Below are 115,343 nucleotides of genomic sequence, written 5' to 3' on the forward strand. Positions count from 1 at the left end.
CGAGGCGCCGATCATCGCCCGATGCCTCACGGCCCTGCTGCTCCAGACGGACCTGCCGGACGAGATCATCGTCGTGGACAACGCCAGCACGGATGACACCGCCGCCATCGCGAGTCGCTTCGCGCGAGTGCGCGTGCTCCGAGAGGAGCGTCAGGGGATCACCTACGCGCGGCAGACGGGATTCGATGCGGCACGGTGCGACGTCATCGCCCGAATCGACGCAGACACCCTGGTGCGCTCGGACTGGATCGAGCAGATCCGTGCTGACTTCTGCTCCTCGCACGTCGATGCCCAGGGAGGTGGAGCGGCCATCGCCGAGCTCTCACCCGGGCAGCGATTCTGGTTCTCGTGGTGGTACCGGGGCTTCCGGCTGTGGCATCAGCGCAGCATCGGGGTGCGACCCATGCTCTACGGATTCAATAGCGCGCTGCGACGAGACGCCTGGCTGGCCGCGCGCCGACTGGTGAGCATGGGGGATGACCGGGTGAGCGAGGATGTCGATGTGACGATTGCACTCCTGCGCACCGGGCACGCCCTGCGGTTCTCGCCCAACATGATGGTGAAGGCTCGACTGTTCCGCTCCATCGACCGGGAGAAGCTGGCGCGCTACTACGCCACCGACAGCTTGACCTTGGCGCGGCATCGCTTCGGCAATCGGAAGCGGTGGGCGCAGGCGGAAGAACTCATGTCGTGACGCGGCGGTGGTATCAGTCGCCCCGCTTCTGGGTCAGTGCGATCACCGCGGTGCTGGTGATCGCCATCGTCATCGGCGCCTGGCCCACGGTGGTGGCGGCGTTCCACAGCCTGCCGCAGGTGAATCCCTGGGTGATGGCGCTCCTGATTCCGGTGCAGCTCGCGAGCTTCGCGGTCACCGGGGAGTCCCTCTTCTCCTACCTGCGCGCTCGCGGTGAACTGCGAGGGCTGCACCCGCTGGCAGCCATGCGGATGTCGCTCGAGTTCAACTTCGCCAACCACATGCTGCCCTCCGGGGGCGCTGCAGGGATCACCTACACGAGCTGGAAACTGGCGACCCTCGGGGTGGCGCCGGCGAAAGGAACACTGGCCCAACTTGCTCGGTTCGGCGTCACGTTCGTGTCGTTCACCATCGTGCTCGTGGTGTGCTCCGTCTGGCTGATCGTGAGTGGTCGCGGCACCCCGCTGCTGCTGTGGGTGGCCGCCGGAGTCGGAGTGCTCGCCCTTGTCGTGACCGTGGGGGGCGTGCTCCTGCTGCGTCGGCGTCGTCCGGTCCACCGTTTCGCGGGACGGCTCGCCGCGTTCGTGAACGCTGTGGGGCGTCGTTTCGGGCGTCCCCAACTGGTGGCGCCGATGGTGCTCGTGCGCTTCTTCGACGGCCTCCACCTCGAGCTGCGCGCCGTCATGGAGCAGCCGCGAGCCCTGTTGGCGCCCTTCCTCTGGACCTTCCTCGTGCACGCGTGCGATGCGGGACTGTTCTGGGTGGGTCTCGCGTCGTTCGGACTCTGGCCCGATCCCGCCCTCGTGTTCGTGGCTTACGGCATGGCCACCGTGGTGAGCATGGTGGTGGCGACACCGAACGGCATCGGCGGGTACGAGCTTGTGATGATCGGCCTGCTGGTCTCGGGCGGCCTGCCGGGTGCGAGCGTGGTGGCAGCGATCACGTTGACGCGCGTGATCCTGCTGCTCGGAACGATCGTGTTCGGATGGGCGTTCTACCAGCACAGCGTGACGAGATCGAGCGTGGCCCCCTCTGTGGTCTGACCACACTAAACTGGAGTCATGCGGGTGCGATCATGACGGAGTCAGGCGGAGCCTCCTGGCGGATCTGGGCCATCTGGATCACGGGAGTCGCGGCCTACGTGCTCTCCGTCGCGAACCGGACGTCGCTCGGCGCGGTCGGTGTCGACGCCGCTCATCACTTCGGGGCTGATGCCTCCACGCTCGCGATGTTCGCCGTGCTGCAGCTCGCCGTCTACGGTCTCGCGCAGATTCCGGTGGGTCTCATGCTCGACCGCTGGGGAGCGCGCCCGATCATCACGGCGGGCATGATCCTGATGGCCGTCGGTCAGCTCGTGATGGCGCTCGCGCCCAACGTCGGCATCGCGATCCTCGCCCGCATGCTGCTGGGCGCGGGCGATGCTGCGGTGTTCCCCAGCGTGCTGCGCGTCGTCGCGACCTGGTTCCCCGCGCAGCGTGCGCCGTTGCTGGTTCAGCTCACCGGCATCGTCGGCCAGGCCGGACAGCTGCTGGCGCTGGTTCCGCTCGCCGCGTTGCTGCACGCGACGACCTGGTCCGTCGCCTTCGGCTCGCTCGCCGGGCTCGGGATCCTGTTCGCGATCCTCGTGTTCGCGGTGATCCGCAACCGCCCGCCGGAGCGGCAGGAGGACGTATCGGTCAACACGGACACCGGTGCGATCCGCGTGGTCCGATCCTCGATCGACCTGCGCCAGAGCGTCGCCGACGCGTGGGCGCATCCCGGCACGCGCCTCGGCTTCTGGTCGCACTTCACGACGCCCTTCGCGGGGACGGCGTTCATCATGCTGTGGGGTGTTCCCTTTCTCACCGAGGGGGAGGGCCTGAGCACCTCCGCGGCCTCGGTGGTCACCAACCTTTACGTGGTCTTCGGTATGGCGGTCGGGCCGATCCTCGGCGCGCTGTCGAGTCGTCATCCGCTGCGCCGCTCGAACATGCTGGTGCTGCCCACCGTGGGACTGCAGCTGCTGATGTGGGTGATCGTGCTGGTCTGGCCGGGCCCGGCTCCGCTGTGGATCCTGATTCTGTTGGCGCTGGCGCTTGCCACCGGCGGCCCCGCGTCGATGATCGCGTTCGACCACGCGCGCACCTACAACCCGGAGCACCGGCTGTCGACCGCGACCGGCATCGTCAACGGCGGCGGCTTCCTCGCCGGGCTGCTCGCGATCCTGTTCATCGGGCTGGCGATGGATCTGCAGGGAGCGGGGGACCCGACCCACTACAGCCTGGACGCGTTCCGCCTCGCGATGCTGACGCAGGTTCCGCTCTGGCTGCTCGGCGCGGCGATGATCCTCCGCGAACGCCGCCTGGTGCGGCGGATGATGGGCCTCACCCGCCCGCGCTGATCACCGTTGTCTATGGTGAAGGCATGAGGGGGCGACGAAGCAGACCTGTTCGTGCGCTCGCGCGTCTGTGTGCGGTCGCCGCGGTGGCTCTGCTCTGCGGATGCACACCGCAGAGCGCGCCTGGTCCAACAGCAACAGCAACAGCGGGAGAGCGGCTCGTCGCCGAGGCAACGGCCGTGCTGGGAAAGGAAGCGCTCTTCGCGGAGGGCGAGAAGTGGGAAGCAGCAGCCGCCATCGCTGCCGAACGCTCCGTCGGATCATCCATGTCTCAAGCGCAGGCGTTGATCGCATGGCTTGCGCTTTCCGCGGGAGGAGCCCACTCCGGTTACTTGACTCGAGAGGAGGTGGAAGTCAGCTCCGAGGAGGATGGCGATTCCTCCGTCAGTGATGACGGCCGACGGAATTTCGACCGTCATTGTGCCGTCTTTGGCCCAGTTCAGCGACGCCACCGTCGCCACCTATCGGTCGGCAGGGGTCTCCGCCTTTGACGACGCTGTTTCCGCAACCAGCTGCGGATGGATTGTCGATCTTCGGCAGAACGGTGGCGGAAACACGTGGCCGATGCTGAGCACGATTGCACCGCTGCTCCCCGCCGGCCCAGTTGCGGGGTTCCGGGATCGTCACGGAGATGAGCAGTGGATCGTGTCTTCCGGCACGGGGTACATCGACGTCATGGGCGAGCCACGGGTCGCACGGCCGGTGAGCGATGTGCCCGTTGCGGTGCTCATCTCCCCGCAGACCGCGAGCGCGGCCGAACTCGTCGCCCTGTCGTTGCGCAGCAATCCCCACGTCCGATTCTTCGGCCAGCAGACCGCCGGACTGACGACGAGCAACCAGACGTTCATCCTGAGCGACGAGAGCATGCTGATCGTGAGCATTGCGCACTACGTTGACGCCGAGGGCACCATCATCGACGGTCCGATCAGGCCGGACGTCGTCGTCAACACCGTTGATGCGGTGGGTGCGGAAGCGGAAGCGGAGAGCTGGCTGCGGACCGCCTGCGCTTCGTGATCGAGAGATCACGGGCACCTTCCCGATGACAGTCCGGGTCCCCGGCCGGACCACTGCGCTCGCGGATGGCTATACTCGGGGGACACCACGGGAGTCCTCGTCGAGGGCTGAGAGGAAGCGATCGCGCTTCGACCGTCGAACCTGATCCGGGTCATGCCGGCGAAGGAAGGGATTATTTTCGTGCATTCATCCACGTCTTCACAGCTGCACGCGGCGGCTCGCCGCATCGACACCCGCTGGCGGGTGGTCGACATCGTCGTGGCCAGCGTCATCGCGGTGGCCTGCGCCGCCCTGTTCCTGATCTGGAACGTCGCCTACGAGGGGCCGTCTGCGCTCCTCAAGCCGCTGCTTCCCGGCGTGCAGGGACTGCTGGCCGGGCCCTGGCTGATCGCCGGCGTGCTCGCCGGATTCATCGTGCGCAAGCCCGGCGCGGCGATCTACGCCGAACTCGTCGCGGCGTCCATCTCCGCGCTCCTCGGAGCGCAGTGGTCCGGTCTCACCGTCATCTCCGGTGCTGTGCAGGGGCTGGGCGCCGAGCTCATCTTCCTGCTGTTCCTGTACCGCGTGTGGAACCTGCCGGTGGCTGCGCTCGCGGGAGCAGCCGCGGGCCTCGCCTGCGGCATCAACGACCGCATCCTCTGGTACGCGGGCATGGACTCGCTGTTCACAACCGTCTACATCATCAGCACCACCATCTCTGGTGCGGTGATCGCGGGAGTCGGCAGCTGGCTGATCACGAAGGCGCTGGCCAAGACCGGCGCGCTCTCGCGCTTCGCGGCCGGTCGTCAAGCGACCGCGCGCGTCTGAATCGGCCGCGATGACGGCGGTGGCGCTGGAGGCACGGGCCTGGGGGTGGCGCTACGCCACCCGCAGGGCCTGGGCAGTGGCGGACGTGACCTTCCGGGTGGAGCCGGGGGAGCGCGTGCTGCTGCTGGGTGCTTCGGGATCCGGCAAGTCGACGGTGCTGCACGCCTTCGGTGGCGTGCTCGGCGGCGACGACGAGGGTGAGGCCCGTGGTGAGCTCCTCGTCGACGGATCCCCGGCCACTGCCGTCCGCGGTCGAGTGGGGCTGGTGCTGCAGGACCCGGACACACAGGCGGTGCTGTCGCGAGTAGGCGATGATGTCGCCTTCGGACCGGAGAACCTCGGCGTTCCGGCGGAGGAGATTCCGATGCGCGTGCGTCAGGCGCTGGACGAGGTCGGGCTCGACGTGGCCCTGGACCGCTCCACGTCGGCGCTGTCCGGAGGGCAGAAGCAGCGCCTCGCACTGGCTGGTGTGCTGGCGATGCAGCCGGGCGCGATCGTCCTGGACGAACCCACCGCGAACCTGGACCCGGAGGGCGTCGCCGAGGTGCAGGGCGCGGTCCGTCGGGCACTGGAGTCCACCGGCGCGACCCTGCTGGTGGTGGAGCATCGCATCGAAACCTGGCTCCCACTGATCGATCGGATCATCGTGCTCGGCGAGGGCGGGGTGATCGCCGACGGCCCGGTGAAGCGCGTGCTGGGCGATCGGGGCGCCGAGCTGGCTGCAGCGGGCGTCTGGGTGCCGAATCATCCGCCCCGTCGCCCTGCCCCTCCCGCGTCTGCTCCGGGCGCAACGCTGGTTCGCGCCCGGGAGTTGGCCGTCGCACGCGTGGCCGGACATCCCGTCGCCGGCCCGCTCGACATCGACGTGCGGGCCGGCGAGGCGCTGGGCATCGTGGGACGAAACGGCGCCGGCAAGTCGACGCTGGCGCTCACTCTCGCCGGTCTCATCCGACCCACGGCGGGCACGGTGACCGCGGCCGCCGACCTGTCCGACGGCCTGCGCGGCGACCCGTTCCGGTGGCGCTCGCGCGAGCTGCTCACGCGGATCGGGATGGTGTTCCAGGAGCCCGAGCACCAGCTCCTGTCGACCACCGTGCGCGGCGAGCTGGAGGTGGGGCTGCGCGCACTGAAGCGTTCCGACGCGGAGATCCGCGCCCGCGTGGATGAACTGCTCTCACGCCTGCGGCTGGACCGCCTCGCGGACGCCAACCCGTACACGCTCTCGGGAGGGGAGCAGCGCCGGTTGACCGTCGCCGCCGTGCTCGCCACCGGTCCACAAGTGATCGCACTGGACGAGCCGACCTTCGGGCAGGACGCGGTCACGTGGGCGGAACTCGTCGCCCTGATGGCGGAGCTGCGTGACGAGGGGCGTGCGATCCTCGCCGTCACGCACGACACCGACGTGCTCGCCGCGCTGCACGCCCGTACCATCCGCGTGGGGGTGGACGCATGACCCTCGCGATTCCCGTGGGCACCACCACCCGCCAGCGCGGCGGTCCCATCGCGCCGCGATCGCCGCTGGCCAAGCTCGGCGCCTCTCTGCTGCTCGCGCTGCCGTTGATCCTCACCCTCGACGTCGTCTCGGCATCGGTCGCGCTACTGCTCGGACTCGGCTTCGTATTCGCGTCGGGGCTCCGTCCACGCGAGTTCTTCTTCCGCACGATCCCGGTGTGGGTCGCCGCTCCTGCGGCCGCGGTCGGCATCGGCCTGTACGGGCGCAGTTCCGGCGCTGTGCTGTTCGAGTGGGGCGCGATCCACGTGAGCGAGGGCTCGCTGGAGCTGGCGCTCGCCACCACCCTTCGACTCTTCGCCATCGGGCTGCCCTCCATCGCTCTGTTCGCCTCCATCGACCCGACCGACCTCGCCGACGCGCTGGCGCAGCGGCTGAGGCTGCCGAGTCGATTCGTGCTCGGCGCGCTCGCCGGCATGCGGTTGCTCGGGCTCTTGACCGATGACGTGCGTTCGCTCGGACTCGCCCGCCGCGCGCGAGGTGTCGCCGATCAGGGACGCATCCGTCGGGTGCTGGGCACGGCCTTCGCGCTGTTCGTGCTGGCGATCCGTCGCGGCACGAAGCTCGCGACCGCCATGGAGGCCCGCGGCTTCGGTTCGTCGAATGCGCGCAGCTGGTCGCGCCCCTCGCCCTTCGGGCGTGCGGATGCGGCGCTCATGGTGGTGGCCGCGCTGATCTCGGCAATCGCGCTGGTCGCATCCATCGCGACCGGGTCGTTCAGCTTCGTCCTCGCTCCCGCCTGACGTCGGCGTCGGTACGCTGGAGGGGTGCACGAAGCGCCCGAACGAATCGTCCGCCGATTCGCCGCGGCGGGAAACCTCGTCGTCTCCGGGCAGCGCACCGCGGTGGTGCCCGCCCACCCTGCGCTCCAGGGTCTGCTTCGTCGTCTCGGTGCCGTGATCTGCGACATCGGCGACGCACAGTATGTCTACGCTGACGGCGATGCCGGTGTTCGCCTCTCCGTCGATGACCTTGCCGACGGCGCCGTTGTCATCGAATGCGGTGAAGTCGCTGCCTACGAACCCGGGGCGCAGGTGCACGGTGCGAACACTCGGAGCCCGTTCCTCGCGTTTCGTGAGGCCGGACGGCTGGTCCACGTGCTGCCGCCGGGTGCTCGACGGATCCCGACGACTGATGTCGGCGACGCGGACGCCCGCCTGCAGTGGGCGCACGACTTCATGCCCGCCTGCGCGGCACAGACGCGGCGCCTGGGCGACGCGCTCGCAGGCACGACGTTCGGCATCAGCATGGTGCTGGAACCCAAGACGGCGAACCTGGCACTGTTCCTGCGCGAAGCCGGCGCGCACGTCGTGCTCTACGCGCACGCCGACGAGACCGATCCCGCTGTCGCCGACGCTCTTCGCCGTCGCGGGTTCACCGTCCACGCCTCCACCGACGAGTCGAAGCAACTCATCAACGCCCGCGCCTTCCTCGCGGAGGGTCTCGACTTCCTGCTGGATGACGGATCGCACCTGATCCGCCTGGCGCAGCTCGACGGCACTTCGCTCCGCGGCGCCGCCGAGGAGACCACGAGCGGTCTGCGTCCGTTGCGGGCGATGGGCGAGGCGCTGACGATTCCCGTCGTGGCCGTCAACGATGCGCGCATGAAGACGCGTTTCGACAACCGCTACGGCACCGGTCAGTCCTGTGTATTCGCGATCGCGGACCTGCTGGACGGCGTTGATCGCGGGCTCGCCGGATCGCCTGTCACGGTGATCGGCTACGGCCCCGTCGGCGAGGGTGTCGCGCAGCACGCGCGTGCGCTCGGCGGCGAGGTGACGGTCGTGGAGCACGACCCGGTGCGGGAGCTCGAAGCGCGTTCCGCTGGCTATGCGACGTCCAGGGCCGACGATGCCGTCGCGCGCGGCGGCATCGTCATCTCGGCCACCGGGGTGGCGAAGACGGTGCCCGCAGAGCTCCTTCGCATGGCACCCGTCGACACGGTGTTCGCGGTGGCGGGCGGAGTGATCGACGAGATCGAGCTGTCGGGCGGGACGTGGGAGTCCGCACTGGCGCCGAAGGTGGAGCGCCTGCGGGTGGACGATGCGCACGCTGTCCTCGTACTGGACCGCGGCGGCTGCATAAACATCACGGCAGCCGAGGGCAACCCCGTGCAGATCATGGACTACTCCTTCGCCGCACAGCTCGCCGCTGCACGACTGCTCGCGGAAGGAGCATTCTCCGATCCGGGTGTGCACCCGCTTCCTCCCGCCGAAGACGAGGCCATCGCCGCGCTTCTGCTCGACCGGCCCGTTCCCGCCTCGGCATCGTCCGCCCTCGATGCCGACTGGCTCCCCGCGCGTTTCCCCGACGCGCGCCCCACCCCGACCCCATGACCCCGTCGCGAAACACCCAAGCAAGTCCGAGAAACCCCGCGTTGCGGGGTTTCTCGGCCGCGCATGGGTTTCTCGCGGAGCGTGCCTGAACCCGAGAGAGCGATGACCGACGCCAGCGACATCACCCTGTACTCCGCCCGCCTGGTGGTGCCGATGACCGCGCCCGCGATGCGGGACGGAGCGGTCGCGGTGCGACACGGACGAATCCTCCACGTGGGCGAGCGTGCCTGGGTGCGCGACATGCTCGCCGATCGCGGCCAGCGTTTCGACGAGATCCGCGTGGAGGGCGCGCTCCTTCCCGGCCTGGTGAACGCCCACTCGCACCTGCAGTACTCCGGAATGGCCGAGGTCGGGCAGGGACGATACGCCGGCTTCGACGACTGGGCAGACGCGTTCGACGCGGTGTACGAACGCCCGCACGACTGGCATGCGGATGCCGTGGCCGGCGCCCGGCAGATGATCCGCGCCGGCATCACGTCCGTGGCGGACATCGTGACCGATGCCGCGGCGCTGCCCGTGCTCGGGGAGACAGGACTCGGGGGCATCACGTACTGGGAGGTGATGAGCTGGACCAATGAGGCCTGGGCCGCCCGCGGACGTGAGCTGATCATCGCCGAGCTCGATCGGATCCCACCCGTTCCCGGCGCCGGGCTGTCGCCGCATGCACCGTACTCGCTGGATACCGAACCGCTGCTGGAGATCCCCGATATCGTCCGCGCTCGCGGGCTCCGCACTCACCTGCACCTCGGCGAGAGCGCGTTCGAGGGGGAGCGCCCCGGAACCGATCCCGGTGATCCGTGGCGCTTCGCGAAGCTGGAGAGCTTCCAGTCCCTGCGTGCAGCCGGCTTCGGTGCCAGCGCCACGGAGTTCGTGGATCAGCTCGGGGTGCTCGGCCCGGACTGCCACGTGGCGCACGGCGTCTACATGACCGCCGCTGACCGTGCGCTGCTGCGCGCTCGAGGGACGTCGGTGGCGCTGTGCCCGCGTTCGAACGACGTGATCGGCCTCGACGCGCCGCCCGTTGCCGCGTATCTCCGCGAGGGCAGCGCCGTCGCGGTCGGTACCGATTCGCTGTCCTCCAGCCCGTCGCTGGATCTCATGGCAGACGTGGCGGCGCTCGTGCGCATCGCCCGCGCGCAGGGCTATGCCGACCGCGATCTCCACGAACGAGTGCTGTCGGCGGCGACCCTGGGCGGTGCTCACGCGATGGGCCTCGACGTGGGGCCCGATCGCACCGGCTACCTCGCAGTGGGTGCGCGCGCCGACCTCGCCTGTTTCCGGCTCGACGACGTCGATCTCGATCGCGAGGCGGGCGTCGCGGACGGCCTGGCCGCACTCGCCGAAGACGGTGCCGGACGCGCGATCCGCACCGTGATCGCCGGCGAGACGTCCTTCGCAAAGGAGAACGCATGACGCAAAACGATGGCCGCGTGGCCCGCCGCACGCCCGACGGGGAGCTCATCGAGTGGGTCGCCGTGCCGCAACGCGCGGCGGACCTGCAGCTCGAACCGCACCCGGAGGGCGGCTGGTATCGACGCACGTGGACTGCCCCGGTCGAGGTGCCCGCGCATGGCGGTGTCCGCCCGGCGGCCACGATGATCCTGTTCCTGCTCCCGGTGGGTGAGGCATCGGCCTGGCACGTGGTGAACAGCGATGAGATCTGGCTGTGGCACGGTCCCGGATCCGTCCGCGTGCAGCACGGCGGCGACGGCGACAGCCCGCAGGAGGGTCCCGTCCACGTGCTCGATGCCGCGAACCCGCAGGTGCTGGTGCCCGCAGGGACGTGGCAGCGCACGATCCCCGCGACGGAGGAAGCGCTGGTGTCGTGCGTGGTGTCGCCGGGCTTCAGCTTCGCCGACTTCACGCTCGCCTGATCCGGGCTTCGGCGCGCGGGAAGCGGGAAAACGCATCTCTGAGTGCCATCGCAGAGGCGGTTTCCATCTTCCACCGGGCCGTTCCCACGTACCGGTTCCGCAACAGTGCGTCACCATCTTCGGTGCGACGGCGTATCCCCGCCTACCCTGGAATCAACCCGAGCACACGCGTGCGTCCGCGATCGTGCTCATGCACCGTCGCGAAACCGAGTCCGCTCCCGAGTGCACTCCCGAATCCTGAGGTCCGCCATGCCTTCCATCCTCCGCTCCGTCCGTCAGGGGCTGCTTGTCGCCGGTGTTGCGGCCGGCCTGCTCGCCCTGTCCGCCTGCTCGACCGATGCCCCGGCCGACGCCGGCCCCACCGCCGACGGCACTCCCATCGCGGGTGCTGAGTCCTCGCTGCCCACCGTCACCGAGGGAAAGCTCACCATCGCCACCGGCGAGCCCGCCTACGAGCCGTGGGTGAAGAACGACGACCCCGCCTCCTGCGAGGGCTTCGAGGCCGCCGTCGCGTGCGCGGTTGCCGAGCAGCTCGGCTTCAGCGCCGACGACATCACGTGGGTGCGCACCACCTTCGATGCGGCGATCACGCCGGGCGAGAAGGACTGGGACCTCAACATCCAGCAGTACTCCATCAGCGAGGACCGCGCGAAGGTCGTCGACTTCTCGTCGCCGTACTACACCACCTCCCAGGTGGTCGTGGCGAAGGACGAGACCACCGCGAAGAGCCTCGGTTCCATCGACGCGCTGAAGAAGGCCTCGGTCGGCGTCATGGTCGGCACCACCAGCTACACCACGCTCGTGGACGCGACCGGTGTGGAGCCGCAGGTGTTCAACACCAACGCGGACCTCGTCGCCGCCCTCCAGTCCGGCCAGATCGACGCCATCGTCACCGACCTGCCCACCGCCTTCTACGTGACGGGCGCACAGGTCGAGGGCTCGGCCATCGTGGGCCAGTTCGCCGACACCACCGGTGGCGACGAGCTCGCCTTCGTGCTGCCGAAGGACTCGGAGCTCACCGCCGACGTGACCGCTGCCGTCGACGCCCTGCGCGACTCCGGCAAGCTCGAGGAGATCACCACCAAGTGGCTCTCCACCGAGGCAGCGGTTCCGGTCCTCAAGTAAGGACGCGCGTCTCGTCGCATACGCTGCGGGGAGACGACACGGACAGGAGTCCTCATGACAGCTGGTGGTCCGCCCACCGAGATCAGTGAGATCGAACGGGAACGCCGTGCCTTCCGGGCACGGCGTTCCCGCCGTTCCGTTCTGCTGAGCCTCGCCTCGACCCTGGTCTTCGCGATCGTGATCTGGCTGGTGCTGGTGAACACACCGGGCTGGTCGAGCGTGCAGAAGACGTTCTTCGACATCGAGTACGGCATCGAGGTGTTCCCGAAGATCCTGCAGGGACTGTGGCTGAACATCCGCGTGCTCTTCTTCGCCACCATCGGCGTCGCGATCTTCGCCACCCTGCTGGCGGTGGTGCGGAGCCTGCGCGGCCCGGTCTTCTTCCCGCTGCGCGCGGCCGCCACGGTGTATGTGGACCTGTTCCGCGGTATCCCGGTGCTGATCGTGCTGTACCTCGTGGGCTTCGGCATCCCGACGCTGCGGATCTTCCCGAAGGTCGACATGGCCGTATGGGGAACGATCGCGCTGATCATCACGTATTCGGCATATGTGTCCGAGGTGCTGCGCGCGGGCATGGAGGCGGTCCACCCGTCCCAGCGCACCGCGGCGCGATCGCTGGGCCTCACGCACGGGCAAACCCTCCGCATGGTGGTGATGCCGCAGGGCGTTCGCAAGGTGACTCCCGCGCTCATGAACGACTTCATCTCGCTGCAGAAGGACGTCGGACTCATCTCGGTGCTGGGTGCCGTCGACGCCGTCCGCGCCGCGCAGATCCAGAACGCCCTCACCTATAACTACACGCCGTATGTGGTGGCGGGCTTGCTCTTCGTCCTCATCAGCTTCCCGATGATCCGCCTCACCGACTGGTACTCGGCGCGGGCGCAGAAGCGCGAGCAGCAGGGAGGCCTGGTATGACCGAGCTGGTTCTCGACATCCGCGGTGTGAAGAAGACCTTCGGCGACAGTCCGGTGCTGCGCGGCATCGACCTCGCGGTGCACCGGCACGAGGTCATCGTGCTGATCGGAGCTTCCGGCTCCGGGAAGTCCACCCTGCTGAAGACGATCAACCTGATCGAGCAGATCGACGACGGGCAGATCTTCCTGGAGGGTCACGACATCACGGATCCGCGGGTCAACGCGGACCTCGTGCGTGCCCGCATCGGGGTGGTGTTCCAGCACTTCAACCTGTTCCCGCACATGACGGTGCTCGACAACGTCACCCTCGCGGCGCGCAAGGTGTTCAAGACGCCGCGCGCTCAGGCGGAGGGTCGAGCGCGCGAGCTGCTGCAGCGGATGGGGCTCGGCGACAAGGCCGGCTCCTACCCCGATCGCCTCTCGGGCGGTCAGCAGCAGCGCGTCGCGATCGCACGAGCCGTGATGACGGATCCGCAGGTGCTGTTGCTGGACGAGATCACCAGCGCCCTCGACCCGCAGTTGGTCGGTGAGGTCCTCGACGTCGTGCGTGAACTGAAGGCATCAGGCACCACGATCCTGATGGCCACGCACGAGATGGCCTTCGCCCGCAGCGCCGCCGATCAGGTCGTGTTCCTCAAGGACGGCGTCCTCATCGAGCAGGGTCCGCCGGAGCAGATCTTCGACGCGCCGCAGCGCCCCGAAACGGCGGAGTTCCTCTCCCGCGTGCTCTGATCCCGCGCCTGCCGTTTCGGCGTGCCCCTCGCGCAAAGCGTTCGGAGGGTGCATGATGCACCTACCCGAATCACGCTGAGGGGGCGCGACCGGGCGAAGGGATAACGCGTGAGTGCGGTCAATGAAGACCTGCTGGCGGCGTCGAGGTCACGTCGGTTCTGGAGATTCGTCCGGGACGTGATCATCGTCGCGGTCGTGCTGTTGCTGCTGGCCTGGGGGTCGAAGGTGTTCTTCATCCGGGTGTTCTCGATCCCGTCTGCCTCCATGTCGGCGACGCTGCAGATCGGTGACCGCGTGATGGTAAACCAGCTGCAGGCGGGAGAGGGGAGCTTCTCGCGAGGCGATGTCGTGGTGTTCCGTGACAGCCAGGATTGGGTTCCGGATGTGCCGGTGGCCTCGAAGGGCCCCGTCGAGGTGGTGCTGGAGACGCTGAAGATCGTCGATCCGCCTGAGGAGCAGTATGTGATCAAGCGGGTGGTGGGGCTGCCCGGAGACCACGTGGTGTGCTGCGACGCGCAGTTGCGGGTATCGGTGAACGGCGTGCCCGTCACCGAACCGTACCTGCACGATCCGCAGCTGGGATCCTCGTTCGGGCTGCCGTTCGACGTGGTGGTGCCGGAGGGGTCCGTGTGGGTGATGGGGGACAACCGGCAGAACTCGTCGGACTCGCGCCGCCACCAGGGGCAGCCGGGTCGGGGCTTCGTGCCGATCTCCGACGTGGTCGGCACCGCCCTCGCTGTGACGTGGCCGATCCGTGACTGGCGCACCCTCGGGGAGACGCAAGCCTTCGGCGACGTCCCCGCCACGACGGCGGTCGCGACGAAGTAACGCCCCCGGTTCCTGCGCGAGAGCTTGCGAGGAGACGAAGCGCGCCGGACTAGTCCGCTGGCAGCCAGAGGGTCATCCGCAGACCGTCCTCCGGCAGATGCAGCACCTCGTACCGTCGCGGCTGCAGCTGCCCGCCGGTACGAACGTGGGTGGTCGATGCTCGTCGACGCTCAACGATGTGCTCGTTCCACCACAGCGCGAACTGCTCGCTTGCCGCACTGAGTTCCGTGACGAAGTCCACCAACGCAGGTGAGCGCAGGTCGTCCGCGTTCGCCGCGCGCAGTTGCGCGACGGCGCCGCGAGCCAGTTCCTCCCACTCGGCGAACACGTCGCGGGCTCGTGGATCGAGCACGAGATACCGGAGCGTGTTTCGCTCCGACGGAGCGCGTTCCCGGAACCCGTCGTAGAGGTCGAGCCCCTCAGGATTCGCGGCCACCATGGTGCTCAGCCGATCCAGCACATACGCGGGGTTCGGTCGTACCGCCGCGACGAGAGCCGTGAGGCGCACGGCGAGCGCGTCGGTCGATGCGTTCGTCGACGGCGGGCTGTTCGTCGGTCGAGGTTCGCGCAGGCGCGCGGCATGGGCGCGCGCATCGGGCGTGAGATGCAGCACACCGGCGAGGGCGTCCAGCACGGCGTCGCTCGGATGATGCTCGCGCCCCTGCTCCAGTCGTGTGTAGTAGTCGACGCTGATCCCCGCCGCGCTGGCCACCTCCTCGCGCCGGAGCCCCGTGATGCGTCGACGCGAACCTGCCGCGGTGGGACTGAGCGCCGGGTCGGTCCGCCGCGCGCGGAGGAAGTCACCCAGCTCGTGCGACACGGTTCCTCCTCGTCTCCCGCTGCGGGGGTGCGGGACTCCTAGGAAGAATACGGTCTTCCCGCTGCCCCGGCCGCACGGGCAGGCTGGTGGGAACGCACGACGGAAGGAACCCCATGGCTGCCTACACTCACGGTCACGCCGAATCGGTACTGCGCTCGCACCGCTGGCGCACGGCGGAGAACTCTGCGGCCTACCTCCTCCCGCACCTGGATCCGAACGCGCATCTGCTCGACGTCGGCGCGGGTCCCGGGACGATCACCGCCGACCTCGCGCAGCGCGTCGCTCGCGTGACGGCTACCGAGATCGGTGAGGCGGAGCTCGATCTCACGCGCGCGACGATCGCCGAACGGCAGATCACCACCGTCGACTTCCAGGTCGCCGATGTGCATCGCCTGCCGTTCGACGACAACACGTTCGACGTCACGCACGCGCATCAGGTGCTGCAGCACGTGGCCGATCCGGTGCAGGCGCTGCGTGAGATGGCGCGTGTCACGCGACCGGGCGGGATCATCGCTGTGCGCGACAGCGACTACAGCGCGTTCACGTGGTGGCCGGCAGTGCCGCAGCTGGACGAGTGGCTCCGCCTGTACCTGGATGCCGCGCGTGCGAACGGCGGCGAGCCCGATGCCGGGCGGCGGCTGCTCAGTTGGGCTCACGCGGCCGGAATCGAGCAGGTCGAGGCGGGCTCCAGCACGTGGTGCTTCGCCGATGAGGGAGATCGCGCCTGGTGGGGCGGGATGTGGGCGGACCGCATCGTCGACTCTGGGATCGCGCGTCAGCTCGTCGAATTGGGGGCTGCCACCCCGGGCGACCTCCGCGAGATCCGCGAGGCGTGGATGCGCTGGGCCGCGCACCCGGACGGTTGGTTCTCCCTCTTGCACGGTGAGATCCTCTGTCGCGTCGCCTGAACATCACCGTGAGAAACCCAAGCAAGTCCGAAACACCCCGCGTTGCGGGGTGTTTCGGACTTGCTTGGGTTTCTCGGGGCTACGTGGCGTTCCAGAGATCGCGGTAGTACGCGAGGCGCTCCCGGTCGGGTTCGATGCCATATGCCTCGATGAGAATATCTTCGAAGCCGGGACCGTAGTTCCACTCCGCGGACATGGAGGCGACGGCGATATCGGCCCATCGATCCGCGGTGCCGAGGGCGCCGAGATCGACGTGGGCGAGAGGGGATCCCTCGTCATCCAGCAGCGTGTTGGGTACGCAGGCGTCGCCGTGGCAGACGACCAGGAGGTCGATCGGAGGGGCGGATCGGAGCGCCTCGGGCACCTCGATACCGCGATCGGCGGCACCCGCGATTCGTGACGGAACGGACCAGTCGAACGGGCAGTCCGCCACCGGGAGCGCGTCATGCAGGAGACGCAGTCCGCGGCCGACCGCGCGAACAGCGATCTCCGGTCGGGCGATCCAGTGCGGATGCACCGCGCTCCGGCCGGGGATCGCGCGGGTGACCAGCCACTCGTGGCCGTCCTCTTCGCCGTATTCGATCACTTCCGGAACCCGCGTGTAGCGACCGGCCCACGCCAGCCGCTCCGCCTCCTCCGCGCGCGACGATTCGGGGTCGATCGTTCCGTGCTTGATGTATCGCCCGTCGTCGGTGGAGAAGGTGGCCATGCCCAGGGTGTTCAGCCATACCGGGGTGAGGGCGGCGCCTGACGCCAGACGAAGCACACGATCCGGAACGGGCAGATCGATCGCGGGAATGCTCATGCGTTCATCCTCGCCGATCCGATTCCGGTAGCGTCGAATTCGGCCATCGTGGGCCGCAGAGATGAGGGAGCACCCGTGAGCAGCGTTTTCGTCATCGGCTCGACCAACGTCGACACCGTGCTGACCGTCCACCGCCACCCGGAGGTGGGGGAGACTCTCACCGCCACCGGCGTCTCGGTGCGCCCGGGCGGCAAGGGGGCGAACCAGGCTGCAGCCTGCGCCTCGGCTGGCGGCAGCACTGTGTTCGTCACGCGTGTGGGCGATGATCCGCTGGCTGACCGCTACCGCCGTCACCTCGTCGCGCGCGGTGTCGACGACTCGCAGCTCGGCGTCGTTCCGGGGCCCACGGGACAGGCGAGCATCGTCGTTGATGACCGTGGCGAGAACACGATCATCGTGGTTCCGGGTGCCAACGCCGCGCTGGATGTCTCCGCGGTCGCAGCGCTCGAAGAGGTGGTGCAGGCGGGGGACATCGTCTCGCTGCAGCTGGAGGTTCCGGTCGACGTCGTGCGCGCCGCGCTCGAACTTGCACGCCGTCGTGGCGCGATCGGGATGCTGAATCCGTCGCCCTGGCGCGACGACATCGCGGACCTCATCGATCTCGCCGACATCGTCGTGGTCAACGAGGCTGAGGCCGCGCAGCTCGGGCTCGACGATGACCGCGTCGTGCGCACCCTCGGTGCCGACGGCGCCAGCTGGGGCGATGTGCACGTGCCAGCGCCGAGGATCGAGGCTGTCGACACCACGGGAGCCGGTGATGCGTTCACGGGGACCCTCGCCGCATCGCTCGCTCAGGGGCTCGACCGCGCCGCCGCGCTGACCGCCGCCGTCGCCGCCGCGAGCGAGGCCTGCCTCGAGCCCGGCGCCCAGCGCTGGGCCCCCGGCGTCTGACGCCGCTCTCTACGCCCCGGTTCCTGAGGTCCTTCGTCTCGAACCCGTCCTCACGCGCCCAGCCGCGCCACCACGTTCACGACGGACCAGATTCGCCCGGTCCGAGCACCGGCAGGACGGTGCCGCAGGGGTGAGGCAGATGGCCAGCTGTGTTTCCTCTGTCCGTCCCATGTTCGACGCGCCGGGGTTCCGCGGTGCTGACGGGGTCGTGATCAACGACGGAATCGGTGGCACGCCCGTGACATCCCAGACGGGTGGGACCCCTGGCCGACATCAGGCCTCGACACGAATTCCTGATCAAGTGCTGTTTTTGCGATCCCGCAGAAAGTTCTTGAAAAAAGTTCTGGGTTTCGCGTCATAGATCGTGTGGGTTGCCGTCTGTATGGGTGAGACACCGTATGCGATTCCGGGGGGAGTTGCAGTAGTCGGTGCGAGAGGGGATGGCGATTCGTCGCCATTCGGTGGGGCTGGACCCGATGAGGTCCCACCGTTCCTCGTCTCGTGTGTGGAGCACTGGGGGGTGTTTCCGGAGGGCGCGGGATTGAGGAGAAGTTGAGGCGGGGTGGTTGGCGAGGGGCCACCACCCCGCCTTCTTCTTGCCCCACCCCTGTCCCGCTTCTGAGGCGTTCACCCCTGTCCCGCGTTGCTCCCGGACCCACCCATGACCCGCGAGACTTCCGTGTGTGGGTGAGGATCCGTGCAACGCGGCGATTGTCGCCCGCAGACGCAAGTCTCACGGGGTATCGGGGCGCACGTCTCACGGGTGTTGGCGTCGCACGTCTCGCGGGCGTTAGTGCCGCACGTCTCGCGGGCGTTAGTGCTCGCGGTGTTGGGGGCTCGCGTTTCGCGACGGGGGTCGGCGCTAGGCGTCCGTGTGCTCGACGGGGACGCCGAGGCGCTCTCCGAGCTCCATCGCGAGAACGCCCGCGTGATTGTGCATGGAGTCGCGAGCGCCATAGACGATGGTCACTGTCGGATGTGGTCGCAGCTCCTGCACGAGCGCGGTGAGGCTGGCCGAGGTAGGACCCGCCAGCTCGGCGCGATAGGGGTCGACGAAGTCGCCCCAATGCTCATCGTCTGCGGCGTGCCAGGCTTTGCGCAGCTCAGGTGACGGCGCGACGTCCTTCGCCCAGAGATCCACGGCCGCACGTTCCTTCGTGAGCCCGCGCGGCCAGAGTCGGTCCACCAGCACCCGGTACCCATCGTCGGTACTCGGCCTGTCGTACACGCGCTTGAGCCGGATCTCCATGTGTTCACGCTACCTCTGGACTGCGGGATGAGGGCATCGGGAGAATGAGAGCAGAACGCAGGGGTGACGTGGCACTCAGTCCCGCGTAGGCTGACACAGGATGTCAACCGAGCGGTTCCGGTGATCGACGACGGAGGTCCTTCGTCTCGCTCGCTAGGAACCGCCGCCAGGCAAGACGAAGGGTTCGAAGGAGAACACATGGATATCAGTGGGGCCGGCGCCCTGGTCACGGGCGGCGCGAGCGGACTGGGCAACGCCACCGCGAAGCGTCTTGCCGAGGCGGGCGCGCATGTCACCATCATCGATCTGCCCTCTTCGCGCGGCACGGAGGCTGCCGCAGAGATCGGCGGGACGTTCGTCGCCGCGGATGTGACCGACGCCGCGCAGGTCGCGGACGCCGTCGCCCAGGCGAACGCGGCCGCACCGCTGCGCGTGGTCGTCAACTGCGCGGGAATCGCGCCGCCGGCGAAGGTCTTGGACCGGGAAGGCAACCCGTCGCCGCTCGACGCGTTCGCGAAGATCATCGAGATCAACCTGATCGGCACCTACAACGTGATCGCGCAGGCCTCCGCGGTGATCGCCAAGACCGAACCCACTGACGACGGTGACCGCGGCGTCATCGTGAACACGGCATCGGTCGCGGCCTTCGACGGTCAGATCGGTCAGCCCGCCTACTCGGCGTCGAAGGGCGGCGTGCACGCGATGACGCTGCCGATCGCGCGCGAGCTCGCCCGCTACGGCATCCGCGTGTGCACGATCGCCCCCGGCATCATGGAGACCCCGATGCTCGCCGGCCTGCCCGAAGCGGCGCAGGCGTCGCTGGGTGAGCAGGTGCCCTACCCGCAGCGCCTCGGACGCCCCGACGAGTATGCCCGACTCGTGATGTCGATCGTCGACAACGGGTACCTCAATGGCGAGACGATCCGCCTCGACGGCGCGATCCGCATGGCTCCGAAGTGATCGGCGAACAGAGATGAGCGACACTATGACGGACGACGTCCTCCTGGTCAGCGTCGAGGGGGGCCTCGCGCGGATCACCCTCAACCGACCCACGCGACTCAACGCGTTCGACGAGGCGCTGGCGCGTCGCTGGGAGGCGGTGACGGCCGATGTCGTGGCGCGCGACGACGTGAGCGCCGTGCTGATCGACGCCAACGGTCCCGCGTTCTGCGCGGGCGGCGACGTCGCGGCGATGGCCACCGGTGGCGGATTCGGCGCCGGTGGAATCGAAGCCCTCGCGCATGTGATCAACTCCGGCATCCGCAGCCTCACGGAATCGTCGATCCCCGTCGCGGTGGCTGCTCACGGCACCACGGCAGGCGGCGGACTCGGCATTCTGCTCACCGGCGACTACGTGGTCGCGGGCGAGGGATCGAAGATCGGCAGCATCTACGCGAACATGGGTCTGACTCCCGACCTGTCGGTGACGGAGGCGCTGTCGCGGGCGATCGGCGAGCGTCGCGCGCTGCAGCTGGTGCTCACCGATCGCCTCCTCACGTCCGCGCAGGCGCTGGACTGGGGGCTGGTGGCGGAGGTCGTCCCCGATGCCGACGTGAAGGCGCGCGCCGAAGAGATCGCGCGGGGATGGATCGCGGGTGCTGCTCGCGCGTACGGACAGGCGAAACGACTCATCCGCTCGCGACCCACGCGCACCGCCGTGGAGCAGCTCGCCGAAGAGGCGCGCACCATCGGTGAGGCGTATGGCACCGATGAGGCGCAGGTGCGCATCCAGGCCTTCGCGGCGAAGTCCGCGGGCAAGACGAAGTAAGCATGCCGCCCGCCGCAGCGCTGCGGGCAGCCGATCGCGGCGGAGTCGCCGCATCGAAGGGAACCTCATGACCGAACGCAACCTCGCCGGAAAGACGATTCTGATGTCCGGTGGCAGCCGCGGCATCGGCCTCGCGATCGCGCTGAAGGCCGCCGCTGACGGTGCCAACATCGCACTGTTGGCGAAGACCGACACCCCGCACCCGAAGCTCGAAGGCACCATCCACACCGCCGCCGAGCAGATCCGTGCTGCCGGCGGCCGTGTGCTGCCCATCGTCGGCGACGTCCGCAACGACGACGATGTGACCGAGGCCGTACTCAAGACGCAGGGCGAGTTCGGCGGAATCGACATCGTCGTCAACAACGCGAGCGTGATCGACCTGTCGCGTTCGCTGGATCTGGCTGCGAAGAAGTACGACCTGATGCAGGACGTGAACGTGCGCGGCACATTCATGCTCAGCCGCACCGCGGTGCCGATCCTGCGCGAAGCAGGCAACCCGCACATCCTGTCGTTGTCGCCGCCGCTGAACATCACGCCGAAGTGGCTGGGCGCTCACACCGGCTACACGCTGGCGAAGTTCGGCATGACGATGGCGACGCTGGGTCTGGCCGCGGAGTTCGCGTCCGACGGGATCGCCGCGAACACGCTGTGGCCACGCACGACCATCGCCACCGCCGCCGTGCAGAACCTCCTGGGCGGCGACCAGGTGATGGCCGCGTCGCGCACTCCCGCGATCTACGCCGACGCCGCCTACGCGGTGCTCACTCGCGATGCGCGCGAGCACACCGGCAACACCTACATCGTCGAGGACGTGCTGGAGGAGGAGGGCGTGACGGACTTCTCCGGCTACGCCGCGGTTCCCGGTACTCCCGACGACCGGCTGTTCCCGGACATCTTCCTCGGCTGAGACACGTCGCGAGCGCAGGATCATGCGCCGGATCCCTGACCGTATCGACGGATTGATCATGGATTCGGCGCACCCTCATGCGTTCACGACAGCCGGTTGGTGCGACCAGTCCGGACGCCCGCGGTGGCATAGCCTCGAAGCATGAGTGATGCGTACCTGGCCGGACTGTTCTCCCTCACCAGGCGCACCGCGGTGGTCACGGGCGGAAGCTCCGGGATCGGCGAGGGCATCGCGTACGCACTGGCTGGCGCTGGTGCTCGGACGATCCTTGTCGCTCGCCGCGCCGACGTGCTGGCGGACGCTGCCGACCGCATCCGTGCGGCGGGATTCGAGGCCGACACGGTCCAGGGTGATGTCACGACCCGCGCAGGAGTGACGGCGATCGCCGACGAGGTGCTCGAGCGGTTCGATGCCCCCGACATCCTCGTGACCGCCGCCGGCATCAACCTGCGTCCACCGATGATCGAGATCGACGAGACCGTGTGGGACACCACGATGGCGGTCAACCTCGATGCTCCCTTCCTGCTCGGGCAGCGCTTCGCTCCCGCGATGATCGAGCGCGGCTACGGACGCCTCATCCACGTGAGTTCGCAGCAGGCGCAGCGCCCCTTCGCCAGCAGCGGCGCCTACGGCGTATCGAAGGCGGCGATCGAGGGACTGGCCCGCGTTCAGTCCGAGGCGTGGTCGTCGCACGGTGTCACGTCGAACGCTCTGATCCCGGGATTCGTCCCCACGCCGCTCAACACCCGGCTGTCGTCGAATCCCGAGACGGTCGCCGCGCTCGCGGCCCGAACCACGGTGGGCCGCAACGGGCTCCCTGAGGATTTCGCGGCGGCCGCCGTGTTCCTCGCCGGCCCCGGATCGTCGTATGTCACCGGCCAGGCGATCGCTGTCGACGGCGGGTTCTCCGTCCACTGATCCCGCTCATCAGGGGCGGGCCGCGATCTGTCCGCTCAGCTGCGGAAGCGCCTTTCATCTCGCTTCGCTCGCGCAGGAACCCGTGAGCTCTGCTGCGGGCAGGTCCTTCGTCTCGTTGCGGGGTTCCTGAGCGAGCCGCTGGGCGAGACGAACGGTCCTCAGGCCTCGGGTTCGCCGCAGCCGCAGGACTCCCGCGCCACGAGCGTCGGCGCGAACCCCGTGTAGGCGGTGTGTTCGTCGTGATGCACGATCGCCTTCACCGCGGCGCGTGCCATCTCCTGAATCGGCTGGCTCACGGATGTCAGTGACGGCCACGTGTACTGACCGAGCGGGCTGCCGTCGAACGACGCCACGGCGATGTCCTCGGGGACGCGGACGTCCCGCTCCGCCAGGGCGCGCAGGAAGCCGATCGCCTGTTGATCGGCGCTGATGAAGACTGCCGGCGGACGATCGGTCATGTCGGCGAAATCGTGCCCGGCGCGGTATCCCGCCGCCATGCCGAAATCCACCCGCAGCACCGGCCCGGCCTCGAGTCCGCGCTCGTCGAGCGCCGCGCGCCAACCGTCCTCGCGCGCGTCGCGGGTGCCATCGCGGTAGGTGCCGATCACCAGTCCGATGCGGCGGTGCCCGTGATCGGCGAGATGCCCCACGGCCACCCGCGCACCGGCCTCCAGGTCCACGCCGATTGCGTCGATGCCGTGCACCATCGACGCATTGAGGAAGACGATCGGCACGCCCGCCTGGCGGAGCGGGGCGAGCGCGGCGTCCGACATCGGAGTGCACAGCAGCACCCCATCGACCCGGCGGCGGGCGAAGTGGCGGATGTGGCTCATGCCGTCATCACCGGTGATGTCGGTGGTCGCGATGAGCACGTCCAGTCCGTGACGTGTCGCCTCCCGCTCGACCTCCTCGGCCAGTCCCGCGAACAGCGGGTTGGCGAGACTCGGCAGCACCAGGCCGATCGCCTCGGTGGAGCCGAGCCGGAGGGCGCGGGCCGCGGGATTGGGCTGATAGCCCAGCATCTCTATCGCCTCGCGCACGCGGGCTTCGGTGGCGGGGGAGACATGCTTGGACTCGTTGATCACATAGCTGACCACCGCGCTGCTGACCCCGGCCAGGCGCGCAACGTCATCTCGGGTGGCTCGCGCACGCGCGTTCTGGTGGTCTCGGGGCGACACGTCGATCAGTCTAGGTCCGCTCCCGGTGGCGCGACGCGTGAGCGCCGCGCCACCGGGTCAGCATCAGGCCAGCGATTCCGGGGCGTCGCCGAAGTCCGGAACCGGCAGCCGCTCGCCACCGCGCAGCGCGGACTGGTGGGCGACGATGCCGGGAACCGTATACCGGGCGGCCTCCCAGGCGTTCACCGTCGGGATCGTGCCGTACGCGACAGCGCGGGCGAAGTCGTCGACCAGGAAGTGGTGGCTTCCCTCGTGGCCGTTGGGCAGTCCCTGCAGCTCGGCGGGCAGTCGACCGGCGTCGTGCACCGGGGCGAGTCCGGACACGAACGCATCGCGGAGTGCCGGGTCGACGTCGGCCAGCGACGGGTCATCCAAGCTCATGCTCGGGCGCGACTCGAGGTCGGCCGTGATGTCGGTCCACCCCTCCTTGTTCTGCCAGACCGAGGTCTCGACGAGCTGTTCGAAACTGCCCTCGGTCCCGAAGATGCGGAAGCGGCTCTCCCGGAGATGGGACGGGTAGCCGACGCGGCGGAACTCGTTGATGCGCATCGAGCCGCCGTCGGCCATCTCGAACAGAGCGGTGGCGTTGGAGAAGTCGTTGTCGAACATGCTGACGTCCTTGTCGAAGACGCCGTCACCCCGGTCGTCGCGCACCCCGATGCAGCTGACGCTGACGGCGTGCCCGCCGGTGGCGCCGAGCACACCACCGATGGCGTGCGTCGGGTAGTGCATGGGCGGGTAGCTGGCGGTGCTCTTCCACGCCTCACCTCCGCTGTACTCGTAGGCGGCGTAGAAGCCGAGATCCATGTCGTGGACGTAATCGCCCTCGGCGTAGAAGATGCGGCCGAACGCTCCCGCTTCGCGCTGCTTGCGCCCGTACACCGTGGCGGGGTTGTAGTAGCTGGTCTCGCCCATCATGTAGGTCAGTCCGGTTTCGCGAACCGCGTCGATGATGTTCGAGACCTCTTCGACGGTGAACGCCATGGGGACCGCCGAGTAGACGTGCTTGCCGGCGCGTAGCGCCTGCACGACGAGCGGGCCGTGCGTCCAGCGCTGGGTGAAGATCGCGACGGCATCGACGTCGCTGGCGAGCAGGTCTTCGAAGGTGGGGACGGTGCCGGCAAGGCCCTGTCGTTCGACCAGCGCTTCGGCGCGCTCGGGGAGCAGATCCGTCACGAAAATGTCCGTCACGAGGGGATGGGCCTGCCAGAGCTTGGAGAACTGGCCGGAGAACTGCCCGGCACCGACGATGCCGAGCGAGAAGGGGCGGGGTGTGGTCATGCGGTGAGTCTTGCATTCGGTGGTTACACGAGTCAAGAATCAATTTCTCCCGAAAAAACAATGAAGATTAGCCCTTGCGTTGCTAATGGTTACGCGTGTAGCTTGCCCAGAGGTCGTTCACTGACAACGGAGTACGGATGACGAACACACAGACGCTACGAGCCGCCACGGCTCAGCAAGCGGCTCGGAACAGAGCCGGCGGATCGGGCAGACGGCGCTCGCGCAGTGATGTGCGGATAGCGCTCGTCTTCATCGCGCCGGCGCTCATCGGGCTGCTGCTGTTCTACGTGGTCCCCACCGTGCGCGGGCTCTACTTGAGCTTCACGGAGTACAGCATCCTCGGCGAGCCGGAGTGGATCGGCACCCGCAACTACGAGCGCATCGCGCAAGACCCGCTGTTCTGGAACGCGCTGGTGGTGACCATCGAGTACGTCGTCATCAACATCGTGCTGCAGACGTCGATCGCGCTTCTGCTCGCGGTCCTGATGCAGCGCGTCGCGAAGTCCACCTTCGTGCGCGGCACGCTGCTGATGCCGTATCTGATGGCCAATGTGATCGCGGCCCTGCTGTGGTTCTGGATGCTCGACTACCAGATCGGCATCGTGAACCAGGTGATCGACTGGATCGGTCTGCCGCGGGTCGCGTTCTTCGGCAACCAGGAGTGGGCGATTCCGACGCAGGCCCTCATCAACACCTGGCGTCATGTCGGATACACGGCCCTGCTGATCTTCGCGGGTCTGCAGGCCATCCCGGGCACCGTCTACGAGGCGGCCGCCATCGACGGTGCCGGCCCCTGGCGGACGTTCTCCCGCATCACGCTGCCCCTGCTGCGTCCGGTCCTGGCGCTGGTTCTCGTGGTGACCGTGACCGGGTCGTTCCAGGTGTTCGATACGGTCGCCGTCACCACGGCCGGAGGACCGGTGAACGCCAGCCGCGTGCTGCAGTACTACATCTTCCAGCGCGCCTTCAACGAGCAGGACTTCGGGTACGGCTCCGCCCTCGCCGCCATCCTGTTCATCATCCTCGCCGTCGTGGCTGCGCTGCAGATGAAGTTCCTGCGCGGCAACGAGTCGGATCTGGACTGAGCGGAGATCACCATGACCGAGACCATGAACATCGTCGTTCCCGGCCGTGCACGCCGCCGGCCGCGCCGTCCCCGCTCCGTGCTCGCGTGGATCGTCATCGGCATCGCGATGGCCGTGAGCCTGCTGCCGTTCTACTGGGTGCTGCGCACCTCCCTGTCGCTGAACTCCAAGTTGGCCGGCGGATCGGCGGATCTGCTGCCTGTGGGGTTCAACTTCGGCGCGTACGAGCGGGTGTTCGGCCTGCAGAGCCCCGCGGAGGCGATCGCGCAGGGCGGGTCGGGCGCCTCCATCAACTTCTGGCAGTACCTGGGCAACTCGTTCCTCTTCGCCGGGATCACCACGGTCTGCGCCGTGTTCTTCAGCTCGATGGCCGCCTACGCCTTCTCTCGGCTGCAGTGGCGTCACCGCGACAAGGTGTTCGGACTGTTCCTGGCCACGGTGCTCGTCCCGCCGATCTTCACCGCGCTGCCGAACTTCCTCCTGGTGCGAAACCTCGGGCTCCTCGGCACGATGCTCGGACTGGTGCTGCCGTACCTGTTCATGACCCCCTTCGCGATCTTCTTCATGCGGCAGTTCTTTCTGAACATGTCACGGGAGGTCGAGGAGGCGGCGATGCTCGACGGCGCGCAGCACTGGCGCATCTTCTTCCAGATCGTGCTGCCCAACGCGGCCGCCCCACTCGCCACCCTGGCACTGCTCACCTTCATCGGGCAGTGGAACGAGTACTTCTGGCCGCTGTTGGTCTCTGACGAGAGCACGCGCGTGCTCACGGTGGGGCTCGGGGTGTTCAAGTCTCAGTCGCCACAGGGCGCCCCGGACTGGTCCGGTCTGATGGCCGCCACCCTCGTCTCCGCCCTGCCCGTTCTCATCATCTTCCTCGCGTTCGGAAAGCGGATCGTCAATTCGATCGGCTTCTCCGGCATGAAGTAACCCCTGCACCACTTTCGAAAGGACCCCTCGATGAAGAAGAAGTTCCTTGCTGCCGCAGCCGCCCTCTCGGTCAGCGGTCTGGCGCTCGCCGGCTGCTCCGGGGGTGGCGACGGTGGAGACTCGGCCGGCACCATCAACTACTGGCTGTGGGATGCGAACCAGCTCCCCGCCTATCAACAGTGCGCCGACGATTTCCACGCCGCGAACCCCGACCTCACGGTGAAGATCACCCAGCTCGGCTGGGACGACTACTGGAGCAAGTTGACCAACGCGATGGCGGCGGGCAACGCACCGGACGTCTTCACCGACCATCTCGCCAAGTACCCCGACTTCCTCAAGACGAAGCAGCTCGTGGCGCTCGACGACGTGAAGATGGGCGACTACGCCGATGGCCTCGCCGATCTGTGGGTGGGGCAGGACGGTACGCGCTACGGCGTTCCGAAGGACTGGGACACCATCGCGCTGTTCTACAACAAGGCGATGCTCGCCGATGCGGGACTCACCGACGCCGACATGGCCGACCTCACCTGGAACCCGGAGGACGGCGGCACGTACGAGAAGGTGATCGCTCACCTCACGGTGGACGAGAACGGCAAACGCGGCGACGAAGCCGGCTTCGACAAGAACAAGGTGGCCGTGTACGGTCTCGGTCTCGCGAACTCCGGCGGCGGAAACGGCCAGGCGGAGTGGAGTTACCTGACCGGCACGACGGGATGGACGCACACCGACAAGAACCCCTGGGGTACGCACTACAACTACGACGACGAGCGCTTCCAGGACACCATCGCGTGGTGGGCCGGGCTCATCGACAAGGGCTACATGCCGAAGCTGGAGACGACGGTCGGCGCGAACATGGCCGACACGTTCGGTGCAGGCAAGTCGGCGATCAACGCGCATGGCTCGTGGATGATCGGCCAGTACACCGGCTACGAGGGGATCGAGGTGGGGATCGCACCGACCCCGGTGGGTCCCTCCGGCACGAACGCCTCGATGTTCAACGGTCTCGCCGACTCGATCTGGGCCGGCACCAAGAACAAGGACGCTGCGATCTCCTGGGTCGAGTACCTCGGATCCTCCGCCTGCCAGGACGTCGTCGGCGAGAAGGCGGTGGTGTTCCCTGCCATCCCGTCGGCCGCAGAGAAGGCGAAGGAGGCGTTCGCGGCGAAGGGCGTGGACATCGAGCCCTTCCTCCAGCACGTCACCGATGGCACCACCTTCCTCTTCCCGATCACCGACAACGCGGCGAAGATCGACGGCATCATGAAGCCCGCGATGGACGCCGTTCTCTCGGGTCAGGCCCCGGCATCGTCGCTCACCGCGGCGAACGACCAGGTGAACGCCCTGTTCCCGTGATGTGAGACGTCACGTGCGCCGCGGGCCCGAGCTCGCGGCGCACGTGGCGTTTTCATGTGAGGGCGCGGCTGCGGGCTCCGGCCTTTGCCGCCGCGGGGAATCGGAGATTTCGGCTCAAGCCGGGATGTCCGGCGGGAATCCCATCGCGGTGTCCAGCGGAAGGTCGTCATCGCGCAGCCCGTTCAGCACCGCGCGCTCGTAGGCGGGGATCGGCGCAGGGAGGGCGGCGAGTGAGTGCCACTCGATTCGGCTCGCCTTATCCGGCTCCATGATGCGTGGCACCCCTTCCCATCGGGTGGCGGTCCAGAACCAGTCGACCCGTTGCTCGCGCAGATCGGCGGATCCATCTGTGCGCTGCATGACCGTGATCAGTGTGAGATGTTCGCGCGCAATGGCTACGCCGAGTTCCTCGCGCGCCTCACGGACAGCTGCCGCGCGTGCCGTCTCGCCGGCCTCGATATGGCCCGCAGCGCCGGCCACCCAATGACCATCCATGTAGCCCGTGTTCTGCCGTTGCTGTAGCAGAACCTCACCACCTCGGCGAAGGTAGATGTAGGAAGCCGGAATCAGTGCGAGGCGGTGGCGGCTCATGCCATCAGCGTAGGCGGGCCTCGGATCCTGACGCGGTTCGGTTGTCCTCGAAGGTATGAACCTGCGCCGAATCCACGAGCGGATCGCGAAAAGGCTCATGGATTCCGGCGCACCTTCCTGCGCTCGCGCACGTGGGTGCCGCGTGACGTAACACGCGTGACACACCGCCGTCGCATACTGGAGGCATGACAGCGCTGCAGCAGGAGATCATCGACGCCCTCGGTGTGAAGCCGACCATCGACGCCACCGCGGAGGTGGAGCGTCGGATCGAGTTCCTGATGGAGTACCTGCGCACCACGGGGGCGCGGGGTTACGTGCTCGGCATCTCCGGCGGGCAGGACTCGACCCTCGCTGGACGTCTCGCACAGCTCGCCGTCGAGCGACTCCGCGCGGAGGGTCACGAGGCGCTGTTCGTGGCCATGCGCCTGCCGTACAAGGTGCAGCACGACGAAGCCGATGCACAGGCCGCGATGTCGTTCATCGCTGCGGACCGCGAACTCACCGTCAACATCGCCGAGGCGGTGCAGGGGATGGAGAACGCGATCGAGGCCGCCGGCGACGAGATCAGCGACTTCAACCGTGGCAACATCAAGGCGCGCACCCGCATGATCGCCCAGTTCACGGTGGCGGCTCAGCACGGGCTGCTGGTGATCGGGACCGACCACGCCGCGGAAGCGGTCACGGGATTCTTCACGAAGTTCGGTGACGGCGCGGCGGATCTCACGCCGCTCGCGGGGCTGAACAAGCGCCAGGGGCGCGCGCTGCTGCGCGTGCTCGGGGCTCCGGAGCACCTGGCCACGAAGGTGCCGACGGCCGACCTTCTCGACGACAAGCCCGGTCGCACGGATGAGGACGAACTGGGCCTCACCTACGAGCAGATCGACGACTTCCTCGAGGGCAAGACGATCGATGCCGCAGCGGCCGGGAAGCTGGAGGCGAAGTACCTCGCCACCGAGCACAAGCGTCACCTCCCCGTGGTACCCTTCGACACCTGGTGGCGCTGACCCGGTTTTCGGGCGTCCACCTTTCGGTTCCTCAGCGCTCGTCGTCTCGCTGAGAAGTGGCGCTTTCTGCTCAGTGGCTCGCGCCGGCGGCGTCCAGGAGCGTCACGATGTCCGTGAATCCCCGCGAGACCGCATGCTCGCGCGGTGTGACCCCCTCACCATCCGCGAGGTCTGGATCGGCGCCCGCGTCCAGCAACATGCGCACTGTCTCGATGTGATCCGCGGATCCCGTGCCGAGGATGATCGCTTCGAGCAGCGCGGTCCAGTGCAGGTTGTTCACGCGGTCGACGTCGACTCCCGCGTCGATCAACATCCGCACGTTGGCGATGTGTCCGTGCTCGCTGGCGGGGATCAGCGCCGTGCCGCCGTACCGGTTCGTGCTTGTCACATCGGCGCCGTGCTCCAGGGTGAGCGCCAGGATCTCCGTGAGTCCCTCTGCGCCGGCGTAGAGGTACGCGCTGTCCTGAATCACGTCCGCGGCGTTCGGGTCGGCGCCTTCCGCCAACAGGACGCGCACGATGTCGACATCTCCAGCGCGTGTCGCGATGAGCACGGCGGGACGATCAGATTCGCCGCGCGCATCGGGGTCGGCACCATCGGCGACAGCGGCACTCACTGCGGCCGCATCCCCCGCACGGACGGCATCGAGCAGGCGTGCGTCGGCGGAGGTCGGCTTCGCCGCGGGGCTAGTGCAGGCAGCGAGCAGGACCGCTGCCGCCGCAGTGATGACGGTGGCGATCAGAGTTCGGCGCATGGTTCGACCCTAATGGGATACCAAATTTCACGGCGGTCTTCACGGCGGGCTGCCAGGCTCCTGAAGGGACGCGACCGCGCCACGCCGGTCGCGCACGCCGTCCCGGACGCGAGGATGGCCTTCTCGGTGACCGGAACCTGCGTCCGAATGAGGCGGCTGGCACCGATGACGTGAGTGTCCGGACACAAGACTCCGTCTGGAGCCGTGGTGAGAGTGCTGTCTTGAATGAGGATGATGTCGCCAACGGAGGACGGACGTCGGGCTACGGTCCTCATTTGGTGCAAATGTCCTCGTTTGGTGACGGCGGTCGCGTTGCCCGAGCCGGTTGCCCCGCGGGGGAGTCCGGCGGCCTGCGTTCTGCAAACGACGCTGTTGAGCCGAGGCTGCTCCGCGGTCGCGAACGGAGGACGATGTCGCGAACGGAGGACGGAAGTCGGGCTGCGGTCCTCATTCGGCGCAAATGTCCTCGTTTCACGACACCGCCGCGTCGCCCGCACCTGCCACCGCCGTTGCGGCGGAGCGGAGCTCAACGGCCGGCCTCCCACAGTGGATACCAGTGCCGATCCCGCAGCTCGGTCTCGGCCACCCACTGGCCCGGCGCAGTCGGGAGCTCGTCCGACGTCCAGACCGTGAAAGTGAGCGAGCGGCGTCGGCCACGGGTAGTCCGGCGCCGGCGGAGGGACGACGTTGCGGACGAATCCGAGCGGGCGCAGCGACTCCGGCGCGATGCCGAGCTCCGTCGCCAAGCGCGCCACGGTGGTAGACCCGCTCGGGTCATCGGCACCGACCAGCCGAGTCGGGAGGTCCTGCCGCCCGTCTTCCCGAGGACGGCAGAACACCTCGCCTCCCCGGCGCAGCAGCACGCGAACCAGGCCCGCGGGACGGGGAATCGCGCGAGACAGTACGATCTCCGCTCGTCCGTGCGGGAGCCAGGACGCAGGGTCGATCCGTCGGATCACACGTTCGGCGTCGCTCGATTCAGCCCCCATGCCCCCAGCATCCCATCCCCATAGGTTCCCCAGCCCGCGGGCCGTATCCTGGAAGGTATGACTTCTGACATGACCCCGGTGCGCAAGACCGGTAGCAACGGCGGCGTGCAGGTGCGGCCGCGCACCGAGGGATGGCAGCAGAAGCTGGACTCGGAGGGTCGTCCGGCCCTGCAGTTCGCGAGCCCGAAGCGCGGCAAGCCTCCCGTGCACCTTGCCGACTTCACGCCGGAGGAGCGCGTGGCGAAGCTGAAGGAGCTGGGTTTCCCCGGCTTCCGCGCCAAGCAGCTGGCAACCCACTACTTCACGCACTACACCTCCGACCCGGCCGAGATGACCGACCTCCCCAAGGAGGGTCGCGAGGAGCTGGTCGGCGGTCTGATGCCGAACCTGCTCACCGAGGTGCGTCGCCTAGCCACCGACCGCGGCGACACGATCAAGTTCCTCTGGCGCCTGCACGACGGCGCGCTCGTCGAGTCGGTGCTCATGCGCTACCCCGGCCGCATCACGCTGTGCGTGTCCAGCCAGGCCGGCTGCGGGATGAACTGCCCGTTCTGCGCGACGGGCCAGGCCGGCCTCACCCGCAACATGTCGGCCGCCGAGATCATCGAGCAGGTGGTCCGCGCGAACCGTGCGATCGCCGCCGGCGAGCTGGGCGGCAAGAAGAAGGACGACCACTCCATGGAGCGGGTGTCCAACATCGTGTTCATGGGGATGGGTGAGCCGCTGGCCAACTACAGCCGCGTGATGCACGCCGTCCGCACCATGGTGGCACCGCAGCCTGAGGGGCTCGGAATGTCGGCCCGCGGTATCACGGTGTCCACCGTCGGTCTGGTTCCCGCGATCAAGAAGCTCGCGGCCGAGGACATCCCCGTCACGTTCGCGCTCTCCCTGCACGCTCCCGACGACGAGCTGCGCGACGAACTCATCCCGGTGAACTCGCGCTGGAAGGTCGATGAGGCGCTCGATGCCGCGCGGGAGTACTACGAGAAGACCGGTCGTCGCGTCTCGATCGAGTACGCACTCATCAAGGACATGAACGACCACGCCTGGCGCGCGGATCTCCTCGCGAAGAAGCTCAACGAGCGCGGTCGCGGATGGGTGCACGTGAACCCGATTCCGCTGAACCCGACGCCGGAGTCGGTGTGGACGTCGTCGGAGTTGTCGGTGCAGAACGAGTTCGTCCGCCGCCTCAACGACGCCGGCGTTCCCACGACCATCCGGGACACCCGTGGCAAGGACATCGACGGTGCCTGCGGCCAGCTGGTCGCCACCGAGGATGACAAGGCCGCGGCGGCCGCAGCCGTCTGACCCTTTCATCGCGCGAAAACGCTCACATCCCTCACGGGTGCGAGCGTTTTCGGTCGGCGATCACACCCGCGACCGGGCGTCGCGGACGCCGTCGGCGGACCCGAGGCGTGCGGCGCGGTCGAGCCACGCCTCGCGTCGCGCCGGAGACGCCTGGCGCACGCTGAGCATTCGCGTGGTGCGAACCGAGCGCACGCCGCAGAAACGCATCGTGTTCTGGACGACGTGACGCTGTGCGGGCATCCCGGTGAACGGCGTGAGCAAGGCCGGAGTGTCCGCGAGCAGGAGCAGTCGTCCATTCCGCGCGGGCAGCAGCCCCTCCGGCAGGCCCGACGGGCGATAGCGGTACTCCTGGCGGGGGAGCAGCGCGCGGTCGAAGAACCCCTTGAGCAGTGCGGGAACCGAGCCCCACCAGAGCGGTGTGGCGATGACCACCGTCTGAGCGTCATGCAGCGCGCGCCGGGCCTCATCCAGATCGGGCTCCATGGCCATGCGCTCGCGATAGCCGAAGCGCAGGATCGGATCGAAGTCCAGATCCCGCAGCGCGATCACCCGTGAATCGGCGTGGGCGTCGGCATAGCGCCGGGCGATCGCGGCGGTGAGCGAACGCTCATCGGGGTGTGCGTCGAGGACGAGTGCGCCGGTCATGGCAATCCAATCTTGACAGTGTCTATTTGGTGGGCAGTGTCAAGATAGGAAACAATGTTGCTCGTGTCAAGTTCACGAGGCGGCTATCACCACGGCGACCTCGCGCATGCTCTGGAGTCGGCGGCGATGCAGCTGATCGCCGAGAAGCCGGCGCAGGAGATCAGCCTGCGGGAGGTCGCGCGCGCGGCGAATGTCAGCCACAACGCGCCGTATCACCACTTCGCCGACCGCAACGGACTGCTGAAGGCGATCGCCGAACGCAGCATGACCGACCTCGTGGACGCGGTCGTCGGTGCTGTTGAAGAAGCCCCCGATCCACGTGCGGCCTTCCGGGAGGGCGGTGCCGCGTACCTGCGATTCGCGGTTGAGCGCCCGCATGCCTTCGCCGCGATCTACGACCCGACCGTGTGCGTGCCGGGTTCTCCCACTCCCGCGATGGCCGCTCTCATCGACCGGCTCGAAGGAGTGCTGAACGACATCACGGCAGCAGTGGGCCTGTCGGAGCCGGTCGACGCGGTGTCGGTCTGGGGCATGATCCACGGGCTCGGTGTGCTCAGTGCCGCCGGACATTTCCCCCTTCCTGCGGCGCTTGCGGCACAGGCGAACGCGGTGGATCGACTGCTCGCGGGCGTCCCCGCGCCGTCATGACACTCGCGACGCCAGCTGCGGTGTGGGGCACGAGTCGAGGAGATTTCGGTCACAGGAGGCCCGACCGTTGGGATTCGTCCTCGTTTGGCGACATTGTCCTCGTTCCGCGACGTGACCGTGGGGCGTCCGCGGAGGGGGACGGGACGGCGGCGCGACGCATCCTGACGAAGTCCCGGAAAGGGCGTGTCCCTCACGGGCCTGCCACAGGGCGCGCTCATGGCTCTTCCAGCACGCCGCCCTAACCTGAACGAATGTCGTTTTCCGCTCATCGCCCCGGACGCATGGATTCGCAGGGCCGGATCCAGTTCGATGCGCCCGTCGATCGCGTCGATGCCGAAGAACCCCTCGAGGTGCAGAGACCCTTCCAGCCGGACGCCACGGGCAGCGAGCAGCAGCCGTACCCCGACGCCGACGAGACGCCGACCGAGGTGCTGGCGTCCTCCGATGATCCGTCGGGCTCAGACGCGCAGGCCGTGACGGAGGTGCTGTCGGGCACCGACGATGACACCCCGGAGGTGCTTATCGATGCCCGCCGTCGTCCGCAGCCGGAGGCTGAGACCACGGTGCTCGACGACCTCGAGGCGCTGCAGGAGGAGGCGGAAGCGGAGAGGCGCGCCCATGATGCGGCGGCGTCGGCCGCGCTCGGGCGCTTCGGGCGCGGGCAGGACGGGCGTGGCGACGTCTACGCCACGGCGGGTGACAGCAGCGCCGGCGACAGTGCGCTCCCCAGAGACAGCGACCCTCATGACGACCCATCGTCTCCGCTCGGACGCGGACGTGGGGACGACGACGGCTCCGGGGACGGTGGCGACGGCCCGACGAGCACCCCGCCCACCGACCCGGCGGACGAGTACACCGAGCGTCGCCGCACGCCGCTGCTGCGCCGACTCGCCGTGCTCGGCGGTGCCGACGGCGCGGTGCTGGATCACGTGCCCACCGAGACGCCGCGCTTCGTGCAGATGTTCTTCGTGCTCGCGGGTACGGCACTGATCTCCGGCATCTCGATGCTGTTCGCGCTGATCACCGGCGTGCACATCTGGGCCTGGGGAGCGGTGCCGCTCGCCATCATCTGGGCGCTGATCATCTTCAACCTCGACCGCTTCCTCACCGCGAGCATGAAGTCGACCCGCAACGGCTGGAAGCTGTTCGGGTTGGCCTTCCCGCGGGTGATCATGGCGGCCCTGATCGGCATCGTCGTGGCGGAGCCGATGGTGCTGCAGATCTTCCACAACGACATCCAGCGCGAGGTGACCACCACCAACCTGACCCAGGCGCAGACCGACCAGGATCAACTCGCGAACGGACCCGAGAAGCAGGCGCTCGATGCCGCGAAGCAGGCCCTCGCGGACCTGCAGAATCAGGCGGCGACGGGAATCGTCGCCGGCACCTCGAACCAACCCGCCTCCGTCGCCGCAGCGCAGTCGACGGTCGACACCCTCACCGCGCAGATGGCCGCTGCGCAGACGGTCATCGACCAGGCGCGCGCCATCTATCAGTGTGAGCTCACGGGTGCCGGCGCCGACTCCGTCACCGGCTGCACCGGTCTGCCGGGCGAGGGCTCTTCCTCCGACGCAGCCAAGTCGCAGCTGGAGCAGGCACAGGCCAGCTACGACGCGCTGTCCGCTCAGTTGCAGGAGGCGAACGCCGCCCTGTCCGCCGCGCAGACGGCCGGTGCCGCCGAGGCCGCCACCACGGAGAAGCTGAACCGCGAGGAGGCGAACGCCGCGCTGCCCGCCGCGCAGGCCTCCTACGACGCAGCGCTCGCCGCCTACAACGCCCGCGCTGCGAGCGTGGCGAACGGCAACGCCGACGCCGAGGGCCTGCTCAGCCAGATCAGCGCCCTCAACCGCCTCGGCGAGCGCGAGCCGACGCTGGCCTGGGCGCACTGGCTGATCGCCGGTCTGTTCTTCATGATCGAGCTGCTGCCGGTGCTGGTGAAGGTGCTGACCAGCTGGGGGAACCCATCCATCTACGAGGAGGTGGAGCGCGTTGTCACCCGGGTGAAGCTCGACGACGTTCGCGCGGACTCCGAGATCGCCCGGCGTGCCATCGCGGAGAAGGTGCGTGAGTCGCGCTCCGTGGTGAGGAGACGCGCTCAACGGACCGGGGAGGATCTCCCCGCCTCCGTCACCGAAGAGCTCGCCGTCATCCGCTGACGCGTATCGACGCCCCTCCCACTCGGGAGGGGCGTCGTGATCTCAGCGGCGGGAGACAGCGCGGCGCAGTTCCTCGGCGTCATCCAGCGGGATCTGCGCGCCGTCGACCTCCTGTACCGTCTCGTGGCCACGTCCCGCGACCAGGACGATGTCCTCGGGCCGCGCCATGGCGACCGCTGCGGCGATCGCATCGGTGCGGGAGGGGATCTCCACGACCAGCGAGCCCGGCTGCTCGGCCATGCGGGCCCCCGACAGCACCTGCGCACGGATCGAGGCGGCGTCCTCGCCATGCGGATCGTCGTCGGTGATGATCGCGACGTCCGCGTAGCGCGCACCCATTGCGCCCATCATCGCGCGCTTGGCCGTATCGCGCTCGCCGGGGGCGCCGAAGACCACGATCGTTCGTCCCGCCGTGCCGTTGACGGACATCAGCGCGGCTTTCAGAGCTGCGGCGTTGTGCGCGAAGTCGACCACCGTGGTCGGCTCCGTGGTGATCACCTGCATGCGTCCGGGAACCAGCGGAGACAGCGTCTGCGGACGATCGATCGCCTCCTGCACGCGCGCCGCGGGCACTCCGCTCTCCAGCACCATGACGAGCGCCAGCGCGGCGTTGGACACGTTGAACGCGCCGGGAAGCGCGGTGGTCGCGTGCAGCACCGGCTCGCCATCGCGACGCAGCACGAATCCGTGGCCGATGCCGATGCGGACGACATCGGTCACCGTGTAGTCGGCATCGATCTCGTCGGACGGGATGAGGTGATCGTCATCGCGCGGATCGTCCACCGGCTCGCGCGTCTGCAGCGTCACGATGGGGATGTCCGCGGTGCGTGCGAGGTGACGGCCCCAGCGGTCGTCGACGCAGACCACGCCGCGTTCGGCGAGGGTAGGCGAGAACAGACGCGCCTTCGCCTCGAAGTAGCCGGCCATGTCACCGTGCACGTCGAGGTGATCCGGGGTGAGGTTGGAGAAGCCCGCCACCGCGAACCGCAGCGCATCCACGCGTCGGTAGGACAGTGCGTGGGAAGAGACCTCTACCGAGGCGCTGTGCAGGTTCTCCTCCGTCATTCGCGCCAGGATGCCGTGCAGCGCGGTGGCCTCGGGCGTGGTCCGGACGGACGGCACTGGGCCGGTACCCGCATCGATCTCGACGGTTCCGACAAGGCCGGTCGGGTGGCCGAGTGCCTCCAGCAGAGAGCGTAGGAGGTAGGTGGTGGTGGTCTTGCCGTTGGTGCCGGTGACCCCGAACAGCCGCGGCACACGTTCACTCGTGCCATAGGCGGCCGCGGCGGCCGCGCCGATGACGGAGCGCACCTCGTTCACGACCACCACCGGCAGACCGGCGTCGGCGGCGATATCGGCACCCGCCTCATCGGTCACCACGGCAACAGCTCCGCGGGCCGCAGCGTCCCGCGCAAACCGCGCGCCGTGTACACGGGCGCCGGGTGCGGCAACGTAGATGTCGCCGGCGCGGACGGCACGGGAGTCGATCGAGGCACCCGTGACGACGAGCCCATCGATCTCCGCGCTCACCCGCAATGGGCGCACCGCGTCCGCGACGGTGCGCAACGGCACGGCGCGCGGAGTCACCGGGCGCAGCGCCTGTTCGAGATCATCGGCCTCACGGCGTTCCGTTGCTGCGTCGCGAACGGTGGTCCGGGTGGTGTCGGCATCCATCGGTGTCGGCATCCCTCCATCCTTCCTGCTGCGCGCTCGTGCACATAGGAGATCCAGCACTGTCACAGAGAAAACCCATAGCGGGCGTGGCGGGGAAATCGCGCCGACGGCGTTGGGCGAGAATGTCCCGATGTCCTCCATTCCGCGCATCGATGCCGCGCGACGAACGCGCTTCGGCCTGGTGCTCGCCCTCGCCACCGCCGTGTGCTTCGGCTCATCCGGTGCTCTGGCGCGGGGACTGATCGACGCAGGCTGGAGCCCGGGAGCCGCGGTCACCGCGCGCGTGTGGGTCGCCGCGCTCATCCTCCTCGTGCCGGCCGTGTTCGCGATGCGCCGGCGCTGGATCCTGCTGCGCCGCAACATCGGCACGCTGCTCCTGTACGGCGCGTTCGCGGTGGGCGCCACCCAGCTGTTCTACTTCCAGGCCGTTGCGGTCATGGACGTGAGTGTCGCGCTGCTCATCGAGTACATGTCGCCGGCGGCGGTGATGCTGTGGCTGTGGCTGCGCCGGGGCGAGCGCCCCACCGGCCGCACCGTCGTCGGTGCGATCGTCGCCATCGCCGGTCTGGCGCTCGTGCTGGAGGTGTTCTCCGGCATCGCGGCGAATACCGCGGGCGTGCTGTGGGCGCTCGGGGCGATGGTGGGAAGCGCGGCGTACTTCATCATCTCGGCGCGTCAGGGGGACGCCGCGCTGCCGCCGATCGCCCTCGCCGGGTTCGGCCTGCTCACCGGTGCCGTCGGGCTGACGCTCGCAAGCCTCGTCGGCGTGCTGCCGTGGCGGTCGACCACCGCGGACGTCGCGTTCCTCACTGGCACAGTGCCGTGGTGGATTCCGGTCGTGGGCATCGGGGCGATCGCCGGCGCCCTCGCGTACGCGCTGGGCATCATCTCGACCCGCATGCTCGGCTCGCGTCTGGCCGCGTTCGTCGCGCTGAGCGAAGTGGTGGCAGCGGCGCTGTTCGGCTGGGCGCTGCTCGGGCAGACGCCCGGCGTGTGGCAGGTGGTGGGCGGCGTGCTGATCCTCGCGGGGGTCATCGCGGTGCGCCTCGGCGAGCCCGAAGAAGTGGAGTCGGTGACGGTCGAGCCGGTCTGAGGACGTCACATCTGACACGATTCATCCGATCCGAGCTCGATGTCCGACGCACGCACTAGCGTTGTGACATGGTCGAATATCGCTACCTCGGTAACAGCGGACTCAAGGTCTCAGAGATCACCTACGGCAACTGGGTCACCCACGCCTCACAGGTGGACGACTCCGCCGCCATCGCCACTGTCCACGCCGCCCTCGACGCCGGCATCACCACCTTCGACACCGCCGACACGTACGCCAACACGGCGGCCGAGGTCGTGCTGGGAAAGGCGCTGGCGGACCAGCGCCGCGAGAGCCTGGAGATCTTCACGAAGGTCTACTTCCCCACCGGCCCGATGGGCCCGAACGACACCGGCCTCAGCCGCAAGCACATCTTCGAGTCGTTGCACGGCTCGCTCAAGCGCCTGGGCACCGACTACGTCGATCTGTATCAGGCGCACCGCTTCGACTACGAAACCCCGCTGGAGGAGACCTTCCAGGCCTTCGCCGACCTCGTCCGTCAGGGCAAGGTGCTCTACATCGGCGTGTCGGAGTGGACGGCGGAGCAGCTGCGCGAGGGTCACGCCCTGGCGAAGCAGCTGGGCATCCAGCTCATCTCCAACCAGCCGCAGTACTCGATGCTGCATCGCGTCATCGAGGGCAAGGTCGTGCCCGCGTCGGAAGAGCTCGGCATCTCGCAGATCGTCTGGTCGCCGATGGCGCAGGGCGTGCTGAGCGGCAAGTACCTGCCCGGTCAGCCGGTTCCTGAGGGCTCGCGTGCCACCGATGAGAAGAGCGGCGCCAACTTCATCAAGCGCTTCCTCGCCGACGACGTGCTGACGGCGGTGCAGAACCTCAAGCCGATCGCCGCCGACAACGGCCTCACCATGCCGCAGCTGGCGATCGCGTGGGTGCTGCAGAACCCGAACATCGCGGCCGCACTGGTGGGTGCGTCGCGTCCGGAGCAGCTGGCCGACACCGTGAAGGCATCGGGCGTGAAGCTGGATTCCGACACGATGGCAGCCATCGATGCCGCGCTCGGCTCGGTCGTCAACTCCGACGCTGAAGACACGTACTCGGTGTCGCCGAAGTCGCGCCTGGTCTGAACGAGGCACGATCGTGGCCGCGCACAGTGCAGGGATCCTGCTGGTGCGCGGCCACGCGGCGTCTCGGGAGGTGTTGATCGGCCACATGGGCGGGCCGTTCTGGGCGCGCAAGGATGAGGGCGCCTGGAGTATCCCGAAGGGGGAGTACGACCCCGCCACCGAGCACGCTTGGGACGCCGCGCGTCGGGAGTTCCAGGAGGAGCTGGGACTTCCCGTCCCCGACGGGCCCACCACGGAGCTCGGCGTCTTCCGCGTCACCTCCGGCAAGCAACTCACGGCGTTCCGCGTGGCGGCGGACCTCGATGTGGCCGACGCGGTGTTCGGCGAGTTCGAACTCGAATGGCCACCGCGCTCCGGACGATTCGAGCGGTTTCCCGAGATCGATCGCGTGGCGTGGACGTCGGTGGCCACCGCGCGGACGCGGCTGGTCCTGGGCCAGCGCCGACTTCCCGACCTCATCTGACACGAGCCGGCCGGCCACCGCGAATCCCCGCGACCGACGCGCCGATCATCAAGAGCAGCATCTGACCCCGGCCCGAAGCACGGCGGACTGCGAAGATGGGGTCGTGCCGTCCGCACTGCCAGCGCGTTTCGCGGGTCTTGACCTCGCGCGATTCGTCGCGCTCATCGGCATGTTCGCCGCGCACCTGTGGCTGGTCGACGGAGCCTCCGACGAACCGCTGCGGGCGATCGCCGCGAACGTCGCCTTTCAGCTGAGCGACGGAACCGCCTCCACGCTGTTCGCCGTGCTCGGTGGCATGTCGCTGGTGCTCGCCACCCGACGCGTGCGTGCGGAGCGGGGCGCGGCGGGGGTTTTGATCGCCGTGCTGGTGCGCGGGCTGATCGTCATGCTCATCGGGACCCTGCTCGCTGAGCCTCCGGTCGTGATGGTCGTGGTGCTCGTCTACTTCGGTGCCGCCATGATCGTCGCCGGCCCGTTCCTGCTGGCTCCGTCGTGGCTGATCGTCCTCGTCGGCGGCGTGCTCGCGCTGTTCGGTGGCGGGATCAACGCGACCCTGCGCCAGGACCTCGGCATCTTCCTCGAGGGGGAGAGTCTGCCGCTCGGTGACTTCGCCGAACCGGGGACCGCCCTCCGCGCCCTCTTCCTCACCGGCGTGTACCCCGTGATCACCTGGCTCGTGTATCTGCTGCTCGGAATCCTGCTCGCGCGCGGCATGATCGCCACCGCGGAGCACGGTGGGCTTCGCGGTTGGGGATGGATCGCCGCCGCCGGCGGTGTCGCGTTCATCGTGCTGGCGCATGTCGTGAGTTGGGCGACGCTTTCCGTCGTGGAGACGGTGGCGCCGCGTTCCGGCGAACTGCAGCAGGCGATCATCGCGCAGAGCGGCGGGTCGTATGGGGCCATGCCCACCGGAACCTGGTGGATGCAGCTGATCGCCGCCCCGCACTCCGGAACACCGGTGGACATCCTTCGAACCGGCGCCGTCGCGGTCGCGATCATCGGTCTCATGACGGCGCTCACCGCCGATCGCCGCCGATTGGCGTATCCGGTCCGTCTGATCGCGACCACCGGAGCCGCGCCCCTCACCATCTACGCGGCGCACTGCCTCGCCTCAATTCCTATCGCGATGTCGACGGGAGTTCGCGGAGCAGGCTTCGAGCTGTGGGCCGCGAACGTGGTCGGTGCGCTGGTGATTGGCGCGATCCTGCTGGCCCTCCGTCGCAAGGGACCGCTGGAGGCGCTCATCGCCGTCGCCGTGCGTGGCGGAGTGCTGCTCGTTCCGCGCCGACCGGGCGTCAGCTCCGCAGTTGCCGCCACTCGTCGATGAGCTGCGGGAACCGCTCGGCGAGAAATCGGAAGAAGTCGGCGATCTCCGTCGCCCGTTCGAAGGCCTCCGCGTCTTCCGCGTGCGCCTCCGCGATCTCGTCGATGAAGGCCGCCATCCTGTCGTAGATGTGAGCGTTCGATGTCACTGATTGATAGAAGGACTCCCGTACGACGGCGTACTGCACCACCCTCGTTCCCGGACGCGAGAGCCGTTCGACCATGTGCATCCGGTGCAGGTAGGACACCGCTCCGGAAATCGCGGCCGCGCTGACGCCGAGGCGCTCGGCCAGTTGCGCGGCCGTATACCCCTCGGCAGGCGCTGCAACCAGTGCCATCAACACGCGCGCGGGCATCCTGGCCATTCCCGCTGCGGTGATCACGGCGGCGGCCTGTTCCGCCGCTGTGACAGCGCGATGTTCGTCCGCCTCGGGCAGGGCGTCTTCCGCACGGCTCGATCCGGTGGGGACAGGTGCACTTGTCATGACCTCAGCCTGCCGTGACGAGGGGGCGGCGACGCACAAGCCACACCGAGAGGACGAGCGCGATGGCTGCGGTCGCGATGATGCCGATCACGCCGCGGCCGTCCACACCGCCCGCCGTCACCGTGGGGACCTGACTGAACGGCGAGAGCCGTGTGAGCTCGTCGGGGAGCCCGAACAGCGGACCGAACAGCCCGATGATCGTGGCGAGTACCACGATCGACCAGCCGATGCCGATGGTCCATCGCGGGAGGACGACCAGTACGAGGGCCGTGATGGTGAGGAATGCGACGGCGACAGCGCCCTGACCTGCCGCACCGACCCACACCTCTCGCACGAGGTCGTCGCCGCTTCGCGCGAGCCCGACCAGCGCGCCGAGCACCGCGGCACCATCGACCACTGCGATGGCGATGACGCCCACGGCCAGGTATGAGGCCAACCAACCACGTCTGCCCACCGCCGCCGCCCAGAGGGGTTCCACGGTCCCGTGAGCCTCTTCCTGGCGGGCCCGCGCGATCAGCTGGACAGCGCAACATGACGCGAGGATCCCGACCACCGTGAAGAAGATGACCACGGTTCCCGCCCGGAGATCGCCGCTCTGGGACATCGCCTCCAGGATGGTCGCGATAGCGGGGTTGCTGCCACCCAGATCCTGCACGACCGAGGCCAGTGAGGTGGCAAGCACGCCGGTGAGGAACGCGCCGACCGCCCACGCGATGGCCGATCCGCGCGTGAGTCGGCCGACCAGGGTGACAGGTCCACGCAGCGAGCCGGATGCCTGTGCGCGACGGCGTCGAGGTGCCAGCAAGGACGCACCGACATCGCGCCTGCTCTGCAGGGCGGCGGCCAGCAGGAGCCCGATCGCTGCTGCTGCAACGAGTGGCAGGAACGGACCTGGGTCGTTGTCGGCGAAGGGCCGGACGTTCTCCGCCCAGCCGAAGGGACTGAACCAGGCGAGCACCGAGCTCTCCATGCGCGTGAGGTCGGCGTTCGGCGAGCCGATCGCATTGCCCACGCCACCGACGAGGAAACTCGCCAGGATCACGATGACACCGAGGGCGTTCGCGCCGCGTGAGCTTGCGAACAGCTGCGCGGCAATCAGGCCGACCCCCAGGAACACGAGTCCGGCAGCTCCGGTCGTGACGCCCGCGGTCACACTGCCGCTCAGGGGCAGTCCGCTCGCGAGGAACGCAACGGCGACGGCCGCAGCGGTGAGGGCGTTCGCGGTGAATCCGTGCAACGCGGTGGCACAGAGGGCCGAGCCGCGCGAGGCCATCGTGGCGCCGACCAATTCGGCGCGTCCGCTCTCCTCCTCGGCCCGGGTATGACGTACGGCGAGGAACGAACTCATGAACGCCGCGATCATCACGAGGAAGGGAAGGATCAGAAAGCCGGTGAACTCCGCCGCGCCCGCACCGGAGGGCAGCCCGCGAAAGGTGAGGACCACGGGATTTGCGATCGCAGTCGCGAGAAGCGTGCTCCGCTCCGCTTCGGAGCCATAGGACTGGGCGACCCCGGTGACGGCGAGCCCGGCCATGGCGGCATTTCCTAGGATCCAGACGGCGAGTTGCAGCCGGTCGCGCCGCATCTGCACCGCCCACAGCGTGCGGACGGCGCCCGCACGGGTGCGGGGCGCGCTCTCCGTAACGCGGGGCGCGTGGGTGGTGACTGTGCTCATGTCATGCCGCCGATCCACGTCGTGTGGCCACACCCTCGCCGTAGTGGCGCAGGAAAAGCTCCTCCAGCGAGGGCGGGTTCACCCGCAGGCCCTGCACGTCCGCGTTCGCGAGCGTTGCCAACGTGGCGGACATGTCCGTGGGGTCCACCGTGAACCGGACGCGCCCGCCTTCTCTCGTGATGTCCTGCACGCCGGCAGGAATCGTGCCGTCGTCCTCGAAGGACACCTCGGTCCGAGTGAGATGACGCAGCTCGGCCAGCGTGCCGGATTCGACGACGCGTCCAGCGCGAATGATCGATACCTGGTCACAGAGCTGTTCGACCTCGCTGAGGATGTGGCTGGACAGCAGTACCGTGGCTCCTGAAGCGTGCACGCGTGCGACCTCCTGCTGGAAAACCATCTCCATGAGCGGGTCCAGTCCGCTGCTGGGCTCATCAAGGATGTAGAGCTCGGCAGGAAGCGCGAACGCCGCAATGAGGGAGATCTTCTGCCTGTTTCCCTTCGAGTAGGCGCGTCCTCGCGTGCGTGGGTCGAACTGAAACGCGGAGAAGAGCCGCTCCCGCTCGGCGCGGTATGACGCCGATCGGAGATCGCCGCCACGGAGTCGAACGAGGAGGTCCACAGCTTCGCCGCCGGAGAGGTTGGGCCAGACATTGACGTCACCGGGGACATAGGCGATGCGTCGGTGAAGTGCGACAGCATCACGCCACGGGTCCCCTTCGAGCAGGCGCACCGTGCCAGCGGAGGCGCGAGCGAGACCCAGCAGGATCCGGATCGTCGTGGACTTCCCTGCACCGTTCGGGCCGAGGAAGCCGTGGACCTGTCCTGCGGAGACGGAGAGGTCGAGTCCGTCGAGCGCGTGCACGCGGCCGTACGTCTTGCGCAGGCCGACCGTGCTGATCACCGTGTTCATGACGGGAACGCTACACACATTTCACAAATTTGTGAAGAAAGTGTGCCGTGAGGGTTTTGTGAGGATCCGCGTCGGTCCCGAAGTCAGGTGGCTTTCGCCTCCTGAAGGTCGCCCAGGAGTCCGAACACCCTCTCGTCCATCTCGACCTGCGCCATGACCACGCACACGGATCCGTCGGGGTCGGCGAAGAAGTCGGTCCCGAGTCCGCCCGACCAGCCGAACCGACCTCGGTGCGGTCCCTCCGTCACGATGGATGTGCCGTATCCCCAGCCCGTTGCCTGCCAGAACCCGGGGAAGAAGCTGTCCGGCGTCTTGGCCGCTGACGGGACCTGGTCGCGGCGCAACTCTGCGAGCAGCGCCTCGTCGATCAGACGTCCGTCCAGGAGCGCGCGGAGGAAGGCGCGGTAGTCCGTGACGGTCGACACCAGCTCGGAATGACTGACATCGAACGGCGGTGGCGCGACCGAGAACCCCGCGGCCGCGGGTTCCGTCACCGCGAAGCCATCGTTCGTGCGCCGGAAGGCGGCGACCAGGCGATGCTCCTGCCCTGGCCGCACCGTGAAGCCGGTGTCGACCATTCCGGCCGGCGCGAAGACGGAGGTGTCGAGGACCTGGTCGGTGGACCCTCGGCCCAGCCGTCCGAGCAGGATGCCCAGGATCCCGAACGAATGGTGATAGCGCCATCCGTCGCCCGGGTCGAAGGCCAGGGGGAGGGAGGCCAGCGCGTCGAGCCAGTCCTGTGCGCCCCGTGTCACGGGCTCGGGCCCCGCTTCCATGCCGGTGTCGACCATCGCCTGCCGCAGCGGGGAGTCGGTCGTCATCATCCCGTAGCCGGAGGTGTTGGTGAGCAGATGGTGAAGCGTGATCGGCCGCTTCGCGGGTCGTGCCTCCGAAAGCGGTGCGTCCGGGTGGGGGAGGGCCCGCAGCCCGCTCAACTCGGGGAGCCAGGTCTCGACGGGTTCGTGCAGAGACAGCACCCCATCTTGGACCAGACGCAGGGCGGCGACGGCGGTGACGGGCTTGGTCATGGACTGGATGCGGAAGATCGCATCCGACTGCAGCGGTGCGCCGCCGGGAGCGTCGAGGCCCACAGCTGTCAGCGCGCCGTCACCCCGAACTCCCACCGCGCCGGGCACGGTGCCGGCGTCGACATGGCGCGCGAGGATCTCGGAGAGCGGTTCGGACATGCGCGGGCCTTTCGTCACGGACGGCGTATCCCGGTCAGTGTAGGAACGTGCTCCACCCGCGACATCCGTCGGAAGGTGTATTCGCCGAGGTGACATCCCTGGCCGACACCTGCGCAGGCCGCGATCAGGTTCGGGTCAGCCGATGAGGCCGGCGAGGTCGTCGACGGTCATGCCCCAGTTCATGCGCACGCGCGGCAGGGCGAGCTTGTCGGAGCCCACGGTGACGTACCCCCACTCGGTGGTGACGGCCATCTCGAATCCGGCGGCGGCTACGCCCGCCTTCGCGGTGTCGTTGTAGTGACCGTAGGGGTAGGCGATGACCTCGGTCGCACCGAGGATCTGGGCCGAGGTCCCGAGGTCCGCGGCGATGTCCGCCTCCGACCAGTTGACCATCCGACCCTTGCCGTTGTCGCCCGCCTCATGCATCGCATGGGTGTGAGAGCGCTGCTGCACCCAGATCGACGGGGTCGGATCCTGGCGAGCGCTCGTGATGACGAACGATGTGGTGAGCAGTCGATCCTGGTCGACGACCGGCACCGCCCAATTCAGCCAGGTGGGGTCGGCGTCGTCGTCGGTGATGATCACCGAGCGCGGTGGGAGCAGAAGTCGTCCGTCGATGAACGCCGCCAGCTCGTCCCAGGTCGGCAGGTAGAAGCCGCCGTCACGGATGTAGGCGAGATCGTTCTGCCAGGCGGTGACGCCGTAGAAGTTGTTGCGCAGCCAGCCCTCCTCGCCCTCCGGCTTGTCGGTGAACTGGTGATACATCAGGATCGGCACGCGCGTGCCGGTGGCGGTGAGGTCCTCCGGCGTGGTCCACGCGCCGTAGACCGTCAGCTCCCGGTCCGGTCCGCACGTGACGGCATCGGCGCCGTTGATACGCGACGCGACATCGCGGGCGCTCGCGGCTTCGGGGGTTGCGTACCAGCCGGCGAAGACGCGGCCCTCCTGTGCCGGGATCGGCAGATGCAGGAAGCGGTTGCCGGTGGATTCGAGGGTGGGAGCATCGGTGATGCCCTCACCGGTGAACGATACGGCGCAGGCGTTCGGGTCACCGCTGTCGTGGAGGAGCTGCTGGGTGGCGGTGAGCGGCGTCGGCGTGGGTGTGGCGGCCGCCGGGGGCGTCGCTGAGTCCGCCGGGGGAGCGGCGTGCGGCGTTGTTCCGACCTGCGCGGCGCCCAGTGCGACGCCACCTCCGAAGACAGCTGCTGCGACGACGACGGCGCCCGCGATGATCAGCGTCCGTCGGCCTCGGCGTGCTCTGGCGTGCGTTGTCATGATCCCCCGTTCGGCGGCGGTCGGCGCACTCGTCTGTCGGAGCGGGGACGCCGGATGCCGTGATGATCGTAGCGGGTGGATCTGCCCAGATCCCGAAGCTCGGTCCGCGCGGGTTGCGCAATGTATACGAAAATGAACTCAGGGTGCGATCCAGGTCCGTAACGAGGGATTTGTGTATACACTAGCCGGAGCGATTGATCACGAGGAGGTGCCGTGCGAGCGAGTGATCGTGCCTATGGCACGCTTCTGGAGGAGATCCAGTCCGGGCGCCTTGCTCCCGGCGCGGTTCTGGGGGAGGTGGAGCAGGCGGCTCGGCTGGGCGTGAGCCGCACTCCGCTGCGCGAGGCGATCGGCCGGCTCAACGCGGACGGCCTGGTGGCGCAGGTCTCGCCGCGTGTGACCGTGGTCACCGACATCGATCGCGGCGACATCCGCGAGCTGTTCGAGGTTCGTCGAGCGCTGGAGGAGACGGCGGCGCGGCTCGCGGCCGAGCGGGGCGACCGGAGCGTGTTCTCCGATCTCGCCGACGAACTGGGTGCCGTGAACCTGGACGCGGACGCCGGCCGTGAGGCTTATGGCGTGCTGATCGCCCGCTTCGACGCCGCACTGGATATCGCCGTTGCGAACGACTACCTCACGGCTGCCCTGCGCACGATCCGCACCCACCTCGTGCGCGTGCGACGCCTGTCCCGCGAGAACGCCACGCGACTCGCCGCATCCGTCACCGAGCATCGGCTGATCGCCAGCGCGATCGCCGCAGGAGACAGCGATCTCGCCGCCCACGCCACGCACGTGCACCTGCACAACGCGCTCACCAACATCCTCGCCTCACTCCCGGAAGGACACTCATGACCGTCACGCATCACGTCCGCGTCTACAAGAGCGCGGAGGAGCTGCCCCGCGAACAGCAGCTGGCCTGGAAGATCGCGGAGGTCGCCACCGATCCGGTCGAGGTGGAGCCCGCGGTGGTCGACATGATCATCAACCGCATCATCGACAATGCGGCCGTCGCCGCGGCCTCGCTCACGCGTCGTCCGGTGTCCGCTGCGCGTGCGCAGGCGCTGGATCATCCCGTCTCTCGCGGTGGCGAGGGCGCGACCGTGTTCGGGTGCGTGCTCCAGGACCGCACCAGCCCGGAGTGGGCGGCGTGGGCGAACGGCGTCGCCGTGCGCGAACTCGACTACCACGACACGTTCCTCGCGGCGGAGTACTCGCACCCCGGAGACAACATCCCACCGATCCTCGCCGTCGCGCAGCACGCAGGTAAGGACGGTGACGCTCTCGTCCGTGGCCTCGCCACCGGCTATGAGATCCAGGTGGACCTCGTGCGCGCCATCAGCCTGCACAAGCACAAGATCGATCACGTCGCCCACCTCGGCCCGTCGGCCGCGGCCGGCATCGGAACGCTGCTGGGCCTGCCCACCGAGACGATCTACCAGGCCGTCGGCCAGGCGCTGCACACCACTACCGCCACGCGTCAGTCGCGCAAGGGCGAGATCTCCACGTGGAAGGCGCACGCTCCGGCGTTCGCCGGGAAGATGGCCATCGAGGCCGTCGACCGTGCGATGCGCGGCGAGACCAGCCCGTCGCCGATCTACGAGGGCGAGGATGGCGTCATCGCCTGGATGCTGGACGGGCCGGACGCCGCATACGACGTGCCCCTTCCTGCCGCGGGTGAGCCCAAGCGCGGCATCCTCGACACGTACACGAAGGAGCACTCGGCCGAGTACCAGGCGCAGGCGTGGATCGACCTCGCCCGCAAGCTCGGCAACGAGAACCCGGCGCTGCGCGACCCGGAGAACATCGCGAGCGTGGTGCTGCACACCAGCCACCACACGCACTACGTGATCGGCTCGGGCGCGGGTGACCCGCAGAAGTACGACCCCACCGCCAGCCGCGAGACACTGGATCACTCGATCCCGTACATCTTCACGGTGGCGCTGCAGGACGGTGCGTGGCACCACGTGGACTCCTACGCCCCGGAGCGCGCGGCCCGTCCCGACACCGTTGCGCTGTGGAACAAGGTCACCACGGCCGAAGACGCCGAGTGGACACGCCGCTACCACTCGGAGGACCCCAACGAGAAGGCTTTCGGTGGTCGGGTGGAGATCACCCTCACCGACGGATCCACGATCGTCGACGAGATCGCCGTGGCTGACGCCCACCCGCTGGGTGCGCGCCCCTTCGCCCGTGCCGACTACGTGCGCAAGTTCCGGCTGCTGGCGGAGCCGGTGCTCGACGCCGACGAGATCGAACGTTTCCTCGAGCTCGTCCAGCGCCTTCCCGAACTGAGCGCCGACGAGGTGCTGCAGCTGTCGATCGTCGCGAAGCCGGGCGTGCTGGACGCAGCGCCCTCGCCGCGCGGCCTGTTCTGAACCCCGCCCCGCCGGCTCCGGTCGGCGGGGCGTTCATCTCGGAGGACCCATGCTCTATTCGCAGACATCCGCGGCCGACAAGCGCCGCCTGTTCCGTGAGCGGCTCGCCAGCGGTGACCTGCTCCGCTTCCCCGGCGCGTTCAATCCGCTGTCCGCGCGACTGATCGAGCAGAAGGGCTTCGAGGGCGTCTACATCTCCGGTGCAGTGCTCTCCGCCGATCTCGGACTTCCCGACATCGGGCTCACCACGCTCACCGAGGTGGCCGGCCGCGGCAAGCAGATCGCACGGATGACGGACCTTCCCGCGATCATCGATGCCGACACCGGCTTCGGCGAGCCGATGAATGTGGCCCGCACCGTGCAGGAGATGGAGGATGCGGGGCTGGCCGGTCTGCACATCGAGGACCAGATCAACCCGAAGCGCTGCGGCCATCTGGACGGCAAGTCCGTGGTGGACGAATCCACGGCTCTCAAGCGCATCCGCGCGGCGGTCGATGCTCGTCGCGATCCGAACTTCCTCATCATGGCGCGCACCGATATCCGTGCGGTGGAGGGTCTGGACGCGGCCGTGGATCGCGCGAAGAAGCTGGTGGACGCCGGTGCGGACGCGATCTTTCCCGAGGCGATGCGCACGCTCGAGGAGTTCGAGGTCATGCGCCGGGCCGTGGACGTTCCGCTGCTGGCCAACATGACCGAGTTCGGCAAGAGCGAGCTGTTCTCCGTCGAGCAGCTGGCGTCGGTGGGCATGAACATCGTGATCTGGCCGGTGTCGATGCTGCGCATCGCGATGGGGGCGACCGGCCGCGCGCTCGATGAGATCGAGGAGAAGGGGCACCTGCGCGACAAGCTCGACGAGATGCTGCACCGCGCCGACCTCTACGACCTCATCGACTACGAGGCCTACAACCACTTCGACAACTCGGTGTTCACCTTCACGGTGACCCGCTGACTTCCGCCCGCCTCGACATGCGAGAAACCCATGCGCGGCCGAGAAACCCTGCGTTGCCGGGTTTCTCGGACTTGCTTGGGTGTTTCGCGGAGGGGTGCTGGACGAGGCAGACTGAACTCACGCAAGGGAGCGAGACAACATGAGCGAGATCGACATCAAGAAGGGGCTCGCCGGCGTCGTGGTCGACGTCACGAGCATCTCCAAGGTCAACCCCGAGACGAACAGCCTGCTGTACCGCGGGTACCCGGTGCAGGAGCTGGCGGCCACGCAGCCGTTCGAAGCGGTCGCCTACCTGCTCTGGCACGGCGATCTGCCCACGGCCGAGCAGCTGGCGGAGTTCCGCGCGATCGAACGTACGCATCGCCCGCTGTCTCCCGAGGTGCGTGCGGCGATCGACCTGCTGCCCACTGACGCCCACCCGATGGACGAGGTCCGCACGGCGGTCTCCGTCATCGGCGCACTCGACGCGACGGGCGACGTGATGAACGCGGCCGGGACGCCGGAGGAGAACCTGCGGCGGGCGGTGCGACTGTACGCGGCGCTGCCCGCGATCGTCGCCTACGGACAGCGTCGTCGTCGTGGGCAGGCGATCATCCCGCCGCGCAACGATCTCGACTACGCGGCCAACTTCCTCTGGATGACCTTTGGCGAGGAAGCGCATCCGGTGGTCGTGGACGCGTTCAACCGCTCCATGACGCTGTACGCGGAGCACTCGTTCAACGCCTCGACATTCACCGCGCGGGTGATCGCATCCACTCTGTCGGATCTGTACTCCGCCGTGGTGGGTGCGATCGGTGCGCTCAAGGGCCCGCTGCACGGCGGTGCGAACGAGGCCGTGCTGCACATCTTCACGGAGATCGGATCCGCGGAGAACGTCAAGCCCTGGTTGGATGAGGCGCTCGCGGCCAAGCGCAAGATCATGGGCTTCGGCCACCGCGTCTACAAGCGCGGCGACTCGCGAGTTCCCACGATGAAGGCGGCCCTGGACACCCTCGTCGAGCACTACGACCGTCCCGATGTTGCGGCGCTGTATGCCGCGCTGGAGGAGGAGTTCGTCAGCCGCAAGGGCATCTACCCGAACCTCGACTATCCGTCGGGGCCCGCGTACGATCTCATCGGCTTCGACACCCTGACCTTCACCCCGCTGTTCGTTGCTGCGCGCGTGACCGGGTGGACGGCGCACATCATGGAGCAGCTGGGTTCCAACGCTCTCATCCGTCCCCTGTCCGAGTACGTCGGTGAGCCCGAGCGCCACATCCCGGGCTACACCGCGACCGCCGCCGACGTGGCCGCCGCCGACCGCCCCGCCGAGGCCGAGTAACCCGCGACCCGTCGGCAACCCCGCGGCACCCCTGCCGCACCACATGACCCGCGAGAATTCCGAATGTGGGCGAGAATCACCGCAACGCACCGATTGTCGCCCACAGAGGGAAGTCTCGCGGGAAAGAGAGGGAGATCATGAACGAAGCGGTCATTGTTGATGTGGTGCGCACTCCAGTGGGACGGGGAAAGCCCGGGGGAGCGCTCAGCGGAATCCACCCGGTGGACCTCATGGCGCCGGTGCTGGAGGCGGTGCTTCGCCGCAACGGACTGGAGTCGCGTCAGATCGACGACGTTCTTCTCGGCTGCGTGAGTCAGGTGGGCGAGCAGGCCTACAACATCGCTCGCCGATCCGTGCTCGCGGCGGGCTTCGATGAGACGGTGCCGGCCGCCACGATCGACCGGCAGTGCGGGTCGAGTCAGCAGGCGGTGCATTTCGCCGCTCAGGGTGTGATCGCGGGCACCTACGACATCGTGATCGCCGGCGGTGTCGAGTCGATGAGTCGCGTACCTCTCGGATCCTCGCTGGCGGGTGTCTCTGGGGAGTCCGCGTTGATTCAGGAGCGCTACCCGAACGGGCTTGTGAACCAGGGTGTGTCGGCCGAGCTGATCGCCGCGAAGTGGGGGTTCGGACGCGACGACCTCGACGCCTACGCCGCGCGCTCGCACGAGCGGGCGGCGGCCGCTGCGGACGCGGGGTCCTTCGATGCCGACCTGCTGCCCGTGCACACTGATGCGGGAGTGATCGCCCGCGACGAGACCGTCCGGCCCGGAACCACCGCCGAGGGCCTGGCGAAGCTCAACCCGGCGTTCCACACGGATTCGCTGGCCGCACGTTTCCCGGAGATCGGCTGGAACATCACGGCGGGCAACTCATCGCCGCTGACCGACGGCGCCTCTGCTGCGCTGATCATGAGTGCCGAGCGAGCGGAGCAGCTCGGGCTTCGTCCGCGGGCGCGCTTCCACGCCTTCAGCGTCGTCGGCGATGACCCGCTGATGATGCTGACCGGCCCGATTCCCGCGACCCGGCGGATCCTCGAGCGCTCGGGGCTCGGCATCGACGACATCGACGCGTACGAGGTCAACGAGGCATTCGCCTCCGTGCCGCTCGCGTGGGCGGATGCCGTGGGCGCGGATCAGACGAAGCTCAACCCCTGGGGCGGCGCGATCGCCCTCGGTCACGCGCTGGGATCCAGCGGCACCCGGCTGCTGAGCACCCTCGTCGAGTACCTCGAACACACTGGCGGACGCTACGGACTGCAGACGATGTGCGAGGGCGGTGGGATGGCCAACGCCACGATCATCGAGCGCCTCTAAGTCCTCGGACCGTACGAATGGCTCCTCCCCGACCAGGGGAGGAGCCATTCTTGTGCCGTGAATCAGTTGGAAGCCCGTTGATTTACTTGGATGTCCAGGTATTCTGATCATGGTGCCAAGGGTGGCGCCGGAAGTGGTGGTCATCATGGTCAGGGAACTGTCGCACTTCGTGGGCGGAAAGCTCACCGCGGGCACGTCGGGACGATTCGGTGACGTCTTCGACCCCTCGACCGGCGAGGTCCAGGCTCGCGTGCCGCTGGCGAGCAGCGACGAGGTGCGCGCCGCGATCGATTTGGCCGTCGTCGGCCAGCAGATCTGGGGCGACATGAACCCGCAGGCGCGCGCCCGGGTGCTGACCCGCTTCCTGGCGCTCGTGGAACGTGATCGCGACGACCTCGCCCGCCTGCTGTCCAGCGAGCACGGCAAGACCTTCGACGACGCGAAGGGCGACATCCAGCGCGGTGTGGAGGTCGTGGAGTTCGCCGTCGGGGCACCGCATCTCTTGAAGGGCGAGTACACCTCGGGTGCTGGACGCGGAATCGACGTCTACTCGATGCGCCAGCCTCTCGGTGTGGTGGCCGGCATCACCCCGTTCAACTTCCCGGCGATGATCCCGCTGTGGCAGGCGGGCCCTGCCCTCGCCTGTGGCAATGCGTTCGTGCTCAAGCCCAGCGAGCGCGACCCCTCCGTCCCGCTGCGCCTGGCGGAGCTGTTCACCGAAGCGGGCCTTCCCGATGGCGTCTTCAGTGTGGTGAACGGGGACAAGGAGGCCGTTGACGCGCTGCTGTTCGATGACAGGATCCAGGCGGTCGGCTTCGTCGGCTCCACGCCGATCGCCCACTACATCCACACCACCGCCGCCGACCAGGGCAAGCGCTCACAGTGCTTCGGCGGTGCGAAGAACCACATGATCGTGATGCCGGACGCCGACCTCGACCAGGCGGCCGACGCTTTGATCGGTGCAGGCTACGGATCGGCGGGGGAGCGCTGCATGGCGATCTCGGTCGCCGTGCCGGTGGGTCAGGAGACCGCGGACGCTCTCGCGGCCAAGCTCATGGAGCGCGCTCGCGCACTGACCGTCGGCCCCGCCCTGGAGCCGGGGATGGACTACGGTCCGCTGGTCACCGCCGCGGCCGTCGAACGAGTGAGCGGGTACATCGCGCAGGCGATCGACCAGGGCGCTGAGCTTCTCCTGGACGGCCGTGGTCTCGTGGTGCCCGGGCACGAGAACGGCTTCTACCTCGGCCCCACCCTCTTCGACCGCGTGACCACCGACATGACCATCTACCGCGAAGAGGTCTTCGGTCCCGTACTGATCATCGCGCGTGCCGACGACTACGAGGCGGCACTCGCCATGGCCTCCGACCACGAGTACGGCAACGGCGTGTCGATCTTCACGCGAGACGGCGACACCGCCCGCGACTTCGCCGCGCGGGTGCAGGTCGGGATGGTGGGCGTCAACGTCCCGATTCCGGTCCCCATCGCGTATCACACGTTCGGCGGCTGGAAGAAGTCGATGTTCGGCGACCTCAACCAGCACGGCCCGGACTCCTTCCGCTTCTACACGAAGACCAAGACCGTCACCAGCCGCTGGCCCTCGGGCATCCGCGAGGGAGCCAGCTTCGTCATCCCGACCATGAGTTGAGAGGCCCGCCGATGAGCACCGTCACCACCACCACGACGACCGCCGAGGACCGCGCCGCGATCATCGACGCCGTTCGCGAGTACGCGCAGCACGAACTCGCCCCCTACGCCCTGGAGCGGGACTCGTCGGGAGAGTTTCCCGTCGAGTCACTGCACCACGGGGGAGAGCTGGGGCTCGGAGGCATCTACATCGGCGAGGATGTCGGGGGCGCGGGCTTTTCGCGCGAGGACGCCGCCGCGATCTTCGAAGAACTCGCGTACGCCGACCCCACGATCGCCGCGTACATCTCGATCCACAACATGGTGGGCTGGATGGTCGACTCGTACGGCACCGAGGCGCAGCGGCACGAGTGGCTGCCGCGGCTGACCGCCATGGAGATCTTCGGCGCTTACTGCCTCACCGAGCCCGGTGCCGGATCGGACGCGGCCGCGATCACGACGGGCGCGGTGCGCGATGGAGACAGCTGGGTGCTCACCGGCGTGAAGCAGTTCATCTCAGGGGCGGGTGCCGCGGGCGTCTACGTCGTGATGGCTCGTACCGGGGATCTCGGATCGCGGGGGATCTCAGCCTTCATCGTGCCGGCGGACACCCCCGGCCTGAGCTTCGGCGCCAACGAGAAGAAGATGGGCTGGAAGGCGCAGCCCACCCGCCAGGTCGTGTTCGACGCCGTGCGCGTCCCGGCCGAGAACCTGCTCGGCGAAGAGGGCGGCGGTTTCCGCATCGCGATGAAGGCCCTCAACGGTGGTCGCGTCAACATCGCCTCCTGCTCGCTGGGCGGCGCACGCTGGGCGCTGGACCGGGCCGTGCAGTACGTGCACGAGCGGTTCACGTTCGGCGCCGCGCTGGCGGATCAGCCCACGGTGCAGTTCACGGTGGCGGACATGGCCACCGAACTGCGCGCCGCGCGTCTGATGGTGCAAGACGCGGCACGAGCGATCGACGACGAGGCGGAGGATGTGGCCATGCGCTGCGCCATGGCCAAGCGATTCGCCACCGATGCGGGATTCCGCATCGCCAACGAGGCGCTCCAACTGCACGGCGGCTATGGCTACCTGCAGGACTACGGAATCGAGAAGGTCGTGCGAGACCTCCGCGTGCATCAGATCCTCGAGGGGACCAACGAGATCATGCGGGTCATCGTTGGCCGAGAGGTGATGGGAGGTCGGCGATGACACGCATCGCTTTTCTGGGGCTCGGGCATATGGGGCTTCCCATGGCGAAGAACCTCGTCGCCGCAGGGCACGAGCTGATCGGGTTCGATGTCGTGCCGGCCGCCGTCGAGGCTGCACGCGGCGCCGGCATCGCGGTGGCGTCGTCGGGCGTCGAGGCAGCGCGTGGCGCGGAGGTCGTCATCACGATGTTCCCGAGCGGGCGCCACGTTCTGGACGCCTTCGCGGGGGAGGACGGGCTGCTGGCGGCGGCGCCGGCCGGAACTCTGTTCATCGAGTGCTCCACCATCGCGGTCAGCGAGGCGCGGGAAGCCCATAATCTCGCGCTCGCGGCGGGTCAGCGCAACGTGGATGCTCCCGTGTCCGGTGGCGTGGTCGGGGCGGAGAACGGCACCCTCACGTTCATGGTGGGCGGCAGCGACCAAGACTTCGCCGCGGCACATCCGTTGCTGGAAGCGATGGGTGCCCGCATCGTGCACTGCGGCGGTCCGGGGCTCGGGCAAGCGGCGAAGGTGTGCAACAACATGATTCTCGGCGTCACCCAGATCGCGGTGGCGGAGGCGTTCGTCCTCGGGGAGCAGCTGGGCCTCACGCACGACGCGCTGTTCGAGGTGGCATCTCACGCATCCGGTCAGTGCTGGGCGCTGACCACCAACTGTCCCGTGCCCGGCCCGGTGCCGACCAGCCCCGCGAACCGTGACTATCAGCCCGGATTCGCCGGGGCGCTCATGGCGAAGGATCTCGGGCTGGCGCGGCACGCGATCGAGGAGACCGGTGTGGGTGCTGCCCTCGGCCTTCACGCGGAGGAGATCTACGCCGGGTACGCCCAGGGCCCTGGCGCGGCGCGCGACTTCTCGGGCATCATCGAGACCATCCGATCCGCCAGCGCCGCGGCGCAGCGCGCCGAGTGACCCGCTCGCGCGAGTAGACGAGAGGCAGTCATGACCGAGTTCGAGACCATCATCACGGAGACACGCGGAAACGTCGGGTGGATCACCCTCAACCGTCCGCAGGCACTCAACGCCCTCAACACGCAGCTGATGCACGAAGTGGTCATCGTCGCCGAGGAGTACGACGCGGATCCCGCGATCGGTGCGATCGTGATCACGGGCGCCGGACGCGCGTTCGCCGCCGGCGCCGACATCAAAGAGATGGAGGACCGCAGCGGACTGGACATGCGTCTGGGTCGCTTCTTCGGCGAGTGGTCCCGACTCACCGCGGTCCGCAAACCCGTGATCGCCGCCGTGAACGGGTTCGCGTTCGGTGGCGGGTGCGAGCTGGCGATGATGTGCGACATCATCGTGGCGGCCGACACGGCGGTGTTCGGTCAGCCGGAGATCAATCTCGGCGTGATCCCCGGCATGGGAGGAACGCAGCGTCTCACGCGTGCGATCGGTGCCTACAAGGCCGCGGACCTGGTGCTGACCGGGCGGAACATGGACGCCAACGAGGCCGAGCGTTCCGGCCTCGTGTCACGCGTGGTTTCGGCGGCGGAGCTGGCGGATGTGGCGCAGCAGATCGGCGAGACGATCGCCTCGAAGTCGCTGCCGTCAGTCATCGCGGCCAAGCAGGCGCTGCGCGCGGTGCAGGAGACACCGCTCAGCCAGGGCCTCGCGTTCGAGACCGCGCAGTTCACGGCGCTGTTCGACACCGAGGACCAGAAGGAGGGCATGGCCGCCTTCCGTGAGAAGCGAGCCCCGCGCTTCGAGAATCGCTGAGACGTCCTCGCCTGCGGCGGGCGTTTGCATGAGGTCCGGCGCGGTGGGGTGCGGGCGTGAGGGGGCGTCCGGCTGAGCCGGTGGCCTGCTCTTCTCGGTGAGTCGACAGGACAATGCGGGCGAGCGGCGGTGAGCGCGTGCTGCCTTCATTGAGAGGTGCTCGTGGGTGGGTGTAGCGGGCGAACCCTGTCGCGTAGGCGCTTCGAGGCGTGCTGGGCGGATCGGGCGGCGTGGGTTGAGGACGATGCGTCGAGTTGAGGACGGATCTACGATTTTGATCCTCGTTTGGCGACTATGTCCTCCGTTCGCGACAGTGCACGTGTCTGTGCTTGCCTCGCAGGGCCCTGAGCCTGGGGAGATCTGCACCATCGGAACCCGCCGAACGTGGCGCGCGGAGTTGCCGCGTGATGCCATCGGCGCGACACGCGGATCGAGTGTCGTGAGATGAGGACGATGCGCCGAGTTGAGGGCCGATCTGGTGCTTCGGCCCTCGTCTGGCCACATCGACCTAGATTGGCGTCGCCATGCGTCCCCGCAGCGGGCGCGTGCCGACCTCGGCACGCCCTCCCGACACGCGGAAACCTCCATCGTAGCCCGAAAGTCGAAATCCTTGCGTTCACTATGTTGTTCCCGGTAACATTCCTGGCAAGTGGCCCCTCGTCACCCCGTTTCTCAATGGAGAGAGTGCTCTATGGCTCATGCGAAAACGATGTTCTCGCTCGCATCACCGATCCCTCTCCGAGAGCGACGGCGGATCGGGTGATCACCGGATCGGACGGCGTCGCCGCGGGGTGACGTCACACCGGTCCTCAGTCGTCGGACGCGCCAGCGTCTGACGGGGCGCTCGGCGCGCCCACACGTGTCAGCGCGACGGACCTCTCGCGCTGCAGTCCCAACAGGAGACTGACGGTCGGCATGCGGTGATGCACCGGAGGCTCGACTCGACGTCGCAACGTATCCACCATCGCCGCCCGAACGCGGGGGCGCACGCGGTATGCCCACATACCGCGGCCCCGCTGCGCCCGCTCGCGCTCCGGCGACCCTTCAAGGAGGAAGAACCGTGACATCACCACAACCATCCGCCCCACGATCAACCCGAAGGCCGGTGTCACGCCTGGCGGCCATGCTCGGTGTGGCGGCCGTGCTCGCCACCTCAGTCAGTGCAGCGGGCATCGCCGATGCCGCGCAGGCCGCGCCGATCGCGGTGAAGGCCGCCGCGGCCGAAGGCCCGACCGTTCCCGGAAATCTGTTGCCGGACGGCCGATTCGTCTCGGACTTCACAGGCTGGAGCAACACTCGCGGCGGCACCCTCGCGCTGTCCGATGACGCCGCGAGCGGCGCCCACGCGCTGCGGGTGACCGCGCGCCAGAACACGCAGTCCGGTCCGTTCGCGAGTGTGACCGGAGCACTGCAGGTCGGTGCCACCTATCGGATGACCGGATCGCTCAAGTACGACACCGGAAACCCGACGCAGCAGTTCAACTTCACGTTCTGCCCCACCAACTTCAACGGCTGTGCGGACTACGGTCACACCTTCACGCGCGGGGAGTGGGGCACGTTCTCCCAGCAGTTCACCGCGGAGGCGAAGCACGCCGCCGCGGGCTGGTTCTTCGTGGAGACGCCCTGGGGGTCGAACGCCCTGCAGGACTTCTCCATCGATGACGTCTCGCTGGTGAAGATCGCCGACGCACCCGCGCAGCCCGCCTTCACCAGTCTGGAGAAGGTCCAGACCAAGCCGGTGGGCGATCACAACCCGCTGGTCGGTCACAAGTTCGGCGCGGACCCGCACCACCTCATCTACAACGGACGCCTCTACATCTACTCCACCGACGACACCCAGCAGTACGAGCTGAACAGCAAGGACGCGAACGGCCTGCCCACGCAGTCCAACGGGTATGGCGGGATCACCCGACTGAACGTGATGTCCACCAGCGACATGGTCAACTGGGTCGACCACGGCACGGTGCCGATCTCTCGCGCCGGCGGTGCAGCGCCCTGGACGGCGAACTCCTGGGCACCCGCCGCCATCGAGAAGGACGGCAAGGTGTACCTGTACTTCTGCGACAACGGCACCGGTACCGCGGTGGTCGTCGGCGGCTCGCCGCTGGGCCCGTGGACCGATCCGCTGGGCAAGAAGATCATCCCGGACACGGTCTCGCGCGACTACATCGCCAGCGGAGGCTTCCCGGCGGGCATGTGGCTGTTCGATCCCGAGGTCTTCATCGACGACGACGGCCAGGGGTACCTGTACTTCGGCGGCAACTCGCAGATCGGCACCGCCCCCAACGTGCAGGGACCGCAGAACCCGAAGTCGACTCGCGTGGTCAAGCTGAAGGACGACATGGTCACGCTCGACGGAGATCCCGTCGTGATCGATGGACCGGGCATGTTCGAAGCCTCGAGCATGTTCAAGCGCGACGGAAAGTACTACTACTCGTACTCCTCCAACTTCCAGGTGAACGAGGTACCGGGCCAGTACCCGTCCCGCGGCGCGATCGCGTACATGATGACGGATGACCCGATGGACCTCAGCGCCGCGCGCTATGCGGGTGTGGCGTTCCAGAACCAGGGATCGTTCTTCGGCGCAGGCAACGGCGGCAACAACCACTCCGACATGTTCACCTACAAGGGCGGCACGTACTTCACCTACCACGCCCAGACTCGCGGGGCCGCCTGGGCTGCCGCGCTCGGAACGCCGGGATCGACGCAGGGCTACCGTTCCGTGCACATCGACAAGCTCGAGTTCAACGCAGACGGCACGATCAAGCCGATCGTGGGCACGCGCGCCGGAGTCTCGCAGGTGGAGAACTTCAACCCGTACCGCACGTTCGAGGCGGAGACGCTCGCCTGGCAGCTGGGCCTCAGCACCGCCAAGACGGACGCCGCGTCGGTGGAGTTCCCGGAGCACAACGGCTCGGGCAACATGGTGCTCTCGGGCGTCGATGACGGTGACTTCGCCGCCATCGCCGGCGTCGACTTCGGGGCTGGCGCATCGACGGTGTCGGTGCGTGTGAAGCCACTCACCGCGGGCGGCAGCGTGCAGGTTCGTCTGGACAACGTCGACGGTCCGGTCGTGGCGCAGATCCCCGTCGACGGCACCGCGGGCCAGTGGACGACCGTGCAGGCGAATGTGTCCGGTGCGACCGGAAAGCACGACGTCTTCTTCGTCTTCGCCGGCCCTGCCGGTGGCGACAAGAACGCGGACCTGTTCGAGATCGACAACTGGACCTTCGCCGCCGCGCCGGTCGCATCGACCGATCTGGACCTGACGGTATCCGCAACGTCTCGTTGTGTCGCGGGCAAGTCCCAGCTGGTCGTGTCCGTGCACAACGCGGACGCCGTGGCGGCTCAGGTGACGATCACCACTCCGTTCGGCGAGAAGAAGATCTCGCTGGCGGCGGGCGCCACCTCCTCGGCGTCCTTCGCGACGCGGGCGGCGAGCATCGCCGCCGGAGAGATCCAGGTGACCGGTTCCGGAGGTGATCTCACCTACGCGGAATCGACGGCCTACCTCGCCCATACCTGTGGCTGATCCCCAGCAACACCCCTCCCCATGACAGACGATCGGCGGGCACACAGTGCGGTGCCCGCCGATCGTCGTATCGCAGGAAAAAGGAAACGAACTCGATGAAGAGAAGAACGCAACGACTCGCGGCAGTGGCCACCGTCGGCACGCTGGCACTGGTCGGCCTGATAGTCCCATCGACGGCGGCGATCGCCGCAGACGATTGGGAGCCCGAACCCTCATACACGTCGACCGACGCGGGAGACGGCACCTATTCCGTACCCGGGCTCAACGCCGACGTCCCCGACGTCAGCGTGGAGCGGGTGCGGGCCGCCGACAACGCTGAGGGCCGCGACATCTATTACATGATCAGCACCACGATGCAGCTGAGCCCTGGGGCGCCGATCATGAAGTCCTACGATCTCGTGAACTGGGAGATCGTGAACTACGTGTTCGACCGCATGGACATCGGCGACGCCTACTCGCTGCGCAACGGCGCGAATTCCTACGGGCAGGGCCAGTGGGCATCGTCGCTGCGCTATCACGACGGCACGTACTACGTGCTCGTCAATTCGCTGAACCTGGGTGGTGCGTACATCTACCGCACGGATGACATCGAGCACGGCGCATGGCAGCGCACGTCGCTCGGGCGCAGTCTCCACGACCCGTCGCTCTTCTTCGACGATGCCAACGGCGGGACGCCGTACATCATCTACGGCGGCGTCAACGCCGCCCGACTGAACGCGGATCTCACCGCGATCGAACAGGACTACACCGACATCATCCCGCGCAGCGCGTATGCCGACAAGCCGTACGTCGGCAGCAGCGGACTGTTCGAGGGCGCGCAGGCGTTCTACATCGACGGCCAGTACTACATCGTGATGATCACGTGGCCGAGTAGCGGCCGGCAGGTCGCGATGTTCCGTTCGAGCGAACTCCTCGGACGTCTCGCCGCCACCCCGGCGCCCTATGAGTCGAGGGGAGTGCTCAACTCCAACGGCTTCGCTCAGGGCAGCCTCGTCCCTGTCACCGATGGAGCGGGCAACGACTCCTGGCAGGGCTTCTTCTTCCGCGACACCTTCCCGATCGGACGTATCCCGGCACTCATCCCGGCGACGTGGAGCGGCGGCTGGCCGACCTTCGGCAACAACGGCGCTGTCCCGGTGAACGGGTCCTTCCCGAAGCCGATCACCCTGACGCCCGCGCAGGAGCGATTCGAGCGGCAGAAGAGCATCGTCGCCTCGGACGACTTCCGAAACGACGCGCCGCACCGGGCGTACCAGGACCAGCAGTGGTCGATTCCGGCGGGACCGCAGATCGACCCGACACTGGTCGGCGTCGAACTGCTGCAGAATCCAGGACTGGAATCCGGATCCACAGGGTGGATCGCGAACGACACCGCCACGCTCACGCCCACCAGCGCAGCGCACAGTGGAGCGTCAGCACTGGCGGTCACCGGTCGCGCGACCACCGGCTCCGGTCCGGCACAGGACGTCTCCGGCAAGCTGCAGCACGGCGTCACCTACGACGTCTCGGCATGGGTGCGCTACGACGGCGCGACGGCGCCGGCGACCAAGCCGTTCTACATCACGGCCCGCTTCGGAGGCGCCACGACCACGTACAAGAACCTCACCAGTGCGGTGAGTCTGACCCGGGGGCAGTGGGGACGGGTGTCTGGATCGTTCACGGTGGCGGACACGCAGGCGCTCGGCGACGTGCGCCTGTTCGTGGAGACGCCCTGGACGGCCAATCCATCGGCAGCTCCCCAGGACCACCTCATGGACTTCGTCATCGATGACGCCTCCCTCGTCGGGCGTCCCGTGACCGTCGAGAAACCGCATCCCGATGAGGTCGCCCCGAACGGGTCGAACCTCGATCTGGCCTGGGAGTGGAACCATGCGCCGGACAACCGCTACTGGTCGCTGACGGATCGGGAGGGCTGGCTCCGGCTGACGAACGGCAAGGTCGTCACGGGCGCGTACACCCACCGTTCCGGAGGAGAGCTGACCTGGCTCGAAGAGGCGCGTAACACGCTGTCGCAGCGCACCTTCGGCCCGCGGCAGTCGGTGGAGACGAAGCTCGATATCTCCGGGATGAAGGATGGCGACGTCGCCGGGCTCGCGGCGTACAACCGTGACTTCTCGTATGTCGCGGTGAAGCGCGTCGCGGGGGTGAACACCGTGGGTGTCGTGCACCGCGGGCAGCCGTTCGCGACGACGATCGACCAGGCAGCGGTCGAGAGCTTCCTTCCGGGCCGCTCCGCACCTCTCGGCGATGCCACCGAGGTGCACCTCAAGGCTGATCTCGACTTCGCCACCTCGTCGGGACGGCTGTACACCGCCTTCTCCTACAGCCTCGACGGGATCTCCTGGACACCACTCGGGGATCCGGTCGGACCGCTCAGCCTGGACGGAGGACTCACCCACTTCATGGGTCACCGCGTGGGGCTGTTCTCCTACGCGACGCAGCAGACGGGAGGGCACGTCGATATCGACCACTTCCTGCTGAGCGACACCCTGACGGCACAGCAACGGCCTCTCGACGAGAGTGCGCTCGACGCGGCGATCGCGCACGCGGGAACGCTGACCGAGAGTGACTACCCCGCAGAGGCCTGGGCGCAGATGCAGGACGCTCTCGATCAGGCTGTGGTCGCGAAGGGGGCGGTGCACGGCACGCAGAACCAGATCGACGCGCCCGAACGTGCCCTGAGCTACCAGCTCGCGCGCCTCGGAGTACTCAACGAGAACACCGTGGAGCCGTTGGACCTGGTGGTCTCGACGAGCTCGCGGTGCGTTGCGGGCAAGGTGCAGCTCGTGGTGTCGGTCCGGAATGCGGATGCGGTGGATGCCGAGGTGTCGGTGGTCTCGCCGCTGGGCGAGAAGAAGGTGGTGTTGGCGGCGGGTGCCGGCACGTCGGTGTCGTTCGCGGCCCGCTCGGCGTCGTTGGCGGCCGGTGAGGTGCAGGTGACCGGTTCTGCCGGGGATCGGTCCTCATCCTCGTCGACGGCGTATGCCGCGAAGACCTGCAGCTGACCTGTCTCGACCCGAACGGCCGTCATCCTGAGAAGGATGGCGGCCGTTCTTCTGTGCCATCCGCACGCCCCTCGCCGGCGGGCTGTGGCGGGGGACGGGCGAGCTCCGGCCGGGGTGTCGTGAACGCAGGAGGAGGCGCCAGATCCATGACGATTCCGCGCATTCCGTCATGCATCCGCCGCAGGTTCATGTGCTGGGGCGCGTGCCCCGAAACGACATCACCGCCCCGACGCGGTGTCGGGGCGGTGATGTCGTTGTCGCGCTGGGTTCAGCAGGTGCGAGCGGCGTAGGCCGCCGTCGCCACCGTGATGCGTCCGCTGGTGGCCTGCACGGTGCCGGCTGAAACGGCAGACACGCGCGTGCTGAAGCTGGCCGTGGCGCTGGCACCGGCCGCGAGCTGCACCGTCTTCGCGCCCGACGTCGATGTGATCGTGAGCTGTGCCGTGTCAGCACCGGCGTTCGACGCCGTTGCCGCGATCACCACCGAGCCGGCAACGCATCGCGTGGTCACGGTCAGGCCGAACGCGGGGGTGACCGTCACCGTCGCGGTGACCGGCATCCGTGAATCGTCCTGCGCGACGCCGCGCACGGTGAACGTGCCCGCCGACGCATAGTCCGACGGGTCCACGCCCTGCCATGCCACGTCCACCGTCCGCGTCGCGCCGTCTGCGGTGGTGAGGGTGGCTTGCGGCAGCACCGGGGGAGTGCCGGCGCGCGTCGACGCTGTCAGGGGTGCCACGCTCGTCACCGCGATCTCCGGCGCCAAACCCTCCAGCACGCGCTGGTATTCGGCCCGTGTCACCGGCAGGACGGTGCCGTGGCGGGGCTTGCCGCCATCGCTGTTCTGGGGCAGATTCGCCCGCAGCGTCGACCCGAGCGGCTGCCACGAGGAACCATCCGTGATGTCGGTCGAGCCGAACGGAATGTAGTGATTGGGTCCGCCGTGGTAGGAGGGCTGGTCGATGAACAGATACCAGTCGAAGCCGTTCACATCGCCCGGATTCGACGGGAAGATGCTCGGTCCCTCTCCGCTCGAGTACGTGCCGCCAGGTTCGCCGTTCGGTAGGCCGGTGGCGATCTTCTCCTTGACGAGCGTCCACTGATCCGCGGCCCCGGTAACTCCGGGAAGAGCGCCGGTGATCGTGGCGAGCAGGTTGGTCGACTTCTCCTCGCGGATCGTCATGGATGCCTCGTCCTTTGTGAAGCGGTAGTAGATCCCGTCCTGCTTGGCCACGGTGGAATCGATGAGGCCCAGCCCGTTTCCGCGCTTCACGTCCGACCAGATCTGCGGCTCCGAGAACGTCACGAAGTCGTCAGTGGTCACGGAGATCATCCGGTTGTAGGTGACCGCGGTGCGCGACGCCACATCGGTGGTGGGGTACAGGTTCGATGCCCAGAACACCACGTACCGACCGAGCTCCTCGTCCCAGTACGCCTCCGGTGCCCAGGTGTTGCCGGCGTAGGCCGAGGAGACCTGCACGTGCCGCTGCGCCGACCAGTTCACGAGGTCGGTGGACTCCCACACCTCGATGAAGCGGGATCCGGAGATCTGCGCGGTGGTGAATCCGCCGGCCAGTCCGTCGACTTTGAGGTCGGTGGCGAGCATGTAGAACTTGTCGCCCTCGTGGGAGCGCAGGATGAACGGATCGCGCAGTCCACCCGTGCCCTGGGAGGACGTGAAGATCGGTTCACCGCCATTCAGCGTGTTCCAGCGCAGGGCGTCGTCCCCCTTCGACGCTGCGAGGCTCACCCGCTCGGCGCCGGCGCCCTCGCCCGTGAAGAACGCCCAGACGTAGGCTACGGGCGTGGCATCGGCAGACGGCGCGGCGGTCACGGTGAGCGTGATCTGTCGCGTCGCCGCGGCGGAGCCGTTCGTCGCCGTCACCGCGAGCACCACGGAAGCGGAGGCGCCGTCGGGGCGCGTGATCGCGACCGTCGCGGAGTCGTCCCGGACGCCGTCGGTGATCTGTGCGGCCGAGGCACCCGAGACGACGGACCAGACGAGGCCCGAGCCGTTCGGTCCGACCAAGGGAACCGAGATCGCCGTACGCACATCGTCGGTTCCCGGGATCACGACCGACGCGAGATCCGCATCCACTTTCGCCTGCGCGGTCAGTTCCGCCGGGACGAGCACCGGATAGGTGCGCGTCGTGCTGCTGTCGCCCACGGTAAAGGTGGCGGTGAGAGTGACCGTGGCGTCCGCGTCGCCAGGCTCGGGCCGGGTGACCGTCGCCGAACCGCCCTCGACCCGGATGGCATCGCTGTCCGATGTCCAGGCGACTGCGACACCGCTGCTGCTCGTGGGCAGCGTGAACGAGGCGGTCGCCGTCCCGGGAACGGCCACGTTCGTGACGGCGCGCTCGAGCGCCTGCGTGACGTACAGCTGCTGCACGTCGGCTGCACTCAGCGCACCGGTGTAGACGGCGTAGTCGTCGATGTCGCCCGCCCATCCCGCATCGTTGTAGGTGGATCGTCCCAGATACGACACGAGGTCCGTGCCGAACGACGCGATGGTCCGCCCGGTCGCGACGGAGGAGATCTGGGCTCCGTTGACATAGCTCGTGATGGTGCCGGCCACACCGTCGATGACGGTGGTGTACAGCGACAGACCGGCCGGGGTGCGCACCCCCGAGGTGGCGGCGTTCGTGGCGCCGGCCCCCACCTCAGTTCCCCAGGGCGCGCCCGCGTTCGTCGAGGTGGTGATCACCGACTTCACGTAGCCGGAGGGGTTCGTCGGATTGAGCAGCCAGTATCCGCTCGAGTAGCTGGCGCCGCTCGCCACCGGCGCGCCGATGAAGGCGGCGGCGGTGTTCGCGGCACCGGAGCGACCGGACAGCCACGTCGAGATCGTCATCTGGTTCTTGCCGACCAGACCCGCGGTGGGGATCTCGAGGTAGCCGGCACTGTCGCGTGCGCCACCGGGCAGTGAGAGCAGTCCGCCGTCGATGCTCGCACCGGACTGCTTCAGGGTGCCGTCGTAGCCGTTTCCGGACAGATCGGTCACGGTCGTGCCCGATGCGCTGTCGAACGAGTAGTGGATGAGGGGCGCCGGGCCTTCCGCCGCGGTGGCGGCGGAAGGCGTCGACACCGCGCCGATCGCGATGAGAGCGGCACCGGCGGTGAGCGCGGCTGCCGTTCGTCGCGTGTGAGCGAGGAGATCAGTCATGTTCTTCTCCGTTCAGCCGCAGGTCGCTGCGGGGATGGACGTGGTGGTGTGGAAGCTGTCGCCACCGGCCGTTGCCGTGAGGGCGGCGGCGGTCGCACCGAACGTGCTCAGGCGTGTCGCGAACGCGGCCGACGCGGACGTTCCGGCGGCGATGACCACGGTCTTCGAGCCGTACGAGGTCTGGATCGACACGGTTGCGGGGACCGTCGATCCATTCGTGACGGTCACAACCGCCTGGCCCTTCCCTGCGACGCAGCGCACGGTGGCGGACGCGTCGATCGTGAGGGTCGACACCGGGACAGCGGCCGATGTCGACGACGCCACGAGGGCATCCCGATAGCCGTCATAGGTCGCCGTCACGGTGGCGATCCCCGCGGGCACGGAGACCGATGCCCGGCCATCGGCCAGCGCGACGGTCGAGCTCCACGACCCGCCGGTGAACGTCACGGTGCCGACGACATCGCCGCCGTCAGCGGCCGCGACGGAAGCGGTGACCTGGCGTCCGGTCGCCTGGGCCGATGTCGTGGAGGCGACCGGGGTGATCGCCGACCAGTCGTGCAGTGCGGTCAGCACCGTCTGCGGCACGCTGACGAAGGCACCGTGGCGGGGGCTGGCGGGAAGGCCCCCCGCAGGTCGCACCTTCCATCCGGAGCGCTGGGAGAGCCGATCCGTGGCGGAGCTCGATGCGATCTCCGCCCCGGTGGTCAGGAACGCGCGATAGCCGCCGGCACTGTAGTTGTCGACGAGGAACACGTAGCCGTCGCCGGACGGATTGTTCGGGTCGCCCGCATTGAGCTTGACGATCTCTGGTCCCTCGCCGGCCTGGCCGGTCTGCAGACTGGTCATGCGCGTGTCGGTGAGCTGCCAGGTGACCGCGGGGTCCGCGCTCCAACTGGACGTGCTGGTCGGTGCGGTGAGAACCGTCGAACGCTCCAGGAAGATGTCCTTGCCGGCTTCCAGCGGCCCCGCCGCACCGGAGTCCTCATTCTTGGTGAAGCGATAGTAGGAGTCGCCGATCTTCGCCACCGTGGAGTCAATGCGCGCGTACCCGGTGTCCTGCCAGCTCTGCGGCGGGGACGTGAAGGTGCGGAAATCACGGGTGAGGACGAAGAACATCCGTGCGTAGAGGTTGTCGCTGTTGGTGTGGCTGGCGTCGGAGTACATGCGTGACGCGAAGAACACCACGTAGGACTGCAGGGCGTCATCCCAGTACGCCTCGGGGGCCCAGGTCATGCCGGCCTCGGGCTTGTTGATCGGAATGCCGGTGTTCTCGCCGTTCGTGCGGGTCCAGTGCACCATGTCGGTGGACTCCCACACCTCGATCTTGAGGCTGCCCTGGGACTGCGCCGGACCCCAGCCCGTGCCGCATCCGATGCACAGGTCGGTGGCCACCATGTAGTACTTGTCGCCGTCGTGAGATCGGAGGATGTACGGGTCGCGAAGGCCGGTGGTGTCAGCCGTCGATGTGATGACGGGCTGACCGCCGTTGACCGGGGCGAAGGTGAAGAAGTCGTTCCCGTTCGTGGCCGCCTGGTAGATCTTCTCGTCGCTGTCGGAGCGGAAGTACGCGCTGGCGTAGCCGGCATCCGGCGCGGTGCGTGCGTGCTCCGCCACCGTCACCACGAACTCGCGGGAGAGCGTCGTGTCGTTGAGTCGAGCATGGGCGGTGAGCGTGACCGTGCGATCCCCGCTGCCGTAGGCGGGCCGGTTCACGATTCCGCCACCGCGGTACGGGTCGGCGGCACCCACAGCGGGGGCGGCATAACCGTCATCCGTGGGCGTCACCAGTGCGGAGTCGGATGACGTCCAGGAGATGGCGGAGCCGTCCACGGCACCGGTGGTGATCAGCGGCAGGTTCTCCGTCGTGCGCGAGGTGAGAGCGATGGCATCCAGGTCCGTCGAAGCGGACGGTGCCAGGACCGTCACCGAGAACGTGATCGGTGTCCCCGACGCCGGAGTGGCCGTGATCGTCACGGTGGTGTCGCTCGTGATCGTACGCGACACCGCGCCGGTCGATGTGATCACGGACGGCTGGGACGACGACCAGGTCAGCGGCACACCATTGGACGACGCGGGCAGGGTCAGGTTGCTGCGCACCGCGTCGAGCGAGGCGTTCGCCCCGCGGATGATCGGCAGGAGATCTCCCCGCAGCAGCGCCTGGGTGCTCGCGGCCTTCTCCGCGGCGGTCGGCATGCTCGCGGTCACCTGGTCAGCGGTGAGCGCAGTGTCCCAGAAGCGAACGTCGGTCACGTCGGCCCGGAGCAGGGCATCGCCGGTGTACAGCGATCGGCCGAGGTATCCCAGCGCGCCGGAAGCCGGCACGATCGAACTCAGCGCGGAGGAGTGCGTGGTGGTGGAGATCGCCTGTCCGTCCCGGTACAGGGTGAGGGTGTTGCCGGATCCCACGAGGGTGAGGGTGGTGAATCCGGGGTTCAGCCCACCGCCCGCGGGCAGGCGCACCTCGCCGTTACTGGAGCCGGACTTCACACGGATGCCGGAGAGCACCTGGTTGGCATAGGCGCTCTCGCCGCTGCGCGGGTTCACGAACACGTGGTTGCCCAGTGCGGTCGTGTTCCACGCGCCGATTCCCGTGCCGATCACCCAGCCGAACTGATTGGCTGCCGTCTGTGTGGCGACGGTGTACTCCACCGTGAAGTCGTTGTCCGCACCGGTGACGAGGCCCGATGGAAGGGTGGCGTAGCCGTCGCCCCGGAAGCGGAGCACAGCGTCGCCGTCGGCGTCGGCGAAGGATCCGTCGGTGAATCCCGTGAGGGTGGCGTTGCGACCGTTTCCGGACACATCGAGCAGGGTCGAACCGGCATGCGACATGTCGTAGTGCGCGGTGGGAGCGGGAAGATCGGCCGCGGCCGCCGGCGCGGGCGCGAGCAGACAGGCGGAGGCCGCGAGGCTTCCGATGATGCCGGCAGCGAGTGATTTCCGCCGTCGGGGTGGATGGGTGGCCGCAGCGCTCATGGCTGTCTCCTAGTCGTCGTTGACGTGCGGGTGAGAGGGCCGGTTCTCGGGCTGCGCCCGGATCAGGTTGAACGGAATGTTACCGGACACATTCCTACCGCGTACAGCGGAGGGGCGCGCTGGAATCTCGTACTTGACGTGTGAATCGGACGCGCCCTACAGTGAGCGTGTTCCCGGTAACAGACCCGGGAACGAGGACGTACTCCATGAGGAGAGTGCACCGGGCAAGGGCGCCCCGCAGTTCCTGCCCGCTGCCTGGCAAACGAGTCGACAGCCACCCGGGCTGATCACTGATTCGGTGCGGCATGGCCGACCGAGGAACTGGAGAGAGCACATGATGAAAAAGGGCACCGTCGCCCGCTGCGCCGTCGGAATCGTGGGCGGGCTCATGCTCGCTGGCGTCGGCACCGCGGCTTTTGCCGAGTTCCCCAACGCGGATGATGCAGGAGCGGTCGACGTCACCGTCGACATCGCGCCCACGCAGAGCGGGGCGCTCAGTCTCACCGTCGCGGGAACGCAGACCACGCTGACAGAGAACGGCACCACCGCATCCTTCCGTCAGTTCACGGGAGCGCTGCCGAACGTGACGGTCACCGACACCCGGACCGACGTTCCGGCCGGTGTCTTCTGGTACGTCACCGGTCAGGCCAGCGATTTCGTCGGCACCGCGGGGCAGCCGAACATCACGCCGGATCACCTCGGCTGGACGCCGCAGGTGCTGACGCCCAACAACGGCGAGGTGAGCGAGGGCGATGCCGTCGGCACGTCGATCGACGGCGGTGCGAACGGCGTGGGTCTGGTGTCCCAGGAGCTTCTCGCGCTGTCGCTCGACTCCGCGGACGCTCAGGCCACGTCCGGACAGTGGACCGCGAACGCCGACCTCGTGTTGAAAACGCCGGTGACGGTGGCTCCCGGCTCCTACACGTCGACGCTGACGCTGTCACTGTTCGAAGACGCCTACTGATCCCGCCCGCTCTCGACCCTCGGTGACATCCATGACTCCCCTCCGCACCGCAACACGCGCGTCGATGGTCGCGATGTTCGCGACCGCCCTCGCCATCGTGAGCGGCCTGTTCGGTTCCGTCCCCGCCGCCCACGCCGATGACGCACCGGACGCCGCGGTGTCGTGGTCGGTATCGCCGGCGGACGAGACCGGTGAGGACGGTCGGCACGCGATCGAGAACGAGGTGGATCCGGGGGAGAGCGTGCAGGAGCACATCATCGTGCGCAATCTCGGTGCCGAGGATGTGGTGTTCGCCCTGTCGGCGGCTGACGGCTTCTATACCGAGGCCGGCCGATTCGACATGCTGCCGTCCGGACGGGAATCCACGGATGCCGGCGCGTGGATCACGATCGGCGACGACGTGACCATCCCCGCCGGCGGTGCCGTGGTCGTGCCGTTCACCATTACCGTGCCGAGCAACGCGGAGCCCGGTGATCACGCCGCCGGCGTCGCCGCGTCGGTGCTGTCCGTTCGGGAGACCGGCGCGGACGGCACCGGCGTGGGCGTCGAGAGTCGCGTGGGCGTCAAAGTGATCACGCGGGTGACCGGCGAAATCGTCCCGGCCTTCGCTGTGGGGTCGGTGACCACCGACTATGACCTCTCGTGGAATCCGTTTGAAGCGGGTTCCGCGACAGTCACCTTCGACGTGGAAAACACCGGAAACGCGCGCTTGGATGCGGCGGGGGAGGTTCGACTCGGCGGCGCGATCGTGCCGTTCCCCGCGGAGGGAACGCGTCCGCAGGTCCTGCTTCCGGGGGAGAAGCGCTCCTTCACCGTGACGGTGCCGGATGTCTGGCCCCTGTTCGCGGCCACCGGAGAGCTGGCGGTCGACCCGACCGCGGCAACGTCCGATGGCAGCGAGCTCGCGGTGACGGGCTCCCGCCTGTCGCTGTTCACGTGGGCGATCCCGTGGCCGCACCTGGCGCTGCTGGTGGGAATCGTGCTCATCGTCCTGGCGCTGCGCGGCAGCCGGGTGCGCTCTCGCCGCCGGATGAACGCCGCGATCTCCGAAGCGGAGGCTCGTGGCCGCGATCAGGCGCTCATCGGAGCGGGACAGGAGCGAGTCGCCGGATGATCACCTTGTTCGAACTCATCGATGACATCGACGGGGTGAGTCGCCACACGGACGGAGTCCGCGTGCACGTGGAGATCCTGCCTCTCGTCCCCTCATCGCCGGGCGGTGGGCTTCCGGTGACCGGGGCGGAGAGTCCGCTGCTGCTGGTCGCGGCCGCGGTCGGGCTGGTCCTCCTCGGGACCGTCGTGGCACTGCGTCGTCGCCGTTCCACCTGACAGAGCGGAGTTCACGACGCGCGCCGGTGTGATTGCGACCAGGACGGCGTTCTCGGTAACATTTCCGCGGACGAGCCCGATGGAGGTACCGATGGCCAGCCTCGGATCGGAGAAGCCCGGCATTCGTGACGTGGCTGATCTCGCCGGCGTCTCGCACATGACCGTCTCCCGGGTGCTGAACGATCACCCCAACATCCGGGCGGATACGCGCCGTCGTGTGCTGGAGGCGATCGAAGAGCTCGATTACCGTCCGAACCTCGTCGCGCGAGCGCTGGCGACGCAGCGGACGCAGCGCATCGGCGTCATCATCGAGTCGGCCGTCTCGTTCGGCCCCACCAGCGTGCTGCGCGCCATCGAGGCGGCGGCGCGGACGTCGGGGTACTCGGTGACCGCCGTGGCGCTGCACGAGGGCGACACCATGACGCCGCAGGACGCGGTCGACAACCTGGTCGCGCAGGGCGTGGATGCGCTGTGCGTGATCGCCCCGCGATCGTCGTCCGTGGCCGCGCTGCGACGCCTCACGCTCAAGGTGCCGCTGCTGGTGGTGAAGGCCGACGCAGACCCCACGTTCCTGACGGTGTCGATCGACCAGCAGGCCGGAGCGGCGCTGGTGGTCGACCACCTCGTCGCCCTCGGACACCGCGACATCCTGCACGTGGCGGGGCCGCTGGACTGGCTGGATGCTCGTGCGCGTGAGCGGGCGTTCCACGCCCGCGCGAAGTCCTGGGGGATCCGCGAGCGGCCGATCGTCGTGGGGGACTGGACGGCGGACTTCGCCTACGACTTCGCGCGCGGTCTGAACCGGCTGCCCGACTACACCGCCGTCTTCGTGGCGAACGACGACATGGCGATCGGCCTCATCCACGGACTGCACGATCGCGGCTTCGACGTGCCGAACGATCTCAGCGTGGTGGGCTTTGACGACGTGCCGCTCGCGCGTCACTTCCTTCCGCCCCTCACCACGGTTCGCCAGGACTTCGCCGCGCTGGGAGGCGCCGTCGTCGAGATGCTGCGTGCCGCGCTGGAGGATCGGGAGCTGCCGAAGCTCACCCGGATTCCGACCGAGCTCGTCACGCGAGCCTCCAGCGGTCCACCGCGGGAGGTGCGCTGATGGTCACGCCGATCGTCGAGCTCTCCGGCATCCGCGTCGAGTTCCCCGATGCCCTCGCGCTGGATGACGTCGATTTCCGACTGTTCCCCGGCGAGGTCCACGCGCTCATGGGGGAGAACGGTGCGGGAAAGTCGACTCTCATCGGAGTCCTCACCGGAACCTGCGCACCGGTGGCTGGTCGCGTCGTGGTCGCGGGGAAGGAGCGCCGGTTCTCCGGCGTGGCCGATGCCCGCGCCGCAGGCATCGCGACCGTCTTCCAGGAGACCCAGCTCGGGCCGACGCTGAGCGTTGCGGAGAACGTCATGCTCGGGCGCGAGCGCCGGGGCACTTGGGGCATCGACTGGCGCCGCACGCGGCAGGATGCGGCGCACGCGCTGGCCCGGCTCGGACTCGACGACATGGACCCGCGTACGCCGATGACGCTGCTGTCTCCGGCGCAGAAGCAGCTGGTCGCCCTGGCCCGGTCCGTCGTCGACGACCCCCGCATCCTCGTGCTCGATGAGCCGACGTCCAGTCTCGATCAGGCCGAGGTGGACGTCCTCATGCGCGTGATCCGCGGGCTGCGGGACCGCGGGGTCGCGATCCTGTTCGTGTCGCACTTCCTGGAGCAGGCCTTCGCCATCAGTGATCGGATGACGGTGCTGCGTGGCGGTCGCCGCGTCGCCGAGACACCCACGCGGGAGCTGGAACGCGCCGACCTGATCTCCCAGATGCTGGGCAAGGACCTCGAAGCCCTCCGGACGCTGGGCTCTGAGCGCAAGGCGCATCACTACGCCGCCGACGGCGAACCGGCGCTGCGCGCAACAGGCCTCGGGCGACGCGGCGAGCTCGATCCCACCAACATCGACGTGCACCGCGGCGAGATCGTGGGCCTCGCCGGACTGCGTGGTTCGGGACGCACGGAGCTGGCCTCGCTGCTCAGCGGGGCGATCCGCGCGGACAGCGGGGAGACCGAGATCGACGGCCGGCGTGTGCGGCTGCGCGGTCCGTCGACCGCCCTGCGCCGGCGCGTCAGCATGACGGTGGAGAACCGGCGCGTCGACGGCATCATCGGCGATCTGACGGCGCGCGAGAACATCGTGCTGTCGCTCCAGGCGCTGCGCGGATGGACGCGTCCCCTCTCGGCGCCGGAGATCGCGGCGCTCGCCGACACCTATGTGGAGACTCTGCACCTGGATCCGGCTGACCTGGCGCGACCGGCCAAACATCTCTCCGGAGGAACGCAGCAGAAGCTGCTGCTGGCTCGTGCACTCGCGACGCGGCCCCACGTGCTGATCCTCGACGAGCCAACGCGCGGCATCGACATCGCGGCGAAGCTGGACATCCAGCGGCGCGTGAGCCAGCTCGCGGGAGAGGGCGTCGGCGTGGTGTTCATCTCCTCGGAGCTGGAGGAGGTCGTCCGTCTCAGCGACCGGATCGTCGTCCTCAAAGACCGCGACAAGATCGGGGAGGTGAGCAACGGCCCCGGCGTGACACTCGACAGCATCGTGGAGATGATCGCCGCAGAGCTCGATTCCCGAGACGCCTGATAAGTGTCCGGTAACACGGTCGAATTGACGACTTCTCGTTTGTGCTTGTGTTCCGTGAATTGTTCCCGGTAACATCAACGCACGACGCACCAACGTCGACCCGCAATCACACCGGACCATGTCGGTCCTGCCCGGGAATCGACCCGGCATCTCGAGGAGGAGATCTCAATGACTGCAATGAAGCGCATTCGTACCGTTCTGGGGCTCGCCACTGTCGGCGCCCTGGCCTTCGGCCTGGCGGCCTGCTCTGGTGGCGCCAGCGCGGAAGGCGGCGAGAGCTCGGGCGGCTCGGGTGACGTGACCACGATCGGATTCGTGGCGGTCGGCCCTGAGGGCGCTTGGCGCGAGGCGAACGAGCGCAACATCCAGGACACGTTCACCGAGGAGGCGGGCTTCAACCTGAAGTACGCTCCGGCCACGAACCTGGACCAGAAGTCGCAGATCGACGCGTTCACGTCGTTCGTCGACGAGGACGTGGACGTCATCCTCCTCTCGGCCACCGAGGCCAGCGGCTGGGCGGACTCGCTGAAGCTCGCGCAGGAGGCGGAGATCCCCGTGATCCTGCTCGACCGCGGCATCGAACCCGACGACACCAGCCTCTACGTGACCCGCATCGCCCCCGACAACGTCGAGGTGGCGAAGGAAGTGGGCGAGTGGGCGGCATCGGCGTTCCCTGACGGCGGCAACTATGTCGTGCTGGAGGGCCCCGCCGGCGTTGGCGTCGTCAACGAGCGCAACAAGGGCTTCGACGAGGGCCTGGGCAGCTCGAAGCTGACCAAGGTGGACGCGCAGACCGCGAACTGGTCGGCCGAAGAGGGTAAGAGCGTCTTCGAGACCATGCTCAAGGCCAACAACAACAACATCCAGTTCGTGTTCGCCCAGAACGACGAGATGGGTCTCGGCGCGGCGCAGGCGGCGGAGGAGGCCGGCCTCAAGATCGGCACCGATGTCAAGATCGCCACGATCGACGGCACCAAGAACGCCATGCAGGCGCTCGCCGACGGTCAGCTGAGCTACGTGCACGAGTACAACCCGCTGTTCGGTGAGACCGCGCTGGACGTGGTGAAGAAGACCCTCGCGGGCGAGAAGGTCGACTCGTACATCATCGTTCCGAGCGAGGCCTTCGACTCGGCAGACGCTGCCAAGGCTGTCCTGGCGGACCGCAAGTACTGAGCAGTGTTCTCGGGCCCGGGCGTGTCGTCACGTCCGGGCCCGCAACAGACGGAGAGAAAACGATGACCGAAGAACTGCCCATCGTCGAGATGCGGGGGATCACGATCGAGTTCCCCGGTGTCAAAGCACTGGATGGTGTCGACTTCCGGCTCTTCCCGGGCGAGGTGCACGCGCTCATGGGCGAGAACGGCGCCGGGAAGTCGACGCTCATCAAGGCGCTCACCGGCGTCTACCGCATCGATTCCGGATCGATCGCCGTGATGGGCCAGAAGCGCACCTTCACTGGAACGGGTGATGCGCAGGAGTCCGGCATCTCCACCGTGTACCAGGAGGTGAACCTGGCCCCCAATCTCTCCATCGGGGAGAACGTGATGCTGGGGCACGAGGTGCGGGGGCCCTTCGGAGTGAACTGGCGAGCGACGCATCGTGCCGCCACCGACGCCCTCACCCGTCTCGGACTCGGTCACCTCGACACCCACAAGCCGCTGTCCACCCTCTCGATCGCCCTGCAGCAGCTGGTCGCCATCAGCCGTGCCATGGCGATCAAGGCGAAGGTGCTGATCCTGGACGAGCCGACGTCGAGCCTGGACGCCGCCGAGGTCGACGGCCTGTTCCGGGTCATGCGCGCCCTGCGTGATCAGGGCGTCGCGATCCTCTTCGTCTCCCACTTCCTGGACCAGATCTACGCGATCAGCGACCGTCTCACCGTGCTGCGCAACGGCCGGTATGAGGGCGAGTACCTCACGCGTGAGCTGGACCGCCATGCCTTGATCTCGAAGATGATCGGCAAGGATCTCGACGCGCTTGCCTCGCTCGGGGGAAATCGCCGCACAACGCCGCGCGATCCGAACGAGCCCGCGTTCCTGGAGGCCGTGGGCATCTCGCGCACCGGTGCCATCTCGGCCACCGACCTCGACATCCGCCCCGGTGAGGTGGTCGGCTTCGCCGGTCTCCTCGGCTCGGGACGGACGGAACTCGCCAGGCTGCTCTACGGTGCGGATCGCACCGAATCCGGCCAGATCTCGGTGAAGGGCGGCAACGCTGACCTGACCTCTCCCGCCGCGGCGCTGGCCCAGCGCATCGCCTTCTCCACGGAGAACCGCCGCGATGAGGGGATCATCGGGGACCTCACCATCCGCGAGAACATGATCCTGGCCGTCCAAGCCAAGCGCGGATGGGCACGTCCCATGCCGCGCAAGGAGCAGGACGCGATCGTCGAGAAGTACATCGCTGCGCTGAACGTTCGGCCTGCCGACCCCGAGCGCATGATCAAGAACCTCTCCGGCGGTAATCAGCAGAAGGTGCTGCTTGGGCGGTGGCTGGCGACCGAGCCGGAACTGCTGATCCTCGACGAGCCCACGCGCGGAATCGACGTGGGAGCGAAGGCCGAGATCCAGGAGGCTGTGGCCGAACTCGCCGACCAGGGCGTGGCCGTGGTCTTCGTGTCCTCCGAGCTGGAGGAGGTCGTGCGACTGTCCGAGCGCATCGTCGTGCTCAAGGACCACAGCAAGATCGGCGAGATCCTGAACGGGCCTGACGTCACGGCGCAGGAGATCGTGGATGTCATCGCCGCGCACGGCACGCAAGCCGCAGCCGAGACACTGGAGGACGAGCTCTCGGTACTCTCCACTGAGGCCGCGTCCGAGACTCTCAAGGAGGAGATCCGATGAGCGCACCCGACAGCACGCCGCTGTGGCGCACGCTGATCCACAAGCCGTTCTTCTGGGGCATCGTCGCGATCATTGCGCTGCTCCTCATGAATGTGATCAAGGACCCCACTTATCTGGCGATCTCGATCAACGCCAACAACGGCAACCTCGTGGGCAACCTGATCGACATCCTGCGCCAGGCCGCCCCGGTCATGATGATCGCGATCGGAATGTCGCTGGTCATCGCGACCGGAGGCATCGACCTGTCGGTCGGCTCCCTGATGGCCGTGGCCGGTGCCGTGTCCATGGAGTTCCTCGCCGCCGCAGGGGACTCCGCCTCGGTGGGCGCTGCGCTCGCTGCCGTCGGGCTCGCCCTCCTGTTCACCGCCATCCTCGGTGCCGTGAACGGCGTGCTCGTCGCCTACGTCGGACTGCAGCCGTTCATCGCCACCCTCGTGCTGATGCTCGCGGGGCGTGGCGTGGCCAAGGTGATCACCGGCGGCCAGAACACCGCTGCATCGAATCAGCCCTTCCGATGGATCGCGAACGGCTATCTCATCGGTGTACCGGTGGTGTTCATCCTCGCCGTGCTCATCGTGGTCGCCGTCGCGTGGGTGGTGCGCCGCAGCGCGCTGGGACTCATGATCGAAGCCATCGGCATCAACCCCAAGGCCAGCAGGATGGCGGGCATCAAGCCCAAGGGCCTGCTTCTCACCGCATATGTCCTGAGCGGCATCCTCGCCGGCATCGCCGGCGTGATGTCGGTGGGCAGTGTCATGACGGTCGACATCTCGCGGACCGGCTACCAGCTCGAGCTGGATGCCATCCTCGCCGTCGTCATCGGCGGTGCCTCTCTCGCGGGTGGCAAGTTCTCGCTCAGCGGAGCGTTCGTCGGCGCGCTGCTCATCGCGACGCTCGACAAGACGGTGCTGTTCCTCGGCATCTCCTCCTCGGCGACGCCGGCCTTCAAAGCCATCGTGATCGTCGCCATCTGCCTGCTGCAATCCGAACGGGTGCGCGGCTGGTTCCAACGACGACGGCGTGAGCTGACCCCCGCCGCACCCGTCGAGATCACGAAAGTGGAGGTAGCGGCATGAGCGCGATCGCAGCCGCCCCTGTCCGAACCGCACCGATCAGCTTCGTGGACCGGGTTCGCCGCCTGGTCTCCTCGAACCCGTCGGTGGTACCGACGATCGCATCCGTGGTGATCTTCGTCGGCATGATCATCTATGGCGAAGTCGCCTACGGCCGCATCGTGCAGGCGAGCACGCTGTCGAACCTGCTGATCAACAACGCGCATGTCATCGTGCTGGCCGTGGGGATGACCTTCGTCATCATCACCGGCGGCATCGACCTCTCCGTGGGATCCGTGATCGCACTGTCGTCGGTCGCCGGTGTGATGCTGTCCAACGCCGGGTGGAACCCCATCCTCGTGGTCGTGCTGATGATCGGCATCGGCGCGCTGTCCGGACTGGTGTCGGGCGTGCTGATCCGCTTCTTCAACGTGCAGCCGTTCATCGCGACGCTGGCGATGATGTTCCTCGGGCGGGGCCTCGCCTCGCTGCTGAGCACGAAGCCGGAGCAGCTGGCGGACGACTCCGCCATCCGTCTGCTGTCCACGAAGATCAAGGTCATCGACGGTCCGAAGGTGAATGACCTTGTGATCACCCCCGCGGTGATCATCGCGATCGTCGTCGTGCTCGCCGCCTTCTTCGTCCTGCACCGCACGCGCACGGGGCGCACGGTCTACGCGATCGGCGGGTCGGAGAACTCGGCCCTCCTGATGGGCCTGGCCGTGCACCGCACGAAGGTCCTTGTGTACGTGATCAGCGGCGCGCTCGCGGGCCTCGCGGCCGTGCTCTACACGTCCCGACTCGGCACGGCGCAGAACATCACCGGTATCGGCTGGGAGCTGGATGCGATCGCCGCGGCCGTCATCGGCGGCACCGTTCTCACCGGTGCGTACGGCTACGTCCTCGGTTCGGTGGTCGGCGCGCTCGTGCTGGGACTGATGACCGTGCTGATCACCCGCGACGGTGGTATCCCGCCGGAGATGACAACGATCATCACGGGCGGAATCCTCCTCGTTTTCGTCCTTCTCCAGCGCGCGGTCACGCGGCGGCGAGAATGACAAACGGGCCGGGCGGCTTCGCCCGGCCCGTTCTTCGTCCGCACTCGTCTCTCGCAGGAGCATCATGACCGACATCCAGCCCCGATCGGGCGCACAGATCGCCCTCGCCGGGCACGGCTACACCGCCACGATCGCGAGCATCGGCGCGACGCTTCGTGAGTTGCGATTCGAGGGACGTGAGCTGGTGGCATCCTTCGACGCCGACGAGGTCCGTCCCGTGAGCCGCGGGGTCACGCTGGCACCGTGGCCGAACCGCATCGCGGACGGGCGATACCGCTTCGCCGGTGAGGAGCACCAGCTGCCGCTGACGGAGCCGGCTCGGCAGAACGCCCTGCACGGTCTGGCCTGCTGGCTCGACTTCACCGCGGTGGAGACAGCACCGGAGCGGGTGCTGCTGACCGCCACCATCGAGCCGCAGGCGGGGTATCCGTTCCGCGTCGCGGTCGACGTGGAGTACGCGCTTACGCCACAGGGACTGGTGCAGACGGTGACCGGCCGCAATGTCGGCGCCGATGCGGCGCCGTGGGGCACCTCGGCGCATCCGTATCTGCTTGGTGGCGACGGGCGGGTGGACGACTGGACGCTGACGCTTCCCGCGGCGCAGGTGCTGCAGGTGACCGAGGACCGACTGCTGCCCCTCGAGGTGGCGGATGTGAGCCGCCATCCGGATCTCGACTTCCGCGAGCCGCGCGCCATCGCGGACACGTTCATCGATCACGCCTACACGGGATTGCCGAGCGGCACCGTCACCGTCGCGGTGACAGGGCCGGACGGGCACGGTACGGCGATGTCGTGGGACGACACCTGCCGCTGGGTGCAGATCCACACGGCTGACACCCCGGGTGCGGAGCGCACGCATCGCGCGGGGCTGGCCGTGGAGCCGATGACCTGCCCGCCGGATGCGTTCAACTCCGGGACCGATCTCATCGTGCTGGAGCCCGGCGACAGTCACCGGGCCAGGTGGACGATCTTCGCCTTCTGACGGCGTGACGGCGACCTCGGCGCGGAACGGCCCGGCGCGGGTCAAAGCGGGTCAGAGCGGGTCGGGGACGGGGGCGGGGTCGCGGAAGTCGCCGGCGGACTTGCGTAGGCGCGCCACGATGCTCACGAGCTCCGTGACGTCGGCATCGTCGAGGCCGATGTTCTCGAACACCTCGTTGAGAGCCACCGTGGCGCCGTCCACCAGAGCGCGTCCCTCGTCGGTGAGTTCCAGCACGGCCGCGCGCCCATCGATCGGGTGGGGGAGGCGGCGCAGCAGACCGGCCTTGTTGAGTCGGTCCACGGTGTTCGTGACGCTCGTCGGGTGCACCTGAAGTCGGGCGGTGGCGCTGGCCATCGGCATGCGCCCCTCGCGGGTGAACGCCAGCAGGCGCAGCATCTCGTACCGCGCGAACGACAGATCGAATGGCTTCAGCGCCGCCTCCACGCGGGCGAGCATGAGCTGCTGTGCGCGCATGAGGCTGGTCACGGCGGTCATTCCTGCAGCGGCATCCGTCCAACCGTGCGCGAGCCACTGGCGCTTCGCCTCGGCGATCGGATCCACCGCGAGCGGTCGGTTGTTGGCCATGGTCCCTCCTGCCGTCCCACGCTACCTGTCCGCGTATGGCGCTTCGGGCATCGCCACCCCAGAATCCTGCGTATGTATACATTCGCGGGGTGCACGAATGCTCGCACGGAATTCACCCGCCCGAATGGGTACATACCCGCCGTTCGACATAGACTCGACGGAGAACGGGAGGAGCGTCGATGAAGATCATCGTCCTGGTGAAGGAGGTCCCCGACACGTACGGGGATCGCAAGCTGAGTCTGCAGACGGGTCTTGCCGATCGCGGTGCGGGCGAAGTGGTTCTCGACGAGATCGGTGAGCGCGCTGTCGAGGTGGCGCTACGGCACGCCGACTCCGCCGCGGACACCACCGTCACGGTGCTGTCGATGGGGCCCGAGAGCGCGGCCGCCACGGTCCGCAAGGGTCTGCAGATGGGAGCAACCGACGCGATCCACGTGGTGGACGAGCAGCTCATCGGTGCCGACCTCACCCTCACCGCCGAGGTGCTCGCCGCCGCCATTCGACGCGCCGGATTCGATCTCGTCATCGCCGGCAACCTGTCCACCGACGGGACAGGCGGCATGATCCCCGCGATGCTCGGCGAACTGCTCGAGGTTCCCGCGCTCACCGCCCTGGCCTCCGTGACCATCGACGGTGGCACCGTCTCCGGCGCTCGCGGCATCGACGGCGGTGTGCAGCAGGTGACGGCGCCTCTTCCCGCTGTGATCTCCATCACCGAGGCGCTGCCCGACGCCCGCATGCCCAACTTCAAGGGCATCATGGCCGCGAAGAAGAAGCCGTTCGAGACCCTCTCGCTCGCCGACCTCGGCATCACGGTGGATCCGGCCTCGCAGGCCCGCTCGATCATGGTGTCGGTGGCCGAGAAGCCCGCGCGTCAGGCGGGTATCAAGATCGTCGATGAGGGTGACGCGGGCACGAAGCTCGCCGAGTTCCTCGTTCAGAACCGTTTGGTGTGAGGGGCAGGAACATGACCGACTTCGCTGCAGATTCCATCCTCGTCGCCCTCGAAGCCACGCCCACGGGCGCCCTCGGCCCGGCGGCTCCCGGGCTCCTGGGCGCCGCCGCGCAGGCCGGCACTCCCATCGCGCTGGTGATCGCCGCCCCGGGTACGGGTGACGCCGCTGCTGCGGCTGCTGCGGAGGTGGGAGCCACGCGCGTGCTGATCGCCGAACTCTCCGACACCACCGCTCTCGGCATCCCCGCGGCCGATGCACTGGTCGCCGCAGCGGCTCTGGTGCGACCGGACGCGGTGCTGGTCAACAACTCCGTGGACGGTCGCGATCTCGCGGCACGCTTCGCCATCCGCACCGGAGCCGTGCTCGCGGCGGATGCGGTGGGTGTCCGTCGTGATGAGGAGGGGGTCGTCGCCGATCACTCCGTCTACGGTGGTGCGTTCAACGCGGTATCCGCCCCGACCTTCGGACCGCTCGTGGTCACCCTGCGCGCCGGGTCCGTCGATGCGCGGCTGGCTGCCCAGCCGCTGGCAGCTGAGAGGCTCGAGGTCGCACCGTCGGGTCGCCCCGCGGGAACCATCACCGCTTTCGATGAGGAGACGGCAACGTCGTCCCGCCCGGATCTGCGTGGCGCGGCTCGTGTCGTCTCCGGTGGTCGTGGTCTCGGCTCGGAGGAGAACTTCGCGCTGGTCGATCGCCTCGCCGATGCCCTCGGAGCTGCCGTGGGTGCCTCGCGCGCGGCCGTCGACGCCGGCTACATCCCCTACGCGCACCAGGTGGGGCAGACCGGCGTCTCGGTCTCTCCGCAGCTGTATGTCGCTCTCGGCATCTCCGGCGCGATCCAGCACCGCGCGGGAATGCAGACTGCGAAGACCATCGTCGCGATCAACAAGGACGCCGACGCCCCGATCTTCGACATCGCGGACTTCGGTGTGGTGGGCGACCTCTTCACGGTGGTCCCGCAGCTCATCGAGGCCCTCGAAGCACGAAAGTAGGACGCATGGCGACGTACGGCACGACGGTACGCCGCGGACTCCCGCGGCGAGCGGGTGGCGACGCCTGGCCCGCGGAAGCGACGGTGGCGGACGGGGTTCTCGATGCCGCACTCGCGCCTCGCGCGGACGAGGTTTCCGAGGCAGTCGCGGTCAGCGGCGACGCTGGAATTGTCGTCGGCGTCGTGCCAGAGGCGGGGAGCACGGCCGGCGTAGCTGATGTCGCTTCGCCGCTACCGCACGGCGACACCGCAGGAGCCGCGCCCGTTGAGTCAGCTGTGCCGGGATCGGCTGTGTCGCGTGCCGTGCCAGCTGGGACGCAGCCAGGGTTTCCCGCTCGCATCCGACAGGGGCTCCCGCGCACAGCCGCGGGCGAACCATGGCCGCCCGCCGATGTGGTCGCAACCGTCGCAGCGGCGGCCGCCGCTGAATCCTCAAGCACGCCTGGCTCCACGGACACGTCCGTCACGTCTGCTGCCTCGAACCCCGCCGCAGCCCCGGCCGCAGCAGGTCGGAGCGTCGCAGTGCGTCGCGGACTGCCGCGCACAGCGGACGGTGAGCCGTGGCCGCAGGTCACCGCTGCCACGGTGTCTGCTGCAGCGCCCGGGTCCACCTCGGTGCCGGACGCCGCGTCGACGACCGCTGACGTTGCGACGCCGGCGGCGGCGACAGTGCCAGCCGCAGCGCCCGCCGGGGCCGCGGCGGCTGCGTCCGCCTTCATGGGCCAGGATCTGCGTCGCGGACTACCACGTACCGAGGAGGGCGAGCCCTGGCCGCCCGCGGGCGTGGTCGTGGCCGTTGTACCTGTGGCCGCTCCTGTCGTGGCCGAGACGCCCGCTCCGACCACGGCACCGGTAGCGTCCGCGTCGGCCACGGCTGCCGCGTCCGTACCTGCCGCCGTGACATCGGCTCCGGTCGCCTCCGCGACCGCTCCCAGCACGGCCGTGGCGGAGATTCGACCGCCGCTGCCGTTCCCACGCACGGTCCGCCCCGGCCAGTATGCGTTCGCGCACCCGGAGAAGGCCGAACCGCGTCGCATCGGCGCGTTCACGCGCGCGCAGTGGGCGGGAATCGTGATCGTCGGCGGCGGTGCGCTTCTGGCGCTGGCCTACTTCGCGGTGTTCGTCACACGCTTCCTGGTGTCGCTGGACCCCATCGCCGACTTCCTGCAGACGTACCCGGGAGAGTACGACCTGCCCGAAGGCGCGACTCCCGGCTTCCCCGCGTGGGCGCAGTGGCAGCACTTCTTCAACATCTTCCTGATGGTGCTGATCATCCGGTCCGGCCTCGGCGTTCGTCGCGAGCGTCGGCCCGACGCCTTCTGGCGGGCGCGCTGGTCGAAAGATGCCAAGCAGAAGATCAGTCTGACGCTGTGGTTCCACCAGTCGCTCGACATCCTGTGGCTGGTGAACGGCCTGGTCTTCGTCGTGCTGCTGTTCGCCTCCGGACACTGGATGCGCATCGTGCCCACCAGCTGGGAGGTGTTCCCGAACGCGCTGTCGGCGGGGATCCAGTACGTGTCGCTGGACTGGCCGACCGAGCACGGCTGGGTGAACTACAACAGCCTGCAGCAGATCATGTACTTCCTCACCGTGTTCGTGGCCGCCCCGCTGGCGGCGATCACCGGTGTGCGCATGAGCGGCATCTGGCCGAAGAACGCGAAGGCGCTGAACAAGGCCTACCCGGTGGAGATCGCCCGCGCGATCCACTTCCCGGTGATGCTGTACTTCGTGATCTTCATCGTGATCCACGTGGTGCTCGTGTTCGCGACCGGTGCGCTGCGCAACCTGAACCACATGTTCGGCGGCACCGACGAGGTGAACTGGAACGGGTTCTGGATCTTCTTCGCCGGCATGGTCGTGATCGTCGGTGCGGTGGCCGCATCGCGGACGATCGTGCTTGCCCCGATCGCGAAGCTGTTCGGCACCGTCACTCAGCGCTGAGACCAGCGGTAGCGTGGTCTCACGTCCGGCTGATGCGTCCGCCGAAGCGAGCGCTTTGTGAGACCAGCGGCACCGGTGGTCTCACAATCTGCGGCGGGGTGCGGGGAGATCCGCAGAATCTGAGACCACGCGGCAGCAAGACGTCGACAAGTCGTCTCGCTCAGCAACCGGGGCGGGGTGAGGCGCTCACGCGGCGGTGGGCACCCGGCGTCTCACCGGCCCTGGCCCGCGGCGAGGCCGGCGGCGTAGGCCTCCGCAGAGCCGAGGTGGAACATGTCGCGCTCGGCGGGGCGGACGATGCTGCGGGCGCCGGGCAGATCCAGCTCGCCGACGAGGTCCGCACGGCCCCGCACGACGGCCACCGGACGTCGTCCGGCCTTCCCCTTCACCAGGTCCGCGGTGGCGCAGAGCTCGTCCGCCACACAGGGCATCGTGACCACCAGCGGTCGGCCTTCGGCATCGACACCGCCGCGCATGTCCTCGAACACGCGCACGCCGCCGGCACCGATGGCGTGATCGGTCTGACCCTCACGCCAGGCGCGGCCCAGGGTGTCGGAGACGAGGACGCCGACGTATGCACCCGTCCGCTCGCGCAGGCCCGCGGCGATCGCGCGCGCCGAGCGGTCGGGGTCTTCGGGAAGCAGCAGCACCGTGCCGTGCGGCGTGTTGGACGCGTCCACTCCCGCCGCCGCCGACACGATGCCCAGACGGTTCTCCACGATGCGCGTGGTGTGCCCGGTGGGCGATGTACGTGAGGCGACCACCCGCACCGTCTCGGCCGTGATCGCGTCCTCACGATCGTCGGCACGGACGAAGCGGTTCTCGGCCTTGGAGACGATCTTGGACGTCACCACGACGATGTCGCCGTTGCGGAGATCGTCGCCGACCGCGGCACGGATCACCTCGACGAGATCCGTGCCCGCGATGATCTCACCGATCCCGTCCGGTGCCCATGCCTGGAGCACGTCAGCGGACGAAGCGCACCTCGGTGATGGTCTCGCCGAGGAAGGGCTCCTCCTGCGAGGCGCCATCGAGGGCGAGCCCGTTGCGCTGATAGAAGCGGTGCGCGCGGGGGTTGTCCTCTGCCACCCAGAGGTAGACCGCCTCATCCTTCCCGACCACGGCGTCGAACAGCTTCTGCCCGGTGCCGGTGCCCTGGTAGGCGGCGAGGAGATAGATGAAGATCAGCTCGCGTTCGGCAGGAGCCTCGGCGTCACGCGCGGGGCCGGATCCGGCGAAGCCGACGATCTCGCTGCCGTCGAGGGCGACGTAGCAGCGGAATTCGGGACCCTGGGCCGCCCAGCCGGTCCAGAGTTCCGCGAGGCGCTTGGTCGAGATGTTCTCGAGAGTGGCCTTGCTGATGAGGTGGTCGTAGGTCTCGTGCCAGCAGGTCGCGTGGACGCGGCCGAGGGTTTCGGCATCGCTTACGCGAACCGGACGGACAACGGTGTCGGTGTGGAGCTCAGCTGCCATGGCGAGACTCTAACCCGCAACTGCGCCGGGGAGAAATCCGCCCGTCATGCGCATGCATCGCGCACGCCCCGTGCCCCGCCGCCCAGCCGGGACGGGTAGCATCGCGGATCGTGAACCTCATCTGGCGGACCCTCATCACCATGCTCCGCGCGCGGCTCTCGCTGCGCCGCGGCAACGCTCTCGGGCCTCGGGACGTGTCCACTGTTCGCGTCACGACGCTGCCGACGGATCTGGATCTGCTCCGCCACATGAACAACGGTCGCTACCTCTCGCTGATGGATCTCGGTCGCTGGGATCTGCTGGTGCGTACGGGCCTCATGGACGCGATGAAGGAACACGGCTGGTACGCCGTGGTGTCCGCGGAGACCATCACCTTCCGCAAGTCCCTCACCCTCGGGCAGCGATTCGACATCGAGTCGCGCCTGCTCGGTCACGATGATCGCGCCATCTTCCTCGAGCACCGCGTGGTGGTGAAGGGGGAGATCTACGCCCGCGCGATCGTGGGCGCGCGGATGGTCCGGCGTTCTGGCGGCACCGTGCCGCACGAGGAGCTGTTTGCGGCGATCGGACGACCCGAGGGCCTGCCGGACATCGCGGAGTGGATCGAGGACTGGATGCGCGAGTCGCGCCTGCCGTCGACACGACGGCCCGCTCCCAGTACGTGGTCGTGACTTCGCGCCGGTAACCTCACGGATATGAGGTCTTTCATTGCCGTGTTCGGCCGAGTGCTGTGGCAGCACTGGCCCGTGATGATGGCCTGGTACGTCGGTGGCCGCGTGGTGCACGACGGCTGGATCCAGTTCGCCGGCTGGGTGGCCGGGTACAACACCGTGGCCGGGTACGCCATGATGCCCATCGCGATGATCGCCAATCTGGTTGGCTTCGTGGGCATGTTCCTCGTGGTTCGGGACGCGCTCCCGACGCTCACCGGTGTTGCTCCGCAACCGGTGGATCCCGCCGAACGGCGTCGGTCGTTCCGTGAGGCGCTGTTCGCGGGCATGCTGCCTTACTTCGCGTTCTACGCGACGGCACGCTTCCTCAACGCCGACATGATCGCCTTCCTGCAGGTGGCGGAGGAGGTGAAGCGCGGCCGCATCGACGTGCTCATCACCCAGGGAGCGGAGAACATCACTCAGGTGGTCGCCGGTTCGGGCGATGTCGCCTTCGTCAACCCGTTCACGCTCGCCGCCGTGCTGCTCGCCTACGGCCTTCGGCTGCTCTGGAAGCGCCACGCGGAGCGCGTTCCGCGCTGGCTGACACCCGCGGGGGTCTACGTCGAAGCGGTGTGGGTGATCGGATTGGTCGTGGTGATCGGCATCCTCGTCGATGAGGTCATGGCCTGGGTCAACGGTCGAGTGGCGGCCGTCTGGGCGCAGGACATCGGCGACTGGTTTGCCATGCACCTCTCTTTCGTGGCGGTGTTGTGGGAAGGGTTTGGCACCTTCACCACACAGGTGGCGGACGTCGTGCTGCTGCCGATCTCCTGGCTGACGATCGCGGGTGTGATCTATGGACAGGCGATCGTGGCGGAGGCACCGAAACTGCGTGTGAAGGCGCTGGTGCGTGCGCGTCGGATCACGCAGCGGATAAAGGAGCCCGTGCGCCGCCGGATTGCAGACCTGTTCGAGCCCATAACGTCGCGCGTGACCCCGATCTGGTCGGCACTGGTGATGATGCTGCGTGCCGGCCCCGTGTTCGTTGGCGGGTTCGTGCTCGCCTATGCGCTCTGGCGCTGGGGGAGCGAGTGGTTGCAGATCGTTGTCCCTCGGCTGTTCGGGGCGCACGACCAGCTGTACTGGACGATGTTCGGCGCGGCCATCCTGTTCATCGCGCCCGTCCTGTGTGAGCCGATCCGCATCGCGTTGGTGAGCGCGGGGTACGACACCGCGCTGTCAGCCCTCCGCGAGCGTCGGGGCGATGGTGAAACGGCCGACACGGACGACCAGGTCCTCGTAGTCGTTGACGACCATGTCGAGGGTGAAGGGACCGGGGGCGTCCTGCGGTAGGGCGAAGGCGGTGATGAGCCGATAATCCTCGCCCTGCCTGCCGAACTCACAGGTTGCCGGACTGTCCTCCGGTGCATCCCACGCGAGCAGGGGAATCGCGCTCAACCAGGTGCGTCGCTGCCCGTCCACCTCGGTGAGGCGAAGCGTGCAGTTCGGTGGAGCGTTCTCGACCTGCACGGTCACCCACATCGACTGCGACCCCGGTGGAGGATTCAAGAACGCCACGACGTCGTCGGGGAAGAACTGACTGACGACGGGACCGATGGAGCTCTCGCCCACCGTCACCGTTTCCTCGGCCGAATCCGCTGTGTGAAACTCGACAGCGCCTTCGGCCTGGACCTCGGGCAGCACGTCGACGACGGTGAACATGCCGGCGGCCGCGATCAATCCCAGGATGAGTGCGCCGAGCGGACGTCGATTTCGCCCCCACCAGGAGTCCGTGCCGCCCGCGCTCATGGTGCCGCCACCGTCGGTGCGTCGAAGGCCAGATCCTGCTGGATCGCGATCCCGCCCAGGTCCACGTCCAGTTGGGCCTGATCATCGGCCCACACACCGGACTCGGACGCCTCCCGGCGGGAGAGGAGGATCGTCGCCTCACCCAGCGGCGCGTCCGGCGGCACCTGGAAGAGGATCGAACCGCTCACCACGAGGCCCGTGCGCGGGGCGGCGCGGTCGAGACGGTCCTCCGACGGGATGAGATCGGACGCCGTGACGAGCGTGTCGTTCAGCTGCATCGTTGCGCCGCCGAGAGGATTGTTCAGGTCGCTGTCGCGGGAGAGGACGGACACCTCCAGCACGACCCAGCGCCCTCCCAGCGCCGTTCCACCGGGGGGTTCCAGTCCATCGGTCACACGGATGTCCGTCACCGTGACCGTCATACCGCTGACATCGACGCTCTCGCCGAGAGCGGCGGGAACGGGTATCGGATCCGCGGTGTGCTCCCGATGGTCGGGGGTTGCCGAGATCACCGCCCACGCGGCGACGGCGAGCCCCACGCCCAGCACCCACCGCCCGGCCGCGTTCACAGCGTCTCCGCAAGCCGCAGCGGAACCGTCAGCTGTGCCGCCTCGGTGGTGCGCCGGGAGACCTTCTCGGCACGGCTTTCCGTCACGCCCGATCCGGGGGCCAGGTCCCGGTTCCACACCACGATCTCGGCGCTGCCACTGGTGAAGGTCTTCGCGAACTTGTAGTCGACGCTGACGCGATAGAGGATGCCCGGTTGGAGTGTGGACGCGTAGGTGACCACATCTTCGAACCGCACCTCTCCCAGCTGTGCGCTGGCGGCGAAGAGCGGGTTGGCCCAGTCCCGATCAGCATCAGTGATGGACCCGGTATCGACCGCCGCGCTCTCATCGGGGCGGATCAGCACGTCGACAGCCGAGTCCAGATCGGCGGCGGCACGCGAGCGGGCGGCGAAGACTGACGTGACCACCGGGGGCTGGTTGTTCTGCGTGATGCGAAGCGGGAGATCACCCGTGACCAGGACGTCGAACGTCAGCCGGACGAACGTCGTGTCCGGTATCAGTTCGTTCGCCGGCAGGATCTCCGCGTCGATCGGGGTGAGCGTGAGGCCCGGGGTCTCGATGACGTCACCGAGGCCCACCATGGGCGTGCGATCGGGGGCATCGGCCAGACCACCGAATGCGGCGGTGGCCAGCAGCACCACGGCGGCACCTGCCGTAGTGAGCCACTTCGTGGGCACCTTCTCGGCCGCGGTTCGCACCCATACGGATCCGCGCGCGGTACGCCGGTTCGCGCGCGCGGGAGCGGGTGGGACGGTCACGATACCAGCCTAGAGCGCGTGCTCCGCATCGCCGCGAACGAGGGCACGAGAACGCACGGCTCACTCCAGCAGCGAATCACTGCGATCGGCCAGACGCCGCAGCTCCCCCCGCGTGACGTTGAGCTTGCGCATCGCGCGATACAGGTGCGACTCCACGGTGCGCACCGACACGAACAGCCGACGCGCGATCTCGCGGTTGCGCAGCCCCTCGGCGGCGAGTCGTGCGATCTCGCGCTCGCGGAGAGTCAGCGGTTCCGATGCATCTTCCTGCGCGCGCAGCGACGTCCGGGTCGCTCGCTGCATGGCCCGCAGCTCGCGCTCGCGCACGGCGTCGCCCGCCACGAGTGGTGCCAGGGCATCCAGCATCCGCTCCGCCAGCTCGGGAGCACCCTGATCGAGGAAAGCCTGGGCCGCGGCAGCCAGTGTGCTCGGGTCGGAGCCGGACAGCCCCGCAACACCCAGCTGGAGGGCGCGAGGACCCGTGCCGTCAGGGAGGTCGTGGGAAGCCGCGGTGCGCACGTGCTCGGCGACGGCGGTGCCATCCACACACGCGAGGAGCGTGGCCGTCAGCTCACCGAGTACCGTGTCGGCAACCCCCGGCTTTCCCATCGCCAGCCGCAGTTCCTCGACGCCCTCCGGCAGCGACCGAGAGAGCATCCACATCAGCGCGACGCCGGAGCGCACGAAACGTCCGCTGGCGATGCCGAGCGGGGGCAGATCGCCGTCCTCGATCTCCGCCAGCACCCAGGCGGTGAGGTCCGTGTGCCGCTCCTGACGGAGGTGACGCAGCAGACCCGCCATCTCCGCTTCGTCGCGACGCGTGATCGCGCCGACGAACTGGGCGACGGTGGTGCGCACGACCGCCGCCGTATCGGTGAGCCGGAGGGCGCGATGCGCGAGGGCCTCGATCACGGCGTTCGCCTCCGAGGGTGGTCGGATGCCCACGGAGGCGCAGGCGAGCGCGCCCGTGAGCAGCGCATCCAGCGCCTGACGCCGGGCGAGGTCCCCACCCAGGCCCGGCAGCACGGTGGCAGCCTGGGCGGCCGCGGCGAGACGTCGACAGCGCGATTCGACCAGGGCCGGATGGAGGCGGCACGCGGCCACCGCCACGAGAACGAGATGGGCGCGCATGGTCGCGATAGGGCCGGCATGCTCATCGCGGAGCACTTCTTCTGCTCCGGTGGCCGCGTCATCGAGACGACCCTCGTCCAACAGAGCGGCGGCATGAATCGTGCGGGCGAGTGCTCGGGCGTATCCGCGTTCGGGGTCTGCCAGCGATTCAGCGACGCGCAGGCAGATGGCTTCGGCACCCGGGACGGATCCGGTGAGGGGGAGCTGCAGACACTGCAGCCAGGCCCAGTTCCAGCTCCCAGTGAGACCGTCGGCCCGCTCGGGATCATCGGTGAAGTGGGTGGCGTACGAGGTCAGGGCGTCGGGGACTCCCTGCGCGACGATGAGGGCGGTGGCATCCGGTGCGTCACCGAGCAGCGTCAGCAGCCGACGTCCCAGGGCTGCCGCCTCGTCGATGTCACCGCGACGACGCGCCAACCACATCGCCACGCGCAGGACCGCGCGGTGCGCGCTTTCCGGCACCGCGGCGCGGAGCACGGCGTCGGCGGCAAGAGCGTTGGCGGCGAGATCGAGTTCGGTCTCCAGGCACCTGGCGGAGATGCGTACGGAGGTGCAGATGTCGGCGATCACGCTGCGCGTCAGGGGCTGCACATCCGGGCCGTCCAGGAGCTGCAGTGCCGCGCGCAACGGCGGGGGAACGCACAGCAGCCCGTTGTGCTCCGAGATCACGCTGGTCTCCAGCAGCAGCCCGAGTTCCGTCGCGTTGAAGGTTCGGGCGAGTCGATCCATACCGACTCCCACGAGAGGAACCAGTTGCGCGGCCAGTCGCTGGAGCGCTGCGGGGAGCGTCGCGATGATGTCCGCGGCGGCGATGACCGTGCGGCGGGAGAGTCGGCTCAGCACACCCTCGGTCACCGGCGCCTCTTCCACGTCGTGCGCCAGCGCCGTGGCGAGCGCCGGAAAGCCTCCGCTCGTGACCCAGATCCAGTCCCGCTCCGCCGTGCTCAGGAATCGCGTCAGCGTGCCGTCGCCGTGCAGTTCCTCGAGGAGGATCTGGTTCTGGTCGCGGGTCAGCGGTGCCAGCGTGATGATCACGGCATCGCGTGCGAGATCCGCGACCCCGCGGCTCTGCTGCGGTGCGAAGGGGCGCGGCGGCCGCCGCGTGGCCAGCAGGCGCGCGCCCTGAGCCTGGCCAGCGCGCACTGCGCCGATCTCGGTGGTGGACAGCCGGTCCAGATCATCGATGATGATCGTCCGTGGGAGGTCCGGGGACACCGTGGCGGTTGCAGCGGTCGCGACGAGCCAGCCGAGGGCGCGGGCGCGCTCGGCTGCGGCGCGTCGCATCGCGTGCGCGCCCATTCCGGCTTCGCCCTCGCAGACGACGTCCCGGCCGTCTGACACCAGCGCAAGGGCGGCATCGAGTTCGGGCAGGCGACCGCCGCTGGGAGCTGTCGCCGGTGTCGCGGGCGGGACCGGAGGGTGCGGTTGCGTCGGGATCGGGGAGCGGCGCGGGCCGGGTACAGCAGAAGAATGATCGTGAACAAGCATCATCGGTCGATTCTCGGGGGGCATCGACGTGGACGAAGGAAAAGTACCGGACCAGGCTTCGGGGGGCCTGTTCGCGGCTCGAGCGGGTACTCGACGAGAAATCCTGCTGCAGTCACGCTGCAGTTCATCTGAGCAGGACAGTAGTGAATGCCGACCGCTTACGCTATGGGTTCGGTGGAAACCGGACCATATCGGGTGTTTCCGAACCCTCCTCTGCGTAGTTTGCTCTTGCCGTCTACGTAGTTTTCAGGCCTCTGCGCGGGTCGGTACTCGGCGGATGCGAAGAATCGACACGCCCGCGGCTCCCGGGCCCTGATTCGGCCGCTCGTAGGCTGGGCTCATGGCCGAGAACGTCGTCCCCCACAGCGATCGTGAGCGCGCGCACGACCCTCGTGACTCGGACGGCGAGATCGCCGCTACTGAGGCCCTCACCGACGAGAACCAGACCGACGGCGATCCGGCTGCGGTCGACGAAGCCCGTCCTGACTCCCACCAGATGGATTCTGCCGAGGGCGAGGGCGAGGGCGAGGGCCCGGACGTGGATGCGGATGACGCCACCATCGCCGCCACCTCCACCGCCCTCGTGAGCGACGCCGTCGTCGACGAGGCGATCACCACGGCGACCGCGTGGCTCAGCACGGCGGCGGCGTCCGATGAGCCGCGCATCGCCGAAGTGCTGGCCGATGCCGACGGCGTCGCCTTCGCTCGGGCGTTCGTGGACGGCGTGCTGCGCCCGGAGAGCCTGTCCGCGGCGGCGGGCAATCTGCACAGACTCGGTACCGACGTTCCCGCCGCGCTCCCGTGGCACCTTCGCGGTGCGGTGCGAGTCGGAGCCGCGGTCGCCCCCGTGCTGCCCGCCCCGGTGGTTCCGTTGTCACGTCGGCTGCTGCGGGAGCGCATCGCGCCGCTGAGCATCGACGGACGCCGGATCGCCACGTCGATCGCCGCACTGCGGGAGCGATACGGCACGGAGCGGCCGATGGAGCTGCGCGTGCCGAGTGTACCGATCACCGGGATGGAGCGTCTGAATGCCCGCCTGGAGCAGGTCGTCGAGCTCATCCAGCGTGACGATGTGACGGCTGTCGCGGTGCCGCTCGCGCTGGTGCGTGGTCCGGAGCTGCCCTGGGCCTTCGACGATCAGGTCGACGCGACGACCGCTCGCCTGCGACCCCTGATCGAGTCCGCGCTGGCGACCGGCACCGCTCTCACGCTCGAGGTCGAGCTCGCCTCGGAGCTGGATCTCGCCGTCGCCGTTCTGATCCAGGCCCTGGAGGAGCCTGCTCAGGCCTCGGCCCTCCTGGGCATCGCCTTCTCGGCTGCGTTGCCGGATGCTCTGCCCACCCTGCAGCAGCTGGCGGCGTGGGCCCGTAGCCGAGACATCGGTGACGCCGCGCCGCTGGCCGTGCGCATCCACATGGGCATCGATCCCCGCGAGCGCGTGGAGGCCGCGATCGGCGGCTGGCCGCTCGCGGTGTACGACACCATCGAGGACGTTCGGGCGAATGCGATCGGACTGATCCGTGAGGCACTGGCACCGGACGCGGACAGCGGTGTCAGCCTGGTGCTCGACACGTTCGATCCGTACGTCCTCGCATACGCGCGCGTGCTCGCGGCGCGTGCCGAGCGCACCATCGGGCTGCATGTGCACCCGGGCGTGCTGCCGGCCCAGGAGCGTGCGATCCTTGCCGATGTTCCCGGCGTGGTGCTGAGCGTGCCGGTCCTGCTTGCGGACTCGGGAGTCGATGTCGCGGTGATGCTCTCCGCACTGCTGGATGAGCGCGAAGAAGGCGGAGCGCTCAGCGCTGCGGTCGCGGTGGTTGACGACGGCGAATCGCGCGAGCGCGCGGCGGCTGCGCTGCGGGTTGCGGTCGAACGCGCCGGCGCGATCGTGACCGGTCCGCGGCGGGTGCAGGATCGCGCTCATCCCGAAGCGTCCGCCGACACCCGCCTGGTGCGTGCGCCGGCAACGAACGACGAATCGGGACTCACGCAGGAGGTGATCGGCATCGCGCGTGCCTCGGCCGCTACCGACACCAGCCCGATCGCGCCCGCCGAGGGCCTTCTTTTCGGCGGCGCGCCGTTCGTGGAGACGGCGGTGTTCTCAGCACGGGAGAACCCCGGCGGTGCGCTGGGTGCCCCCGGCTTCCGCAACGCGCCTGTGAGTGATCCCAGCACCGCCGCGAACCGGGAGTGGGCACGTGGGGTGATCGCCCAGATGATCGATGCGGGCGTCCCCGCAGAAGACGACGCCGAGTCCGGCGACCTCGAGGCGACGGTGCGCACCGTGCATGATTCCGCCGAGGACTGGCGTGCGCTCCCGGCGACGGAGCGCTCGGCGGTGCTCCGACGGTTCGCGCTGTTGTTCGATGCACAACGTGGTGAGTTCATCGCTCGCGCGAGTGCCGCACTTTTCGTCGATGCTGACGCCGACGCGACCGCCGTGATCGACGCCGCCGCGCATGCCGCCTCGCTGGCTCGGGAACTCGACGCCGTCAGCGGCGCGGTGTTCGTACCCGCGCACGTGACCGCCGTATCGGTTCACGGTGCGGCCAGCGCAGCCGAGGTCGCCGCCGAGATGTTCGCAGCGCTCGCTGCCGGATCCGGCGTGATCGTGCTCGCCACCCGCATCTCGCGCGAGCAGCTCCTGATGATCCACCAGGTGCTGCACGAGGCGGATCTGCCTGACGGACTCCTCGCTGTGGTCGAAGGAACGGATCGGGAAGTGCTCGCGGTCGAGAGCATCGACCGGCTCGTTCGCGTCGGAGCTCGGGATGCCCTGCCTGCTCCCACCACCGTTGTCGCTGATCGGGGGCCCGGAGTCAACGCGGTGATCGTGACACCGTCCGCGGACCTGGACCGCGCAGCCGCTGACGTCGTCGTCGGCGCGTTCTCCCGCGCGGGACAGGGCCCGGACGCCACCGCGGCGGTCGTTCTCGTCGGCTCGGTGGGACGATCTCGACGCTTCATCGACGCTCTCGTCGACGGGGCTCGCTCGCTGAACGTCGGACACCCCGAAGATCCGCGAGCCGTGGTGGGACCGCTCGCGGCCGCTGCCGATGGAGATGAGCTGGCCGCTCTCACACAGCCGGCCGAGGGCGAGTCCTGGTGGCTGGAGCCGCGTCGCATCGATGACCGGTTGTGGACTCCCGGCATCCTCGGCGGGGTGCGGGCCAGTTCGCTCCTGCTGACGCGTGCGGTGGCCGCTCCCGTGCTCGCTGTCGTGACGGTGTCCACCCTTGCGGAGGCCGTCGAACTGCAGAACGCGCTGCCCACCGCCCGCGTCGCGGGGCTGCACACGCAGGACCCAGTCGACCTCGCACACTGGCTCGAGACGGCTCATTCGGCGGCGCTCGTGGTCAATCGACCCACCACGGGGGCGCGAGCGCAGCGTCGCCCCGTGCATTCGTGGACCGAGGTCGGCGCGATTGCGGCGAGCGGCGGGCCCCACCACCTCATCGGATTCGGAACGTGGCGTGCGACCGCGGGGGGAGCGCCATCCTCGACGCTTCACCTGCGCGGTCTCGATGCTCGCGTCGTGGCGATCATCGAAGCCGCCCAGCCCGACCTCGACTACACCTCCTTCGACGCGGTGCGTCGTGGCGCGCTCTCGGACGCGGTTGCCTGGGATCGTGAGTTCGGGCGGGTGAAGGACGCGTCGGGTCTACGCTTCGAGCGTCACCTGCTGCGCTACCGACGCACGGAGGTCGCGGTTCGCGCGACGGACGATGCCGCTGTGGGAGACATCGTCCGCAGTCTCGTGGCGGCAGTGCGAACGGGCAGCGACGTGACACTCTCGCGTCCGGTCGGCTTGCCCGCGGGCGTCCGCCATGCGCTGGCGGAGCAGGGAATTCCGGTCTTCGTCGAGGACGACGCACAGTGGGTCGAGCGGGTTCGCCAGACGGGTGTGCGCCGCGTTCGTGTGATCGGGGCGGTCGCCAACGAGGCGGTATCGCTGCTACGGGAGGCCACCGCGCAGGCGCCCGTCACGGTGTTCGCGGACGAGGTCACCACGGCGGGCCGGCTCGAGCTGCTGCCGTACCTGCGCGAGCAGGCGATCTCCCTCACCGCCCACCGAGGCGGTCGCATCGACACCTTCTCGGCCGCTGTCATCTAGCGTCTTCGCGGTACGGGCGGAGCAGTGCTCCGAGCGGAGATGGAAAACGCCGCGCGGATCGTCATCTGGGCGGCGTTTTCCATCTCCCGACTGCGCCCCGCGGGGCTTCGGGAGATCCCTGCTTCCGCGACGGCCATCGGTTTGGGATACTGGACTCGGCGTGCTCGGATCGTCGGCTTCACACAGCTCCGCCGAGCCCCTGGACAGCGTCCGCCGCACTCTCATGAGGAGACATATGTCGACGCAGGAAACCGCCCCGTCCACCACGGTCGCACTCGCCCCCGAACGGGTGGCGCAGCACCGTCGCTACCTGATGTGCCGGCCCGAGCACTTCACGGTGGATTACACGATCAACCCGTGGATGGACCCCGCGAAGCCCACCGACACCGCGAAGGCCGTGGCGCAGTGGCAGAAGCTCTACGACCTGTACCTGGAGCTCGGTCATGAGGTCGAGCTGATCGATCCGCTGCCCGGCTACCCGGACATGGTCTACACCGCCAACGGGGGCTTCCTGATCGACGGCATCGCCTACGGGCCGAAGTTCCGCTTCGTTGAGCGTCAGGGTGAGGGGCCTGCCTTCATCGACTGGTTCCGCGAGCAGGGCTACGACACCCGCGAGCCGCGCGAGACCAACGAGGGCGAGGGTGACTTCCTGCTCGCCGGCGACGTGATCCTCGCCGGCGTGGGCTTCCGCTCCAGCGACGCCAGCCAGGACGAACTCCGCGAGATCTTCGGTCGTGAGGTGGTCTCCCTCACGCTGATCGATCCGCGCTTCTACCACCTGGACACAGCCCTCGCGATCCTCGACCCGGTCGTCGAGCCCGGCGCCGAGGTGGGTGTGGCCTACCTTCCGCACGCCTTCGACGAGCGCAGCCAGGCGATCCTCGCCGAGCGCTTCCCGAACGCGATCCTGGTCTCTGACGAGGACGGTGCCGTGTTCGGCCTGAACTCCGCCAGCGACGGACGCAACGTGATCATCTCCCCGCGTGCCACCGGCTTCGAGAAGCAGCTGCGCGAGCGCGGCTACGTTCCGCACCTGGTCGACCTGTCCGAGCTCCTGCTCGGCGGCGGCGGCATCAAGTGCTGCACCCTGGAACTGCGCGGGGCGCGAGCATGACCGACACCGTCGCCACCTCGGAGGCCGTCTTCCCGGGCGAGGATCACCTCGCGCACAACTATCACCCGCTTCCCGTCTCCGTCTCGCACGGCGAGGGTGCGTGGGTCACGGATGTCGAGGGTAAGCGGTACCTGGACTTGCTGTCGGCATACTCGGCGCTGAACTTCGGGCACGGCCACCCGGCGATCCTCGCGGCGGCCCACCGCCAGCTGGATCGCCTCACGCTCACCAGCCGGGCGTTCCACAACGATCAGCTCGGACCGTTCGCGGAGGCGCTCGCCGTGCTCTGCGGCAAGGATCTCGTGCTGCCGATGAACACCGGCGCCGAGGCCGTGGAGACGGGCATCAAGGTGGCGCGCGCCTGGGGCTACCGCGTGAAGGGCGTCGCCGAGGGGCGGGCGAAGATCATCGTGGCCGACGGCAACTTCCACGGCCGCACCACCACGATCGTGAGCTTCAGCGACGACCCCACCGCCCGTGAGGGCTTCGGTCCCTTCACGCCGGGCTTCGTGCGCGTCCCCTTCGGGGACGCCGAGGCGATCCGTACGGCCATCGACGACGACACCGTCGCTGTGCTGGTCGAGCCGATCCAGGGCGAGGCCGGTGTGATCATTCCGCCGGACGGCTACCTGCGGGAGATCCGTCAGATCACCGCGGAGCGCAACGTGCTCTTCATCGCCGATGAGATCCAGTCGGGCCTCGCACGCGTGGGCACCACCTTCGCGTGCGACCGCGAGGGCGTCGTCCCCGACGTGTACCTGCTGGGCAAGGCGCTCGGTGGCGGCGTGCTGCCGGTATCGGCGGTCGCGGCCAACGCCGATGTGCTCGGCGTCATCCGACCCGGAGAGCACGGCTCGACGTTCGGCGGGAACCCGCTCGCGGCAGCGGTCGGACTGCAGGTGGTCTCGATGCTCGCCACCGGTGAGTTCCAGGAGCGCGCGCGTGCCCTGGGGGAGCACCTGTCCGAGAAGCTGCACGCTCTGGTCGGCCACGGCGTCACCGCCGTGCGCGTGGCGGGGCTGTGGGCAGGCGTCGACATCGATCCCGCCCGCGGCACCGGACGCGAGATCGCCGAGAAGCTGCTCGAGCGCGGCGTGCTGGTGAAGGACACCCACGGCCAGACCGTGCGGATCGCACCGCCGATCGTGGTGCGCGCCACCGAACTGGATTGGGCGGTCGAGCAGCTGCACCTCGTGCTCGGCGACTGAGCGACGTACCCTCCGATCCGCGGTTCCGGTTCTCCGGGGCCGCGGATCGTGGTTTCCGGGGACCCTGATTTTTTCCCTGATTGTGGCGCGCGGCCCGCGCCGTGAGACGGGACCGATGCCTGCCGACACTTAGGGTGGAACGGTGAGGAGGGGTTGATGGGCGCACGACTGGCTCATGCTGCTCATGCGCGTCCGCCACGACAGATCTGGCGGGTGCTGCGCATCCTCGTCGGATCCGTTCTGACGGCCGTTCTGCTGCTGGGGATCGGCGCCGGTGTCGGTTGGTGGTCTCGGCTTCCGGAGATCGCGGTGACGCGCGCGGAACCGCCCCTTCCGCGCAGTGTCGGCACCCCATCACCGAAGCCGATCACCGCCATCTGCACCCCGCAGGAGAAGCCGCTGATCCTGCTCACCGGAAGCTCCACCGTGGACGAGTGGAAGAGCTCCGACACGGACCTCAAGCCGCTGCGCACGGAGAACATCGGCATGGGGGCGACCACGATGAAGGATCAGCTGCTGTACGTGCGCCGGATCATTCCGACCGTGGAGCCGGACGTCATCGTGCTCTATTCCGGGGCGAACGACGTGGCGATCGGCACCAAGCCCGCCGATGTGGTCGCCGACGTGCGCGCATTCGCGGATGAGGCGCGTCAGCATCTGCCGAACGTCGTGATCTACTTCGTGTCGATCAACGATGTCCCCGCGCGTGCCCGCAACGGGAAAGAGGTCGACGCCGTCAGCGCGGCGATCGCGGCTCTGGCGACCCCGGACGGACCGCTGCGCTTCATCGACACCGAGACTCCGCTGCTCGGCGGCGGCAGCGCCCCCAACGCCGCGCTGTTCCGTCCGGACGGAATCCACCTGAACACGGACGGCTACAAGATCTTCTCGAAGGTGATCCGCGACCGGCTGCTGGCCGACGGCTGGGACGAGATTCCCTGCGTCTGAGCCCCCTTGCCCCGGAGGTTCACATGGCGGGAGTGAAACGGCGGGGCGGGTGCGTGCGTGCCACGAGGTCGCGGAGCGTCTGGAGATCGCCGCTGATGGCGCCCGCCGCGCGCCCCTGGACGAGGATGTTGCCGAGCGCCGTCGCTTCCACGGGACCTGCCAGCACCGGCAGCCCGGAGCGATCGGCGGTGCGCTGGCACAGCAGGTCGTTGAGTGCCCCGCCGCCCACCAGGTGAATCGTCTGCAGGTCCACGTCGCCGAGTCGGGCCGCGGTGCGCGCCGTGTCGGCGAAGGCCTGAGCGAGGGACTCGATGATGCTCCGCGTGATCGCCGCGCGGCCCGTCGGTGCCGGGACGCCGTGCTCGGCGAACCAGTCCGCGATGCGCGCGGGCATATCACCCGGGGGCAGGAAGCGCGGGTCGTCCACGTCGAAGACCGGGACGTCCTCCGTGACGGCGGCGGCCTCGGACAGAAGCGCGGGCAGCTCGATCGTCGTGCCCTCACGCTCCCATCCGCGAACCGTCTCGCTCAACACCCACAGGCCCATCACGTTGTGCAACAGGCGGATGCGACCGTCGACGCCGCCCTCGTTGGTGAAGCGCGCCTCGCGCGCCTCATCGGTGAGCACGGGGGAGGGGACCTCCACGCCCACCAGCCCCCAGGTGCCGCAGGAGATGTAGGCGGCGGTGGTGGGGTCCATCGGGACAGCGACCACCGCGGAGGCGGTGTCGTGGGAGCCGACCGCGGTGACGTGCACCGGTGCCGTTGCACCGAGAGCCGCCGCCACATCGTCCCGCAGCGTGCCGATGGTCTCGTCCGGTGAGATGAGCTTCGCGAGCAGTGAGCGGTCGATGCCCAGGGTGGTGATGAGCTCTTCGTCCCATTCGCCCGTCGTCGCATTCAGAAGTCCGGTGGTCGAGGCATTGGTGCGCTCGGCCACTCGCTCGCCCGTGAGCTGGAAGGCGAGCAGATCCGGGATGAGCAGCAGGTCGTCGGCGATATCGAGGACGGCGGAATCCTCCGCGGCGAGCTGATAGAGCGTGGTGAAGGGGAGGAACTGCAGGCCGTTGCGGGAGAAGAGCTCGTCGTAGGACACGCGCTCGTGCACGCGGTCGACGCCCACCGCCGTGCGCTCGTCGCGGTAGTGGAACGGCTCGCCGAGCATGCGCTCGCCGCGCAGCAGCGCGTAGTCCACGGCCCAGGAGTCGATGCCGATCGATGTGATCTCCGGTGCCTCGCGCAGCGCCGCGCGCAGGCCCTCCATCACATGCGCGTACAGGGCGGTGAGGTCCCAGTGCAGGCCGGACGCCAGCGGTACGGGGCCGTTGGGAAAGCGCGCCACCGACGTCATCTCCAGGGTGTCTGCACCCACGCGACCCACGATCACGCGGCCGCTGGTGGCGCCCAGATCGACGGCCGCGACGGCGATGGCGCGGGAGGATTCGGCAGCGTTCATGGTCCCTCGGAGATCTCGGAGTACGGCGTATTGAAACGATACATTATTGGGCGATCGGGCGGAGTTCCCTCCCGACCCCCGCCAGCATGAGCTGTACCATGCCGCCGACGAGCGCTTCGCCGAGGCGACGGCACTCGACGACGTGCGCTGACGGTGGTGCCGGGCCGGTGGTCTCAGCTGCCGCTGTTTCGGCGCTGGTGTCTCACCTCTTCTGAGACCAATGCGGACGGTGGTCTCAGTTGGGGTGTTTGGGTCCATCGCCGTCGACGGCTTCTAAGACCAGTCGTTGCGCGATGTCGACGTGGAGCCGGAGGCGGGGATGAAGGGGGGGCGAAGGGCGGAGCCGAAACACCGACCCCGCCCGTCGCGTCTGAGAACTTACGCGCCCCAGCCGGCCTGCTGGCCGCCGACGCGGTCGGCCTCGATCTTCTCCTGGTACCCCGACGCGGCGAAGGCTGCCATCGGGTCGCGGGGGAGACCGCGGGACTCACGCCAGTCGGCGAGAGCGGGGCGGACGTCGGTGTAGAAGGCGTCCATGAACACGGCGTTGGCGCCGAGCACGTCGCCGGACACCTGGGCCGCGCGCAGAGCGTCGGTGTCCACCGACAGCGCACGTGCGGTCATCTCCTGCACGTTGAGCACCGAGCGGATCTGGCCGGCGATCTTGTTCTCCACGTTGTGGCACTGGTCGAGCATGAAGGCGACGTCGGGGTTGTTCAGCGCGCCGCCGCGGATCACCTCGAAGAGGATGCGGAACAGCTGGAACGGGTCGGCGGCACCCACGATGAGGTCGTCGTCGGCGTAGAAACGCGAGTTGAAGTCGAACGAGCCGAGCTTTCCGAGGCGCATGAGCTGCATCACGATGAACTCGATGTTGGTGCCCGGCGCGTGGTGGCCGGTGTCGAGGCAGACCATGGCGCGGTCGCCGAGAGCGGCCACCTGGGCGTACGACGTCCCCCAGTCCGGAACATCGGTGTGGTAGAACGCCGGCTCGAAGAACTTGTACTCCAGCACCAGGCGCTGCTCACCCGTCAGACGGTCGTAGATCTTCTGGAGGGACTCGTGCAGGCGGTCCTGGCGACCACGCAGATCAGCCTGACCCGGGTAGTTCGACCCCTCGGCCAGCCAGATCTTCAGGTCGCGGGAGCCGGTGGCGTCCATCACGTCGATGCACTCGAAGTGGTGATCGATCGCCTTCTGACGGATACGGGGGTCCTCGTGCGTGAGGGCGCCGAACTTGTAGTCGTCGTCCTGGAACGTGTTCGAGTTGATCGTCCCGAGGCTGACACCGAGGTCCTCCGCGTGGCGACGCAGCGCGCCGAAGTCGTCGACCAGATCCCACGGGATGTGCAGCGCCACGGACGGGGCCAGCGCGGTGAGGCGATTCACCTCGGCGGCGTCGGCGATCTTCTCGAACGGGTCACGCGGGGTGCCGGCGGTGCCGAACACCTTGAACCGGGTTCCGGAGTTTCCGAACGCCCATGACGGCAGCTCGATCGACTGCTTCTCCAGTTCGGAGAGGGTTTCCGGGGTGAGGGACGACATCAGTTCTCGCTTTCGCTGGGGATGGCCTGGAGCTGCTGCTCCAGGTTGAAGACTTCGGCGAGGGGGGTCGCGGCCTGATCCGCCCGCCCCTCGAGACCGATGAAGAACGGCGCCATGTCCGCTTCCCATCGGCTGGCGACCTCAGACGCTGCCAGGTACGCCCGAGCGGCTTCTTCGTCATCGCACTCGTAGCTGCCGAACAGCGTGCTGTGTTCGCGGTCGAGGAAGATCGAGTAGTTGCGCCGCCCGGCGGCGGCGATCTCGGTGAGCATCTCCGGCCACACGGGGCTGTGCCGCGCGATGTACTCGTCGAGCATTTCGGGCCGCACCTGCAGGATGAAGGCGTAGCGGGACATGGCACTCCTTTGTGTGAGCCGCGGGTGACGACAGGGCGCTGGACAAATCTGAATCGTTTCACGACGATAGTCTGAGTGTTCGGGGCAGTCAAGCGCCCCCGAGGAGGAACGGTCGTCGTGACGGTCAGCGTGAAAGATGTCGCCCAGGCGGCGTCCGTGTCGGTGGGGACTGTCTCGAACGTGCTCAACCGTCCACACAAGGTCGCGGCGGCCACGGTCGAGCGGGTGCAAGCGGCCATCGAGGAGCTCGGCTTCGTGCGCAATGACGCGGCGCGCCAGCTGCGGGCCGGGCGCAGCCGCTCCATCGGACTGGTCGTGCTGGACAGTGCAAACCCGTTCTTCGCTCAGGTCGCCCGCGGCGCCGAGGAACGGGCCGCCGCCGAGGGGATGTCGGTTCTCCTCGGCAACAGCGATCAGAGCGACATCCGCGAGGCCGCGTACATCGACCTGTTCCGCGAACAGCGCGTCAACGGCGTGCTCCTCACCCCCACCGCGGACGACACGGCCGCTGTGGCGCGGCTCGCCGAGGCGAACATCCCCCTCGTTCTGGTGGATGCTGAGCTGCCCGATACTGCGGTGCCATCGGTCTCGGTCGACGACCTGGAGGGTGGCCACCTCGCCGCATCGCACCTGCTGGCGCTCGGTCGGCGACGGATCGCCTTCGTGGGCGGGCCGCTCTCGATCCGCCAGGTCTCCGATCGCCTCGCCGGAGCGCGTCGCGCGCTCGAGGAGCACCCCGATGCCGTGCTCGAGGTGATCGAGCAGGATGCCATGACGGTGCTCGCCGGTCGCGCCGCGGGAGAGGCCATCGCGCATCGTCCCGCCGATGAACGGCCCGACGCGGTGTTCTGTGCGAACGACCTGCTCGCTGTCGGCGTGATGCAGGGCGCTTCTCTGCTGGGCGACATCCGCATTCCCGACGATCTCGCGTTGATCGGCTACGACGACATCGACTTCGCCCAGTCCACGGTGGTGCCGCTCACCTCCGTGCGCCAACCAGCGCACGAGATGGGGGGGGTGGCGGTGGAGCTGCTGCTGGAAGCTGTGGCGTCGCCGAATGAACCGCCGCGCCGGGTCCGCTTCCGGCCCGAGCTGGTCGTCCGAGCCTCCACCCGCGGCTAGAGCTGGTCGGACCACCTACCCCTTCGACATGTTCGTTCAGGCGGGCGGCCGGTAGTACCTCACGAGTCGACGGCGTCGGTCATGTCGATCGTGGTCGGTGCTTCGCGGATGGAGGTAGCCGTGACTGAAAGGATGATGCCGGACGCAGCCGCTGGAGCGATGCCGTTGACGAAGGATCGAGCGCGCTGGTCTCGCCTTCGTAGTACATAGCGATGAGCTCGCGAGTCACCTCGTCGTATGCAAGGGCTGCAACCCGGGGGATCCGCAGTTGGTGGCCTTTGGCCTTCATGTAGCTCCGCAGATGCGTTTCCCAGACCATAAGCGAAGGGCCGGGGGGCTTGACCGCCCACACCAGCAGCCAACCCTCCTCTGGGTTGACGCTCCCGGCGATCGGAACAGTCATGCTACGACCGCGGCCAAGCGGGTCTGGGTTGTCCAGCAGGTTCTTTGCATTCCGCGCGAACGACTCCTGCGCGGTCACGTTTCCGGACAGTAGCGTCGCCCCAACGCTCAACCACCCGTAGCTCTCGCGCCGGTGCAACTCGTCGATGAGGGCCATTATGCTCGTCGACGGCATCGAAGGTTTCGGTGCGCGCGGGTTGGTATCGCGGGTGAGGTGCCAACGATCCAGCGCGTCTGTCCTGCTCGTAATAATTGCAGGTGTCTGCTGCCGAAAGCGTCGTAGAGTACCCGGACTCGGGTCAGGCAAGAACGGGAACGCTTCCTTGACTAGGACGGGATCGGGTTCAACCCACAGTCCAGCCTCGTAAAAGTAGAGGAATAGATCGAGCTCATCCGCTGCCACGAACATCACAGTCGTCATGGGGTCCCGTCGCCGCCGAAGATAGAGGAGAAATTCCGCAGGTCGGTCTACGAGTTCGGCGATCAGTTCGAAATCATGTAGCGACACCGTCCAAGGGACGTTGTCCAGATCGATAAGCCCGGCATCAACTAGCTCCGCGGTGGCCGTGAACACAGTGGGGACATCATCGAGGCTGACCGCGATGGTGTGGACCTCCCGTATGTGGGTGAGGTCCACCCACCCCTCCCCGTGTATGCGCAGCCCGCCGTCATTAATGATCCCGGAGCGCACCCGTCCTGCCTGCTCTGCCGCATTAGTGATGATGCGTCGGAGGTCACCGAGCTGCCGAGTAGTCTTCCCGGATCGCGAAAGAGCACTGAATGCGACCGCCTTGTCTTCGATGACAAACGCCACATCATCGACGAGCACGAGATGATCGCACTCCACGCGCTTGGTGTATCTTTCGACGGAGCCTGCCTCCTTCTGGGCTTCCGTTGCCGGTACAAAGAACTCGAACCCGTTCCGGTACGTCGCCGAGGGAAGGATTCTTTGGACTGCACGCAACACCCGATGCTCGAGGACCTCTCCTCGGTGCTTTGCGTAGATGTCCCATACATCATGCTTTGATTTGAGGTACTCCTCTAGCCGTTCCCTCACTGCTGGTCCCGTGTGTGCCTCATGAAGCAACATCAGCCGGCCCGCGCCGCTCGAGAGTAGGGGGCTGCGTCGCCACGGGTTGTCCCCCCGAACGAACCGCTGTGCAGCCTCCAAAGCTGTAATCCCTGATACATCAAGCGTAAAGAACGAAGTTACCCGTCCGACGCGTTCCGAGGAGAGGCCCGTCTTCGCGACAAGGTCGCTGATGCTCACCGTGACTTGCTCCGCGGATGGCTCGAACATCGACATCAGTATGTTCGCTGCGACTGCAGCCAGGCCTGGAACGTCATCACCGGACCCCTCATTGAGCTCCGTCAGTGACTGCGCGAACCGGTTCCCTCGTATGTTCAGATCCTCCACTTGAGCGGAATGACAAGCGTTCAGGACAATAAGTGCTTCGGTGGCCGTGAACCCCAGACCGCTTTCCAGCGCGGTACGTACAGCCGGGTTGCTGTCTAGCAACTCGACCGCTGTCGCCTGTAGAACATCCGCGTATGACGAGTTGCGCATTGCCACCTCTGCCCCCTGTACGCCGAGAGGCAATGAGCCCAGCGAGGAGTCCGGGTCAGTGGTACGAACCGTACGGAGCCAAGCGAGGTTCGTGACTTCATCTAGAAGCGGCATCACCTCCTGAATCGCAGCGGACATCTCATTCGGCCTAGCGGACGAAATGACCGCCTCGTCCTGTGCGCGACCCGCCATCGCGAGCAGGACTAGCAACTCCACACGCCAGGCACCCCCGTCGCGATTCGCGACAATCTCATCGGCTTGTGTGAACGGAAAGTACGCCAGTCGAGCGGTTTCAGCCAGCCTGACTGGCGTGAAGCGCGAACCTATGGCAGCAAGCTCTTCAACACAGTCAGCGAACCTCCTCTCTAAGTTCTCTTCGAAATCACCCTCAGTGTTGAGGTCAGCGATTAGCGACTGCAACGTACCCGCGGACTGCGCTATGAATTCAACGTAGGGATCTGCCTGTGCGGTCGTTTGTACCTTGGGCAGATGCCGCCGCTTCTTCGCTCGCGCTTTCAGGCGCTTAGACTTGGAGGCCATGTCATATGGAATCACGCCCCTCTGACATAGGTTCCTTTCGGGCAGCCTTCCTGCCGAAGCGGTTGTCCGCACGGCGTGGTACTCGGCTCCCCCACAGTACGTCCGGCGCGTGCGGGCGACATGGCTTCATCCGTCACTTTCATGGACGTGTCGAGCGTTGCCGATTTGTGATTTGACCGGGTCGATAGTCCATGCAGTACAGTGGCAGCACTCGAACATGAATCGATTCAGATTCGCGTGATACCTCATCGTGGAGGAAGCCGTGCAGACCAGCGACGCAGCTGTGCCAGGGAGCGATGCTCCTGTCGTTCTCGAGCTGGCCAACGTGGCCAAGTCCTTCGGCGCGGTGCTGGCACTGCGCTCCGGAACACTGCGTGTGCAGGCCGGTTCCATTCACGCGCTGATCGGCGAGAACGGAGCCGGGAAGTCCACGCTGGTGAAGATCGTGGCAGGTCTGTATCGCCGCGACAGCGGGGAGCTTCGCCTGGACGGCGAGGACGTTGACTTCGCCACGACCGCGCAGGCGAAGGCCGCCGGCGTCGCGGTGATCTACCAGGAGCCGACGCTGTTTCCCGACCTCTCCGTCACGGAGAACATCTTCATGGGTCGCCAGCTGACGGGCCGATTCGGCAAGATCGACCGTCGCGCGATGCGCCACGAGGTGGAGCGGCTGTTCACCCGCCTCGGCGTCGCGATCGATCCCGACCGCCCCGCGGAGGGCCTCTCGATCGCCGATCAGCAGGTGATCGAGATCGCGAAGGCCGTCTCCCTCGACGCGAAGCTCCTCGTGATGGACGAGCCGACCGCGGCCCTGTCGGGTGTGGAGGTCGAGCGGCTGTTCAGTATCGCGCGGAGCCTGCGCGACGAGGGACGCGGACTCATCTTCATCTCCCATCGCTTCGACGAGGTCTTCGCGCTGTGCGACACCGTCACCGTGATGCGCGACGGCGCGTACATCTCCACGATGGCGATCGCCGATACGACGCCGTCGGAACTTGTGCGCCAGATGGTGGGACGCGACGTCACCGAACTCTTCCCGAAGACCGAGGCTGCGATCGGCGAACCCCTGCTGGAGGTGACGAACCTCACCAGCCAGGGCGTCTTCCACGACATCAGCTTCACCGTGCGCGCGGGGGAGATCGTGGGACTCGCCGGCCTGGTCGGCGCGGGACGCAGCGAAGTCGCACGCGCCGTGTTCGGTGTGGACGGCTACCAGGAGGGCAGTGTCAGCATGCGGGGGGCCCCGGTCCGCCGAGGCAGACCGGTGGACGCGATGCGCGCCGGCATCGCGCTGGTGCCCGAGGACCGACGCAAGCAGGGACTCGTCGTCGATTCCGGCGTGGGACGCAACATCACGATGGCGATCCGCCGTGGTCTCGCCCGCTTCGGCCTGCTCACCACCGGCATGGAGAACAACGCCGCACGCGTGTGGGCGAGCCGACTCGAGGTGAAGGCGCACGCGCTGGACACGGTGGCGGCGACGCTCTCCGGCGGCAACCAGCAGAAGGTGGTGCTGGCCAAGTGGCTGGCCACCGAGCCCGACGTGTTGATCATCGATGAGCCCACCCGCGGCATCGACGTCGGAACCAAGTCGGAGGTGCACCGTCTGCTGTCCGAACTCGCCGGTCGGGGCATGGGCATCCTGATGATCTCGTCGGAGCTTCCCGAAGTGCTCGGCATGGCCGACCGCGTCCTTGTGATGCGTGAAGGCCGCATCACGGCGGAGATCGACCGGGCCCAGGCCACCAGCGAGAACGTGATGTTCGCCGCCACGCACGCATCGGAGCAGCACGCATGACCGCCCCGTCCACCACCCGGATCCCCGTCTCGGGTCTCACCAAGAACATCGGCGCACTCGGCAAGGCGCGCGAGTTCGGCATCCTGATCGCCCTGGCAATCGTGGTGGCCGCCGCCACCGTGAAGAACCCCAGCTTCCTTCTCAGCGCCGACGGCTGGCGCGATCTGCTGTTGACCCCGTCGATCCTCGTGCTGGTGGCCATCGGGCAGGCGATCGTGATCATCACCCGAAACGTCGACCTCTCGGTCGGCTCGGTGATGGGACTGTCCGCCTACCTCGCGGGACGCCTGTTCATCGACGCCCCGGCCCTCCCGGTGCCGGTGGTGGTGATCCTGGCGGTCGCCTTCGGCGGTGTGCTCGGGCTGATCAATGGAGCCCTGGTGGCCTACGCCCGGGTTCCCGCCATGGTGATCACGCTGGGCACGCTCTACGCCTACCGCGGCATCAACGTGATGTGGGCGGGCTCCACGCGCGTGAACGCGTCCGACATCCCCAAGGACTTCCTGGCCGTCGGCACCGGACAGCTGCTCACGATCCCGATCCTCGCGATCGTGGCGGTGATCCTCCTGGTGATCGCCGCCTGGTATATGCGCAACACCCGAGGCGGACGCGAGTACTACGCCATCGGCTCCGACCCCGCGGCCGCCGAGCTGTACGGCCTCAAGGTCACGCGTCGCGTGCTCACCGCGTTCGTGCTGTCGGGTGCTCTCGCCGGGCTGGCCGGTGTCTTCTACGTCGCCCGGTATGGCACGGTCAGCTCGCAGGCCGGAGCCGGATGGGAGCTCGACGCCGTGGGAGCGGCCGTCATCGGCGGCGTCGCCATCACCGGTGGCGTCGGCACCGTGTGGGGAGCGGCCATCGGCGCGATGCTGCTGATGACCATCAACCGGGCCCTGCCGATCCTCGGCATCCCCGACTTCTGGCAGCGCGCCGTGGTGGGCGCGCTCATCATCGGTGCGATCGTGCTGGACCGCTGGCTCGCGGTTCGGCAGCGACAGCGGCTCATCGAAGCAAGGGATCAGTCATGACCATCGCCAACACCGCATCCGCGTCGACCAACCGGGTCTCGCACGACTTCGAGAAGCCACTCTGGCGGCGCGTCCTGATCTCGCGAGAGAGCGGCATCGTCGCGCTGCTCATCCTGGTGACGCTGTACGCGACCGTGGCGGTCCGTGGCTTCGGCCAGCCCATCACGCTCAACTACCTGCTGCTGGATGTCGCCCCGATTCTGCTCATCGCCCTGCCGATGACCCTCATCATGATCACCGGAGAGATCGACCTGTCGGTGGGGAGCATGGTGGGCCTCGCCAGCGTGGTCACCGGCGCCGGCGTCCAGGCCGGGCTGCCGTTCGAGGTGGCCGCCCTGCTCGCCCTCCTCGTGGGCGCGATCGGCGGCGCGGTCAACGGATTCCTGGTGACCGTGGTGGGGCTGCCATCACTCGCCGTGACCATCGGCACCCTGGCGTTGTTCCGCGGGCTCGCGGTGGGCGTCCTCGGCACCACGGCCGTGACCGACTTCCCGGAGCTGTGGACCGCACTGGCGAAGGCGAAGATCGCCGGCACCACCATCCCGTACATCATGGTGCCCTTCGTGATCCTGCTCGTGGTGTTCGTGATCATGCTGCACTTCACCCCGTTCGGACGCGGCATCTACGCCATCGGCCTCTCCAAGGACGCCGCCCGCTTCTCCGGCATCCATGTTGAGCGCACCAAGTTCGTGCTGTTCTTGCTCTCCGGCCTGGTCGCTGCCTTCGCCGGCATCTTCTTCACGCTGCGCTTCGGCAGCGCGCGAGGCGACAACGCGACGGGACTGGAACTCCAAGTGATCGCCGCCGTGGTGCTCGGCGGGGTGTCCGTGTTCGGCGGTCGCGGCCAGCTCTACGGTGTGGTCGCCGCGGTGCTGCTGATCGGCGTGCTCTCCAGCGCTCTCCGACTGGCCAACGTGACCTCCGACGTGATCAATGTGATCACCGGTGCCTTGCTCGTGCTCTCCGTGGTGGGCGCCAGCCTGCTGGCCTGGGTGCAGAGAGCCCGACGACGGCCCGGCCGTCTCCCACGCGTCGCAGCATCCACAGCATCCTGACGCTGCGTCCCCGGCCGACGGCACCCGCCCCGGCCGTCCACACGACCCGAAAAGTCCACACGACCCGAAAAGGAAGAGAACAATGAAGTTTGCACGCAAGCGTGTCGCCGCCGTCGCGGCTGTCGTGGTCGCCGCGGCGCTCGCCCTCAGCGGCTGTGCCGACACCGGCACCCCGGCCGGCGAGTCCACGGGCTCCGCAGGCGGTGGTGGCGGATCGAGCGAGAACCTGTCGATCACGTTCCTGCCGAAGAGCCTCGGAAACCCCTACTTCGACACCTCCAGCAAGGGTGGCAAGGCAGCGGTGGAGGAGCTCGGCGGCACGTTCGCCGAGGTCGGCCCCGCAGAGTCCACCCCCGATGCTCAGGTGAGCTACATCAACACCGCCACCCAGCAGGGTGTGGGCGCCCTCGTGGTGTCGGCGAACGACCCCAAGGCGATCTGTGACGCTCTCGACGAGGCTCGCAGCGCGGGTGTCAAGGTGGTCACCTTCGACTCCGATACCAACCCCGAGTGCCGCGACCTGTTCGTCAACCAGGCCACGGCCGAGGGCATCGCGAAGGCGCAGATCGACCTGATCGCCGAGCAGATCGGTGACGCGGGCGAGATCGCGATCGTGTCGTCGACCGCCAACGCGACCAACCAGAACGCGTGGATCGACATCATGAAGACGCTCCTCGCGTCGGACCACCCGAACATCAAGCTGGTGGACGTGGTCTACGGTGACGACGACGAGCAGGTCTCGTTCGACAAGACCGCCGCCGTGCTGCAGTCGCACCCGGACCTGAAGGGCATCATCTCGCCCACGACCATCGGCATCTCGGCCGCCGCCCGTTACCTCTCCACCTCGAACTACAAGGGCAAGGTGGCGCTCACGGGCCTCGGCACGCCGAACCAGATGCGCGAGTACGTCAAGGACGGCACCGTCACCGCGTTCGCGCTGTGGAACCCGGAGGACCTCGGCTACCTCTCCGCCTACGCGGCAGACGCGCTGATCTCCGGCACCATCACGGGCAAGGAGGGTGACACCTTCGAGGCGGGCAAGCTCGGCTCCTTCACGGTGGGTGCCGATGCCACGGTGCTGCTCGGCGACCCGTACGTGTTCAACGCTGACAACATCGACGACTTCGACTTCTGATTCGTCGACGAACACAGAACATCGCCCCGGCCGCTTGGCCGGGGCGATGTTTCGTTGCGCTCAGGGGGAGGTGAGCGACGCCACCCAGGCGGCGAGATGCGCCAGCAGGGGTTCGGCCGCCTCCGTGTCGAGACCACGGGGGTCGGCGCCGAACACACCGTGCAGCGGGTGAGCAGTGTCGTGACGACCCGGGCCGTACTGGTCTTCGCCCGCCGGCGCGGGGAAGGCGACGGGATCCGGAAGGCGATCGACGTGCACCAGCGCGGGATCGATCGCGTGCAGCAGCAGGGACTCGAAGCGTCCCGCGTGATCGGGCTGCACCGGAGGTTCCGGCACCTGACCGATCGTGCGAGCGACGGCACGGAGCTCACGGCCCGCGGCGTTCCAGCGATCGGCGATGCGGGTGACGAGGCCGCGCTGCTCGTCGGCGAAGTGTCCGCTCAGAAGGACGGCGTGACGCACCCCGAGCTCATCGAGCCGGCCCAGGGTCTCCCCGAGCAGGGTCTCGATCGCCCCCGGCTGTTCGCTCATCAGCGTCCACGGATAGCGGCTGTGCTCACCACCGATGCCCTGATAGAAGGGCGGCAGCACGATCCCTCCGGCGAGCTCCGCGGCGCGCAGGCAGATGCCGTGCGCGGTGAGTGCGTCGAGTCCGATCGGCAGGTGCGGTCCATGGAACTCCAGGGAACCGAGGGGCAGATACGCCACCGAGGCCCGCGCAAGACGATTCTCGATCTCGGCGGGACTCAGCCGTTCGACGGCCGCTGATCCGGTGCTCATACGTAGTAGTTCCTCTCCCAGCCGAAGCCGGCCAGTCGCTTGCGGAGGCCGGGCGCGAGTCCGGCGCCGTCGCCGAACGACAGGTTGCGTGCGAGCCGGGTCGACGACGTCATGCCGACGATCGTGGTGGAGACGGCCGGGGAGTCCAGCACGAACCGCACGGCTGCCTCATCGAGTCCGTCGTAGAACGGCGACGTGACCTCCTTCACCGCGGCGACGCGCTCCACGGTCTCGGCGAAGCGCTCCCCGCGGAACATCGTCTTCAGCTGCGAGCCGTCCGGCCACGAGTCGTAGGTGTCGGCCGTCCAGGTGCCACCGAGTGAGCCCGAATCCAGAGCCACACGGGCGATGATCGCCGTCTCGGAGGCGAGAGCAGCAGGGAACAGCTCGGCGTCCGGCTGCTGCTCGAAGATGTTGTAGATCACCTGGATCGAATCCACGAGTCCGGAGCGAGCGAGCTCCACGCCCTCATCGGCGCGATAGTCGCGCAGCGAGACGCCGATCCGCTCGATCTTCCCCTCCGCCTGCAACTCCCGCAGTGTGTGGAGCCATCCCCGATCCCGCATCCCGCCGGGCATCCAGCAGTGCAGCTGGTACAGGTCGATGCGCTCCACGCCGAGGCGTCGCAGCGACTGCTCGACCTGATCGCGAAGGTACTCCGGTCGATACGCCGCGGCGATGTCGGGATCCTCGACGGAGGGATGAGGCCAGACCGGGGGCTGCACCTTCGTGGCCACATGGATGCGCTCGCCGCGCCACTCGCGCAGCGACCGCCCCACCACCTCCTCGCTGTGACCCGTGCCGTACATCTGCGCAGTGTCGACGAAGTTCACACCGCGTTCGTACGCCTCCAGCAGCGTCCGCACCGACTGGTCGTCATCGACCGGTCCCCACTGCCCACCCAGCTGCCAGGCGCCGAACGACACCTCGCTGATCTCCCAACCGGTTCGCCCGAACGGGCGTCGATGCACTGTCATGGGCGGGCACGCTCCTTCACGTTTTCGCACAGCAGATCTGCGCGAGATCGCAGTCAACTCTAGGGATCGCGTGGGCGGCGAGCAGGATGCAGGAACGCGGAAACATGGACCCGACGATCAACCGCCGGGCGGTTTCAGGGACGCAGTGTCGCGCGCGCGAACTGGCTGGGCGCGACACCGAACGCCCGTCGGAACGCCCGCGAGAAATACAGCGGATCCACGTATCCCACCAGCT

96 protein-coding genes and 1 riboswitch (2 of these 97 only partly in view) are annotated in these 115,343 nt (G+C 68.1%); of the genes, 66 read left to right on the forward strand and 30 right to left on the reverse strand.

The features are described 5' to 3' along the window. The 14 genes from ABTV68_RS02580 to lepB form a co-directional block, all read left to right on the forward strand. A protein-coding gene (locus ABTV68_RS02580) for a glycosyltransferase family 2 protein (RefSeq protein WP_433676058.1) crosses the window boundary here: on the forward strand, positions 1 to 694 show its 3' portion. It extends 59 nt beyond the left edge of the window; the window shows 694 of its 753 coding nt (coding positions 60–753); its start codon lies beyond the left edge, outside the window; the stop codon is at positions 692 to 694. Further along, positions 691 to 1,737, forward strand: a complete 1,047-nt coding sequence (locus tag ABTV68_RS02585) for a lysylphosphatidylglycerol synthase transmembrane domain-containing protein (protein ID WP_433676059.1) — start codon at positions 691 to 693, stop codon at positions 1,735 to 1,737. Before ABTV68_RS02580 ends, ABTV68_RS02585 begins: the two co-directional genes overlap by 4 nt. A 32-nt stretch (positions 1,738 to 1,769) precedes the next feature. Continuing rightward, a complete protein-coding gene (locus ABTV68_RS02590; RefSeq protein ID WP_433676060.1) occupies positions 1,770 to 3,074 on the forward strand; it encodes an MFS transporter in 1,305 nt (434 codons plus the stop codon). Positions 3,075 to 3,440: 366 nt separating this feature from the next. Further along, positions 3,441 to 4,085 (forward strand): S41 family peptidase, encoded by a 645-nt coding sequence (locus ABTV68_RS02595; RefSeq protein WP_433676061.1) that lies wholly within the window; start codon positions 3,441 to 3,443, stop codon positions 4,083 to 4,085. 77 nt (positions 4,086 to 4,162) lie between these two features. Next, positions 4,163 to 4,270, forward strand: a riboswitch (TPP riboswitch). Continuing rightward, on the forward strand, positions 4,266 to 4,892 hold the full coding sequence (locus ABTV68_RS02600; protein ID WP_433676062.1) for an ECF transporter S component: 627 nt from the start codon (positions 4,266 to 4,268) through the stop codon (positions 4,890 to 4,892). (Overlaps the previous riboswitch by 5 nt.) Positions 4,893 to 4,902: 10 nt before the next feature. After that, entirely contained in the window at positions 4,903 to 6,345 is a 1,443-nt protein-coding gene (locus tag ABTV68_RS02605) for an ABC transporter ATP-binding protein (protein WP_433676063.1), read from the forward strand. Next, positions 6,342 to 7,145, forward strand: a complete 804-nt coding sequence (locus ABTV68_RS02610; RefSeq protein ID WP_433676064.1) for an energy-coupling factor transporter transmembrane component T family protein — start codon at positions 6,342 to 6,344, stop codon at positions 7,143 to 7,145. Before ABTV68_RS02605 ends, ABTV68_RS02610 begins: the two co-directional genes overlap by 4 nt. 24 nt (positions 7,146 to 7,169) lie before the next feature. After that, positions 7,170 to 8,738 (forward strand): adenosylhomocysteinase, encoded by a 1,569-nt coding sequence (locus tag ABTV68_RS02615; protein WP_433676065.1) that lies wholly within the window; start codon positions 7,170 to 7,172, stop codon positions 8,736 to 8,738. Positions 8,739 to 8,840: 102 nt separating this feature from the next. Beyond that, positions 8,841 to 10,151 carry an amidohydrolase family protein gene (locus ABTV68_RS02620; RefSeq protein WP_433676066.1) on the forward strand — a complete coding sequence of 437 codons (1,311 nt, stop codon included), beginning with the start codon at positions 8,841 to 8,843 and terminating at the stop codon, positions 10,149 to 10,151. Further along, positions 10,148 to 10,612, forward strand: coding sequence for a cupin domain-containing protein (locus ABTV68_RS02625; protein ID WP_433676067.1), 465 nt, complete (start codon positions 10,148 to 10,150; stop codon positions 10,610 to 10,612). Before ABTV68_RS02620 ends, ABTV68_RS02625 begins: the two co-directional genes overlap by 4 nt. A gap of 249 nt (positions 10,613 to 10,861) precedes the next feature. Next, a complete protein-coding gene (locus ABTV68_RS02630) occupies positions 10,862 to 11,737 on the forward strand; it encodes a transporter substrate-binding domain-containing protein (RefSeq protein WP_433676068.1) in 876 nt (291 codons plus the stop codon). Positions 11,738 to 11,791: 54 nt separating this feature from the next. Next, positions 11,792 to 12,652 (forward strand): amino acid ABC transporter permease, encoded by an 861-nt coding sequence (locus tag ABTV68_RS02635; RefSeq protein WP_433676069.1) that lies wholly within the window; start codon positions 11,792 to 11,794, stop codon positions 12,650 to 12,652. Continuing rightward, positions 12,649 to 13,383 carry an amino acid ABC transporter ATP-binding protein gene (locus tag ABTV68_RS02640; protein WP_433676070.1) on the forward strand — a complete coding sequence of 245 codons (735 nt, stop codon included), beginning with the start codon at positions 12,649 to 12,651 and terminating at the stop codon, positions 13,381 to 13,383. Before ABTV68_RS02635 ends, ABTV68_RS02640 begins: the two co-directional genes overlap by 4 nt. A gap of 108 nt (positions 13,384 to 13,491) precedes the next feature. After that, entirely contained in the window at positions 13,492 to 14,211 is a 720-nt protein-coding gene (gene lepB, locus ABTV68_RS02645) for a signal peptidase I (RefSeq protein WP_433676071.1), read from the forward strand. Positions 14,212 to 14,260: 49 nt separating this feature from the next. Here lepB and ABTV68_RS02650 read toward each other — a convergent pair whose 3' ends face one another. Then, on the reverse strand, positions 14,261 to 15,031 hold the full coding sequence (locus tag ABTV68_RS02650) for a helix-turn-helix transcriptional regulator (RefSeq protein WP_433676072.1): 771 nt from the start codon (positions 15,029 to 15,031) through the stop codon (positions 14,261 to 14,263). Positions 15,032 to 15,144: 113 nt separating this feature from the next. Here ABTV68_RS02650 and ABTV68_RS02655 point away from each other — a divergent pair, with 113 nt between their 5' ends. After that, positions 15,145 to 15,939, forward strand: coding sequence for a class I SAM-dependent methyltransferase (locus tag ABTV68_RS02655; protein WP_433676073.1), 795 nt, complete (start codon positions 15,145 to 15,147; stop codon positions 15,937 to 15,939). Positions 15,940 to 16,018: 79 nt separating this feature from the next. Here the strand turns inward: ABTV68_RS02655 and ABTV68_RS02660 are convergent, their stop codons facing one another. Then, on the reverse strand, positions 16,019 to 16,744 hold the full coding sequence (locus ABTV68_RS02660; RefSeq protein WP_433676074.1) for a phosphotransferase: 726 nt from the start codon (positions 16,742 to 16,744) through the stop codon (positions 16,019 to 16,021). Positions 16,745 to 16,819: 75 nt separating this feature from the next. Between ABTV68_RS02660 and ABTV68_RS02665 the strand changes: the two genes are divergently transcribed. Then, entirely contained in the window at positions 16,820 to 17,635 is an 816-nt protein-coding gene (locus ABTV68_RS02665) for a ribokinase (protein WP_433676075.1), read from the forward strand. 862 nt (positions 17,636 to 18,497) lie between these two features. Here the strand turns inward: ABTV68_RS02665 and ABTV68_RS02670 are convergent. Continuing rightward, on the reverse strand, positions 18,498 to 18,884 hold the full coding sequence (locus ABTV68_RS02670; RefSeq protein WP_433676076.1) for a DUF488 domain-containing protein: 387 nt from the start codon (positions 18,882 to 18,884) through the stop codon (positions 18,498 to 18,500). Positions 18,885 to 19,082: 198 nt separating this feature from the next. Between ABTV68_RS02670 and ABTV68_RS02675 the strand changes: the two genes are divergently transcribed. From ABTV68_RS02675 to ABTV68_RS02690, 4 genes are all read left to right on the forward strand, one after another. Continuing rightward, positions 19,083 to 19,844 carry an SDR family NAD(P)-dependent oxidoreductase gene (locus tag ABTV68_RS02675; protein WP_433676077.1) on the forward strand — a complete coding sequence of 254 codons (762 nt, stop codon included), beginning with the start codon at positions 19,083 to 19,085 and terminating at the stop codon, positions 19,842 to 19,844. 25 nt (positions 19,845 to 19,869) lie between these two features. Next, positions 19,870 to 20,652 carry an enoyl-CoA hydratase/isomerase family protein gene (locus ABTV68_RS02680; protein ID WP_433676078.1) on the forward strand — a complete coding sequence of 261 codons (783 nt, stop codon included), beginning with the start codon at positions 19,870 to 19,872 and terminating at the stop codon, positions 20,650 to 20,652. 67 nt (positions 20,653 to 20,719) lie between these two features. Continuing rightward, complete coding sequence (locus tag ABTV68_RS02685) at positions 20,720 to 21,559, forward strand: SDR family oxidoreductase (protein ID WP_433676079.1); 840 nt, start codon at positions 20,720 to 20,722, stop codon at positions 21,557 to 21,559. Between the two features lie 141 nt (positions 21,560 to 21,700). After that, positions 21,701 to 22,477, forward strand: coding sequence for an SDR family NAD(P)-dependent oxidoreductase (locus ABTV68_RS02690; protein WP_433676080.1), 777 nt, complete (start codon positions 21,701 to 21,703; stop codon positions 22,475 to 22,477). 158 nt (positions 22,478 to 22,635) lie between these two features. Here ABTV68_RS02690 and ABTV68_RS02695 read toward each other — a convergent pair whose 3' ends face one another. Both ABTV68_RS02695 and ABTV68_RS02700 read right to left on the reverse strand, forming a co-directional pair. Next, positions 22,636 to 23,655, reverse strand: coding sequence for a LacI family DNA-binding transcriptional regulator (locus ABTV68_RS02695; RefSeq protein WP_433676081.1), 1,020 nt, complete (start codon positions 23,653 to 23,655; stop codon positions 22,636 to 22,638). Positions 23,656 to 23,718: 63 nt separating this feature from the next. Continuing rightward, positions 23,719 to 24,936 carry a Gfo/Idh/MocA family protein gene (locus tag ABTV68_RS02700; RefSeq protein WP_433676082.1) on the reverse strand — a complete coding sequence of 406 codons (1,218 nt, stop codon included), beginning with the start codon at positions 24,934 to 24,936 and terminating at the stop codon, positions 23,719 to 23,721. A gap of 137 nt (positions 24,937 to 25,073) precedes the next feature. Here ABTV68_RS02700 and ABTV68_RS02705 point away from each other — a divergent pair, with 137 nt between their 5' ends. Genes ABTV68_RS02705 through ABTV68_RS02715 form a run of 3 tightly spaced genes read left to right on the forward strand, consistent with a single transcriptional unit; the run spans position 25,074 to position 28,304 of the window. Then, complete coding sequence (locus ABTV68_RS02705) at positions 25,074 to 26,021, forward strand: carbohydrate ABC transporter permease (RefSeq protein WP_433676083.1); 948 nt, start codon at positions 25,074 to 25,076, stop codon at positions 26,019 to 26,021. Between the two features lie 12 nt (positions 26,022 to 26,033). After that, positions 26,034 to 26,951 carry a carbohydrate ABC transporter permease gene (locus ABTV68_RS02710; protein ID WP_433676084.1) on the forward strand — a complete coding sequence of 306 codons (918 nt, stop codon included), beginning with the start codon at positions 26,034 to 26,036 and terminating at the stop codon, positions 26,949 to 26,951. Positions 26,952 to 26,981: 30 nt separating this feature from the next. Beyond that, on the forward strand, positions 26,982 to 28,304 hold the full coding sequence (locus ABTV68_RS02715) for an ABC transporter substrate-binding protein (RefSeq protein WP_433676085.1): 1,323 nt from the start codon (positions 26,982 to 26,984) through the stop codon (positions 28,302 to 28,304). Between the two features lie 114 nt (positions 28,305 to 28,418). On the opposite strand, the gene ABTV68_RS02720 is transcribed toward ABTV68_RS02715, so the two are convergent. Further along, positions 28,419 to 28,895, reverse strand: a complete 477-nt coding sequence (locus ABTV68_RS02720; RefSeq protein WP_433676086.1) for an NUDIX domain-containing protein — start codon at positions 28,893 to 28,895, stop codon at positions 28,419 to 28,421. Positions 28,896 to 29,080: 185 nt separating this feature from the next. Between ABTV68_RS02720 and nadE the strand changes: the two genes are divergently transcribed. Further along, positions 29,081 to 29,899 (forward strand): ammonia-dependent NAD(+) synthetase, encoded by an 819-nt coding sequence (gene nadE, locus ABTV68_RS02725; protein ID WP_433676087.1) that lies wholly within the window; start codon positions 29,081 to 29,083, stop codon positions 29,897 to 29,899. A gap of 70 nt (positions 29,900 to 29,969) precedes the next feature. Here nadE and ABTV68_RS02730 read toward each other — a convergent pair whose 3' ends face one another. Continuing rightward, entirely contained in the window at positions 29,970 to 30,653 is a 684-nt protein-coding gene (locus tag ABTV68_RS02730) for an ankyrin repeat domain-containing protein (RefSeq protein ID WP_433676088.1), read from the reverse strand. A gap of 1,046 nt (positions 30,654 to 31,699) precedes the next feature. On the opposite strand from ABTV68_RS02730, the gene rlmN reads away from it, so the two are divergent. Continuing rightward, positions 31,700 to 32,950 (forward strand): 23S rRNA (adenine(2503)-C(2))-methyltransferase RlmN, encoded by a 1,251-nt coding sequence (gene rlmN / locus ABTV68_RS02735; RefSeq protein ID WP_433676089.1) that lies wholly within the window; start codon positions 31,700 to 31,702, stop codon positions 32,948 to 32,950. 60 nt (positions 32,951 to 33,010) lie between these two features. Here the strand turns inward: rlmN and ABTV68_RS02740 are convergent, their stop codons facing one another. Continuing rightward, the gene (locus ABTV68_RS02740) at positions 33,011 to 33,595 is read right to left on the reverse strand and encodes an NAD(P)H-dependent oxidoreductase (RefSeq protein WP_433676090.1); all 585 of its coding nucleotides are present in this window, start codon (positions 33,593 to 33,595) and stop codon (positions 33,011 to 33,013) included. Positions 33,596 to 33,658: 63 nt separating this feature from the next. Here ABTV68_RS02740 and ABTV68_RS02745 point away from each other — a divergent pair, with 63 nt between their 5' ends. Together ABTV68_RS02745 and ABTV68_RS02750 are read left to right on the forward strand one after the other, a co-directional pair. After that, positions 33,659 to 34,243: a TetR/AcrR family transcriptional regulator gene (locus ABTV68_RS02745; RefSeq protein ID WP_433676091.1), complete on the forward strand. Its 585-nt coding sequence runs from the start codon at positions 33,659 to 33,661 to the stop codon at positions 34,241 to 34,243. Positions 34,244 to 34,494: 251 nt separating this feature from the next. Next, entirely contained in the window at positions 34,495 to 36,399 is a 1,905-nt protein-coding gene (locus ABTV68_RS02750) for a DUF4407 domain-containing protein (protein WP_433676092.1), read from the forward strand. A 42-nt stretch (positions 36,400 to 36,441) separates the two neighbouring features. Here the strand turns inward: ABTV68_RS02750 and murE are convergent, their stop codons facing one another. Then, positions 36,442 to 38,085: a UDP-N-acetylmuramyl-tripeptide synthetase gene (gene murE, locus ABTV68_RS02755; protein ID WP_433676093.1), complete on the reverse strand. Its 1,644-nt coding sequence runs from the start codon at positions 38,083 to 38,085 to the stop codon at positions 36,442 to 36,444. A gap of 118 nt (positions 38,086 to 38,203) precedes the next feature. Between murE and ABTV68_RS02760 the strand changes: the two genes are divergently transcribed. From ABTV68_RS02760 to ABTV68_RS02775, 4 genes are all read left to right on the forward strand, one after another. Next, entirely contained in the window at positions 38,204 to 39,166 is a 963-nt protein-coding gene (locus tag ABTV68_RS02760; protein ID WP_433676094.1) for an EamA family transporter, read from the forward strand. A gap of 68 nt (positions 39,167 to 39,234) precedes the next feature. Beyond that, positions 39,235 to 40,248, forward strand: a complete 1,014-nt coding sequence (locus ABTV68_RS02765; RefSeq protein ID WP_433676095.1) for an aldo/keto reductase family protein — start codon at positions 39,235 to 39,237, stop codon at positions 40,246 to 40,248. A gap of 13 nt (positions 40,249 to 40,261) precedes the next feature. Next, a complete protein-coding gene (locus ABTV68_RS02770; protein WP_433676096.1) occupies positions 40,262 to 40,711 on the forward strand; it encodes an NUDIX domain-containing protein in 450 nt (149 codons plus the stop codon). Positions 40,712 to 40,814: 103 nt separating this feature from the next. Continuing rightward, positions 40,815 to 42,038: a heparan-alpha-glucosaminide N-acetyltransferase domain-containing protein gene (locus ABTV68_RS02775; protein ID WP_433676097.1), complete on the forward strand. Its 1,224-nt coding sequence runs from the start codon at positions 40,815 to 40,817 to the stop codon at positions 42,036 to 42,038. Here the strand turns inward: ABTV68_RS02775 and ABTV68_RS02780 are convergent. From ABTV68_RS02780 to ABTV68_RS02800, 5 genes are all read right to left on the reverse strand, one after another. Next, complete coding sequence (locus ABTV68_RS02780; protein ID WP_433676098.1) at positions 42,007 to 42,519, reverse strand: GbsR/MarR family transcriptional regulator; 513 nt, start codon at positions 42,517 to 42,519, stop codon at positions 42,007 to 42,009. The genes ABTV68_RS02775 and ABTV68_RS02780 overlap by 32 nt on opposite strands. Before the next feature lie 4 nt (positions 42,520 to 42,523). After that, complete coding sequence (locus tag ABTV68_RS02785; RefSeq protein WP_433676099.1) at positions 42,524 to 44,194, reverse strand: ABC transporter permease; 1,671 nt, start codon at positions 44,192 to 44,194, stop codon at positions 42,524 to 42,526. Between the two features lies 1 nt (position 44,195). Continuing rightward, positions 44,196 to 45,107 (reverse strand): ABC transporter ATP-binding protein, encoded by a 912-nt coding sequence (locus ABTV68_RS02790; protein WP_433676100.1) that lies wholly within the window; start codon positions 45,105 to 45,107, stop codon positions 44,196 to 44,198. Between the two features lie 83 nt (positions 45,108 to 45,190). Beyond that, positions 45,191 to 46,294 carry a serine hydrolase domain-containing protein gene (locus ABTV68_RS02795; RefSeq protein ID WP_433676101.1) on the reverse strand — a complete coding sequence of 368 codons (1,104 nt, stop codon included), beginning with the start codon at positions 46,292 to 46,294 and terminating at the stop codon, positions 45,191 to 45,193. A gap of 135 nt (positions 46,295 to 46,429) precedes the next feature. Continuing rightward, positions 46,430 to 47,569: a polysaccharide deacetylase family protein gene (locus ABTV68_RS02800; RefSeq protein WP_433676102.1), complete on the reverse strand. Its 1,140-nt coding sequence runs from the start codon at positions 47,567 to 47,569 to the stop codon at positions 46,430 to 46,432. Between the two features lie 213 nt (positions 47,570 to 47,782). On the opposite strand from ABTV68_RS02800, the gene ABTV68_RS02805 reads away from it, so the two are divergent. From ABTV68_RS02805 to ABTV68_RS02855, 11 genes are all read left to right on the forward strand, one after another. Further along, the gene (locus ABTV68_RS02805) at positions 47,783 to 48,421 is read left to right on the forward strand and encodes a GntR family transcriptional regulator (protein WP_433676103.1); all 639 of its coding nucleotides are present in this window, start codon (positions 47,783 to 47,785) and stop codon (positions 48,419 to 48,421) included. Further along, complete coding sequence (locus ABTV68_RS02810) at positions 48,418 to 49,944, forward strand: MmgE/PrpD family protein (RefSeq protein ID WP_433676104.1); 1,527 nt, start codon at positions 48,418 to 48,420, stop codon at positions 49,942 to 49,944. Before ABTV68_RS02805 ends, ABTV68_RS02810 begins: the two co-directional genes overlap by 4 nt. Before the next feature lie 49 nt (positions 49,945 to 49,993). Beyond that, a complete protein-coding gene (gene prpB / locus ABTV68_RS02815; RefSeq protein ID WP_433676105.1) occupies positions 49,994 to 50,893 on the forward strand; it encodes a methylisocitrate lyase in 900 nt (299 codons plus the stop codon). A 139-nt stretch (positions 50,894 to 51,032) separates the two neighbouring features. After that, positions 51,033 to 52,214: a bifunctional 2-methylcitrate synthase/citrate synthase gene (locus tag ABTV68_RS02820; RefSeq protein WP_433676106.1), complete on the forward strand. Its 1,182-nt coding sequence runs from the start codon at positions 51,033 to 51,035 to the stop codon at positions 52,212 to 52,214. A 137-nt stretch (positions 52,215 to 52,351) separates the two neighbouring features. Beyond that, the gene (locus ABTV68_RS02825) at positions 52,352 to 53,530 is read left to right on the forward strand and encodes a thiolase family protein (RefSeq protein ID WP_433676107.1); all 1,179 of its coding nucleotides are present in this window, start codon (positions 52,352 to 52,354) and stop codon (positions 53,528 to 53,530) included. A gap of 145 nt (positions 53,531 to 53,675) precedes the next feature. Next, the gene (locus ABTV68_RS02830) at positions 53,676 to 55,175 is read left to right on the forward strand and encodes a CoA-acylating methylmalonate-semialdehyde dehydrogenase (protein WP_433677532.1); all 1,500 of its coding nucleotides are present in this window, start codon (positions 53,676 to 53,678) and stop codon (positions 55,173 to 55,175) included. A gap of 11 nt (positions 55,176 to 55,186) precedes the next feature. Continuing rightward, on the forward strand, positions 55,187 to 56,347 hold the full coding sequence (locus tag ABTV68_RS02835) for an acyl-CoA dehydrogenase family protein (protein WP_433676108.1): 1,161 nt from the start codon (positions 55,187 to 55,189) through the stop codon (positions 56,345 to 56,347). After that, positions 56,344 to 57,255 (forward strand): 3-hydroxyisobutyrate dehydrogenase, encoded by a 912-nt coding sequence (gene mmsB, locus ABTV68_RS02840; RefSeq protein WP_433676109.1) that lies wholly within the window; start codon positions 56,344 to 56,346, stop codon positions 57,253 to 57,255. Before ABTV68_RS02835 ends, mmsB begins: the two co-directional genes overlap by 4 nt. Before the next feature lie 30 nt (positions 57,256 to 57,285). Continuing rightward, a complete protein-coding gene (locus ABTV68_RS02845) occupies positions 57,286 to 58,062 on the forward strand; it encodes an enoyl-CoA hydratase-related protein (RefSeq protein WP_433676110.1) in 777 nt (258 codons plus the stop codon). Between the two features lie 1,105 nt (positions 58,063 to 59,167). Next, positions 59,168 to 61,594 (forward strand): family 43 glycosylhydrolase, encoded by a 2,427-nt coding sequence (locus ABTV68_RS02850; RefSeq protein WP_433676111.1) that lies wholly within the window; start codon positions 59,168 to 59,170, stop codon positions 61,592 to 61,594. A gap of 95 nt (positions 61,595 to 61,689) precedes the next feature. Continuing rightward, positions 61,690 to 64,599 carry a family 43 glycosylhydrolase gene (locus ABTV68_RS02855; RefSeq protein WP_433676112.1) on the forward strand — a complete coding sequence of 970 codons (2,910 nt, stop codon included), beginning with the start codon at positions 61,690 to 61,692 and terminating at the stop codon, positions 64,597 to 64,599. A gap of 268 nt (positions 64,600 to 64,867) precedes the next feature. Here the strand turns inward: ABTV68_RS02855 and ABTV68_RS02860 are convergent, their stop codons facing one another. Then, positions 64,868 to 67,765, reverse strand: coding sequence for an immunoglobulin-like domain-containing protein (locus tag ABTV68_RS02860; protein WP_433676113.1), 2,898 nt, complete (start codon positions 67,763 to 67,765; stop codon positions 64,868 to 64,870). A gap of 12 nt (positions 67,766 to 67,777) precedes the next feature. Continuing rightward, complete coding sequence (locus ABTV68_RS02865; RefSeq protein ID WP_433676114.1) at positions 67,778 to 70,738, reverse strand: immunoglobulin-like domain-containing protein; 2,961 nt, start codon at positions 70,736 to 70,738, stop codon at positions 67,778 to 67,780. Positions 70,739 to 71,072: 334 nt separating this feature from the next. On the opposite strand from ABTV68_RS02865, the gene ABTV68_RS02870 reads away from it, so the two are divergent. From ABTV68_RS02870 to ABTV68_RS02915, 10 genes are all read left to right on the forward strand, one after another. Beyond that, positions 71,073 to 71,702 carry a hypothetical protein gene (locus ABTV68_RS02870; protein ID WP_433676115.1) on the forward strand — a complete coding sequence of 210 codons (630 nt, stop codon included), beginning with the start codon at positions 71,073 to 71,075 and terminating at the stop codon, positions 71,700 to 71,702. Positions 71,703 to 71,733: 31 nt separating this feature from the next. Next, positions 71,734 to 72,816 carry a hypothetical protein gene (locus ABTV68_RS02875; protein WP_433676116.1) on the forward strand — a complete coding sequence of 361 codons (1,083 nt, stop codon included), beginning with the start codon at positions 71,734 to 71,736 and terminating at the stop codon, positions 72,814 to 72,816. After that, positions 72,813 to 73,031, forward strand: coding sequence for an LPXTG cell wall anchor domain-containing protein (locus tag ABTV68_RS02880; RefSeq protein WP_433676117.1), 219 nt, complete (start codon positions 72,813 to 72,815; stop codon positions 73,029 to 73,031). The genes ABTV68_RS02875 and ABTV68_RS02880 overlap by 4 nt, the downstream gene beginning before the upstream one ends. Positions 73,032 to 73,122: 91 nt before the next feature. Next, positions 73,123 to 74,142 carry a LacI family DNA-binding transcriptional regulator gene (locus tag ABTV68_RS02885; protein ID WP_433676118.1) on the forward strand — a complete coding sequence of 340 codons (1,020 nt, stop codon included), beginning with the start codon at positions 73,123 to 73,125 and terminating at the stop codon, positions 74,140 to 74,142. Continuing rightward, positions 74,142 to 75,671, forward strand: coding sequence for a sugar ABC transporter ATP-binding protein (locus ABTV68_RS02890; protein WP_433676119.1), 1,530 nt, complete (start codon positions 74,142 to 74,144; stop codon positions 75,669 to 75,671). The genes ABTV68_RS02885 and ABTV68_RS02890 overlap by 1 nt, the downstream gene beginning before the upstream one ends. A gap of 168 nt (positions 75,672 to 75,839) precedes the next feature. Then, positions 75,840 to 76,844, forward strand: a complete 1,005-nt coding sequence (locus tag ABTV68_RS02895) for a substrate-binding domain-containing protein (protein WP_433676120.1) — start codon at positions 75,840 to 75,842, stop codon at positions 76,842 to 76,844. A gap of 62 nt (positions 76,845 to 76,906) precedes the next feature. After that, entirely contained in the window at positions 76,907 to 78,514 is a 1,608-nt protein-coding gene (locus ABTV68_RS02900) for a sugar ABC transporter ATP-binding protein (RefSeq protein WP_433676121.1), read from the forward strand. After that, positions 78,511 to 79,590, forward strand: coding sequence for an ABC transporter permease (locus ABTV68_RS02905; RefSeq protein ID WP_433676122.1), 1,080 nt, complete (start codon positions 78,511 to 78,513; stop codon positions 79,588 to 79,590). The genes ABTV68_RS02900 and ABTV68_RS02905 overlap by 4 nt, the downstream gene beginning before the upstream one ends. Then, complete coding sequence (locus ABTV68_RS02910; protein ID WP_433676123.1) at positions 79,587 to 80,624, forward strand: ABC transporter permease; 1,038 nt, start codon at positions 79,587 to 79,589, stop codon at positions 80,622 to 80,624. The genes ABTV68_RS02905 and ABTV68_RS02910 overlap by 4 nt, the downstream gene beginning before the upstream one ends. A 64-nt stretch (positions 80,625 to 80,688) precedes the next feature. Next, positions 80,689 to 81,606 (forward strand): aldose 1-epimerase family protein, encoded by a 918-nt coding sequence (locus tag ABTV68_RS02915; protein WP_433676124.1) that lies wholly within the window; start codon positions 80,689 to 80,691, stop codon positions 81,604 to 81,606. Positions 81,607 to 81,657: 51 nt separating this feature from the next. Here ABTV68_RS02915 and ABTV68_RS02920 read toward each other — a convergent pair whose 3' ends face one another. After that, positions 81,658 to 82,191 carry a MarR family winged helix-turn-helix transcriptional regulator gene (locus ABTV68_RS02920; RefSeq protein ID WP_433676125.1) on the reverse strand — a complete coding sequence of 178 codons (534 nt, stop codon included), beginning with the start codon at positions 82,189 to 82,191 and terminating at the stop codon, positions 81,658 to 81,660. Positions 82,192 to 82,370: 179 nt separating this feature from the next. Between ABTV68_RS02920 and ABTV68_RS02925 the strand changes: the two genes are divergently transcribed. The 3 genes from ABTV68_RS02925 to ABTV68_RS02935 are packed head-to-tail and all read left to right on the forward strand — an operon-like array spanning position 82,371 to position 86,079. Next, a complete protein-coding gene (locus ABTV68_RS02925) occupies positions 82,371 to 83,147 on the forward strand; it encodes an electron transfer flavoprotein subunit beta/FixA family protein (RefSeq protein ID WP_433676126.1) in 777 nt (258 codons plus the stop codon). Positions 83,148 to 83,158: 11 nt separating this feature from the next. After that, positions 83,159 to 84,139: an electron transfer flavoprotein subunit alpha/FixB family protein gene (locus ABTV68_RS02930; RefSeq protein ID WP_433676127.1), complete on the forward strand. Its 981-nt coding sequence runs from the start codon at positions 83,159 to 83,161 to the stop codon at positions 84,137 to 84,139. Positions 84,140 to 84,144: 5 nt separating this feature from the next. Then, complete coding sequence (locus ABTV68_RS02935) at positions 84,145 to 86,079, forward strand: cytochrome b/b6 domain-containing protein (protein ID WP_433676128.1); 1,935 nt, start codon at positions 84,145 to 84,147, stop codon at positions 86,077 to 86,079. Positions 86,080 to 86,291: 212 nt separating this feature from the next. Here the strand turns inward: ABTV68_RS02935 and cofE are convergent, their stop codons facing one another. Continuing rightward, positions 86,292 to 87,044 (reverse strand): coenzyme F420-0:L-glutamate ligase, encoded by a 753-nt coding sequence (gene cofE, locus ABTV68_RS02940; RefSeq protein ID WP_433676129.1) that lies wholly within the window; start codon positions 87,042 to 87,044, stop codon positions 86,292 to 86,294. A gap of 1 nt (position 87,045) precedes the next feature. Next, the gene (locus ABTV68_RS02945) at positions 87,046 to 87,552 is read right to left on the reverse strand and encodes an N-acetyltransferase family protein (RefSeq protein ID WP_433676130.1); all 507 of its coding nucleotides are present in this window, start codon (positions 87,550 to 87,552) and stop codon (positions 87,046 to 87,048) included. 110 nt (positions 87,553 to 87,662) lie between these two features. Between ABTV68_RS02945 and ABTV68_RS02950 the strand changes: the two genes are divergently transcribed. Then, entirely contained in the window at positions 87,663 to 88,223 is a 561-nt protein-coding gene (locus tag ABTV68_RS02950; protein ID WP_433676131.1) for an acyl-CoA thioesterase, read from the forward strand. A gap of 24 nt (positions 88,224 to 88,247) precedes the next feature. After that, complete coding sequence (locus ABTV68_RS02955; RefSeq protein WP_433676132.1) at positions 88,248 to 89,558, forward strand: hypothetical protein; 1,311 nt, start codon at positions 88,248 to 88,250, stop codon at positions 89,556 to 89,558. On the opposite strand, the gene ABTV68_RS02960 is transcribed toward ABTV68_RS02955, so the two are convergent. Genes ABTV68_RS02960 through ABTV68_RS02975 form a run of 4 tightly spaced genes read right to left on the reverse strand, consistent with a single transcriptional unit; the run spans position 89,445 to position 93,963 of the window. Continuing rightward, positions 89,445 to 90,014 carry a hypothetical protein gene (locus ABTV68_RS02960; RefSeq protein WP_433676133.1) on the reverse strand — a complete coding sequence of 190 codons (570 nt, stop codon included), beginning with the start codon at positions 90,012 to 90,014 and terminating at the stop codon, positions 89,445 to 89,447. The genes ABTV68_RS02955 and ABTV68_RS02960 overlap by 114 nt on opposite strands. After that, positions 90,011 to 90,583 (reverse strand): hypothetical protein, encoded by a 573-nt coding sequence (locus ABTV68_RS02965; protein ID WP_433676134.1) that lies wholly within the window; start codon positions 90,581 to 90,583, stop codon positions 90,011 to 90,013. Before ABTV68_RS02965 ends, ABTV68_RS02960 begins: the two co-directional genes overlap by 4 nt. Next, the gene (locus ABTV68_RS02970; RefSeq protein WP_433676135.1) at positions 90,580 to 91,341 is read right to left on the reverse strand and encodes a hypothetical protein; all 762 of its coding nucleotides are present in this window, start codon (positions 91,339 to 91,341) and stop codon (positions 90,580 to 90,582) included. The genes ABTV68_RS02965 and ABTV68_RS02970 overlap by 4 nt, the downstream gene beginning before the upstream one ends. Positions 91,342 to 91,401: 60 nt before the next feature. Next, on the reverse strand, positions 91,402 to 93,963 hold the full coding sequence (locus ABTV68_RS02975; protein WP_433676136.1) for a LuxR C-terminal-related transcriptional regulator: 2,562 nt from the start codon (positions 93,961 to 93,963) through the stop codon (positions 91,402 to 91,404). 337 nt (positions 93,964 to 94,300) lie between these two features. Here ABTV68_RS02975 and ABTV68_RS02980 point away from each other — a divergent pair, with 337 nt between their 5' ends. The 4 genes from ABTV68_RS02980 (at position 94,301) to ABTV68_RS02995 (ending at position 101,347) form a co-directional block, all read left to right on the forward strand. Next, entirely contained in the window at positions 94,301 to 98,074 is a 3,774-nt protein-coding gene (locus ABTV68_RS02980) for a proline dehydrogenase family protein (protein ID WP_433676137.1), read from the forward strand. Positions 98,075 to 98,309: 235 nt separating this feature from the next. Then, positions 98,310 to 99,191: a dimethylargininase gene (gene ddaH, locus ABTV68_RS02985; protein ID WP_433676138.1), complete on the forward strand. Its 882-nt coding sequence runs from the start codon at positions 98,310 to 98,312 to the stop codon at positions 99,189 to 99,191. Then, on the forward strand, positions 99,188 to 100,399 hold the full coding sequence (rocD, locus tag ABTV68_RS02990; protein ID WP_433676139.1) for an ornithine--oxo-acid transaminase: 1,212 nt from the start codon (positions 99,188 to 99,190) through the stop codon (positions 100,397 to 100,399). Before ddaH ends, rocD begins: the two co-directional genes overlap by 4 nt. A 156-nt stretch (positions 100,400 to 100,555) precedes the next feature. Beyond that, the gene (locus ABTV68_RS02995; protein WP_433676140.1) at positions 100,556 to 101,347 is read left to right on the forward strand and encodes a GDSL-type esterase/lipase family protein; all 792 of its coding nucleotides are present in this window, start codon (positions 100,556 to 100,558) and stop codon (positions 101,345 to 101,347) included. 19 nt (positions 101,348 to 101,366) lie between these two features. On the opposite strand, the gene ABTV68_RS03000 is transcribed toward ABTV68_RS02995, so the two are convergent. The 3 genes from ABTV68_RS03000 to ABTV68_RS03010 form a co-directional block, all read right to left on the reverse strand. Beyond that, positions 101,367 to 102,803, reverse strand: coding sequence for a rhamnulokinase (locus tag ABTV68_RS03000; protein WP_433676141.1), 1,437 nt, complete (start codon positions 102,801 to 102,803; stop codon positions 101,367 to 101,369). 378 nt (positions 102,804 to 103,181) lie between these two features. Continuing rightward, positions 103,182 to 104,348 (reverse strand): L-rhamnose isomerase, encoded by a 1,167-nt coding sequence (rhaI, locus tag ABTV68_RS03005; protein WP_433676142.1) that lies wholly within the window; start codon positions 104,346 to 104,348, stop codon positions 103,182 to 103,184. Then, entirely contained in the window at positions 104,348 to 104,704 is a 357-nt protein-coding gene (locus ABTV68_RS03010) for an L-rhamnose mutarotase (RefSeq protein WP_433676143.1), read from the reverse strand. Before ABTV68_RS03010 ends, rhaI begins: the two co-directional genes overlap by 1 nt. A gap of 117 nt (positions 104,705 to 104,821) precedes the next feature. On the opposite strand from ABTV68_RS03010, the gene ABTV68_RS03015 reads away from it, so the two are divergent. Then, positions 104,822 to 105,826 carry a LacI family DNA-binding transcriptional regulator gene (locus tag ABTV68_RS03015; protein ID WP_433676144.1) on the forward strand — a complete coding sequence of 335 codons (1,005 nt, stop codon included), beginning with the start codon at positions 104,822 to 104,824 and terminating at the stop codon, positions 105,824 to 105,826. 79 nt (positions 105,827 to 105,905) lie between these two features. Here the strand turns inward: ABTV68_RS03015 and ABTV68_RS03020 are convergent, their stop codons facing one another. After that, complete coding sequence (locus ABTV68_RS03020) at positions 105,906 to 108,335, reverse strand: hypothetical protein (protein WP_433676145.1); 2,430 nt, start codon at positions 108,333 to 108,335, stop codon at positions 105,906 to 105,908. Positions 108,336 to 108,597: 262 nt separating this feature from the next. Between ABTV68_RS03020 and ABTV68_RS03025 the strand changes: the two genes are divergently transcribed. The 4 genes from ABTV68_RS03025 to rhaS all read left to right on the forward strand — a co-directional run bounded on the left by ABTV68_RS03025 (position 108,598) and on the right by rhaS (position 113,351). Beyond that, positions 108,598 to 110,133 carry a sugar ABC transporter ATP-binding protein gene (locus ABTV68_RS03025; protein ID WP_433676146.1) on the forward strand — a complete coding sequence of 512 codons (1,536 nt, stop codon included), beginning with the start codon at positions 108,598 to 108,600 and terminating at the stop codon, positions 110,131 to 110,133. Further along, positions 110,130 to 111,161, forward strand: a complete 1,032-nt coding sequence (locus ABTV68_RS03030) for an ABC transporter permease (RefSeq protein ID WP_433676147.1) — start codon at positions 110,130 to 110,132, stop codon at positions 111,159 to 111,161. Before ABTV68_RS03025 ends, ABTV68_RS03030 begins: the two co-directional genes overlap by 4 nt. Further along, positions 111,158 to 112,216, forward strand: coding sequence for an ABC transporter permease (locus ABTV68_RS03035; RefSeq protein WP_433676148.1), 1,059 nt, complete (start codon positions 111,158 to 111,160; stop codon positions 112,214 to 112,216). The genes ABTV68_RS03030 and ABTV68_RS03035 overlap by 4 nt, the downstream gene beginning before the upstream one ends. 82 nt (positions 112,217 to 112,298) lie before the next feature. Beyond that, positions 112,299 to 113,351, forward strand: coding sequence for a rhamnose ABC transporter substrate-binding protein (gene rhaS / locus ABTV68_RS03040; protein ID WP_433676149.1), 1,053 nt, complete (start codon positions 112,299 to 112,301; stop codon positions 113,349 to 113,351). Between the two features lie 60 nt (positions 113,352 to 113,411). Here the strand turns inward: rhaS and ABTV68_RS03045 are convergent, their stop codons facing one another. The 3 genes from ABTV68_RS03045 to ABTV68_RS03055 form a co-directional block, all read right to left on the reverse strand. Next, positions 113,412 to 114,131, reverse strand: coding sequence for a creatininase family protein (locus tag ABTV68_RS03045; RefSeq protein ID WP_433676150.1), 720 nt, complete (start codon positions 114,129 to 114,131; stop codon positions 113,412 to 113,414). Next, on the reverse strand, positions 114,128 to 115,108 hold the full coding sequence (locus ABTV68_RS03050; protein WP_433676151.1) for an aldo/keto reductase: 981 nt from the start codon (positions 115,106 to 115,108) through the stop codon (positions 114,128 to 114,130). Before ABTV68_RS03050 ends, ABTV68_RS03045 begins: the two co-directional genes overlap by 4 nt. 134 nt (positions 115,109 to 115,242) lie before the next feature. Then, positions 115,243 to 115,343 carry the final stretch of a helix-turn-helix transcriptional regulator gene (locus ABTV68_RS03055; protein WP_433676152.1) on the reverse strand. Its footprint extends 766 nt past the window's final position, so 101 of the gene's 867 nt are visible here — the last part of the coding sequence; the start codon falls outside the window, past its right edge — the gene reads right to left on this strand; the stop codon is at positions 115,243 to 115,245.

Origin of the sequence: Microbacterium gorillae, from assembly GCF_050990725.1 — a bacterium.
In the GTDB taxonomy this organism is placed as follows: Bacteria; Actinomycetota; Actinomycetes; order Actinomycetales; family Microbacteriaceae; genus Microbacterium; species Microbacterium gorillae_A.

Bases quoted from the DNA above. Each gene is read 5' to 3' on its own strand.
- ABTV68_RS02590 (WP_433676060.1), top strand. From the start codon at position 1,770: ATGACGGAGTCAGGCGGAGCCTCCTGGCGGATCTGGGCCATCTGGATC.
- ABTV68_RS02595 (WP_433676061.1), top strand. From the start codon at position 3,441: ATGGCGATTCCTCCGTCAGTGATGACGGCCGACGGAATTTCGACCGTC.
- ABTV68_RS02605 (WP_433676063.1), top strand. From the start codon at position 4,903: ATGACGGCGGTGGCGCTGGAGGCACGGGCCTGGGGGTGGCGCTACGCC.
- ABTV68_RS02610 (WP_433676064.1), top strand. From the start codon at position 6,342: ATGACCCTCGCGATTCCCGTGGGCACCACCACCCGCCAGCGCGGCGGT.
- ABTV68_RS02620 (WP_433676066.1), top strand. From the start codon at position 8,841: ATGACCGACGCCAGCGACATCACCCTGTACTCCGCCCGCCTGGTGGTG.
- ABTV68_RS02625 (WP_433676067.1), top strand. From the start codon at position 10,148: ATGACGCAAAACGATGGCCGCGTGGCCCGCCGCACGCCCGACGGGGAG.
- ABTV68_RS02630 (WP_433676068.1), top strand. From the start codon at position 10,862: ATGCCTTCCATCCTCCGCTCCGTCCGTCAGGGGCTGCTTGTCGCCGGT.
- ABTV68_RS02635 (WP_433676069.1), top strand. From the start codon at position 11,792: ATGACAGCTGGTGGTCCGCCCACCGAGATCAGTGAGATCGAACGGGAA.
- ABTV68_RS02640 (WP_433676070.1), top strand. From the start codon at position 12,649: ATGACCGAGCTGGTTCTCGACATCCGCGGTGTGAAGAAGACCTTCGGC.
- ABTV68_RS02655 (WP_433676073.1), top strand. From the start codon at position 15,145: ATGGCTGCCTACACTCACGGTCACGCCGAATCGGTACTGCGCTCGCAC.
- ABTV68_RS02660 (WP_433676074.1), bottom strand. From the start codon at position 16,744: ATGAGCATTCCCGCGATCGATCTGCCCGTTCCGGATCGTGTGCTTCGT.
- ABTV68_RS02670 (WP_433676076.1), bottom strand. From the start codon at position 18,884: ATGGAGATCCGGCTCAAGCGCGTGTACGACAGGCCGAGTACCGACGAT.
- ABTV68_RS02675 (WP_433676077.1), top strand. From the start codon at position 19,083: ATGGATATCAGTGGGGCCGGCGCCCTGGTCACGGGCGGCGCGAGCGGA.
- ABTV68_RS02680 (WP_433676078.1), top strand. From the start codon at position 19,870: ATGACGGACGACGTCCTCCTGGTCAGCGTCGAGGGGGGCCTCGCGCGG.
- ABTV68_RS02685 (WP_433676079.1), top strand. From the start codon at position 20,720: ATGACCGAACGCAACCTCGCCGGAAAGACGATTCTGATGTCCGGTGGC.
- ABTV68_RS02690 (WP_433676080.1), top strand. From the start codon at position 21,701: ATGAGTGATGCGTACCTGGCCGGACTGTTCTCCCTCACCAGGCGCACC.
- ABTV68_RS02700 (WP_433676082.1), bottom strand. From the start codon at position 24,936: ATGACCACACCCCGCCCCTTCTCGCTCGGCATCGTCGGTGCCGGGCAG.
- ABTV68_RS02705 (WP_433676083.1), top strand. From the start codon at position 25,074: ATGACGAACACACAGACGCTACGAGCCGCCACGGCTCAGCAAGCGGCT.
- ABTV68_RS02710 (WP_433676084.1), top strand. From the start codon at position 26,034: ATGACCGAGACCATGAACATCGTCGTTCCCGGCCGTGCACGCCGCCGG.
- ABTV68_RS02715 (WP_433676085.1), top strand. From the start codon at position 26,982: ATGAAGAAGAAGTTCCTTGCTGCCGCAGCCGCCCTCTCGGTCAGCGGT.
- ABTV68_RS02720 (WP_433676086.1), bottom strand. From the start codon at position 28,895: ATGAGCCGCCACCGCCTCGCACTGATTCCGGCTTCCTACATCTACCTT.
- nadE (WP_433676087.1), top strand. From the start codon at position 29,081: ATGACAGCGCTGCAGCAGGAGATCATCGACGCCCTCGGTGTGAAGCCG.
- ABTV68_RS02730 (WP_433676088.1), bottom strand. From the start codon at position 30,653: ATGCGCCGAACTCTGATCGCCACCGTCATCACTGCGGCGGCAGCGGTC.
- rlmN (WP_433676089.1), top strand. From the start codon at position 31,700: ATGACTTCTGACATGACCCCGGTGCGCAAGACCGGTAGCAACGGCGGC.
- ABTV68_RS02740 (WP_433676090.1), bottom strand. From the start codon at position 33,595: ATGACCGGCGCACTCGTCCTCGACGCACACCCCGATGAGCGTTCGCTC.
- ABTV68_RS02750 (WP_433676092.1), top strand. From the start codon at position 34,495: ATGTCGTTTTCCGCTCATCGCCCCGGACGCATGGATTCGCAGGGCCGG.
- murE (WP_433676093.1), bottom strand. From the start codon at position 38,085: ATGCCGACACCGATGGATGCCGACACCACCCGGACCACCGTTCGCGAC.
- ABTV68_RS02760 (WP_433676094.1), top strand. From the start codon at position 38,204: ATGTCCTCCATTCCGCGCATCGATGCCGCGCGACGAACGCGCTTCGGC.
- ABTV68_RS02765 (WP_433676095.1), top strand. From the start codon at position 39,235: ATGGTCGAATATCGCTACCTCGGTAACAGCGGACTCAAGGTCTCAGAG.
- ABTV68_RS02780 (WP_433676098.1), bottom strand. From the start codon at position 42,519: ATGACAAGTGCACCTGTCCCCACCGGATCGAGCCGTGCGGAAGACGCC.
- ABTV68_RS02785 (WP_433676099.1), bottom strand. From the start codon at position 44,194: ATGAGCACAGTCACCACCCACGCGCCCCGCGTTACGGAGAGCGCGCCC.
- ABTV68_RS02790 (WP_433676100.1), bottom strand. From the start codon at position 45,107: ATGAACACGGTGATCAGCACGGTCGGCCTGCGCAAGACGTACGGCCGC.
- ABTV68_RS02795 (WP_433676101.1), bottom strand. From the start codon at position 46,294: ATGTCCGAACCGCTCTCCGAGATCCTCGCGCGCCATGTCGACGCCGGC.
- ABTV68_RS02800 (WP_433676102.1), bottom strand. From the start codon at position 47,569: ATGACAACGCACGCCAGAGCACGCCGAGGCCGACGGACGCTGATCATC.
- ABTV68_RS02810 (WP_433676104.1), top strand. From the start codon at position 48,418: ATGACCGTCACGCATCACGTCCGCGTCTACAAGAGCGCGGAGGAGCTG.
- prpB (WP_433676105.1), top strand. From the start codon at position 49,994: ATGCTCTATTCGCAGACATCCGCGGCCGACAAGCGCCGCCTGTTCCGT.
- ABTV68_RS02820 (WP_433676106.1), top strand. From the start codon at position 51,033: ATGAGCGAGATCGACATCAAGAAGGGGCTCGCCGGCGTCGTGGTCGAC.
- ABTV68_RS02825 (WP_433676107.1), top strand. From the start codon at position 52,352: ATGAACGAAGCGGTCATTGTTGATGTGGTGCGCACTCCAGTGGGACGG.
- ABTV68_RS02830 (WP_433677532.1), top strand. From the start codon at position 53,676: ATGGTCAGGGAACTGTCGCACTTCGTGGGCGGAAAGCTCACCGCGGGC.
- ABTV68_RS02835 (WP_433676108.1), top strand. From the start codon at position 55,187: ATGAGCACCGTCACCACCACCACGACGACCGCCGAGGACCGCGCCGCG.
- mmsB (WP_433676109.1), top strand. From the start codon at position 56,344: ATGACACGCATCGCTTTTCTGGGGCTCGGGCATATGGGGCTTCCCATG.
- ABTV68_RS02845 (WP_433676110.1), top strand. From the start codon at position 57,286: ATGACCGAGTTCGAGACCATCATCACGGAGACACGCGGAAACGTCGGG.
- ABTV68_RS02855 (WP_433676112.1), top strand. From the start codon at position 61,690: ATGAAGAGAAGAACGCAACGACTCGCGGCAGTGGCCACCGTCGGCACG.
- ABTV68_RS02860 (WP_433676113.1), bottom strand. From the start codon at position 67,765: ATGACTGATCTCCTCGCTCACACGCGACGAACGGCAGCCGCGCTCACC.
- ABTV68_RS02865 (WP_433676114.1), bottom strand. From the start codon at position 70,738: ATGAGCGCTGCGGCCACCCATCCACCCCGACGGCGGAAATCACTCGCT.
- ABTV68_RS02870 (WP_433676115.1), top strand. From the start codon at position 71,073: ATGATGAAAAAGGGCACCGTCGCCCGCTGCGCCGTCGGAATCGTGGGC.
- ABTV68_RS02875 (WP_433676116.1), top strand. From the start codon at position 71,734: ATGACTCCCCTCCGCACCGCAACACGCGCGTCGATGGTCGCGATGTTC.
- ABTV68_RS02880 (WP_433676117.1), top strand. From the start codon at position 72,813: ATGATCACCTTGTTCGAACTCATCGATGACATCGACGGGGTGAGTCGC.
- ABTV68_RS02885 (WP_433676118.1), top strand. From the start codon at position 73,123: ATGGCCAGCCTCGGATCGGAGAAGCCCGGCATTCGTGACGTGGCTGAT.
- ABTV68_RS02890 (WP_433676119.1), top strand. From the start codon at position 74,142: ATGGTCACGCCGATCGTCGAGCTCTCCGGCATCCGCGTCGAGTTCCCC.
- ABTV68_RS02895 (WP_433676120.1), top strand. From the start codon at position 75,840: ATGACTGCAATGAAGCGCATTCGTACCGTTCTGGGGCTCGCCACTGTC.
- ABTV68_RS02900 (WP_433676121.1), top strand. From the start codon at position 76,907: ATGACCGAAGAACTGCCCATCGTCGAGATGCGGGGGATCACGATCGAG.
- ABTV68_RS02905 (WP_433676122.1), top strand. From the start codon at position 78,511: ATGAGCGCACCCGACAGCACGCCGCTGTGGCGCACGCTGATCCACAAG.
- ABTV68_RS02910 (WP_433676123.1), top strand. From the start codon at position 79,587: ATGAGCGCGATCGCAGCCGCCCCTGTCCGAACCGCACCGATCAGCTTC.
- ABTV68_RS02915 (WP_433676124.1), top strand. From the start codon at position 80,689: ATGACCGACATCCAGCCCCGATCGGGCGCACAGATCGCCCTCGCCGGG.
- ABTV68_RS02920 (WP_433676125.1), bottom strand. From the start codon at position 82,191: ATGGCCAACAACCGACCGCTCGCGGTGGATCCGATCGCCGAGGCGAAG.
- ABTV68_RS02925 (WP_433676126.1), top strand. From the start codon at position 82,371: ATGAAGATCATCGTCCTGGTGAAGGAGGTCCCCGACACGTACGGGGAT.
- ABTV68_RS02930 (WP_433676127.1), top strand. From the start codon at position 83,159: ATGACCGACTTCGCTGCAGATTCCATCCTCGTCGCCCTCGAAGCCACG.
- ABTV68_RS02935 (WP_433676128.1), top strand. From the start codon at position 84,145: ATGGCGACGTACGGCACGACGGTACGCCGCGGACTCCCGCGGCGAGCG.
- ABTV68_RS02945 (WP_433676130.1), bottom strand. From the start codon at position 87,552: ATGGCAGCTGAGCTCCACACCGACACCGTTGTCCGTCCGGTTCGCGTA.
- ABTV68_RS02955 (WP_433676132.1), top strand. From the start codon at position 88,248: ATGAGGTCTTTCATTGCCGTGTTCGGCCGAGTGCTGTGGCAGCACTGG.
- ABTV68_RS02960 (WP_433676133.1), bottom strand. From the start codon at position 90,014: ATGAGCGCGGGCGGCACGGACTCCTGGTGGGGGCGAAATCGACGTCCG.
- ABTV68_RS02975 (WP_433676136.1), bottom strand. From the start codon at position 93,963: ATGATGCTTGTTCACGATCATTCTTCTGCTGTACCCGGCCCGCGCCGC.
- ABTV68_RS02980 (WP_433676137.1), top strand. From the start codon at position 94,301: ATGGCCGAGAACGTCGTCCCCCACAGCGATCGTGAGCGCGCGCACGAC.
- ddaH (WP_433676138.1), top strand. From the start codon at position 98,310: ATGTCGACGCAGGAAACCGCCCCGTCCACCACGGTCGCACTCGCCCCC.
- rocD (WP_433676139.1), top strand. From the start codon at position 99,188: ATGACCGACACCGTCGCCACCTCGGAGGCCGTCTTCCCGGGCGAGGAT.
- ABTV68_RS02995 (WP_433676140.1), top strand. From the start codon at position 100,556: ATGGGCGCACGACTGGCTCATGCTGCTCATGCGCGTCCGCCACGACAG.
- ABTV68_RS03000 (WP_433676141.1), bottom strand. From the start codon at position 102,803: ATGAACGCTGCCGAATCCTCCCGCGCCATCGCCGTCGCGGCCGTCGAT.
- rhaI (WP_433676142.1), bottom strand. From the start codon at position 104,348: ATGTCGTCCCTCACCCCGGAAACCCTCTCCGAACTGGAGAAGCAGTCG.
- ABTV68_RS03010 (WP_433676143.1), bottom strand. From the start codon at position 104,704: ATGTCCCGCTACGCCTTCATCCTGCAGGTGCGGCCCGAAATGCTCGAC.
- ABTV68_RS03020 (WP_433676145.1), bottom strand. From the start codon at position 108,335: ATGGCCTCCAAGTCTAAGCGCCTGAAAGCGCGAGCGAAGAAGCGGCGG.
- ABTV68_RS03030 (WP_433676147.1), top strand. From the start codon at position 110,130: ATGACCGCCCCGTCCACCACCCGGATCCCCGTCTCGGGTCTCACCAAG.
- ABTV68_RS03035 (WP_433676148.1), top strand. From the start codon at position 111,158: ATGACCATCGCCAACACCGCATCCGCGTCGACCAACCGGGTCTCGCAC.
- rhaS (WP_433676149.1), top strand. From the start codon at position 112,299: ATGAAGTTTGCACGCAAGCGTGTCGCCGCCGTCGCGGCTGTCGTGGTC.
- ABTV68_RS03045 (WP_433676150.1), bottom strand. From the start codon at position 114,131: ATGAGCACCGGATCAGCGGCCGTCGAACGGCTGAGTCCCGCCGAGATC.
- ABTV68_RS03050 (WP_433676151.1), bottom strand. From the start codon at position 115,108: ATGACAGTGCATCGACGCCCGTTCGGGCGAACCGGTTGGGAGATCAGC.